Raw genomic sequence first — 89,428 nt, forward strand, 5'->3', positions numbered from 1 at the left:
GCTGTTTTTTAATTTAGTTTCGCTTTTTATAGGCCGTTGGGCCGAGGAGTTTTGCATGTCGTCGAACAGCGCACCCAAGGTGGGCGTGATCATGGGATCCAAGTCCGACTGGCCAGTCATGGAGCACGCTGTTTCCATGCTGGAGCGTTTGGGCGTGGCTTATGAAACTCGCGTGGTGTCAGCACACCGTACACCTGACCTGCTGTTTGACTATGCCAAGAGCGCTGCCGAGCGCGGTTTGCAGGTAATTGTGGCAGGCGCGGGCGGCGCTGCGCACTTGCCAGGCATGGTGGCCTCGCAAACGCCGCTACCGGTGCTGGGTGTACCTGTTGAGTCGAAAGCGCTCAAAGGTTTGGATTCGCTACTCTCCATTGCCCAGATGCCCGGCGGCATCGCAGTGGGCACACTGGCGATTGGCAAAGCGGGCGCGACTAACGCAGGGTTGTTAGCAGCGCAGATTGTTGGCCTGCAAGATGCGACCGTGAGAAGTGCGGTAGAAGCGTTTCGCGCAGAGCAGACTCAGAAAGTTCTCGACAACCCTGACCCGCGCCCCGAGCCGGAAGCGGAATAAGGAGTCTGGCTATGAACTCTGGTATTGCAAAAAACATTGGCGTACTGGGTGCAGGTCAATTAGGCCGCATGTTGGCGCTAGCGGGTTATCCGCTGGGTAATCGTTTCACTTTTTTAGATACTACGGGTAATCCCAGTGCTGGGATTGGCGATGTAATTGTCGATCCTAATAACCAGCACCTGGCTGAGTTTTTGGCCAAGGTTGATGTAGTGACCTACGAGTTCGAACACCTGCCCGTTCAACTGTTGCGCGAAATTGAGCAGCACAAGCCGGTTTATCCCAGCAGTCGTGCCATTGAAGTGTGCCAGAACCGGGTCGAAGAGAAGACGCTGTTTGATCGCTTAGGCATTCCGACCCCCGCTTACCGGGTGGTCGAGAGCGCCGAGCAGCTTGAAGCTGCCGCCCGTGAGTTGGGTTGCCCGGTGGTGGCTAAATCGGTCACTGAAGGCTACGACGGTAAAGGCCAGGCAGTCTTGAAACAGCCCGAGCAAGCTGGCGAGGCGTGGAGCGCAATTGGCCATTCGCAGTTGGTCGTTGAGGCCTTCGTCGACTTCGTGCGGGAAGTCTCGATGATTGCCGTGCGCGGTCGCGATGGCGAGGTGGTGTTCTACCCCATGGCCGAGAACCAGCATGTGGATGGCATCCTGCGCTACTCCGTGGCGCCGCTGCCGGATCTGGACGCCAGCGTTCAGCAAACCGCTGATGGCTATATTCGTGCGCTGCTCGATGAGCTGGATTACGTGGGCGTGCTAGCGCTAGAGCTGTTTCAAACCCGCGATGGCAGCCTGCTCGCCAACGAAATGGCGCCCCGGGTGCATAACTCCGGCCACTGGACAATGGATGGCGCGGTGACCAGCCAGTTCGAAAACCACCTGCGCGCGATACAGGGCTTGCCCTTAGGCGATACCCAGGCGATTGCCCCCACCTGCATGATTAACGTGATTGGGCGTGAAGGCGATAACGCGGCGATTCTAGCGCTTGCTAATACGCACCTGCATCGCTACGACAAAGCAGAGCGCGCCGGACGTAAGCTCGCCCACGTCAATATTCTGGCACCTAACCATGCCGAACTACTGGAAAAAGTGAACTCCTGTAGCGCGTTGCTGCCGGAGGCACCTCCGCCAGCGCTTAGCTTTTCCATTAAGCAGTAGCTACCAATGCCGCCTGTCTTAGCCTAGGCGGCTTTTTTTATCATGTTGACCAACCACACAACTTATAGCGCTAAAAATACTTAAATACGCTAAAAAGGAACGACAACAAAAACCAGCCATTAGGCAGACCTTTGGAACGCCGTCTGGGCTTAAGCCAATTGACCAATTAGCAGCACCCATAAAGCGATTAACGCAAAGTGGCCGGGGTACCACGCTAACCATAAACGCCGCGGCATCACTAAGTAGACGGGGGGGATTCGTTGTGCTGCACCTGCAGCAAGTACCAACACGATGAGGCACGTACCTACAGTAAACGATTTGGCCATGTCAGAGGCATTCATTTGCCCGGCAATCCAGAGTGCTGGAAATGCCGCTAGGCCTGCCCATAGGCGAGCTTGGAAATGGTTCTCAGTTTGGCTCAAGGCATGCATCGCGAACATTAATAGCGGAATCAGCAGCAGTCCGTTGTGCCCGTACTCCACCCAAAAACCGAGCAGGTACCACGCGGTCACACCAACCGCTGCACCGGCTAACAACCAGGGCAAACCTAACGTTTGCTGCTGGTAGTGCTGCCAGCCTTGGCGCACTAGCGCACCTAAGGTTAAACCACTGGCCAGGGTAAAGCAGACGTTGAGGATAAATGCGTCTGATGAGCGTGGCATCATCATGTAGGGGAGTTGGGCAACCAAGCCGATAATTAGAATTCGGCGCGAGTAGCGCAGTGGGTTGCGGGTATTAAACAGGCCGTGCCAGGCCACCATGGCGGCAAACAGCGGGAAGGCGATACGGCCAATGGAAGACCCGGCCCAGCTTAGATCCCAATCGCCGGGCAGCACATAGCGAGTGAGGTGATCCACGGTCATGGTGATCAGCGCCAGCCACTGCCCCCAGCCGGTCCAGTGAGAAGAGAGGCGAGGTAGCGTGCCTGCATGTGGGCTAGTCGGGTGAGCCATAAAACCTCCGTGTTGAACATGCTCGATGATACACAGACAGAGGTAGCTTTACCTAGTTCACTGAATTTTCAGCGTTAGGTAGAAACGCATCACCCCGGCGGTTGCCGGGGTGATGGACACTAAGGCTTGCTGTGATGCTTACTCTTGCCCACCGAAATAACGGTTGTAGATCTCGTCGTAAGTGCCGTCTTCTTTCACTTCAGCCAGGGCTTCGTTGAACTGCTCAGCGAGTGCTTCGTCGCGTTGACGGAACGCGATACCAAAGCCATCACCAAAATACTCTTTAGGTTCGGTGAGCATCTCGCCGACAACAACGTAGTTGCCTTCTTCGCTATCCAGTAACGTGGACTTACCGACTGGGTAGTCGAGGAACAAGATGTCCAAACGCTCGGACTCCATGTCCAGCACCATGTCATCGGCGGTAGAATAGCGGTTGATGTCGGCGACATCGCCATACATGTCGGTGACGTAATTGTCCTGCAGAGTGCCGCGCTGAACGCCGATGGTCATGCCGGCGAGCGACTCTTCATTGGTTGCATCAAGGTCGGTGCCTTCAGGAGCAAACCAGGCGGACGGTGGGGTGATGTAGGGGTCAGAGAACAGCACTTGCTCGCGACGGTCATCATTGATCGTCATGGAGGACATAATAGCGTCGTATTTACGTGCCATGAGACCCGGGATAATGCCGTCCCAGCCCTGTACAACCCATTCACATTCAACACCGATACGCTCACAGAGGGCGTTGCCCAGGTCGATATCAAAGCCGGTCAGCTCGCCATCCGGCGTGCGATATTCCATCGGCTCGTAAGGCACATCAACCCCGATACGTAGTTGGTCTTCTTGCGCCTGGGCGGCGCTTGCTGCAACGGCTAAGCCTAGCAGTGAGACAGACAGCAGTTTTTTCATTATGTATCTCCTTGGAAGCAGAGTTCATCTAAGCAACCACCGCCTAATGATGGCGTTGCCTATATGGCGTTGACCACGTTAGTCACAGGTTGCGTTGTGATGATCATTGATAACTTATCCTAACTCGGCGTTGACGAAAAGCGCTTGATGATTCGTAAACCAACGTTTGTTTCACACTAGGAGTTCTGTGGCTGTAGATGTGCGAGCAGCTTTTTTTCTAGATAACGAAAGAGATACAGGATGGTGAAGGTTAAACACAGGTATATCGCTGCCACAAACAAGAATGCGTCAAAAGGTGCATAAAAACGCGCATATACAAAGCGCGCCGCGCCGGTCAGGTCCATAATCGTCACTACGCTGGCAATAGCGCTGGCATGTAGCATGAAAATGACTTCGTTGCCGTAGGCCGGCAGTGCGCGACGAAAAGCGCTGGGGATAATAATGCGCCGCATGGTCTGCTGAGGTGACATGCCATAGGCACGAGCCGCTTCAATTTCACCTTTCGAGGTAGACTTAATCGCGCCGCGAAAAATCTCGGTCGTATAGGCGGCGGTGTTGAGGGTAAATGCAATGAGTGCGGGAACGAACGGTTCTTCAAGTATCACCCATAGCCAACTTTCTTGGATTCCGTCCACAAACACCACGCCGTAATAAATCAGGTAGAGTTGGATGAGTAGCGGTGTGCCACGAAAAACATAGGTGTAAGCAAAAATAGGCCACTTAATCCAGGCGCGTTTTGAACCACGCCCAATGGCAAGGGGTACCGCAGCGATTAAGCCAATGACCAGCGATAAAAAGACCAGTTGCACCGTGGTGGTCAGCCCATCGCCATAGTAGGAAAGCGTTTGCAGCGTGAAAATACTGTTCTCGGCAAGCTGATTTTCGAGCCATGTCATGAAAGCGGTCATTAGTCTGCCTCCCCATAGCCAATGTTGTAGCGTTTTTGCAGACGAGCAAAGATCCATTCCGAAACGCTGGCGATGAGTAGATAGATAAGCGCGACAATAATCATGAAAGTGAAAGGTTCGCGCGTCGCTTTAGAGGCTTCTGAGGCGACACGCACCATATCAGAAAGCCCGATTACCGAAACCAGTGCTGTGGTTTTGAGCAATACCATCCAGTTGTTGGAAAGGCCAGGCAGCGCATGGCGCATCATCTGCGGAAAACGGACGCGACGAAAAACCAGCCCATCGCTCATGCCATAGGCTTTACCTGCTTCGATTTGCCCATTATCGACCGCCATAAAAGCGCCGCGAAAGGTTTCCCCCATATAGGCCCCGAAGATTAGCCCAATGGTGACAACGCCCGCGACGAAGGCATTAATATTGATAAAAATATCGATATCGAACGAGTAGTAAATCCAGTCGGTGATCATGTTGACGCCAATTTGGCCGCCGAAAAAAAACAGCATCATCAACACGAGGTCGGGCACACCGCGAATAAGTGTGGTGTAAAGCGTGGCAAGACGATGAGCTAACCAGTTGCGCGACATCTTCGCGCTGGCGGTCAGGAGCCCTAAAATAATCGCTAAAATCAGCGACAACACCGCTAATTGGATGGTGACGCCAGCCCCTTCGATCAGCCGGGGGCCATACCCTTGTAAATCAATCATGGTCAGCCTCGCGGATCAGTAATTAGGTGCCAGGAATTGCTGCAGGCGCGGTGATTGCGGGTTGCCTAACACTTGATCGGGCGGGCCAGCCTCTTCCACCAGGCCCTGGTGAAGGTAAATCACTTGGCTAGAGACATCACGGGCAAACCCCATCTCGTGAGTCACCACGACCATGGTGCGCCCCTCTTCAGCGAGGTCGTGCATGACTTTCAATACGTCACCGACCAATTCCGGGTCAAGGGCGGAGGTGGGTTCGTCAAACAGCATCACTTCTGGATCCATCGCCAGTGCGCGGGCAATAGCGCCGCGCTGCTGTTGGCCGCCGGACATCTGTGCTGGGTAGGCGTTGGCGCGGGCCGTTAAGCCAACCCGATCGAGCAGTGCATGGGCGTGCTCCAAGGCTTCTTTTTTGGGTTTTTTCAGCACATGAATCGGCGCTTCGATGATGTTTTCGAGCAGCGTCATGTGGGCCCACAGGTTAAAGCTCTGGAACACCATGGAGAGCTTGGCGCGCATTTGTACCACCTGCTTCCAATCTTCAGGTTCGCGGCCGTGCTTCGTGGTCTTAAAGCGAATGGGTTCGCCATGGACAATGAGGTCGCCATCGTCGGGCTGTTCAAGCAAGTTCATGCAGCGCAAAAAAGTACTTTTACCCGATCCAGAGGCACCAATCAGGGTAATCACATCGCCCTTTTGGGCTTGTAATGAAAGACCTTTCAGAACTTCCGTATCGCCAAAGCGTTTTTTAATATTACGCACTTCAAGGGGAGTAGGCGTAGCGGCCATATCATTGGCTCCAGTACAGAGTTGCCGCAGCAACAAGTGGGTTTGTTTGATGCGGCTGGCGCGAAAAAGGGGCGATTCTATCAGGCTGGGCGCATTATGCGCGCTTTCCTTCTAACATTATGCACTCGACGATAGTCGTATCGACGTCGAGGGTCCTGTTGTCGCCTCACCATTGTTATTGTCTTGGCTAAAGTAGATCCTGCTTGGGGGGTTAAACGATAGGCGCCACCAACAGCGCGGCACGGGCGCCCACCTCTACTTGTGCGTTAGGAAACACCACATGAAGGGGCGTATCGCCTACCCGAAACTCACCCGACTTACCGTCTTGGGCCAGCAGAGTGCCGGGCTCAAAGCGGCTGAAGTTGGCTGTGTTCTCGGCAAAACAGAGTGTAAAGTCCTCCGAGTGACGCATTAACTCGTGTTGAACCTGGAAAAACTGCATTTGCGTGGCGGGCTGATTAGGTGGCGTATGCCCTTCACTAAGCGCGGTGAGTAGTGTACGCATCGGTTGTAATGATGCCATATCGTTGTGGCCAAAAGGCGCTACCCGCCCTAGCTCAAAGGTAAATGCCTGAGCGGCGTGATAGTGCTTGCTGTAGTGGGAGAATGTCCAGCTGTGCTGATGTTGGTGTAGCACCGCCTGCATACCCGCCGCTGCCAGCCAGCCCCACTGCTCAGCATCGGTGGAGGATTCTGCAAAGGGCTCCACTACAAAACGGGGGTAGCGGCTATCCCGAATTGCGGTATGCAGGTCGTAGTGCAGTTTGGGGAGTTCGGCATGGCGAGCATAAAACCTATCCACGGCGGCCATTAATTCTCTGGCGCGATCTGGCTCCTCGCCCTTCGCAGTTAGCTCGCGGCTAAACAGTCGGTTTAAATTGGTGGTAAGAAAACGCTGCTGTGCCTTAAGCGCGGGCAGGTTGCCTAAAATCACCAGCACAGGAGCGCCGAGCGATATGCTGCCCGCTTCTACGCCGCTTAACCATTCACCCACCAGTTCAACCGGTGCGGTTTCATTGCCATGGATCGCCGCTGAAAAAATGCACGTGTGGGCGCTTTGGCTTACCGTGTTAGGGGTGAGCTCCAAAATACCAGGCGCATGCAAATGATAAGTGCCGCTGGCGAAGACGCCTTGGCTGGCGGTGGGGAGTTGCCCATCAAGCGACCAGTCGAGCCATTGGCCTAGCATTGTCGCTCCTCAGTTAACTGTTTTGAGTATCGTTGTCAGTATAAAAGCGAGCCTAGGTTTACCACGCTGGGCGTATGCCACAAGCCCGCAGGTCGTTCGCGTGTAAAAGCCTAGCGTATTCGTGAAAAAGCGTCTTCATGAAACACGCGAAAGCTGAAAAGTGGCTTTATTTAATCGCTAACAGCAAAAAACGCCCATGGGGTGCATGAGCGTTTTTCAATTTGTTCATCACGTTACGCTGAACGCTGGCGCTGCATTTCTTCCTGGTACTCGCTAGCAAGCGATGTCTTTTGTTTATCTTGCAGGCCACGGCCCGCCAGCTGGAAAACCTCTTGCTCTTCTTCATCCAGGTGGTGAGTGACTAAATCCTGGAGCTGTTTGGCGTGGGTCAACCAGTGGGTTGCACTGTAGTCAGTTTCATCAAGCAGTTCTAAAAGCTCATCAATTTCATGATGTTCGGCAACGCTATGGCGGGCTTTTTCCTGAGTCAGGTCGATTGACATCATTGGGATATAGAGCGCCCGCTCTTCGGCAGCGGCGTGATAATGCAGCTCTGCCCGTACCTGCTGATACAGTTTATCTCGCTCATCGCTGTCTCCATGTGTTTCAACTAAGCGGGCGAGCAGGTCGCGCTGAATATCGTGATCCTTGCGCAGGGCTTCAAAAATCGTCATTCCAGACTCCTTGGATACGTTTGATGTAGGCAAGTCAAAAGCTAGTGGTGGTTGGCGTAAAGTGCAAGATGGCGTTCGTCGATGAAATCGACGCCCACGGACGAAAACATTCGCTTTTTTCTATGCTTGAGTGCGCTATGTTGTGTTTACTACTTATTAGGCGACGCCCACTTTAGGCGACGCTCACTGCACTACTCATAACTGCACTATTCATAAGTGAAGGAGATAGTAATGACAAAGGTACTGGTACTTTATTATTCCATGTATGGCCATATTGATACGCTGGCTCAGGCTGTGGCAGAAGGCGCAAAGGGTGTGAGCGGTGTTGAGGTGGCGGTGAAACGCGTTCCTGAAACCATGCCTGAAGAGGCGTTCAAGAATGCAGGCGGTAAGCAGGATTACGACACGCCGGAAGCGACGCCTCAAGAGCTTGCCGATTACGATGCGATCATTTTCGGTACGCCCACCCGCTTTGGGAATATGGCCGGTCAAATGCGTACCTTCCTGGATCAGACCGGTGGCCTGTGGGCGAACGGTGCTCTGCGTGGCAAAGTCGCTAGCGTGTTCACCTCTACCGGTACTGGTGGCGGCGATGAGATGACCATTACCTCTACTTGGACCACGCTGGCCCACCACGGCATGATCATCGTGCCGATTGGTTACGGTCTCGAAGAGCAGTTTGATATTTCCAAAGTCAGCGGCGGTACGCCTTACGGCGCCGCAACCATTGCTGGTGGTGATGGCTCACGCCAACCTGACGAGCGTGAGCTGAAAATCGCCCGTTTCCAAGGCGAGTTGGTCGCAAAAACGGCGGCTAAACTGGCCAGTTAATTAGTTTACTAGCCAAGACATATACGAGTCAGCCAAGTAAAAGCCTCGCCGGATATATCCGGCGAGGCTTTTTTTGGGGTTGGGATATTGTGGCTGGGATTATAGTTTTACTATGCTCCGCGTGCCGCCGTGTAAATTGTGTAGACGGATTGACTGGCCGTCATAAATAGTCGATTGCGGCTCTTGCCCGCAAAACACACGTTCGAGCAGACTTCGGGTAGCAATACTCGGCCCAGCAAGGTGCCTTCCGGTGAGAAAACCACTACTCCGTCGATACCTTCACCACCATTGGCACTTGACCAGATATTGCCATCCACGTCACAGGCCATGCCGTCGAAAATAGTGTCTTCGCTGGTCACGATAACTTGCCGGTCGCTGACACTGCGACCATCTTCACCCAGCGACCAGCGAATAATTCGCGCGGGTTCGTCGAAATGGGTGGGGGCACTGTCACTGGCGTAGAACCCTTCGCCATCCGGCGTTAATACAATGCCGTTTGGCTTATAAATATCGTCGGTCAGCATGATGGGCTCATCCAGGCTGTCATCGACGTAATAGATGGCCGTTTCTAGCTCCAGGTCTCGTTTTTTGCCCTCGTAGTCGAAGTGAGCTCCATAGCCTGGATCGGTGAAGATCACTCCACCCGAGGGCAGTGCCACCACGTCATTAGGGGCATTGAGCGGTTTGCCCTGATAGCGCTCGGCGAGCACCGTTGTGCTGCCGTCCCACTCGTAGCGTAAAACGCGTGAGGGATAGTGCTCGCAAGCAATTAGCCGCCCCTGATGATCGAAGGTATTACCGTTAGAGTGGCCGACATTGTCTCTCAATACGCTGACTTGACCAGTGGATTCGTCCCAGCGCATCTGCTTGGCACGAGGTATGTCGCTGAAAACAACATAACGACCGACGGCGTTCCATGCTGGCCCCTCTGTCCACAGACCTCCACTCCAGTGGCGTTCTAGAGGACTGTTAAAAATCATGTAATCACTAAAGCGGGAATCTTCGACTTTCCAGGCATCGATTGGGTATCGTTCCGGGGTGGAACCTTGTGAGCTCTGCAAAGCAAAAAGCTGGGGCGATGTGCCAACAGCGGCCAGGGCGGCCGATGCCGAAAGGAACTGACGGCGTCCAAGTTTCATAGCATTGTCCTGATGGTTGTTTGTTGATGTTGTTATGAGCGAAGTGAAACTGATGTTTCTTCCACCCTCAGGACAAATGTAGAACATAAGCGATTAAAAAACATACATTGGCTGCCCGGTTGGATTCAACCAGACAGCCAATCTTTATGCCATATGTGTGTCAGTGCGAAATAGCGTTGGCAATCGCCTTGCCTAGGCTTGCAGTGGTGCCTTCTCCACCCACATCGCGGGTAAGTACGGTGGCATCCCCTTCGCTCAATACTTCCTCAATGGCCGTGACTATTGCGTCACCGGCTTCTTTGTAACCGAGGTGCTCCAGCATCATGGCGCCTGACCAGATTTGACCGATAGGGTTGGCAATACCCTTACCGGCGATATCCGGCGCGCTGCCGTGTACTGGCTCGAACAAGCTCGGAAAGTTGCCTTCTGGGTTGATGTTGGCTGAAGGGGCAATGCCTATCGTGCCGGTGCAGGCGGGGCCGAGATCAGAAAGAATATCGCCAAACAGATTGCTGCCCACGACGACATCAAACCAATCCGGGTGGAGAACGAAGTTGGCGGTAAGAATATCGATATGAAATTTATCCACCGCGATTTCAGGGTAGCCCTTCGCCATTTCGACCACACGTTCATCCCAATACGGCATAGTGATTGAGATGCCGTTGGACTTGGTCGCGGAGGTGAGCTTTTTACGCGGGCGAGTTTGGGCCAGTTCAAAGGCGTATTTCAATACGCGGTCTACGCCGGTGCGGGTCATGACCGTGTCTTGAATGACCACTTCACGGTCGGTGCCTTCAAACATTTTGCCACCAACGCTTGAGTACTCGCCTTCAGTGTTCTCACGCACCACGTAAAAGTCGATATCCCCGGGTTTACGGCCTGCTAGCGGGCTTTTAATGCCGGGCATGAGCTTGCAGGGGCGCAGGTTGATGTACTGATCAAAGCGGCGCCGGAATTGCAGCAGTGAGCCCCACAGGGAAATATGGTCGGGTACTTTGTCGGGCCAGCCCACAGCGCCATAAAACAGCGCATCAAAACCTTTTAACTGCTCAAACCAATCATCCGGCAGCATTTTGCCGTGTTCCAGGTAATAGTCGCAGCTGCCAAACTCAAAGGTGGTGAACTCAAGATCAAGATTAAAGCGCTTGGCGGTCGCTTCAAGGGCGCGGATGCCTTCAGGCATGACTTCGGTGCCGATGCCGTCACCGGCGATAATGGCAATACGGTGGGTCATAGTGGTTCCTTACCTTGTTAGTTACTTTTTATGCTTGTGAGTCGTGAGTCGTGAGTCGTGAGTCGTGAATAGTAAATAGAGTGTAGCGGCTATTTTGATGGAGATAATCAGGCTACCATTCAAGTTATTGTTGCGTGAAAGTGCAGAATGACTGAGGAGCGATATGGCGCACCTGGATGATTTGGCGTTTTTTCAGCACTTGGCGCGGGCGGGAAGCCTGACGGCGACTGCTCGCGAGCTGGGGCTATCGCTCTCGGCTGTAAGCAAGCGGCTAAAACAGTTGGAGGCGCGCCTGGGAGTAGAGCTCGCGGCTCGCACCACGCGGCGATTGACGCTAACCGCAGAGGGTGAGCGCTATTTGGCCCGTGGCGCGCTGATTTTAGATGAGTTGGATGAGCTGGAAAATTCACTGGGTGAGGGAGTCGATCAGGCGCTTAGCGGACGTTTGCGGGTAAACGCCACTTTTGGCTTTGGGCGCCGCCATATTGCGCCACTGCTGTCCCGCTTTTGTGCCGATCACCCCGAGGTGGAAGGGTGGTTGGAGTTAACCAATTTTCCGCTCAATCTGAGCGATCACGGCTTTGATATTGGTATTCGCGTGGGCGAGCCACCGGAGTCGCGCTTGGTCGCTCGGCGTATTCTGGCCAATCGGCGGGTGCTCTGTGCGTCGCTTGCCTACATTGCCCAGGCGCCGTCTTTGCAAGTACCGGCAGATTTACAGCAGCACGCTTGTTTGGTGATTCGCGAGAACGACAGTGATTTCCCCCTCTGGCGCTTTGAACAAGTCGCTCAGCCTGCCAAAGGACTGCCTGGGCAGACACAGTCGATAAAGGTCAGCGGTCGATTAGCCAGCAACGATGGAGAGGTCATTACCCGCCTGGCCTTGGACGGCCACGGTGTCATGCTGCGCTCCTGGTGGGACGTTAACGAGCACCTTGCCAATGGCGCATTGGTAGCGCTGTTGCCAGGCTGGAAGGGGGTGCGGGCAGATTTTTATGCGGTGTTTGAACAACGTCGCCATGTGCCCGCCCGGCTGCGCGCTTTTATTGACTATGTTCAACGAGAGATAGCGGGGCGAGTGCCGAGATTGCCGGAAGGGAACTAATCAGAAGCTACTTATCGGCTAGGGCAAGCCTCGCCTTGGATAACATCAATCAGCTCTTCAGTAGCGAAATCCAGCTCGGCTGCCCGCTGGCGCAGACGGTCTTCTGTCGCACTATCCATTTCCTCTGTGCGTGAAAGTATCCACAGGTAGTCGCGGTTAGGGCCTGCCACCAACGCCCATTGGTACTCCTCATCCAGCTCAAGGACGTTATAGCCGCCGTAAAAGGGGCCAAAGAAACTTACCTTTAAGCGCCCAACGCTTTCATCGTCAATAAAGTAGGCGCGGCCTTCAGCCTCATCCCACTCTTGTTCTTCAAGGTTGTAACCACGGTTGATTACTCGAACACCGCCATCATCGCGCAGGCTGTAAGTGGCGGTCACGCAATCAAGACCGCGTTCAAAGGAGTGATCCAGGCGGGCAATTTCGAACCACTGGCCCAGGTAGCGGTCTAGCTCAAAGTCTGTTACTGGCTGCGTGCCATCCGGAATGCCAGTGCAGCCGGTGAGTAGGGTCATACTAACGATGCTGCTTCCTAGCAGGGTTTTCATTAACGCGCTCCTTGGCGATGATTCGCGGGTGATCGACTATGGTTAGTGCTATCTGTTGCTATTTTGCCATACAGCAGGAGAAGGCGGTGATGGAGTGTTTTCGTTTACATAACAAATAAAGGAGTGTGTATGTGGTGCCAACAAGAGATTCATTTGCCCGAAATGGCGCGCGGCTTTCATTTGATTACGGATGATGTGGCCCGCGCACTGCCTTGTTTAAGTGACTGCCAGGCTGGCATGCTGCATTTACAGCTGATGCACACTTCTGCCTCGTTAACGCTCAATGAGAACACTGATCCGGATGTGCGCCACGATTTAGATGCTTTTCTGCGTCGACTGGTGCCCGAAGATTTACCCTATTTCCGCCACACCCTGGAAGGGCCTGATGATATGCCCGCCCATGTAGCCGCCAGCCTGCTGGGTACACAGCTAACGCTGGCGGTGCGCGATGGACGCCTGGCTTTAGGTACTTGGCAGGGCATATGGCTGGGAGAACACCGCAATCAGGCTGGGCCACGTCGATTACTGGCCACCCTAAACGGGTGTGAAGCGCGCTAGCTTGGCGCGCCACCTCGACTCAGCGTTGCTGTATAGTGGTTAATAACCTCATATTATCTTTGAAAAAGCGCTTTTAAATGCCACGACGCTCCTTTCTTCGCCTTTCCCGACAGCGCAGGTTGCGGCTGTTCTTTTTTCTTAATCTTGCTCTGGTGACTGGGCTAATTGCTCACCAAATTTGGTTGTATGTAGCAGAACCCAAATTTGAGTCGGTGCATACCCTTGAAGTGGCGAATATTCGCGAGGTGTTGAAGGAGCGAACCGACTATCGCTTTGCGGTGGTGGGCAATATCAATAACTCGGTGAGCGTGTTTCAAAAGGAGATTGTGCCGCTCATCAATCAGAGCGGCATCGACTTCCTGATTTCCGCTGGGAATGCCGTCAATAGTGGGCAGCAGGAGAGCTACCAGGCGATTTATCAGAGTCTGGAGCAGCTCAATGTCCCTTACTTACTCACCTACGGTGAAAATGAAGATAGTGATTTCGGTAGCTATCTGTTTTACGAATATTTTGGGCCGCATTTTTACTCGTTTGTAGCGGGCAATAGCCACTTTATCTTTCTTGACGGTACCGGCAAGTCCTCTACCTCCTGGCAGCTTGATTGGTTGGAGCGTGAGCTTACGGCCTCAGAAACACAGCATCGGTTTCTATTTGTTGGTTTGCCGCTGCACAACGTAGTGCGCGACGCGCCGCTGTTTGAAGCGGACAATTATCTCAATGATTCTCGCTTAGCCGATGGCATTATGGCGCTGGCAGAGGAGCATGACGTTGACACCGTATTTTCCGCCAACTTAACGCTCTTTTCCCAGCAGACGATTAATGGCGTGGATTACGTGACCACCGGAGGCGCGGGAGGCATCCTCATTGATGCCGATAGTAGCTTTCACCACTACGTCATCGTCAATGTAGAGGGTGAGAATGTCGCTATTGCGCCGGTGCGATTAAATGTGGATAGCCCTGGCTGGTGGCGGATGGTGAGTAGTGTGGCTTCCACGGTGTATGCGTTTTTCTACGTTAGCTATACGCGGTTTTTGCTGATTGTGGGTATGTTGACGCTGCTCGCACTGCGCTTATATCGGCTAATTTTCGAAGATCGCGACTACTATCCTGATTTTGATATCGACCCAACGCCTTTCCTGGGTAAATCTCTGCGCGTAGCGATGATCTCTAATAACTACTTTCCTTTTGTATCGGGGGTATCGGTCTCGGTGGATCGCCTGCGCAATGGCTTATGTGATCTAGGCCACACCATCCAACTGTTAGTGCCGCGCTACCGAGAAACGTGGCAGGACGACAGCTCAATAAAACGCATCCCCACGCTAATGGCATTTGGGCAGAAGGGCGAGTTCCGGTTAACCAATCCGTTCAGTGCGCGTTTTCGTCGTTGCCTGCGTGGGTTTAAGCCGGATGTTATTCATGTTCATCATCCCTTTTGGCTCGGTTCCATGGGCCTGTTTATGGGGCGTCGGCTCAAGGTGCCAGTGATCTACACCTATCACACCCGCCTGGAGCACTACGCCCATTTCGTGCCGTTGCCCGGTGCGCTGTTTCGTAATTTGATTTCCCATACCCTGATCAAGCGCTTCTCTAATCGCTGCCAAGGAGTGATTGTGCCGACTTATTCCGCCGAGGAGTATCTGCGCATGATTGGAGTGAAGACTCCCTCGCTGGTGCAGCCCACAGGCATAGATGTGGCACGCTTTTCTCACGTTGAGGAGAGTGAGTTGGAAGCGCTGCGCGAGCAATTAACTATCGACCCTGCAAGTAAAATATTGATCAGCGTCTCGCGGATTAGTAAGGAGAAAAACATTGGCTTTATGCTGGAAGCCCTCGCCGAGCTTCAGTCACAGGGGCATGATGATCTTCATCTGCTACTGATTGGTGATGGGCCAGACCGGGAGGCGATTCAAAACCAAATCGATACTTTGAAACTGACCTCGCAGGTCACCCTGGTCGGAGCGGTGCCGCCGGAGCGCATGGCGCTTTATTACCATCTTGGCGATCTGTTTGTGTTTGCCTCCACCTCTGAAACTCAGGGCATGGTGATCCTTGAGGCGATGTCGGCGGGACTGCCCGTGGTGGCGGTGCGCTCCAGCGGTATCGATGATGTGGTGCGCCAAGGGGTCAATGGGTTCAAAACACCGCAAAATCGTCAGGCCTGGGGGCAAAGGGTGGTTGAGTTAAAAGATAACGCTGAGCGACGCCGGGAGTTGGGTAAGCAGGCCAGCCACTTTGCTGAGGAGTTTGATATTGCCAACTTTGCCTCAGCGGTGGCGGGCTTTTACGCCGAAGTGCTGGCCAAATATCACTCGCCTTCGCGGTGAGGCTGTTTTTTTGCCGCTTGGCGGCGGTTAGCATAGCGCTTAAGGCCTATTAACAAGCTAACGCCAGCCGCTAGCCCGACAGCCGCTAAGATGATTTCTTTGGTCGAGGCAGCGGTGAACAGTGCGCCTAGCTGGCTGCCCAATAAGATCACCGCTGCCAGCCCCGGTACGATGCCCAGGGTGGAGCCGATCATATAGTCGCGAAACTTAAGGTGAAAAGCGCCCGCCAGCATATTGGTGAGCGTAAACGGGGCGAGTGGTAGCAGGTTAATCACCGTCATGGTGCGAATGCCGCGCTTGGATAAGTAACCCGATAGGCCGCGCAGATGGCGCCCGCCATAACGCATAAGCGCCTCACGGCCTAACCAGTGGCCTACCCAGTAAGACACAATCGAGGAGGTCAATGTGCCTAGCGTGGCGTACGCTAGCCCCCATATTGGGCCAAACAGTAAGCCAGTCACCACCACCAGTAGGCTAAGTGGAAATATTACCAGCAGGGCGCTGGCATAAGTGGCCATTACCGCGGCAAACATCCAGGGCGCGGTACGCCACTGGCGAATGTAAGCGATAAATTCGCTAAGGCGCGCCTGGGTAAGTAGGTCGTAGCGCTGTAGTAACTGCCACATGACGCCCAGCAGCACGACGACTACCAGCAGGCCTACGCCCTTGCCCAATGTCCGCGACATGCTCACTCCCATCGGCTAAAAAAGCGCTAGCATACGCTAGCTGTCCGATGGGATGAAGGCGCGTTTACATTAAGCGCAATAGTTAATCAGCGGTGTCTTAGTTGTTGAGCTGGGCTTCAATGACCGGCCAAGCGGGGTCGCCGTCAGTGGTGGTGACGTCTGCCAACATTGCTTCAATGCGTTCTGGGTGGTCGTTGATCCACTGTTCGGCGACGTCGGCAAGGTCTTGCTCTTCCTGGCCAAACGCCTGAATCATCCAGCTCTGCTCTTCAGCCGAAAAGGTAAACTGCTCAAAGAAGGTCACTACGTTGGGGGTGGCTTCAGCGTAGTCGCTGCGCAGTAGCGTCAACACATCGCTTTCACCGTTGTTCTCACCGAACAGGTCTTCAGGATCTTCCAGGTAGCGCATGGGCAGTTCAAGGTTCATCCAGTGGGGCGTCCAGCCTACCCAGACAATCGGTTCCTCACGGGAGATGGCGTCACGTGCAGCGGAAAGCATGCCCACTTCACTGGTATCGACTACCTGCCAATCACCTAACCCCCAGGTGTCGTTGTCAATGGCGTTGTGAAGAATCTCACTGGCAGCAGAGCCTGCGCCGAAGCCATAGATTTCACCCTCGAACTGTTCGCGATTCTCGTCTAGATCAGCAAAGCTCTGAATGCCACTCTCATACAGATATTCCGGCACCGCCAGGGTCATTTGCGCACCATCGACGTTATTCGCCACGTCAATCAGTACACCCGACTCCTTGCGAGGATTGAACATCTCACGCTGGGCGGGCAGCCAAGCCCCTAGAAAGGCGTCGATATCGCCGCTTTCGATACCCTGGTAAATCACCTGTAGGCCGATTTCCTGGGTGCTGGTTTCGTAGCCGAGTGGGTTTAATAGCTGTTCGGCGATGGCCGTTTTTACTGTAATGCCGGGCCAGGCGGGCACACCGAAATCAAGGGTTTGGTCGTCGGCGTGAGCCGCCGAGGCAAATAGCGCGGTAGTGGCGAGGGCAATGCCTGAGGCGAGAGGCTTGAGGTGTGTCATAGGATCTCCTTGCTAGGTTTTTGTCTGATAGGTGTTGTTGTTAAACAGTGATTATTGAATACCGCTAAACGTTACGGGCCAGCACGCGGAGGCGTGAAGCCAGCATGTCGCGGTCTAAATAGGTGCCCTGTAAATGGCGTGCGCCGCTGTTGGGATCGAACTCGCGCCGTCCGTGGAGTACGCGACGATTATCAAAAGCGACCATTTGACCAGGGCGAAGGGTGAACTCTAGCTGGTGCACTTCACTGTGGAACAGCTTCCACAATAGAGCGTAGGCGCTGTACCAGGCGTCCATCTGCTCTACCGGTAGGTGAAGGGCGTCGCGAATCCAGTTATTCAGGCGCATCTCAACCAGGTTGCCTGCGCTATCCAGAGTGATCACCGGCGCCCGCATTGAAATATCGTGGGTTTCATCCTGAAAGCGAAAATCAATCGGTGTTTCGCTAAGAATCGCCAGCGCTTCTGGAGACTCCTGGCGCAGAGCTTCTACGACCCGAGCGCCATCAGCAAATAACGATTCGCCGCCACTGGCACTGTTTTGCAGGCAGTAGAGCAACTGAATGTCTGGCGGTTGGCGCCAGTTGGGTAAATCGATATGCAGCGGCAACCCGACCGCGGTATACGCCGCGTTGTTGGGATTGGGTTTGGAGCGCACATCAAAGCGGGCGCCAAAGTTGGTGGCGCGCAGGGGGCCAATACGTTCAGCTAAGCGGCTCACTTCCTCTTCTACCAATGGGCCGTCGGTAATCAGTGCCAGCCCGTCGCGTAGCATGGCAGTTAGCCAGGCTTTCTCGCCTTGAGGGGTTAAAAAATCGCTATGGCTGATGTGCTCGGGAGTGAAGTTATCGACCCAAGGCTTAGCGTTGGGTACCGCAGAAGTCAGCTCGGCTTCCGGGCGGCGCTGGTAAAGCCAGCCGCTATGAAAGGCACTGACATGACCATCTTGCCATTGCAGGTGTAAGTGCCCATCTAGCAGAGCAACACTGGGTGGCTCAGTGATTGGGTCAAGCGGCAGGTAGAGCCTTTCCCGGGTCTGCGGATGCCGGCAGGCCGGGCAGGCGCAGTGGTCGCGCAGCCAGAGCAGGGGCAGAGTAGTTTTTTGACCATCTAGCCACTCAAGGGCAATGCCATTGTGGGCAAGCGTCGCTTGAGTGAGTACCGGGCCCGCTTGATAAGGACTTAATTCGCCCATCTCAGGGGTGTTTGCATGGGGGGGCGTTAAGGTGGTCTCTGCTGTGCTGTTCATTAAAACTCCGATTCGCTCCCTCTGTGGCATTACGTAGGGGTGTGCGTTTGTGCCAACCAGGATGCGGAGTAGCCGCAGCAGTGACAAACGATTAATCTGACCCCTAAGACATCATTTAATTTATAGGTCTCTTTTTCATGAGCCAATTACCGCCATTGTTATGGCTACAAGCCTTTGAATCTGCGGCGCGTACCTTAAGCTTTACCGCTGCAGGCAATGAGCTGGGGGTTACCCAAGCGGCCATCAGCCAGCGCGTCAGGCTGCTGGAAGACCGGGTGGGGCAAAAGCTCTTTGTTCGTCATGCACGCAGCTTAACGCTTACCCCCGCTGGGCAGGCGTGGCTGCCGAGCATTCACGATGCGTTTGTGCGTATTAGTGAGGGCACCCTGGAGGTCTTTGGCAGCACCTCTGAGCAGCCAGTGACGCTGCGTGCCACGCCGGTTATTCAGCAGTCGTGGCTGGCGCCGCGTTTAATTGCCTTCCACCGGGCTCATCCCCAGGTGTCGATTCGTGTAGTAAGTGCTATCTGGCCCGATGACTTTGGCCCCGAAGGGGCGGATATCGAGATTCGCTATGGCAAAGGGGAGTGGACGGGCGTTGAAATGCAGCCGCTAGGCGAAGAGCAACTGCTGCCCGTTTGCTCGCAGGCGTTAGCGGACACGCTTACTGCGCCGAGCGATCTGGCTGGGCATACGCTGCTGCACGCTGTCGGTTTTGGCGTGGGGTGGCCGGGGTGGCTGCAGGAAGCGGGGGTTGCTCACCTGGAAGCGCAGTGCTGGTCGCTCACTTGCGATAACCAGGTGATGACACTGGCGCTTGCTAGCCAGGGCGGTGGCGTTGCGTTAACTCACCGACGCTTAATGGAGCAGCGTAGCGATTTGGTGGCGCCTTTTGAGCTCAGTGTGCCCAGCGATGAGCGCTTCTGGTTGGTTCGCCCTAGCCGGCGCCACGTTAGCGACGAATCCGAGCTGGTATGGCGGGGGCTTTGCGATTCAATGTGATAAGTGGTTATTGCTGTTTTAAAGTCTTTTCACCAATTTCCTTGCCATTTTGGTGCAGCCGTGAAAAATGATGCGCTTTCATTGTTTAAAAAGGCGTGATCTTCATGGACTTTACTCTCCCTCCGTTGCTGACATCGCTGGTGGATCGCGGCAACGGCTTGCTCTGGGGCAGCGCGCTGATTTATCTGCTGATTGGCGCGGGTCTCTATTTTACTGTGATGACACGCGGTATTCAGCTGCGCTATTTCGGCCATATGTTTAAGCTGCTGGGCAGCTCCCGACAATCAAACGGCGGTATCTCTTCGTTTCAAGCGCTCTCAACCAGTCTGGCGGCCCGAGTCGGTACCGGTAACCTGGCGGGTGTCGCGGTGGCTATTTATTTTGGTGGCCCTGGGGCCATTTTCTGGATGTGGATGACCGCAATGGTTGGGATGGCGACCAGTTTTGTGGAGTCCACCCTGGCTCAGGCGTACAAAACAGACCACGGCGACAACACCTTCCGCGGCGGCCCTGCGCGTTATATTGAGCGTGGTTTGGGCTTGCGCTGGCTGGCTGTGCTGTTCTCTATCTGTTTGATCATTGCCTTTGGGTTAGCGTTCAACAGCGTTCAGGCCAACTCTATCGCCCAGGCCATGGAACAGGCGTTCGCCATTCCCACCTGGGCCATGGGGTTAGTTTTGATGGCTGTTGTGGCGCCGATCATCTTCGGCGGTTTGAAGTCGATTGCCAAGGTGGCTGAACTGGTGGTTCCGCTCATGGCGCTGCTCTACTTAATTCTGGCGCTGGTGGTAGTCGGGTTGAATATCAGTGACTTGCCCGCAGCGATCATGACCATTGTGCGCAGTGCATTTGGCTTTGAGCAGGCGGCCGGTGGGGCAGTAGGCTACGCGGTATCCCAGGCGATTATGAACGGCATTCAGCGCGGGCTGTTTTCCAATGAAGCGGGGATGGGCTCAGCGCCCAATGCCGCGGCCACGGCCTCTACGCGGCCAGATCATCCTGCTGCCCAGGGCTTTATTCAGATGCTCGGGGTGTTTCTGGATACCCTAGTGATCTGTACGGCCACGGCGGCCATCATCATTATGGCGGGGCCGGAGCTGATGGCGGGCGATGAGAACAACGGCATTCAGTTGACCCAAATGGCGCTTTCCAGCCATGTGGGCGATTGGGGCGGTATGTTTATCGCGGTGGCGATTCTGCTGTTTGCGTTTACCTCGGTGATTGCCAACTACTCCTACGGCGAGTCCAACATTGAGTATCTGGCCGGGCGCCGCGCCCCGGTTGCCGTGTTTATTTACCGCTTAGCGGTGCTGGCGATGATTATGATTGGCTCGGTGGCAAGCCTGGGGGCGATTTGGAACTTCGCCGACCTCTCTATGGGTATGATGGCTATTATTAACCTGGTCGCTATTCTGCTTCTCTCGCCAGTAGCTTTCGCACTCTTCCGCGACTACGAAGCGCAGTTGAAAGCGGGCAAAGAGCCTGTGTTTGATCCCAGCCTTTTTCCCAAGCTGGTTAATAAAGTCGATCCCAAGGCCTGGCCCAAGAAGTAATCAAGCTTAAGTAAACGAGCTATAGCCATTTAAACCACTAGCTGCGCCCCGCCTCGCATTTTGCGTCGCGGGGCTTTTTATTGGCCGTCACATGATTCGATTTAATCGAATACAAGTCGTAAAACGTTGCGCTTTTGCTTCTTGGAAAGCGCCGTAGAATAGCTTCCAATCCTTCCCTGTACATTTTGGAGCTTTCAATGACGACTCGTGCCCTGGTAATTACCTCTTCGATTCTGGCTGAAAACGGCCAATCCATTGCATTGGCTAATCGCTTTATTGAGCAGGCGAGCACCCGCAACGATGTAAACGTTACTCAGCGTGACGTGGTGAAAACCTCGCTCCCTCACCTGGATATTAGCGAACTGGGGGCTTGGCAGGTGGCGGCCGCAGAGCGTACCGCTGAGCAGCAGGCGTTAGCCGCGCGCTCGGACGAACTGCTGGCTGAGCTACGCGCCAATGATGTGCTGGTCATTGCGGTACCGATGTATAACCTGGGTATTCCTTCACAGCTGAAGGCGTGGTTTGACCGTGTTTTGCGTGCCGGTGAAACGTTCCGCTATACCGAAAACGGCCCGCAAGGGTTGGTAGAAGGCAAGCGAGCGATTATTCTGGCCGCGCGGGGTGGTCAGTACGCGGGTACGGAATTTGACAGCCAAACACCACACCTGAAAGCCATGCTGGGGCTGATGGGAATTAAAGAGGTTGACGTGGTCTATGCTGAAGGGCTGAATTTGGGTGAGCAGCAGCGCGAAGCTGCAATAAAAGAAGCTTTTCAAGCGATCGATCAATTGGTTGAGGGGCTTTAAGCGCGTTTAGAAGCGCTCTCAAGGCATATCTCAAAGCATAGAAGGATAATCACATGGCTCGGCCGGAATTACTCGAACAGATTTACACTATTGTCGATCAAATTCCGCCGGGCCGGGTGACGACCTATGGCCGCATTGCCGCCATGACCGAAGGTGCTACCCCACGCATGGTAGGTTCGGCAATGCGCCACCTGCCGGATGGCCACCAGTTGCCTTGGCATCGCGTGATCGCATCGTCTTTGAAGCTTGCCGATCACGGCGGCGCCGAACGCCAGCATCGTAAGCTACGCGATGAAGGGGTGTTGTTCGATGCCAAAGGCCGAGTGCCTGCGCACCTCGTCTGGCCTGATTAACCTATATAAAACGCCTTTAGAAACAACAACGCCGCCCAATTGGGCGGCGTTATCGTATATTTAACTCCTCACTCTTCCAAATTAGCACCCGATTTCCACGACCAGTCGCGCCAGCGTAGATCAAACAGATCCTTGCGGCGGTCTTTAAGGTTGGTCACCGAACCCTCGGCACGTACCACCGTTAGGCGAGTGAGATCCAAGTCCGAGAAGAAGATCATCTCGGTATTGGGTGTGGTTTCCGCCAGTACTGCATCGTGGGGAAACGCGAAGTCAGACGGCGAGAACACCGCTGATTGGGCGTACTGGATATCCAGGTTTTCAATCGAAGGCAGGTTGCCGACGCTGCCGCAGAGCACCACGTAGCACTCATTTTCGATCGCCCGCGCTTGACTGCAATGGCGCACGCGCAGGTAACCGTTTTTGGTGTCGGTCCAGAAGGGCACAAACAGAATGTCCATATCCTGGTCGGCCAGCAGTCGGCCCAGTTCCGGAAACTCCACGTCGTAGCAGATCAGGATGCCCACGCGGCCAGCGTCGGTATCGAACACCTGTAGCTCATCGCCGCCCTCGATCACCCAGTCGCGACGCTCTTGAGGCGTAATATGCAGCTTGGCCTGGCGCTCAACGGTGCCGTCACGGTGGAAGAGGTAGGCGATGTTGTAGAGTCGGTCATCGTCACCCACTTCAATCATCGAGCCGCCGACAATATTGATATTGTAAGAGACCGCCATACGCGACAGTTCAGACTTAAAACGCTCGGTGAAGCCGGCCAAAAAGCGAATCGCGCCCATTTGATCCTGCTGGGCGGCGCGGTCTTGGAGGCCCATCAACGGCGCGTTGAACAGCTCTGGGAAAACGGCAAAGTCACTCTGGTAGTCGGAGAGCGCGTCTACGAAGTACTCGATCTGCTGTAGGGCGGCCTCAACCGATGAAAACTCACGCATCTGCCACTGCACCGCGCCCACCCGCACTTGGGTCGGTTTGTTGTCGAGCACGCTGGCAGCGGGCTCAAACAGAATGTTGTTCCACTCTAACAGGGTGGCGTAACCACGCGATTGCTCATCTTCCGGCAGGTATTTGCGCAGTAGGCGCTTTACCTGAAAATCATTGGCCTGCTGGAAAGAGAGAATCGGGTCGTAGATCTCTTTGCGCGAGACTTTATCAATGTATTGGGCAGGCGTAAGTTCATCGGCGTGCTGGTGATACTCCGGAATACGCCCACCAGCTAAAATCGCCCGTAGGTTCATTGAGCGACATAGCTCTTTACGCGCTTCGTAAAGGCGGCGGCCCAGGCGATAACCGCGGTAATCTGGGTGAATCAGCACATCCAGCCCGTACATGGCGTCGCCATCCTCGTCATTGAGGATGATCTCGCGATGGCCAATCAGGTCATCGTACTTATGCGGGTTGGAAAATTCGTCGTAATCCACCTGAACGGTGAGTGCTACGCCCACCAGAAGGCCATCGTCTTCAATCGCGATTTGGCCGTCGGGGAATTCCTGAATTAATTTGTCAATGGTGCGCTTTGGCCATGCTCCGCCGATATCGTGATAGACGGCGTCCATCAATGCCTTGAGCTGATCGTAGTCATCGCTCATTAGGTTGCGCAGATTAAGATGCAGTTCTTCCAGGGACATATCAGGGCTTCCCAGCGTTAGAAATCGACGGCCATTCTAGCATTATCGGGCGCTGCTCGGCTTATCCGAGGTTAAACCACGTGCTAACGGGCGTGTCAGCGTTTGCGCCATAATGACACCCGCCAGTATCAGCAGCCCACCGGTAAAGTGGAACCCTGCCACTTGTTCACCCAAGAAGGCCATCGCAATCAGTGCGCTAAACAGTGGCATTAGGTTGATGAAAATACTCGATTGATTGGCACCGATCTGGCGAACCGCGCGCATCCACAAAAAGGTGGTGATGATCGAGGCAGGAATGCCCGCGTAGACAATCAGGCCGATATTCTGACTATCAATAGGTGTCATTGGCCCCATCAAATAAGGCGGTAACAAGAACAGCACCGCAAAACAGACCTGGGCGTAAAGCATGACCCAGGGCGGTAAATTCATCGACCAGCGTTTGAGCATCACCCCATATAGCGCGTAGCAAGTGGCTGCTACCACCATCAGCGCATCACCAAGGGCAACCTCTAGCTGTAGCAGCGAGAGCGGATTACCACGCCCTAGCAGAACGGTAACCCCCACGAAGGCCAGCACGCCGCCCACAATGCCGCCCAGGGTCGGCGGCTCGCGAAGAATCAGCGCGCTCAGCAGTACCGTTAACAACGGCACCATGGCGGCGAGAATCCCCATGTTGGTAGCGGTCGTCGTTTCTGCCGCCACATAGGCCAGCCCTTGCCATAGGCCCATGCCGAGTAGTCCAAGCAGCGCTAGCTTAGGCCACTGACGGCGAATTTCGTCGCGGTGGCGTAACGCTGCAGGGAGTACAAACGGGGTCATCACCGCAAGGGCAAGCAGCCAGCGTAAAAAAGCGATACTGCTTGGCGCGATGGCGCCTACGCTAAGCTGATTAATGGTCATATTGCCCGACCAGATAAGCACGGTGGCGAGTGGCGGCAAAAAATACATCAAGGGCATAGCAACGGTTCCTTATCGTTAGCCGGGTAATGTGACGCGAATTTGCACACTGGGCAAGGGGGAGAACGGCAAACCTGGCAATATTCAGATAGGTAAAGGTCTGTACGTTGCAGCGAGTATGTCATACGCTTGTTTGAATGCGTTTTAACACTGTTACTAATAATACCAAGGAGTACCGTGATGACCCGTGCGCCCGCCTATCCGCACCTTTTCCGCCCGCTGACCATTGGCCATTTGACGCTGCCCAACCGCGTTTTGATGGGCTCTATGCATACCAATTTGGAAGAGGCGCCCAATGGCTTTGAACGCTTAGCGGCATTTTATGCCGAGCGTGCGCGGGAGGGGGTTAGCCTGATCGTCACCGGCGGTATTGCCCCTAATGCGGAAGGCGCCGTATTCCAGGGCGCCCACGCGCTCGTTGATGAGGCGCAGTTGCCAGAACACCGCCAGGTGGCAGACGCGGTGCATGCTGAGGGCGGTCATCTGTGCATGCAGATTCTTCATGCCGGGCGCTACGCCTACTCGCCGGATTTGGTAGCACCTTCGGCTATCCAGGCGCCGATCAATCCCTTTATGCCTAGAGCACTTTCTAGCGATGAGGTTGAGCAACAAATTGCTGACTACGTTCGCTGCGCAAGCTTAGCCAAACAGGCGGGCTACGATGGCGTTGAGATCATGGGGTCAGAAGGTTATCTGATCAATCAGTTTATCTGTCAGCGTACCAACCAGCGTGACGATGAGTGGGGCGGGGCGTTTGAAAACCGGATGCGTTTTGCCGTTGAGATCGTGCGCCGTGTTCGCGAAGCGGTGGGTGAACGATTTGTGATTATCTTCCGCCTCTCGATGATTGATTTGGTCGAAGAGGGCAGCACCTGGGAAGAGGTCGTCACGCTGGGCCAGGCGATCGAAGCCGCCGGGGCGAACGTGATCAACACTGGTATCGGTTGGCACGAAGCGCGGGTGCCCACCATTGTGACCAGCGTGCCCCGCGCTGCCTTTACCGAGGTGACCCGGCGGATCAAATCAGCACTATCGATTCCGTTGATTACCACCAACCGCATCAATATGCCTGAGGTAGCCGAGCGCGTACTGGCGGCGGGCCACGCGGATATGGTCTCCATGGCGCGGCCTTTCCTGGCAGATCCCGCCTGGATACGCAAAGCCGAAGAGGGGCTGGCAGAAGAGATCAATACCTGTATCGCCTGTAACCAGGCCTGCCTAGATCACACCTTTGCCGGAAAGCTGACCTCCTGTTTGGTCAATCCCCGTGCCTGTCATGAAACCGAACTGGTTATAGAGCCCGCGCAAACCCCTAAACGTGTCGCTGTGGTGGGCGGTGGGCCCGCGGGTCTGGCAACGGCCGTGACAGCCGCTAGCCGCGGACACAGCGTGGTGCTGTTCGAACAGCGCAGTGAGCTAGGCGGGCAGTTTAACTACGCGCGTAAGATCCCCGGCAAAGAGGAGTTTAATGAAACCCTGCGCTACTACCGGGTGATGCTGGAGAAATATGCGGTAGAAGTACGTCTAAACACTACGGCAAGCGCAGAAACCCTCGCCGATTTCGATGAGGTGGTCATGGCCACCGGCGTTAAGCCCCGGGAACTCAATCTTCCAGGTCACGACCACGGCAAGGTGTTGAGCTACGCCGAAGCGATTGAATCTCCCGAGCGTGTTGGGCGTAAAGTAGCGGTGATTGGCGCGGGAGGTATTGGTTTTGATGTGTCCGAACTGCTGGCCCACCAAGGTCATCCTGCGTTGAACATAGCCGACTGGTGCGACGAGTGGGGCGTTGATTTGGCAGTCGGCGAGCGGGGCGGTTTAAAAGCGCCGACAGCGCCCGTGGTTCCCCGTGAAATTGTCATGCTCCAGCGTAAAACTTCCAAGCCTGGCAAGTATCTGGGGAAAACCACCGGTTGGGTTCACCGCGCATCGCTTAAGCAGCGGGGGGTGAAAACCCTCACCGGCTGCGAATACCTCAAAATCGACGACGAAGGGCTGCATATTCGCCGCGATGGCGTTGACCAAGTACTTGCCGTGGATAGCGTGGTGGTATGCGCCGGGCAGGAGTCAGTGCGTGATCTGCTGGCGCCGCTGGAGCGTTCGCGGGCGGCGGTACATATAATCGGCGGCGCGGATGAAGCCAGCGAGCTGGATGCCAAGCGGGCAATTGAGCAGGGCACTCGATTGGCCGCTAGCCTATAGGCTGGATATAGAGTAAATTTCATAAATCCCCATTCACCATGTTCGAGGGCAGGTTGAAGCGAGGGTCTTTCGCCATGGATGGCGAAAGTAGCGTCCATGGACGGATTCACAGCGCCCTCGCGGAAACCTGCCCTCGGCCACCGACGTGTCCCGAGATAGTTCTGTGTAGGTGAGTTGAGCGGGTGACGTTAGCCCATAAATGGCGATAGACTAAATGACTAATCTAGTTATTAAGAATAGCTAGATATTAAAGGCGCGAGTGGCACCCAGCTCGCGCCGTTCGATCGCCAGATAAAAGGACTGTCGTCATGACCTCGGAGTGTAGCCCGCGTTTTTTAGCCAGTGATAACACCTCCGGTATCTGCCCGGAGGCGATGGAATATCTACTAGAAGCCAATCGTTGCGATGACTTGGCCTACGGTAATGATCTCTGGACAGCCCGTGCCGCGGATCGCTTTCGCGAGATGTTTGACTACGACTGCGATGTCTTCTTCGTTTTCAACGGCACCGCCGCTAACTCCCTGGCACTCTCTGCAATGGGACGCAGCTACCACAGCGTTATTTGCCACGAGCTGGCGCATATCGAAACCGACGAGTGCGGCGGTCCGGAGTTCTTCTCTAACGGAGCGAAGCTGCTGACCTCTCCGGGTGCCAATGGCAAGCTAACGCCGGAAGGCATTGAGGCGCTGGTCACCAAGCGCAGCGATATTCACTACCCAAAACCTAAAGTGGTATCGCTCACGCAAGCCACCGAAGTGGGCACGCTCTACTCCCGGGAAGAGCTCATGGCGATTCGTGCCATTGCCGATAAACATGACTTGCGCTTGCACATGGACGGCGCCCGCTTTGCCAACGCTTGCGCCAGTCTAAATGCCACTCCCGCAGAAATTACCTGGCAGGTGGGAGTGGATGCGCTGTGTTTTTCGGGTACCAAAAACGGCTTAGCGTTTGGCGAAGCGATTCTGTTCTTTAACCGTGAATTAGCCGAAGATTTTTCCTACCGCTGCAAGCAGGCAGGGCAGTTGGCTTCCAAGATGCGCTTTGTCTCAGCGCCGTGGTTAGGGCTACTAGAAAGTGGTGCCTGGTTAACCAACGCACAGCACGCCAACGAGATGGCGCGCTACCTATCGGAAGGGCTGCAAGCGCTACCCGGCGTATCGCTAATGTTCCCTACCCAAGCCAATAGCGTGTTCGTTGAATTGCCGCCCCACGCTATTGAAGCGTTGAAAGCTAAAAGCTGGACCTTCTATACCTTTATTGGCGCAGGTGGCGCGCGTTTTGTATGTGCGTGGAACACCACCGTTGAATTGCTGGATGGTCTATTGGCCGATATTCGCGCGGTACTTGAGCGTTAAAGCCGTCAGTTACTCTCTTTTTTGCCGCTGTTGGGCGCTTTTGACCTAGTGATGTCGCTGCCTAAAGCAGCGACATCACTGCTTTAGCGCTTTGCGTTTATTTGAGATGCTTGGACTAACGCAACTATTCGTCTGAATAATTCTCTTATCTATATCGCTGCTGCGTTGAAGGTTTTAGTCATCACTTTTTGCTAATGCTGACTACGCTAAAAAAGCGACACCTCGTTTGGCACGCCGTTGCGAAACATTTGGCTTGACGGTGACTGCCTGGGGATGGGCCACAGGAGAGTTTCATGAGCATCTTTGATCACGTTCAAGACCGTTTTTCCCGCGTTCAGCAAGAGGACATGAGCCTGGAGGAGTATCTGGCGCTTTGTCGCCGTGATCCGAAGGTTTATGCCAGCGCCGCCGAGCGCATGCTGGAAGCCGTAGGCGAGCCTGAAGTGATCGACACGGCGAAAGACCCGCGTCTATCACGTATTTTTTCCAATAAAGTGATTCGTCGCTATCCAGCCTTTGCCGAGTTTCACGGTATGGAGGAGGCCATTGAGCAAATCGTCTCCTACTTCCGCCATGCGGCTCAAGGGCTTGAAGAGCGCAAACAGATTCTCTATCTGCTTGGCCCTGTGGGCGGCGGTAAGTCGTCGCTGGCAGAGCGTCTTAAGCTGCTGATGGAGCGGATTCCGTTCTATGCCATTAAAGGCTCGCCGGTCTACGAGTCGCCGCTTGGCTTGTTCTCACCCGAAGAGGACGGCGAACTGCTCGAGAAAGAGTACGGTATCCCACAGCGCTATTTGCGCAGCGTAATGTCGCCCTGGGCGGCAAAACGGCTGAATGAGTACGGCGGCGATATCTCCCAGTTCCGGGTAGTGCGTTTGTACCCATCACGGCTTAACCAGATCGCTATTTCCAAAACCGAGCCAGGGGATGAGAACAACCAGGATATCTCGTCGCTGGTGGGTAAAGTCGATATTCGCCAATTGGAGCTTTACTCCCAGGATGATCCGGATGCCTACAGCTTCTCCGGCGGTTTATGCCGTGCTAACCAGGGGCTGATGGAGTTTGTGGAGATGTTCAAAGCGCCGATCAAGGTGCTGCATCCACTGCTTACCGCGACGCAAGAGGGTAATTACAACCCCACCGAAGGCATGGGGGCGATTCCCTTTGATGGCGTGATCCTGGCCCACTCCAACGAGTCGGAATGGCAGGCGTTTCGCAATAACCGCAATAACGAAGCGTTCCTTGACCGGGTTTATATCGTCAAGGTGCCTTATTGTTTGCGGGTTACCGAAGAGATCAAGATCTATCAAAAACTGCTCGAAGACTCCTCGCTTAACGCCGCGCCCTGCGCACCGGACACGCTGCGCATGCTGGCCCAGTTCTCGGTACTGTCACGGCTAAAAGCGCCGGAAAACTCCAATATTTACTCGAAAATGCGCGTTTACGACGGTGAGAATCTGAAAGACACCGACCCTCGCGCCAAGTCGATTCAGGAGTACCGCGACGCCGCAGGCGTTGACGAGGGTATGCAGGGTCTCTCCACCCGCTTTGCATTCAAGATTCTTTCTAAGGTATTTAACTTCGACAGCACCGAGGTGGCCGCTAACCCAGTCCATTTACTTTATGTGCTTGAGCAGGCGTTGGAGCGTGAGCAGCTGCCATCGGAAGTGTTTGAGCGCTACTTGGGCTTTATCAAAGAATATATGGCGCCTCGTTACGTGGACTTTATTGGTAAGGAGATCCAGACCGCTTACCTCGAATCCTACAGCGAGTATGGCCAGAATATCTTTGACCGCTATGTGACCTACGCAGATTTCTGGATTCAGGATCAAGAGTATCGTGATCATGAGACCGGTGAGTTGCTAGACCGCCAGGCGCTCAACGAAGAGCTGGAGAAAATCGAAAAACCCGCGGGTATCTCGAATCCCAAAGACTTCCGCCACGAGGTGGTCAATTTTGTGCTGCGGGCGCGGGCGCAAAACAACGGTATGAACCCGAGCTGGCAGTCCTATGAAAAGCTCAAGGGCGTTATCGAGCACAAAATGTTCGCCAATACCGAAGAGCTATTGCCGGTGATTTCGTTCAATGCCAAGGCTTCTCGCTCGGATCAGAAAAAGCACGAAGACTTTGTGGCGCGGATGGTCGATCGCGGCTACACCGAAAAACAGGTGCGGTTGCTATCCGAGTGGTATCTGCGCGTGCGCAAGTCCCAGTAATGGATGGTGTGCTTAAGATGAGCGTTTAAGGAGGTCGTATGACCTACTTTATTGATCGAAGGCCGAACGCGAAACATAAAAGCGCGGTGAACCGGCAGCGCTTTTTGGAGCGCTACCGTAAGCATATCAAGCGCTCGGTTGAAGAGGCCGTTAACCGCCGCTCGATTACGGATATGGAGCGTGGTGAGAACGTTTCGATTCCGGCAAAGGATATCTCCGAACCGGTCTTCCAGCATGGCCCGGGTGGGGCGCGTAATATCGTTTCACCCGGTAATAAAGAGTTTGTCGCCGGTGATAAAATCCGCCGCCCCAGTGGGCAGGGGGGCGGTGGTGGCGCAGGCGAGGGCGGCCCCTCTAATCAGGGTGAAGGCGTCGATGAGTTCGCTTTTACGCTGAGCCGCGAAGAGTTTTTGGAGTTTGTTTTTGACGGTTTAGAGCTGCCCCATTTGCAGCGCAAACCGTTGAAATCGCTTGAAGAGGTCAAAATGGTGCGGGCGGGGCTCTCCCGGGACGGCGTGCCGTCGCGGATTAGCATTACCCGCTCTATGCGCGAAGCCTATGCTCGGCGCATTGCTATGCGCGCACCGATTAAACGGGCGTTAAGAGAGGCGATTGATGCCCTGGAGGCCGAAGAACGCAAGGACACGGTACTGCGTAATCCCACCCGCATTGCCGAGCTGAAAGCCGAAATTGAGCGCCTGGAGAAGCGCATCGCGGGCGTACCGTTTATTGACACCTACGACCTGCGCTACCACCAACTAAGCGCACAGCCTCAGCCTTCCAATCAAGCGGTGATGTTTTGCGTTATGGATGTCTCCGGCTCGATGACCCAAAACCACAAAGACATCGCCAAGCGGTTTTTCCTGCTGCTCTATCTGTTCTTGGAGAAGCACTACGAGAAGGTCGAGTTGGTTTTTGTGCGCCACCATACGGCTGCTCGGGAAGTCAGTGAAGAGGAGTTTTTCTACTCGCGGGAAACCGGCGGTACGATTGTTTCCAGTGCGCTGAACCTGGTGAATAAAATCATCGAAAAGCGCTATCCCGTTGGCCAATGGAATCTGTATGTGGCCCAGGCGTCCGATGGTGATAACTGGGATGATGACTCGAATATTTGCCGCGACTTACTGGTCAAACAGTTGATGCCGCAGCTGCAATACTACGCCTACGTTGAGATCACGCCCCATGACCATCAGTCACTGTGGCATGAGTACGAAAGTGTGGTGAAAGAGTTCCCCGAGCGCTTTGCCATGCGCCAAATTGTGGAGGCGGGCGATATTTATCCGGTCTTTCGTGAACTGTTTAAGCGCCGCTTAAGCCAGTCCTAGTGACCTTGTATACAGGTTAGTGACCGCGTGTAGAGGAGGGGGCTATGAGTGCGACCCGCAAGCGTAAGCCGATTGCCACCGGCTCCGATTGGAACTTCAGTGTACTGGAGCGTTTTGATGCGGAGCTGGCCAGGCTCGCTGATGAGTATCGGCTAGATACCTATCCTAATCAGATAGAAGTCATCACTACCGAGCAGATGATGGATGCCTATGCGAGTGTAGGCATGCCGGTGGGCTATCACCACTGGTCGTTCGGCAAGCAGTTTCTAGCCGTCGAGCAGGCGTACAAGCGTGGCCAGATGGGCTTAGCCTATGAACTGGTGATCAATTCCGACCCCTGCATCGCTTATTTAATGGAGGAGAATACGCTGATGATGCAGGTGTTGGTGATGGCTCACGCCTGCTACGGCCACAACTCCTTTTTTAAGGGTAACTACCTGTTTCGCACCTGGACCGATGCCTCTTCAATTGTTGATTACCTAGTGTTTGCGCGTAAATATATCGCCAAGTGTGAAGAACGCCACGGCGTGCAGGCCGTTGAGCAGTTACTGGATGCTTGCCATGCGCTACAAAACTATGGGGTCGACCGTTACAAGCGGCCCTCGCCGATCTCTGCCGAGGAAGAAGCGAAGCGCCAGGAGGAGCGTGAAAGCTACCTGCAAACCCAGGTGAATATGCTCTGGCGTACCATTCCTGAGGCACCTATCAGCGATTCACCGCTGTCAACGGGGGGCCTGCATGCTGACGATGACCCATTGGGCTTGCACAGCGGCGGCCACTATCCTCCGGAACCTCAAGAGAACCTGCTCTACTTTATTGAAAAAAATGCGCCGCTGCTGGCGCCCTGGCAGCGTGAAATCGTGCGGATTGTGCGCAAGTTGGCGCAGTATTTTTATCCTCAGCGGCAGACCCAGGTAATGAATGAGGGCTGGGCGTGCTTTTGGCACTACACGCTGATGAACCGGCTCTACGACGATGGCAATGTCGATGAGGGATTAATGCTGGAGTTTCTGCAGTCTCACGCGGCGGTCATTAACCAGCCAGCGTTTGATAATCCTCACTTCAGTGGGATTAACCCCTATGCTCTTGGCTTCGCAATCTTTATGGATATTAAGCGGATCTGCGACGCACCCACCGATGAGGATCGCGAGTGGTTCCCTGATATTGCAGGCACTCCGTGGCGGGAAACGCTGGAGTTTGCGATGCGCAACTTCAAGGATGAGTCGTTTATTCAGCAGTTTTTATCACCGAAGGTGATGCGTGACCATAAACTGTTTTTGGTGGTGGATGACGATCAGGTGGAGACCCTTGAAGTCGCAGCGATTCATAACGAACAGGGCTACCGCCAGGTTCGGGAAGCGCTTGCCACTCAGTACGCGCTCTCTGTCCGCGAACCCAATATTCAAGTGGTTGAAGCGGCCATTCGTGGGGATCGCTCGCTAACACTCCATCACGTGCAGGATAGTCGCCGCCCATTAGGCCGCAGTGTTTATCCGGTGATTCGCCATCTACAGCAGCTATGGGGCTTCCCTGTTCATCTTGTCTCTTTGGAAGAAGGACGGGTAACGCGGCGTTTTCATTGGCCGGTAGAGGATGAAAGCCCGGCTTCTTAGCTGCTAGCGTGTCTTAAACAAAACTACCCCGCCCAAATGGCGGGGTAGAGGTGCTTATACGGCTATCAAGTTTTAAATGCTTAAGCTTGGGCAGTCCAGGATTGGCACCAGCCAGCGGGTGCTACGCTATTCTCTGGAAATAGCTGGCAACCCTCAGTGTCTGCATTAAAGAACATGCAGTTATCGCAGCGTTCGCCCTCTTCATAAGCGGGATGATCGCTGGCTTCACTGGCGTCTTCTACATAGTTAAGCGCTTGGGCGTTGCTTGCGGAAGGATCAAGGCGCGGCAGCTCTTGGGCGAAAGCAGTTTTAGAAAGAATGCCAGCTCCCAGTGGAAGGGCTGCAAGACCCAACATGCTGTTGCGCATAAAGTCACGACGGCTCTTATTAGCCATGATTTCTCCTTATCGTCACGGTCTGACGTTTGGTCACGTTGTTGGGTGGTTATCCACCTCTTTGTGCTCCGCGTAGTCTTATAAGCCGGAGCTCTCTGCTACATCTTTCAATCAGTTGTATTTTCGACCTACTATTTTTTTCAACCTACTACAATTTAGGCCAGCCGTTTTCAACCCTATTCTTAAACTACATGCTAGCGGATGTATAAGGGTTGTGCGAATAGTGCTGCTGGAATAGCGACAATTGGTCACGCTGTCGCCGGGTGCTGCGCTCGCTTCCTCGTCGCTGCTATACTCTGCCCAGCTTTGACACTACTTTTATGACCATTTTCTCTTAAGGGGCGCGCCATGCAAAACGCAGTCATTTTAATCAATACCGATAAAGGCCAGGTCAAGGCCGTGGCCGAGCGCTTGGCCGATGTAGAGGGCATTAGCGAGGTGTACTCCACCTGCGGCCGCTACGACTTAGTGGCCATTGCTCGCACCCGTGATTTTGAAAGCTTGGCTGAATTGGTGACTGAGCGCCTGAACGCCGTAGAAGGTATCAGCGATACAGAAACCCTGAATGCCATGCAGGTTCACTCCCGCCACGATCTTGAAACCATGTTCTCTTTGGGTTGGTAGCCCTTTATTATTTGGTTACACGCAAAGCGTTCACGAACGCAGTGAAAATGAAAAAGCGCTAATGTAAGCATTTAACAAGGGGAAAGTCTGTTGGGAACATCGCTTTTGAGCTGGCGTCGACAGGGGCGACGCCTGGGCATTGCTGTGCTTTTTGTGGTAGTTGGCACAGGGCTGTGGGAGTTTCAGGAGCGCCAGCATAAAGATGCTTACACCTGGATGGGGGTGCCAACGTGGGAGGAGTTTCGCCCCACTACGATGCACCGAGTGCTGCGCAATGATGGCTACTTGGTAGGCTGGTCCGATGTGCGGGTCAATCCGCTATGGGTAAGTTATCAGGTTGAAGCAGTAGACGACTCGAGCATCGGCCCAAGGCCAAATTTTCAAGCCGATTGGCGCACGCTATGGCCGATAGGCACCGACAGCTACGCCGGTAGCGGTTACGACCGGGGCCATTTAGCGCCAAACTACGCCATTGCAGCGGTGCATGGGCGCAGCGCTCAGGTCGATACCTTCCTAATGAGCAATATGTCCCCGCAACGGCCCAACCTGAATCGGCAGCTCTGGCAGCGGTTAGAAGAAGCAGTGATGGATCACTTTGCGCCGCGCTTTGACCGGTTGCAGGTGATTACCGGCCCCATTTACCCAGAACACTTTATGGATAACGTGTTCAACCGGGTAGGATTGGTCGAAGTGCCTTCGGCTTTTTACAAGATCATAGTAGCGCCGCACAACGAGGCACCATTAGCGTTGGCGTTTATCATGCCACAAGACGTTCAGGGCAATGAGCCGCTGGATGACTATTTGGTGACCATTGATGAGATTGAGGCACGCACAGGGCTTAACTTCTTCCCAGAGTTAGCAACGGAAGTAGAGTCTGTATTGGAAGGGGAGTTGCGTACACAGGGGTGGGCACTTGACGAGGTGGCAAGGCGCCCGGGGCGGTATCAATAGCCGTTTAAGTACATAGTGGCTGGCATGCCTGGGATTTAGCTTGTATCCAACACCCAATGGCGGAAGGCGCGCATGGGCTCTGTCAGGTGTCGGTGCTGTGGCGTCAAAAGCGATAGTTTTCCTCGGCTGGGTATGGTGAGTGGCAGTGCTTGAACAAGGTTGCCTTGTCGAAGCTCGGCATCTAAAAGCCGCATCCAGCCTAGGGTCACTCCCTGGCCGGCCAACGTAGCATTCATCAGTAGTTGGAAGCTGTTGGCGCGCAGCGTATGCAGGGGAGGCTGCCATTTCAGGCCTAGTTCACGGAACCATATTTCCCAGCTTAGCCAGTCGTGGTAATGATCTTCCACCACCATAAGTGTGTGATTCACCAGCAGATGCGCAGGATCAATGCTATTGCCATGGCGTTCCAGGTAAATGGGGCTACAAACGGCTGCTACCCTTTCATGTTCAAAAATGGCGTCAGCTACAAGGCCCGGTGGATCAACTTCATTGGGCACATGGTAATAAATACCCAGGTCGAACTCCGCCAGGTCAAGGCGATGTGGGTCTTCTACCGTCAATATGCGAATTTCGATGTTAGGGTACGCGCGCTGAAAGTCGGGCAATTGGCGCGCCAGCCAGATCGACGCAATGGTCGGGCTTGAGGCGAGGGTTAATTGTCTGTCGTCTCCACGTCGCCTGAGACGGGCAGTTTCATCGCCTAAATCGCGAAGAAGGCGTTGCACGACTCGAAAGTAGTGCTCTCCGGTTGGGGTGAGTCGCAGTCCTTCATGATGACGCTCGAAAAGTAGGCGCCCTAGGTCATGCTCAAGACGTTTGATTTGCCGACTAATCGCGCTTTGCGAGAGATTTAGCTCGTTTCCAGCTTGCGTGAAGCTACAGTATCGTGCGGCAACCTCAAAGGCGCGCAGGCAAGATAGCGGCGGTAAAGCATCACGCATGGATCAAGCCTTAAAACAGGGAGTCAGTGATTTCAAGCATACCACTGCCGAGCGGCGGCTGCTGCCCGGCCGGGTTGCAGAGGCTAGACGGCCGTACGAGGAATCTCTCGCTGCCACGATTTATCGCTCACCAGCTTATCGTCTTCATAAGCGTGCTGTTCGGCATTCAGGTAAAACATGTGTTCATCGCAGCGCAGGTGATAGCGGCTAAATACGGTGACGGCAAAGCTGTTTTTTTCTCCTTCACGGCGAGCGCGGTACACCCACTCGATATCTGCACGTGTCCGGGTAGCATCGTCAGGATGACTGGTATAAGTCTCCTTGGCGTACTGTTCAACCTGCAAGCCGTGTTCAAGAAACTGAATATCTCCCATGTCATCTTCAATGATGACGCTGACTTCGCCGCTGCCCACATCTTCGCTGATCGTGCGCTTGGGATGGCCGGTACGCAGTGTCTTCACAGGGCAGGGAGGGGCGCTTTCTGGCGGCTCGAAAGGCATGGAAATATAGGGCGCTTTGGATCGCGGTAGCTCTAGGCTAGGCGTACCTGCCTTGAGGGTCAGATCTGCGCGCTTTTTAGGCGACCACACTAATGGGAAGCTGGCGCTGGAGAGAGCAACCCTCAAACGGTGGCCTTTGGGCAACCGATAGCCAATAAGGTCCATGGCAAGCCTTACCTGCATGGGGTCACCAGGTATGGGAGGGGTAACTGTGCCCGCGTCGTCGCGCAAGTTTAGGTTAAGTGTCCCGTAGGTGATCAAGGCACTTTCACCGCTAGGTGATACGTCGCATAGGCGTGCGTGCAGTTGGCCGCACGCCTCGCTACTTGCCAGCGTCAGTGAAACGCAAGGCTGCCCCAGGATATCGAGCCCATGTGCATAAGGTTCGGAGTCAAATGTCAGTGACAGCGCATCGTCTCGGCGCTGGTCGGGTGGGAAGTCGGCTCCAAACCAGAGCGGAATGTACTCTCCCTGCAGTGCGCCAGTAGTAAGTGGCGATGCAATCAGTTGATCCTGGCTGAGGCGGGTGCTGGGTAAAAGGCCATGGTCACCCATGGTTAGGGTAATGGATTCACCCTCGTCGTCCGGGACTGGCCAGCCATGAGTGCGAACCCACTGTCCCGGCCGCTCCTTATACTTTGGAGCGGGCGGAACGCCATCCTGAAGGTAAAAGGTGCAGGTAGGTTCGTCCATTACGCCGGTCTCAATACCTTTGAGCCAGTAATCCCACCAGCGCAGCGCTTCTTGCAGAAAGCCAATCGCCGGATCAGGCAGTGCAAAGTGTGGATACTTGTGCATCCAAGGGCCCAGTAGCGCTTTTTTCGGGCATTGAAGATGCTCCATCATTCTAGGGATCGTATTGATATAGGAGTCGCCCCAGCCGCTTATCATGTAAACGGCCGCTTCGATGTCGGCATACTCCTCGCAGATAGAGCCATGCTTCCAATACTCATCACGATGCTGGTGAGAGAGCCAAGTTTCAGCTAGCAGCGGCATATTATCGAGGCGAGACATCCACATATCGCGCCATTTGTCGCCAACCAGTGCGGGGTCTGGCACCGCCGCAGAAAAACTTAGCATAGTGGCCGCCCAGCCTAGGTTCTCCAGCAACATATTGCCGCCCTTGTAATGAATATCATCAGCGTAGCGGTCATCGGTTGAGCAGAGCGTGATGATGGCTTTGAGCGGTTCGGGGCGCAGGGCGGCTACTTGCAGGCTGTTAAAACCACCCCAGGATATTCCCATCATGCCGAGCTGGCCGTTACACCAAGGCTGGCTGGCAATCCACTCGATCACTTCAAGGGCATCTGCCTGCTCTTGAGGGGCGTACTCATCTTCCATCAGGCCATCTGATTCGCCGTTTCCACGCATGTCTACTCGAACGCAGGCATAGCCGTGGCCAGCGAAGTAGGGATGGGTTAGTTCATCGCGAATTGCGGTGCCATCGCGTTTTCGGTAAGGGAGATATTCCAGGATGGCTGGAACGGGGTGTGCTTCAGCATCAACCGGTAACCAGATGCGTGCAGCTAAGCGTGTGCCGTCAGCCAGTGGGATCCAAATGTTGTCTATTTCGCGGGTGCGATGCGGAAAATCCTGCTTGATAATCATGAGTCACGCTTGTTGCTGGTGAGTGTTGGAACACGACTAAGTTGGTCCGGATTTTTTAGCCAGACCCAAAGCGAGCCGGTTGCTATCAGCACGATGAAAAGTGCAGGAAGTCCGCCCAGGTTAGACAGCATCTTGACGCCATCAATGCCGACAAAACTCACCATCACCCAGGCGACGATACCGACAATCACCCCCCAGGTTACTTTCATGGTAATACCTGCATTGAGGTCTGAATCAGCTGTCAGCCCACGGGTGCAGAGATTGCCAATGGCATCGGTTTGAGAGTCGGCAGCCGTCACATAAGAGATATACGCAATGAACAGCAGTACTGGTATCCATAGCCCTGAAAGGGGTAGCTGCTGGAACAGCTCATAAAGAACGTTTTCCACTCCGCGGTCATTGAGGATGGTGTAAAGATCGACCCCGGTGTGGGCTTGATAGTAAAGCGCAGTTCCAGAAAAGATTAGAATCCAGACGCTGGCGAATAGTGCGGGGTAGAGTAGGTTGACGCGAAGAAACTCTCGCACGGTGTAGCCGCAGGATATCTTACCGAGAAACAGGGCGGCGACGGGAGCCCAGGAGAACCAAACGGCCCAATAAAATATTGACCACCATTGTGGCCACTGATCTTCCCCCGCCGTGCCGGTAAACAGACTCTTAGTGAAAAAGTTATCGATGAACACACCAAACGACTCTACCCCGAGAGCCAGACTGAAAATGGTGGGGCCTGCGATGAAAGCGAACACACCCAGAATAAGCAGCAGGACAGCATTAAGTGATGAAAATCGAGCAATGCCTTTTTGCAGCCCGCTGGCGGCAGAAAGAACGAACGTGGTCACGATAATGGCAACGATAACGCCAAGCCGTAGAGGGCTGGTTTCGCCACCCATGTATTGGCCTACGCCACCCGAAAGTGTCAGGGCGCCGGTGCCCAGCGAAGAAGCCATGCCGGCTACCAGGGCGTAGAGAGAAACCGCATCAATAAGTCCTGCAAAGCGTCTGATTCCTGGGCCGAAAAGCGGCTCCAACATGCTGGAAATAGAGAAGCGAAGACGCAGGTTGTAAAACGCTAGGGCAAAGATCAATGCAGGTACGGCATAAATAGCGTAAGGCGTGAACGTCCAATGTAAAAACATGGTCGACATCGCAAACACCATGGCATCGCTTGAACCAGCTTCCAGCCCACTTAAGCTGGGAGGGCTCATGAAATGATAAAGCGGTTCGGCGGTGGTCCAAAATAGAACGCCGACGGCCAAGGTGGTGCAAAGGGTGATCGAGAACCAGCGTAAAGGTGATAAAAGAGGCTTTGCGGAAGAACCCCCAATACGAACATGGCCGATTGGAGAGAAATAAACGATAACCGCCATAACGAGAAGGTAAAGGCTACCTAGACTGAACAGCCATGAAAAATTATTCAGGATTGCTTCATTTAGTCCACTCGCAACGGCTAGAAAGGCCTCTAAATTGATATAGCTGGCAATGACTGCAGCAAATAGAACAAGAAATGTTGGCCAGAAGACCAACGGTCGCAGCGATTTCATCGGCATACCGTTTTCCCTTTATCGTTATTGCTATGCATGAATTTCATGGCATAACAACCTAACGCCATTCCAGTCCTGACATAAAGCGAAGACTCGGAATGGGGGTATGCGCTGAATGCATGGGCCGCCGATGGATTAGCAGGTCATTAAAGACAGCAAACGCTTGGAGTTAAAATCTAAGATATGCGCGATCAGGAAGCCAGGATTTGAGGCGACTTAAATCCGGTGGAGATAAAGGGATGTATAGGGGATAAAAAAGGGGGGTAGTGAGAGTGGCAGAAAATCTGAAGATACTATGATGATGCGGACACGGCCCATGTAAGTCATGGTGCCCAGGAGAGGACTTGAACCTCCACGTCCATACGGACACTAGCACCTGAAGCTAGCGCGTCTACCAATTCCGCCACCTGGGCGCATCATCTAACGCTTGGATTAACTACTTACTGTTTGTGTTCGTATGGTGCCCAGGAGAGGACTTGAACCTCCACGTCCATACAGACACTAGCACCTGAAGCTAGCGCGTCTACCAATTCCGCCACCTGGGCGAACACAAACCTTGCCTTGCTTAACACCGTACTGCTCATACCAATAGATAGCATAAAAGCAGTTTGGTGCCCAGAAGAGGACTTGAACCTCCACGTCCATACGGACACTAGCACCTGAAGCTAGCGCGTCTACCAATTCCGCCATCTGGGCAAGTGGCGCGTATAATACCGGGGTGATGGTTAAATGCAAGACCCCTAACGTGCTTTTTATAACGCAAATTGTATAAACAACGTCTAAGACGGTTGGGTGATTGAACGTGCAGCGCTATACTGCGCCTATGACTAAACAAAACCCTATTCATTTCAGCCTATCAAGCGTTGAAATATCTAGCCCGCAACGCAACGCGTTTGCGCCTTTTTTATGCCTCTCGCAAATGACGCCATCAAGGATGTTGATCGCATGAAGTATTGGACGTTAAGTGATGATCCGCACGCCGAGCGCGAGGCGCATAAATATGGCAACCCAGCGCCAAGCCGGGAGTATTTGCTTGCAGCCTTAGAAAGCTATGGCAAGCCGATCACTCACGAAAATATGAGCCGCATGCTGGGGCTGGAAGACGAAGAACTTATAGAAGCCGTCAGGCGCCGCTTGGCGGCGATGGAACGCGACGGTCAGGTGCTGCGTGACCGGCGAGGCGCCTATGCGCTGATCGACAAGCTCGATCTGGTCAAAGGCAAGGTGCTGGGGCACCGAGACGGCTTTGGTTTTCTGCTGCGCGATGATGGCAAAAAGCCAGACCTGGTATTGCCCCCGCGCCAAATGCGCCGTGTTTTTCACGGTGACCACGTGCTGGCGCGCATTAGCGGACGCGATCGCCGTGGTCGTGATGAGGCGACCATTGCCGATGTGATTGCACGCAACACGCAAACTATCGTCGGCGTTTACCGTAGTAATACGCCTGAGTTTGGCATTCTAATACCGGAAAATCCGCGTATCACTCAGGAAGTGATTATTCCTCATAGCGCCTGCGGTGGCGCGAAAGATGGCCAGGTGATCTCGGCCAAAATCGTTCAGCAGCCGGCCACCCGTGTACAGCCGGTAGGTGAGGTAATCGAAGTGCTGGGTGAGCGTATGGATCCCGGTATGGAAATTGATATTGCGATTCGCAGTTACGATATTCCTGCAGAATTCCCGCCTGAAGTGCTCGACCAGATCGCCGGCATTTCAGCTGAAGTGTTGGAAGAGGATAAGCAGCACCGAGTTGACCTGCGTGACGTGCCGCTGGTTACCATTGACGATGAGTCTGCCAAAGACTTCGATGATGCTGTGTGTGCTTGGAAAACCAAATCCGGTAGTTGGAAACTGCTCGTCGCCATCGCGGACGTTTCCCACTATGTACGCCCAGGCACGCCGTTGGACGACGAAGGCCGCACACGGGGCAACTCGGTCTACTTCCCTGGTCAAGTGGTTCCCATGCTACCGGAACTGCTGTCCAACGGACTCTGTTCGCTGAACCCACACGTGGATCGGCTGGTGCTGGTGTGCGAGATGAATATTTCGCAAACCGGTGCGATTAGCCGCTACCGCTTCTACGAAGCCGTCATGAACTCCCACGCTCGCCTGACCTATAACAAGGTGGCCGCGATTCTCGACGATAAGAGCGAAGACGGTGAGGCGCTAAGGGCAGAGCACAGCGAGCTAGTTAAGCCGCTGAAAAATCTGGAAGAGCTTTACTACTTGTTGCGCGAAGCGCGTGCCGAGCGTGGTGCGATCGATTTTGACACCACTGAAACAGCAATCATCTTTAACGATGAGCGCAAAATCGAAAAAATCGTTCCACGTAGCCGTAACAATGCTCACAAGTTAATTGAAGAGTGCATGCTGGCGGCCAACGTGGCGACTGCGCGCTTCCTGGATAAGCATGATTTGCCAGCGCTTTACCGTATCCATGAGCGCCCGACGCCGGAGCGGCTTGATAAGCTGCGTCTGTTCTTGAATGAGTTAGGTCTTGCTGTCGGCGGCGGTGATATGCCCACTCCGCAGGACTACCAGGCACTGCGTGAAACGATTGCCGACCGCCCTGACTTCGATATCATTCAGACGGTCATGCTGCGCTCAATGAATCAGGCGGTCTACTCACCGCAAAACGAAGGCCACTTTGGCTTGGCCTACCAAGCCTACGCCCACTTTACCTCGCCGATTCGCCGCTATCCCGACCTGCTGGTACACCGCGCTATTCGTTCGGTGATCCGCGGTCCGCGCCAGACCAACACGGTGCTGCGCGTAGAAGGTGCGCCGGTTGAGCCGCCCAGCAAGTGGTGTCCGTATACCTTCGAGCAGATGCTTGAACTGGGTGAACACTGCTCAATGACTGAGCGCCGTGCCGACGAGGCCACTCGTGATGTAGAGAGCTGGCTGAAGTGCGAGTTTATGTCCGACAAGCTCGGCGAGATGTTCGAAGGTACCATCGCCTCCGTAACTCAGTTCGGTCTGTTTGTGCGTTTGGATGAGTTCTACGTGGAAGGCTTGGTTCACGTGACGTCGCTGCCTTCGGATTATTACCACTACGAAGCTGAGAAGCACCGTCTTAAAGGTGAGCGCACCGGCACGACCTACCGCTTGGGTGATGGTCTTACCGTCCAAGTGGCGCGTGTTGATATGGACGATCGTAAGATTGACTTTGGGCTGGGTGATGAAAAGCCGCGCCCACGCCGCCAGCCGCGTAAGAGCCGCGGTGGGGAAGGGGGCGCTGGTGCTAAAGGTGGTGGTGCTAAGGCATCTGGTAACAAACCATCCAATAGCGAGAAGCCTGCTACGCGTCGCGGCCCACGCCGTACGCGAAATGGCCCACGCAAACCATCACCGAATAAGGGCTGAGTATGAAGTCGGCGTCTTCACGGCGGGGCCCCAAGACCCCTGATGGTTTGGATCAGGTATATGGCGTTCATGCATTGCAAAGCTTGTTAGACAGAGGCGAAGCGCCCCGAGAGCTTTGGGTGCAGCAGGGGGCAGGGAGCCGCTTAAAAGAGCTGATTACCCAGGCCCAGGCGCATGGTGCTCGAGTAAAAGAGCAGCCCCGGGATTTGCTTGATCAGCTAACCCAGGGGGCGGCTCATCAGGGAGTGGTGGCGTTTTGTCCGCCGTTAACTCCTGAAGGTGAAGAGTCGCTCTGGCTTAAGCTACGCGCCTGGCCCTCGAATACACCACCGCTGTTGCTGATTTTGGATGGCGTGACGGATGTGCATAACTTTGGTGCCTGCCTGCGTAGCGCGGATGCCGCCGGTGCCCACGGCGTGATTGTGGCGAAAGATAAAGCCGCACCGCTCAATGCAACGGTGCGTAAAGTCGCTTGTGGCGCCGCCGAAGTGGTGCCGGTTTATCAAGTGACTAACTTGGCTCGCACCCTGGCCAAGCTAAAAGATGCCGGTGTCTGGATAACCGGTACGGCTGGTGAAGCTGAGGCCAGCGTTTTTGACATTGATATGACCGGCCCCACCGCGCTGGTGATGGGGGCGGAAGGCAAGGGCATGCGGCGCTTGACTCGCGAAGCCTGCGATAATCTTGCCAAGCTTCCCATGGCGGGGGAGGTCTCTAGCCTTAATGTCTCGGTGGCTACTGGTATTTGCCTGTTCGAGGCTGTCCGTCAGCGCCAGCTTGCAAGTTAACCGCCGTGCTACTAAGATACACGCGCCCGTTTGTCTGCAAGCGGGTGTTAGCTGTCGTTGAAGTATTAGCTTTTGCTGAAATGAAAAGTTCTGTTTGATGCCCCTGTGGCCGCCTAGCGCGGTGGCGGAGCACTTCAGTTAACTCCTTGCTTCCCTGTCGTCGTTTATTGCGTTAAGCAATGGCACACAAAGGAAGCTGTCAAACCGCAAGGAGATCCCATGCGTCATTACGAAATCGTGTTTATGGTCCACCCGGATCAAAGCGAGCAGGTGCCGGCAATGGTCGAGCGCTACACCAGCATCGTTACCGAAAACAGCGGCACTGTGCATCGTCTAGAAGATTGGGGCCGTCGTCACTTGGCTTACCCGATCAACAAGATCCACAAAGCCCACTACGTGCTGATGAACGTTGAATGTAGCGGCGAGACTCTCGACGAGATCGAGAACATCTTCCGTTACAACGACGCCATTATCCGCAGCCTGGTTGTTCGCTGCAAAGAAGCTGTTACTGAAGCTTCCCCGATGATGAAACCGGCAGAAGAAAAACGTCCGCGTCGCGAAGAAAAACCGCGCGCTGAAGAAGAAGAAACTGCCTGATTTTATTCACTGCACGTTTTAAGGAGCTAGTCCATGGCACGTTTTTTCCGTCGCCGTAAGTTTTGCCGCTTCACCGCTGAAGGCATCAAGCAGATCGATTACAAAGATCTGGACACGCTGAAGGCTTACATCACCGAAACCGGCAAGATCGTTCCAAGCCGTATTACCGGCACCAAAGCACGCTATCAGCGTCAGTTGGCGACCGCTATCAAGCGTTCGCGTTATCTGGCACTGCTGCCCTACTCCGATAGCCACCAGTAAGCGTTTAACGTGATGCTGGCACTAGCCCGATGGCTAATGCGGGGCACGCCTTACGCTGCAGGCGGGGCGGCCTTGGCAACGCTAGTGCCTTGGCTGTTCTGGTTAGGAGCAGCCATCGCTGCGTTGATGACGCTGCGCAGAGGTTTTGCCCCTGCGCTACCGGTCATCATCGCCGCAGCACTACCAGCCGGTTGGTGGTGGGCTCAGGGTGATGTGATTCCGCTTGCTAGCATACTGCTGGTTACGCTGATGGCCGTTATCCTGCGCGAGAGGATGCGTTGGGGAGAAACCTTGATTGTGGGGACGTTGGTCGCCTCTGTCATGGTTCAACTCGGCATCTTCAGTCCGCCAGGTGGCACTGAGCTAATGCTTGAGCAGTTGCGAGAAGGTTCAGAAGAAGTGGATCGCATGCTCACGGAATTTGCCAATCAAGGCTACGATACTCAAACCATTGCCGCACTGGTGGTGGGTGGAGTAACCGGGCTTGTGGTGCTGTTGGCAGCCATAGTGTGCTTGGCACTTGCGCGGAGTTGGCAAGCTGGGTTGTACAACCCAGGTGGCTTTCGCGAAGAGTTTCACGCACTGCGCTTGACCCCTAAAGAACTGGCCGTGCTGGTCGTCATTGGGGTGATAGGTATGCTGCTAGGCGCTCATGCGCTGGCGATGCTTGGTTGGATTCCGCTGTTGGTAGCTGGCGTTGCGTTAGTGCACGGGTTTATTGGAATAAAGGGGATGAACGGGCTGTGGCTGGTAGCATTTTATGTGCTACTGATCACGACCTGGCCCACGATTCTCATTGTGCTGCTGTTGGGGCTGATTGATACATTCGCGAACGTTCGCGCACGCCTTGCCCGCAGCAACTGACAAGAGGTTTACGAGATGGAAGTCATTCTGCTCGACAACATTGGTAAGCTGGGCGGCCTGGGTGACAAGGTCACCGTGAAGCCTGGTTATGGTCGTAACTACTTGGTGCCTTACGGCTTAGCCGTACCGGCCACCAAAGACAACATCGAAGCGTTTGAAGCACAGCGTGCTGAGCTCGAAGCGCAAGCCGCTGAGCGTAAGGCAGAAGCCGAAGCGCGCGCTGAGCAGCTAAACGACATCGAACTGTCTTTGGTTTCCAAAGCAGGCGATGAAGGCAAGCTGTTTGGTTCTATTGGTCCGCGTGACCTGGCCGACGCGATTTCCTCTGCTGGCATCGATATTGCCAAAAGCGAAGTCCGCATGCCAAATGGCCCAATTCGTCAAACTGGCGAATACGACATCACTCTTCACTTGCACGCTGAAGTGGATGCCGTTGTACGCGTAGTGGTAGTTGCAGAGTAATTGAGCGAGTAGTTAAGTTAGTAACGACGTAAAGTCGTTACTAACGGCAGCTAATACAGCTGCCTCAAAAGGCGCGGGGTTTCTCCCGCGCCTTTTGTTTTTCCGGGTATCCGCTAGTTCTGGATATTCGCTATTTTTTGGGCGTTGCCAAAACTATCCAGCCCATCCCCCGCTGGGTATTTTAAGACAACGCCTTGATCATGTTGGTAGTCGCACCGCATGCGGCTAAGATAAGCATCTTCACCGGCTACGCAGTAGTGTTTAAAGGAGCTCGCTATGCAGGACCAGCCTTCTGCTGATACAGAAACGGCAGCGCTAAAACTGCCGCCGCATTCATTAGAGGCGGAGCAGTCGGTACTAGGCGGGCTCATGCTAGACAACCAGGCCTGGGATAACGTTTCAGAGCGGTTGGTCGCTGATGACTTCTACCGCTATGAGCACCGTTTGGTGTTCAACGTGATGATTCATCTGGCTGAAGCCGGTCAGCCGCTGGATGTGGTGACGCTTTCTGAAGCGCTGGAAGCGCGTGATCACTTGGATACCGTAGGCGGCCTGGCGTTTTTGGCAGAGCTTGCTCGTAACACGCCCTCTGCCAGTAATATTCGCGCCTATGCTGATATCGTGCGTGAGCGGGCAACGCTGCGCAAGCTGATCCGTGCGGCTAATCAAATTGCCGATAGTGCCTTTACTCCCCAGGGGCGCCCGGCTGATGAATTGCTTAACGAAGCCGAGCGGTTAGTGTTCCAGATTGCCGAGGAGCGCCCCAAAACGGGCGGCCCCATTGGCATGAGCGATCTATTGACCAAGGCGGTGGATCGTATTGATGAGCTGTTTAATCTGAAAGGTGAAATGACCGGGCTTTCCACTGGTTTTCGTGATCTGGATGAAATGACCACCGGGTTGCAGCCATCCGATATGGTGGTCATCGCCGGTCGACCCTCGATGGGTAAAACGACCTTCGCTATGAACCTGGTTGAACATGCGGTGATTTCCAGCGACAAGCCAGTCATGGTGTTCTCCATGGAGATGCCCGCAGAGTCGCTCATGCTGAGGATGCTGTCTTCCCTGGGCCGAATCGATCAAACCCGTGTGCGTACCGGGCAACTGGAGGACGAGGATTGGCCGCGTTTAACCTCAGCGGTTAATCTGCTCAAAGACAAACAGCTGTTTATCGACGACACCGCGGCCTTGTCGCCTAACGAAATGCGCTCAAGGTTGCGCCGTGTGGTGCGTGAACATGGCAATATCGCACTGGTCATGATCGATTATCTTCAGTTGATGCAGATCCCTGGCTTTAGCGAAAACCGCACCGGTGAGATTTCCGAGATTTCGCGCTCCTTGAAGGGGTTGGCGAAAGAGTTTAACTGCCCTGTGGTGGCTCTTTCTCAGTTGAACCGCTCCTTGGAGCAGCGCCCCAACAAACGCCCGGTTATGTCGGATCTGAGGGAATCTGGTGCGATCGAGCAGGATGCCGACGTCATTGCCTTCGTTTATCGCGATGAGGTCTATAATCCAGATAATCCCGACAATCAGGGGATTGCTGAGTTAATTATCGGTAAGCAGCGTAATGGTCCTATCGGCACGGTGCATATGGCCTTTATCGGCAAATATACCCGCTTTGAGGATTTGGCTCCGGATAGTTACGGCCAAGCGTTCGGCGACTAAGTTAATGATGACTGGTTTGTGATGACAGGCTAGTGATAAGTAGCTTGAGGATGGGGGGCGAGTTCGTATAATGCCTCACCCACGATATGTAAAAACGGGAGCAGCAAATGGCAGGTGGATTTCGGCGCGGTAACCGGCAGCGTCTTCCTAAGTTAGAAGGTCGCGGTGAGCTAGAGGCGATAGAGCGCGAAGGCCCTTTTAAAGAGTGGCTAGGTATGCCGGATCTTTATCGCTACCATTTAGTGGTCGCAGGCGAGAAGTATAGTTACCAGACTGAAGATGGTGAGCTGCCTGTGACGGTGGGAGATAAGGTCGTGTTCCGCTACAAAGAGACTAAAGGCGGCAACTGGATTGACCGCAATTCGCTTGGCAAAGCGATCGACCCCTCTGAATATCAATAATCAATTGATATCTTGACCTTCCGGTCAGGAACTCTCTTGCACTATTGACCTCCTAGCTATTAATGTCTAGTTATTGCTTGTTGTCATTACATTGCAATGACGGGGCAACAGAAGTGTCATGGGGTACAGTCATGCTGTGCCCTGATGACATGCCGTCTGACATAACGTATGAAATAGCCAAATAATAGGAGGGAACCATGGAACTTAAGGATCTTAAGCAGTTTGTCGCCAATCACGACAATTTTGAAATTCGCGTGATTACCCATTCGGGCAGCCGTTTTTATCAGGTTGAGCTGGAAGACGTTGAAGGCGAGCGTCATATGCTGACGCAGCGTACCAAGCCAATGCTGTTTCGCTCGCTAGATGATGCCTATATGGATCTCAAGCGCGCCGGGATTCATCGCGCTTACCTGGTACAGCATGTGCCCCACGATGAAGTGATAGGCCGCGACGCGCACTATAGTGAGCCGCTCACATCGCGTATGCCGCTTGTTTTTTAACGCTGCTCTCACCCATCAACGTTTAGCCTGACGCTTTTCCCACCACTGCCCAAGCCGAATTCGGCGACGGGCAAAAAATCGGTAACCGGCATTCATTATGCCGTGTACTCCCGGTAAGCACGAAAACCTCACCAGCCGCCGATAGCCCAACACTGCATAGAGGGCACGGCTGGCATCCATGCCGATGTACCATCTCCCTTGACTATCACGCAGGTGCAACTGGCCCATCATGGCGTTAAATTCTTGCCCATACGCCTGAGCGTTAAAATCACGGGCCTGAATATCTATCAGCGCGATGTGTTCCCGATGGCGATGCTTTTCCAGCCACGCGACTTCCTGTTGGCAAAAGGGGCAGTGACCATCGTGAAATAGCGTAACTGGCGGTGCAGCATGTAGTGGCGTGTAGCGGCTCATGGTGACTCCTGGTTGGTATTGGCCGAATAACCTGCTGTGTGGCAGGGCTGCCCGTAGCCAGGCGATGTTTCCAATTGATCCAAAAAGTGCTCAGCCTGTTGGCGGATAGCCTCGCGCTTCTCGTCGGCCATGCGGTTGAGGGAGCCGTAAATCAGCTTCATGCGAGGGGTCTTACTCAGACGCTCAGCGTTGGTTTCGAGAAAGTGCCAGTAAAGGCTGTTGAAAGGGCAGGCTTTTGGCCCCGTGACCTGCTTGGGTGAGTAACGGCAGTGCTGACAATGGTCGGACATTTTGTCGATATACTTGCCCGACGCACAGTAGGGCTTTGAGCCCATTAAGCCGCCGTCGGCATGGAGCACCATCCCTAGGGTGTTAGGCAGCTCTACCCACTCACTGGCATCTGCATAAACCGCTAAGTACCAGTCGCATAGCGCCTCAGGTTTAACTCCGCATAGTAAGGCGAAATTGCCTGTCACCATCAGTCGTTGAATATGGTGGGCGTAGCTATTGTCGATGGTCATCTGAATAGCGCGCTGCAAGCAGCGCATATCGGTATCCGCGTCCCAGTAAAACGCTGGCAGGTCGCGCTCAAAACCTAGCTGATTAGACCCTTTGTAGCTGGGCATCTGCGTCCAGTAGAGCCCTCGCACATACTCACGCCAGCCAAGAATTTGGCGGATAAACCCTTCCACGGCGTTGATCGACACGTCACCGCCATAGTAACGCTGCTCGGCGGCTTCGCAGACTTCATGGGGCGACAGCAGGCCGATGTTCATCGCAGCTGAGAGGCGCGAGTGATACAAATAAGGTGCAGAGTCACTGATTGCATCTTGATAGCGGCCAAAATCAGCCAATCCATGGTCTATAAAATGGTGTAAATCCACCAACGCTTGTCGACGAGTGACTGGCAGGTTGAAATTATCCAGAGACCCCATATGGTCGCCAAAATGGCGCTTGGCATCGTTTAGCGCTTCTTGGGTGATCGCATCCTGACGATGTTGAGGTAGCTCAGGGAAATCCAGTTTGGCTTTGATAGGCTGGCGATTGTCGTGGTCAAAATTCCATTTGCCGCCAACGGGCTCGTCGCCCTCCATCAAGTACCCGGTACGTTTGCGCTGTTCTCGGTAAAAGTACTCAAGGCGCAGCTGTTTGCGTCCGCTTGCCCATTGGCTAAAGTCATCGGGTGTGGTGAAAAAGCGCTCATCCTCAAGTAGTCGCCACGGAATCGTTGCGTTTTCGCGCTGCTGCATCGTCTCCCATAGCCGCCATTCGCCAGGTCGGGCAACGCGTATCTCATTGCAGCCGTACTGTTGCGCGATGCGTTCGGCTTCCTCAATAAGGGAGTGGCAATTATCTGCATCATCCAGCGCGCTGTAGTGCACTTGAAAGCCTTTTTCGCACAGTGCCTGGGCAAAGTGACGCATGGCAGCCAAAAAGAAGCCAATTTTATGGATATGATGGGGAACATAGCGCGCTTCCTCGCCAACTTCGCACAGGGCAACCACGGCATTGGCGGGCGCGTCTTGCAGCGTTGTGAGTGAAAACGAGAGCTGGTCGCCGAGCACCAAAAGCAAAGGCTTGGACATGAGTTAGCCTGTAATTATACAAATGATGCCGATAGTATAACTTTATACCGCCACTTTGCCGAAAAGTGATAGGATTTAATCAATTGATAGAGGTACTGAGTACCATCGTTATTTTTCAGGAGCATGAGTAATGACCGAGAATGTCGTCAAGGATCAGCCGGGCGAGGGCCGCTTGGCCCATGCACCCAGCGATCATCCACCGGTAGCGCGAGCCAAGGTGGGTGTTGTGCTGGCAAACCTGGGAACCCCGGATGCCACCGACTACTGGTCAATGCGTCGTTACCTCAATGAGTTTCTTTCTGATAAGCGCGTGGTTGACTATGCCGGTTGGAAATGGCAACCGTTGCTACAACTGATTATTTTGACCAAGCGTCCCTTCTCATCGGGCAAGGCCTACCGGGGGATCTGGAATAACGAGAAAAACGAAAGCCCGCTGCTAACAACGACGCGCGCCCAGACCGAGAAGATGACCGCACGGTTAAAGGCGCTTTATGGTGACGATGTCGAGGTCGATTTCTGCATGCGCTACGGTAATCCCTCGACGGAAAGCGTGCTGACGCGATTAAAAGAGAAGGGCTGCGAGCGAATCGTGTTTTTTCCGCTATACCCTCAGTACGGTTCGCCCACCACGGCGACGGCGAATGATCAGGCGTTTCGCACCCTGATGAAGATGAAGTGGCAGCCTTATATACGTACGGTGCCCGCTTATTTTGAACATCCTGCCTACGTTCAGGCGTTGGCCAACTCGGTACAAGAAGCCTACGACGGTTTCTCGACCCGGCCGACCAAGCTGGTTGCCAGCTACCATGGCGTTCCCGAGCGCTACCTGATGGAGGGTGATCCTTACCACTGTCAGTGCCAGAAAACGACGCGCCTGCTCCGTGAGAAGCTTGGTTTTAGCAAAGAGGAAGTGGATACCGCTTTCCAGTCACAGTTTGGCCCTGAAAAATGGGTCGGCCCACAAACCGTTAAGCATGTGGCAGAACTCGCCGAGCAGGGGCATAAGCACATTGCGATTATGTCGCCTGCCTTCTCTTCCGACTGTGTTGAAACCTTGGAAGAGATCGAAGAGGAGATTCGCGATAGCTTTATGGAAGCGGGTGGCGAAACGTTCAGCTATATACCTTGCCTGAATGATCGCGATGACCATATTGAGGCACTGTTAGCAGTCATCAACAATGAATTAGCAGGATGGCTATCGGCCCCAAACCCTAGCGTTTAGCTAGCTACTCGTCATAACTGAAAGCTAATAGCAGCCGCCCTGCGAAATTAATCGCTGTGCGGCTGTTTGCGTTTAAGCGTTTGACTGGTCAGTCAAAACTGCCTGTTATATGGTGTACAACTTTAGAATCACTATTATTCAACGCTGGCATATTATTGGCAAAGTAAGGTGTCTAACCGCTAGCGGCTGTCTTGGTGGTGAGCCTTTCGTTTTTCAGGAGGTTTCGCTTGATACAATTTGCCGTTTTAATGGGGTTCGTACTGGCGGCGCTATCGCCAATGTTAAACCACTGGTTCGGCCAGCGTGCCAGCCTAGTATTGGCTCTATTTCCTGCCGGATTGGCGGCGTGGTTGGCACTTCAAGCCCCTGAGGTCATTGAGAACGGTAGCCTGCTTTTAGAGTGGCAGTGGGTGCCTTCTCTGGGAATCAGCCTTACCTTCCTGTTGGACGGTCTATCGTTACTCTTTGGGTTATTGATTACCGTTATGGGGGCCTGCGTGCTGGTATATGCCGGCGGCTACCTTAAAGATCACCCTGATCTTGCCCGATTTCACATCGCCTTGGTCGCCTTCATGGTGTCGATGCTGGGGCTGGTACTAGCTGACGGCCTATTAACGCTATTCGTTTTTTGGGAATTGACCAGCATTACCTCCTATTTGCTGATTGGTTTTAACCACGCTGATATCAATGCACGTAAATCAGCGCGGCAGGGCTTATTCGTTACCGTGGCGGGTGGGTTAGCATTAATGGCTGGGCTGGTGCTGCTAGGGATTGCCAGCGGTAGCTGGTCGCTGGCGGAGATTCTTGATCAGGAGGCTGACCTGCGTGAACATGCACTCTACACGCCTATGCTGATCTGTTTGCTACTGGGTGCCTTCACCAAATCGGCTCAGTTTCCGTTTCACTTTTGGTTACCCAACGCCATGGCCGCGCCGACTCCGGTTTCGGCTTACCTGCACTCGGCCACCATGGTGAAAGCGGGTATTTATCTGCTGGCGCGCTTACACCCGGAGCTGGGTGGCACTGCGATGTGGGTTGGCGTTCTTTCCGTGGTCGGCGCAACCACTATGCTGGTGGGTGCGTTTTTAGCGATTCATCACACCAATATCAAAAAGCTGCTCGCTTACTCGACCATTATGGCGCTGGGCACGCTGACGATGCTATTGGGCATCGGCACCGAGTACGCGATGACCGCGTTTGTTACCTTCCTGCTCGCGCACTCGCTGTATAAAGGGGCGCTGTTTATGGTCGCCGGTATTCTCGATCATGAGACCGGCACGAAAGATGTCACCCAGATGGGCGGGTTACGCTCAGTGATGCCGCTGACTGCCACCATTGCGTTGGTGGCTGCGCTTTCGCTTGCCGGTGTGCCGCCGCTACTCGGTTTTATCGGTAAAGAACTGATGCTTGAATCAGTTCTCGGTGCCGATAGCTTCCGAACACTACTGGTGCTGTTCGCCTTTCTGGCATCTATTTTAACTATCGCCGTTGCTTTCATTGTGGCGCTACGTCCTTTTTACGGTAAGCGTCACCAAACCCCGCTTGAACCACATGAAGCTCCGCCTGGTATGCTGCTTGGGCCCGCGTTGCTCGCACTAGGGTCGCTCCTGTTAGGCTTGATGCCCGCTGTGCTGGGTGCTGATGCGTTGTTAACGGCAACCGCCACTGCTATATCCGGGCAAACAGTAGAAGTGGCGCTGTCGCTTTGGTATGGCATTAACGTCGCGTTGATAATGTCGATCGTTAGCCTTGGTTTAGGCTTTTTGCTGTTTAGGCGTTGGGACAGCGTGCGTGGCAAGCTCTCTGTATTGGCACCGGTGATGCGCCATGGCCCCGAGGCTGGGTATGAAAGCATGATGAATGGCATTGTGCACTTCTCAGAGTGGCAAACTCGGCTGCTCCAAAACGGCTATATGCGTAACTACATTTTAGTGATGTTAGCGACGCTTATTGCACTGATCGGTAATTCAATTCTATTACGCCATTCGCCTGTGTTTGCCGTTGACCTGGATGTGCGTTTTCACGAGGTAGTCGTGGCTGGCACTATGGTGATGGGGGCACTGTTTGCGACCATTTCTCGATCGCGGCTGGGGGCAGTGGTTTCCGTGGGCATCATGGGTTTTTCCATTGCATTGATTTTTGTTCTGTTCAGTGCGCCAGATTTAGCGATTACCCAACTGCTGGTAGAGACCTTAACGGTTATTTTGCTGGTACTGGTGCTGTTTCGCCTGCCACGCTTCTCGAATCTTTCCACCAGCTTGGAGCGCATACGCGACGGCGTGGTGGCCGCTATGGTGGGTATCTTGATCTGCCTACTGATTATGACCTCCTGGAGCATTCAACAGTTTGAGCCCATTTCGACCTACATGATTGAGAACAGCGCGCCTTTGGCGTATGGCCGCAACATCGTTAACGTCATTTTGGTCGACTACCGTGCCCTGGATACCTTAGGTGAGATGTTCGTGTTAGCGCTTGCCGCCATCGGCGTGATCGCCATGTTAAAGCTACGCAATAACACCAAAACCACCGACAGCAGTAAAGTAGCTGCCAAGGAGCCTTACGATGGTTAAGTCAGGCACGATTATTCTTAATACCGCCGCACGGTTTTTAATGCCGCTGCAACTGATGTTTTCTATTTTCCTATTGCTGCGAGGGCATGACGAGCCGGGCGGAGGATTTATTGCCGGCTTGGTAGCGGCAGGGGCGTTTACGCTGTATCTGTTTGCCTTTGGTGTAAGTGCCACCAAAGAAGTGCTGCGCATGGTCGACCCCCGAGACCTGATTGGGGTTGGGCTATTGCTGGGAATGATCTCGGTAGTGCCTGCCTGGTTTATGGGGCAGCCATTTCTGACAGCCCAGTGGTGGACTATCCCGGTTATCGACTTTAAAGCTTCCACGCCGCTGATTTTCGATGTAGGCGTCTATTTTGCTGTGCTGGGTTCGGTCACCGGCATGGTGATGACGCTTATGGAGGTCGACAAGGATGAACCTTGAGTTAACAGGAGGCACAGCATGGAACCATTAATGGCAGTGGCGATTGGCCTGCTGTATGCGACGGCTATTTTTATGATGTTGCGTCGTTCTATCGTCAAACTGGTGATTGGTCTGATGCTGCTCTCTAATGCCGCCAATTTACTGATTTTTACCACGGCGGGCATGACCCGTGGAGCACCTCCGCTTATCCCTGAGGGGATGATGCTGCCGCCCAGCGGGGTAGCCGACCCCTTACCCCAAGCGGTTGTGCTGACGGCCATTGTGATTGCCTTTGGGGTGCTTGCCTTTGCCGTGGTATTGATTCGACGCGCCTACGAAGTCGTTAAGGCTGATGATCTCGATAAGATGAAGGATACTGATACGTGAGGCCTGAAGTTGCTCTTCCCGTCCTCTTGCCCCTGCTAACCGGGGCAGTCTCCTTGTTGTTTTGGCGCGCGCCCCCCATGCAGCGCTTTTTGGCGGTGGCAGGTAATGTTGCGCTACTCATGGTTAGCCTGTGGCTGTTTGTATCTACGTTGTCAGATGGCTATGTCACCATGCAAATGGGTAGCTGGCCAGCTCCCTTCGGGATTACCTTAATAGCCGATCTGTTAAGTGCGGTGATGGTGTTAATGACGGCTATTATCGGTTTGGCAATGGGTGTTTACTCGCTGGCCACCACTGGCCGCGGCCACGAAAAATTTGGCTACTATCCGTTAATGCACCTGCTGCTCGCCGGGGTGATGGGGGCCTTCTTAACCGGCGATATCTTTAACCTCTATGTATGGTTTGAGGTAATGCTGGTGGCCTCTTTTGCGCTGCTGATTCTGGGGGGAGAACGCGCGCAGATGGAAGGGGCGATTAAGTACGTCACCTTGAACCTGTTGGCATCGGTCATCTTCCTGACCGCGGTGGGGCTACTCTATGGCATGGTGGGTACACTCAACATGGCCGACATTGCGTTGCGCATGGATGAGGCAGAGCACACCGGTATGGTGGAAGTGCTGGCGGTCATGTTTATGGTGGCCTTCGGCATCAAAGCCGCCGCCTTTCCGCTATTTTTCTGGCTGCCAGCCTCGTATCACACCCCACCGGTCGCTGTTTCGGCGCTGTTTGCCGGGTTGCTCACCAAGGTGGGGGTGTATGCGATGTTCCGTGTCTTTACCCTGATGTTCGATCAAACCATGGGCTATCTCCAGGAGATTATGCTCTGGGGTGCTGCCTTCACTATGGTAACAGGCGTGCTCGGTGCCGCCGCCCAGCATGAGTTTAGGCGAATCTTGTCGTTTCATATCGTCAGCCAGATTGGCTATATGATCTTAGGCTTAGCTCTTTACACACCTTTGGCGATCGCCGGTGGCGTGTTTGCCATCGTGCATAACATGGTGGTGAAGACCAATCTCTTCTTGATCAGTGGTATCACCCACCGTTTGCAGGGAACCTACCAGCTTAAAAAAATGGGCGGGCTGTACCGAGATCGCCCTTGGCTTGCCGTGGCGTTCTTTCTTTCTGCATTCTCGCTGGCGGGGGTGCCGCCGCTGTCAGGCTTTTTTGCCAAATTCGTGATTGTGCGTGCAGGCCTGGAAGTTGAAGCCTATGTGGTGACCGGCATTGCACTGGCGGTGGGATTGATGACGCTTTATTCCATGGTGAAAATTTGGAATGAAGTGTTTTGGAAGTCGTTACCCGAAGATAACGACGTGCCTGCGACTGCCACGCCAACTGGTGACGACGGTCGTCTGTTAAAGCCTAGCCTGTGGATGATGTATTCGCCCGTTATGGTGTTGGCGTTATTTTCTCTGCTCATTGGTGTGCTTGCAGAACCTATTATGTGGGTGATGATGGGTATTGGTGATCAACTGTTTGAACCTTCGGGGTACATCGAAGCCGTATTGGGTGCTTCAGCCAGTGCAGACGATGTTCTGCTGCAGCCAACGGGGGCGGCAGAAGATCAACCTGAGGCGGACGCCGGGGAGACAGCGCGATGACCGGAGCCATTTGGAACCTACTGCTAGGCCTTGCTTGGGTACTGTTAAGCGGTGATTTTAGCGGCTTAAACCTCCTTGTCGGGCTAATATTTGGCTACATTACGCTGATACTCATCGAACCTCAGCTTGATTCCCTAAAAGGCTATCCTGCGCGAGTACCGCGTTTTATCGGCTTTATTGGTTTTTTTCTAAAAGAACTTGTTCAAGCCAACTTGCGTGTCGCTTTTGATATTGTCACCCCCCCTTGGCATATGAAGCCTGGGGTCATTGCGATGCCGCTTTCCGCGCGTACCGAAATGGAAATTACTCTGGTAGCCAATCTGATTTCATTGACACCAGGAACGTTGAGCCTGGATGTATCAGATGACCGTAAAGTCTTGTATATCCACGCGATGTTTTTAGACAATGAAGAGGAGCTACGGCGCAACTTAAAAGAGATGGAGCACCGGGCTTTGGAGCTATTTCGCTAATGGATACCGTCATTTTAATAAGCCAAGTCATCATGAGCCTGGCGCTTATCTTTACTTTTGTGCGTGTAGTGCGCGGGCCGAGTTTGCCTGATCGGGTGGTGGCGTTAGAGCTTTTTTCTACCACCGTGGTGGGATTGGTCGGGGTTTATGCCATCAAGTCTGACGTGGCTAGCTTTCTGGATGCCGCCATTGTGATCGCATTAATGGGGTTCTTAGCGGCAATTGCGTTTGCGCGCTTTTTGGAAAGGGGAGGCCCAAGGGATGATTGATTTCATAAAGGGCGCGTTAATCATTGGTGGTGCACTATTTATACTGCTTGCCTCAGTCGGATTGCTGCGGTTGCCCGATTTGTTAACCCGCATGCATGCCACTACCAAGGCCGCGGCGTTAGGCGTTATCTTAATTATGTTGGCAGCGGCCATGCACTTTGCTGAAGTGGGGATCGTGGCCCGCTCATTTGCCATCATCGTGTTTATCCTGATGACCGCCCCCGTGGCGGCCCACGTGATTGGCCGTGCCGGGTACTTTGTTGGCTCGAAGCTGTGGAGCGGTACCGTAAAGGATGAGTTGCGCCCGAACTATGATCCCTTAACCCATGAGCTTAAAAGCGGCCTGGAAACCCAGGAAAACGCCAAGCGCCAACCCCGCGAGACTGACCCTGACTAGGCTTGACTAGAGCAAACCACAGCGTAGTAGCCATTGAATAACCGCTGCTAAGCCACCTTCGGGTGGTTTTTTTGCGTCTGGAGATGGGGTGTATTAAGACACGAGTAATTAGTTCGCCCTTAACAAATAATGTACAATAAAAAATCATGTACAATAATTGTACTGTATAAGATAATGCGTTCATGTTTCACCCCATGCCCCGCAGAAATGTGATTAAACGTGACCATGCGACGCAAACAACACCTGCCACAGAAAGACTGTGCTCAATGCCAGCGACCGTTTCTCTGGCGGAAAAAATGGGCGCGCTGCTGGGACGAGGTGCGCTACTGCAGTGAGCGGTGCCGTCGTAGTGCCAAGTAGCCAAGCAAGCCACGGTGATAGCACCAAGTTCTGGGCAGGAATGTACCCCTAGGAGGCACAAGCATGTACAGCACGATTGATATTGTCTGGCTGCAAGACGACCTGCGTATTGCTGATAATCCTCTTTTACACTTTGCCTCTCCTCCTAGTTATCTGATGTGTATCTACGTGTTAGATGAGCGATGGTTCTTGCCATTATTTGACGGCGAATCAACGCCGCGTATTGGGCCTGCGCGGTTGCGCTTTTTATGGCAAAGCTTAATGGAGTTGCGTGGTGAGCTCCTAAAGCGTGGCAGCGATCTGCTGGTGCGCATTGGCAAGCCTAGTGATGTGGTGATTGAGTTGGCGTCAAAGCTAAACGCACGAGAGGTGCGTGTTGCTGACCATGCAGGGGTTGAGGAATTCGCGCATATTCAGGCGGTTGAGCAAGGCCTGCCTAGTCAAACGGCCCTCAATTGCATAGAGAGTGGGCGACTCATTGATCTAAAGGCGCTGCCTTTTGAGCGGGAAGCGCTGCCTGGGAGTTTTTCTGCCTTTAGGCGCAGTGTGGAGAGCGAATGTGCTGTGCCTGCCAGCCGCTGCGCTCCAATAACGTTGCCCCCTTGGCCCGAGGCGGCAAGGGGATTTCCGCCGCTAAAAGCCGTCTGTGAGCAGAGCGCTACCTGGCAGCCCGATCCTCGCCAAGGTTACGCTTATAGGGGAGGAGAGTCAGCGGCTCATGGGCGTCTGAAGGATTACTTGTGGCGTCAACAGGGCGGTGAAACCTACAAGAAAACCCGCAACGGGCTATTGGGGGCTAATTTTTCAACCCGCGTTTCACCCTGGCTGGCGCGAGGTTGCCTGTCAGCTCGTCAAGTCGATGAGGCTGTGAAAGCATGGGAAGCGGAAAACGGCAGTAATGAGTCAAGCTACTGGATTAGCTTCGAACTGCTCTGGCGGGAGTATTTTATCCGTGCCGCTCAGTTGGAAGGGGCGAAAATGTTTGGCTCACGCCAGACTGACCAGCCGTGTGCCGCTTTCGATGCCTGGCGTAACGGCACCACGGGGTTGCCGTTTGTGGATGCCGCTATGCTGGAGCTTCGCCACACTGGCTGGCTATCCAATCGTGCCCGGCAAAACGTGGCCAGCTTTTTAGTTAAAGACTTAAAGGTAGATTGGCGTTTGGGGGCGTTATGGTTCGAGCACTGCCTGATTGATTATGACGTGGCCAGCAACTGGGGCAATTGGCGCTATATTGCTGGTGTTGGGCGCGATCCTCGCCAAGATCGTTACTTTAATGTGCTCAAACAGGCGGGCCATTACGATCCCCAGGGGCTCTATGTTGCTCACTGGCTGGAGCAGCTCGAAACACTGCCCAATGGCCTTGAGCGCCATCAGCCGTGGCGTGCAGACCCCTTGAGGTTTGATGCTCCCTGCGTTGTGCCCGAGCAGTGGGAGCGATGGCTAATTCCTCGCTGTGAAGTAGGCACTTTAGCTGAGTCGTCCGCCGTGGAGAGCGTTATAAAGTAATTATCACCTTCGGCCAGACCCTAGTATCTACCTCTTTTCTAGGCCATCATTCCAGATATGCCAAGGACTGCCTAAGGATCGATATAATGTCTGGTAATTTCTCTATTGGGCGGCGCTGCAGCCCTCTTTTGTGTGTTTCCATAGTCGCAGCGCTAAGCGCTCCTTTCGCGTCAAGCGTAGCGGTCGCTAACCCTCAGCTAATGTCAGAAGTCGATACCCAGGCTGCTTCTGAGGTTAGCTATGCTAATTTTCAGCAGTGGCTTCGAGATTTTCGCCAGTACGCTGCAGGCCAAGGGGTCAGCGAAGCCACATTAAGCAACGCCCTGGATGGCGTTCGTTATCGTGAGCGTGTGATTGAACTCGACGGCTACCAGCCCGAATTTGTTCGCCCTATTTGGGAGTATCTGGATACCGCGGTTTCATCCACGCGTATTACTAACGGTCAAGAAAAGCTGGCTGATCACCGTGACACTGCTCAGCAAATGGAGCAGCGCTATGGGGTGCCAGCAGAAATAATCGTCGCCATTTGGGGCATCGAAAGTAACTATGGCAGTAATTTTGGCGATTTTTCGACCTTGGAGTCCCTGGCCACGCTGGCTTACGATGGTCGACGCCGTGACTTTGCTCGAGGTGAGCTGCTCGCGGCGTTACGGATTATTGATCAAGGTGATATCGCTGCTGAAGACATGAAGGGCTCCTGGGCTGGGGCGATGGGACATACTCAGTTTATTCCCAGTAGCTTCGAAGCCTATGCCGTCGATGGCGACGGTGACGGTCGGCGCGATATTTGGGACAGCATCCCTGATGTCATGGCATCAACGGCCAACTATCTTGACCGAGCCGGATGGCAAACCGGTCAACCCTGGGGTATTGAGGTACGCCTGCCCGAAGGGTTTGATTACGCCCAGACCGAACGCCGCAGCAGTGCCGAGTGGCGCAACCAAGGCGTACAGGCGCAGCAGGGCGAATTGCCGAACTTCGATAGCGCCGCTATCGTGGTACCCGCTGGCGCTAATGGCCCTGCATTTTTGGTAGGTGCTAATTTCCGTGCGATTTTACGCTATAACAATGCCACCAGTTATGCACTGGCCGTTGCGACGTTAGGCGATGCGATCGCTGGACGCGAGGGCATTCAGCACAGCTGGCCCCGGGATCAAGCGCCACTTACCCGTGACAATGTTCAAGAACTTCAGCGCGCATTGAACCGGGTAGGATACTCTGTAGGCGGCGCGGACGGCATTATGGGGCCCAACACCCGGCAAGGTTTGCGGAACTTTCAGCGTGATCAAGGGTTGATACCGGATGGGTTTGCGACCCAGGAGCTACTTGAACAGCTACGCCAGCGTTCGCAGTAAGCAGTGTTAAAAGGGTGCTTCTACTTTCCAAGGATGATGTTATGCAGTTGATAGGTAAGATGTTTTTTAACAGAGTGATGTTAGGTGCCGTGTTGTTAGGTGCCGTGTTGTTAGGTTCTGGTCTGTCTGCTTCCATGGCGATGGCAGATGATGACCAGGTATTCGGCTGGGTTGAAAAAGCCACCCTGCAACCCTGGGATATCGAGGTAAAAGCCAAGCTCGATAGCGGAGCATTAACCTCTTCATTAGATGCTCGCGATATAGAGATGTTCGAGCAGGATGACGAGGAGTGGGTGCGCTTTCGTTTGAAGCTTGAAGATCAAGGAAGCGGAGACGTATTCAGCGACCAAATTGAGCGGCCGCTTTATCGAGAATTGGCTGTTCGCGGAGCAGGCGGCCGCGACGAGCGTCCAGTGGTGTTGTTGGAAGTGTGTATGGGCGACACCATTTACGAAGAGCAGTTTAGTCTACGTGACCGTGAAGAAATGAACTATCCGCTGCTGCTCGGTCGTCGTACCATTAGCCACCTTGGCTTGCTGGATGTGCGTGAAACCTTCTTGCAGGAGCCCGAGTGTGGGGAAAACGCCACCGTTGTGCCCCACGACCCAGAAGATGAACAGTCCTAACTTACCTATCGATCAACGCTTAAAACAGCCGTGATAGAAGCGCGGTCACGGCTGTTTCAACGCGTAAAATGCGCGGGCCTAGATGCATACCCTCGCAACCTGCTAGCATTAGTTGCTCTACCTCCCAAGCAATAAAACCGCCCTCAGGGCCTACCAATAGCAGGGTAGGTTCACTTATGCCTCTTGGGCAGGCGTTGGGCATGCCAGGATGGGCTACGAGTCCGCGGCGTTCGCTGAGTAAGCCAGGCAGTTGCTGCTCCAAAAAAGGACGAAAGCCTTTGCTCAGGGTGACCGATGGTAGCTGGGTGTCGCGGGCTTGCTCTAAGCCGAGTAGCAAGTGCTGGTAGATTTTCTCCGGGCGTAACTCAGGGGATTGCCAGTAGCTCTTCTCAACCCGTTTAGTATGTAGCAGGGTGATCTCTTTGACGCCTAGTGCCGTCACATGCTCTAACGTACGCGCCAACATACGGGGACGGGGCAGAGCCAATGCCAAATGTACGGGTAACGGTGGCGGCGGTGGCTCATCAAGGTTTTCTAATTGGAAATACGCGCGCTCAGCGTTGAGCTCTTTTAGCATCGCTTTGCCCATGGCGCCGCCTTGCACACCCACGGTGAGCCGGTCGCCAGGTGCCGATCGATGGACATCACGAAGGTGTTTTAGTCGGCGTGGATCGGTGATGCAGACGTGGCCGTCATTGGTGAGATCGTTGGGATTGAGCAGAATCAAATTCATAATGATGGTCTATTGGTCACAAAGCAGGCACGGTACGCCTTGCTAAACTATTAAGGTGGCTTGCATAGGCGCGTGGTGCAGGCACAATATCAGCAACGGAACCAGTAACGGGAATAAAAAAGTCCCTATCGCGTTTAAGGAGATGCGCCGTGCGCGTAATTCGCAAATATGCAAACCGCAGGTTGTACGATACTCAGCAGAGTCGTTATGTGACGCTGGAAGACCTGCGTCGTTTAATCATCGAAGAAGAGCCGTTCAGGGTGGAAGATGCCAAAAGCGGAGAAGACCTGACGCGGACTATTCTGCTCTCTATCATTATTGAGCAGGAGCAAGCGGATAGCGAAGCGGAAGTGTTTTCAAACGATCTTCTAGCGCAGCTTATCCGGGTTTACGATATGACCTCACCGTTGCCGCTGTCGCGTTACCTCGAACAGGGTACGCAACTGATGTTGGAGCAGCAGAAACGTTTGCAGAGCCAGTGGAAACAGGCAATGCGCAACACGCCGTTAGAATTTATGCGTGAGCTTGCCGAAGAGAACATGCGCTTTTGGCAAAATACCTTGAATCAGCCGGGTCAAGCCGATGAGTCGAGTGATGCTGAGCAGCCTGAGAGCGATAGCAACGATACCAGCAAAGATAACAAACCCTCCTCCTGACCCCACTTGGTGCTGCGCTGTGGCATAATGCCGCCGATATACGCTCTCCCGTTTGAGAAGGATGCACATGAAGGTTTTGATGATAGGCGGCGGTGGTCGCGAGCACGCCCTGGCTTGGAAATTGGCGCAATCTACCCAGGTTGAGCAGGTCTTTGTCGCCCCCGGCAATGCCGGCACCGCGGCGGAAGCGAAGCTGACCAACGTAGCGATTGCCGCAACGGATCTCGACAGCCTGGTCGCTTTTGCCCGTGATGAGCAGATTGGCTTGACCGTGGTGGGGCCGGAGGCTCCCTTGGTTGAAGGTGTTGTTGACCGGTTCCAAGCGGCCGGTCTGACTATCTTTGGCCCTACTCAGGCGGCTGCTCAGTTAGAAGGCTCAAAATCATTTACCAAGGACTTCCTGGCCCGTCATGATATTCCTTCGGCTGACTACCAAACGTTTACTGACGTAGACTCTGCGCTTGCCTATTTAAGCAAAATGGGCGCACCCATTGTGATTAAGGCGGATGGCCTAGCAGCGGGCAAAGGCGTCATCGTGGCGCTGAGTGAAGCCGAAGCTGAGGCTGCTATTCGCGATATGCTGGAGGCCAATGCTTTCGGCGGTGCAGGCGCTCGCGTGGTTATCGAAGAGTTTCTGGAGGGCGAAGAGGCGAGCTTTATTGTCATGGTGGACGGCGAGCATGTGGTACCCATGGCCACCAGCCAAGACCACAAACGCGCTTATGATGGTGATACCGGCCCTAATACCGGCGGTATGGGCGCCTATTCACCAGCGCCTGTGGTCACGCCCGAGGTTGATGCACGTATCATGGAGCAGGTCATTCTGCCCACCGTGAGGGGCATGGCTGCAGAAGGCAATGCTTATACAGGGTTCTTATATGCAGGCCTGATGATCGACGCGGCGGGTAACCCCAAGGTTATTGAGTACAACTGCCGCTTTGGTGATCCTGAAACTCAGCCAATCATGCTGCGCTTAACCTCTGACTTCGCTGAGCTTTGCTTAGCGGGTGCCCAGGGCAAGCTGGATGGGCAACGCTGCGAATGGGATTCCCGTGCAGCGGTGGGCGTGGTGCTGGCGGCCGGAGGCTACCCTGGCAGCTACCGCAAGGGTGACGTGATTCACGGTTTAGCTGCGGCTGAAGAAACGGGCTGCAAAGTGTTTCACGCCGGTACCGCGCAGGATTCCCAGGGCGAGATTATTACGGCAGGTGGCCGTGTGCTGTGTGTAACGGCATTGGGCAATAGCGTCTCCGCGGCGCAGCAGCAAGCGTACCAAGGCGTTAATGCTATTCACTGGGATGGCGTCGAGTGTCGCCGTGATATCGCCTTCAGGGCGATTGCCCGAGAGGAGTAAGCACGCCTTACGCTAAGCGAATACTGACGAGGAAACAGGCATGGAGCGTGTCAAGCTGGACTTTCCCGCTGAGGCGGTCATACATCGTCACCCCTTGACCGTGAGGGTAACCGATATGAACTACGGCCGTCACTTGGGGCATGATGCGCTGGTATCACTGCTCCACGAGGCGCGCATTCAAGCCTTTGCTGCCCTGGATCTGCCTGAGTGGGATATGCATGGATACCCTTCGGTGGTCGCTGATCTCGCCGTTCAGTATCAAAGTGAAGCGCGCTGGCCCGATGGCCTAACGATTGCCACCGCTGTACCCGAGCCCCAAGGCAAAGCGTTGACGATCTATCAGCGCATCTACCAGGCAGATTCTCAGCAGGTAGTCGCTACCGCACGGATCAATCAGCTACTGATTGATCGTGCTACTGGGCGTCCTGTCGAAGTACCCGAGCAGGTTAAACAAGCGCTTTCCCACGCGAGGTATGGCTGATGTCTCGGGAGTATCCGATTATCGCGGTAACCGGTTCCTCAGGGGCGGGTACCACCACCGTGAAGCGCAGCTTTGAGCGCATGTTTCTGCGCGAAGATGTGCATGCAGCAATGGTCGATGGCGATGCCTTTCACCGCTATACCCGTGATGACCTGCACCGCATCTTCCGAGAAGAGCCAGAACGCAAAGACGAACTTTCGCATTTTGCCGTAGAGGCGAATTTGCTGGATCGTCTGGAAGGGTTGTTTAGTGAGTATGGCGAACACGGTTCGGGTACTTTTCGGCACTATATCCATGCTGAAGATAAGCAGAAAATTGAAGCAGGCTGCCGGGTAGGTACTTTCACCGAGTGGCAGTCGCTGCCCTGTGGTACCGACCTGCTGTTTTATGAAGGCTTGCACGGTGGGCTGGTCACTGAGGAGTATGACATTGCCCGCCATGTAGATCTGTTGGTTGGTGTGGCGCCAACCATGAATCTTGAGTGGATTCAAAAGATCGACCGTGATACCAAGCTGCGGGGCTACTCACAAGAAGCGGTCATTGACACTATCCTGGGTCGGATGGATGACTATGTGCGCTACATCCAACCGCAGTTTTCGCGTACTCACATCAATTTTCAACGTGTGCCCACCGTCGATACCTCTAACCCCTTTGAAGTGCAGGATATTCCCACCGACGCTGAGTCGTTCGTGGTCATCCGTTTTCGTGATCCCTCCACCGTTGATTTCCCTTGGCTGCTGGCGATGATTAAGGACTCGTTTATGACCCGTCCGCACACGTTGGTGGTGCCGGGGGCGCGGATGTCGCTGGCGATGGAGTTGATTCTTGCCCCCTTGGTTAGGCATCTTCTTTCCCAGAGACGCTTTCGTTAAAAGGTAGCGGGCTTGAAGCTACCTCTCACCGGTGCAATTCATCGGTGCAATCATCAGACTGGCAGAGATAATTCGACACTTAAGTGGCAAGTAGTTAATAAAGGAGAGCTGTATGGATTGTCTGTTTTGTAAAATCATTAACCGTGAAATTCCCGCTGATATCGTTTATGAAGATGACCACGTGTTGGCATTCAATGATATTGGCCCCCAGGCGCCTACTCATCAGCTAATCATTCCTAAAAAGCATATCGCCACGCTCAATGATATCGATGAGGCTGATATTGCCACAGTAGGGCGGCTTCAGTTTACCGCCGCCAAGCTTGCCCGCGAGCAGGGGTTTGCTGAAGATGGCTACCGCGTGGTGATGAACTGCAACGAAATGGGCGGACAAACGGTCTACCATATTCATATGCATCTACTCGGTGGGCGTGCATTCACATGGCCTGCCGGTTGAGTTCGGCAGATCGCTATCGCAAGTCAACGGAGTGTTGCCATGGATCGTCAACAGAGTCGTTCAGATCGCCTGATACATCAGTTCGATACCGTTTTACGAACGCTTATGCCACACGCTGCTTCACCACAGCGCACCAGCCCCGCTGAAGGTGTGGCTGAGGGAACGTTCGACGATCAAGAGCGCCGCCATGCAGCAGGTTTGATGCGTATCAACCATACTGGTGAGGTGTGTGTTCAAGCGCTGTATCAGGGGCAGGGCGTGACCGCTAAACTTCCTCATGTGCGTCACCAGATGGAGCAGTCGGCGCTAGAGGAGATCGATCATCTTGCCTGGTGTGATGAGCGTCTAGAGCAGTTGCAGAGCCGAACAAGCTGCTTAAACCCGTTGTTTTATGCCGCTTCCTTTGGCATTGGCGTGGCCACTGGGGCGGTCAGTGATCGTATTAGTTTGGGATTGGTCGCCGCGACCGAAGAGCAGGTAGGTAAGCATCTTGATTCACACCAACAGTCGCTACCCCGTGGCGACAACCGCTCCCGCGCCATACTGCGCCAGATGGCAGTTGATGAAGCTCACCATGCTCAGCTTGCCTTAGAAGCGGGGGGCGTTCGCTTTCCGGCACCGGTGAAGTGGGGCATACGGCTGGCCTCTAAGGTAATGACTAAAAGCGCCTATCATCTCTGAGACATATTCACGCTGCATAATGGGTTAAGTGGCGGTGTAGGGAAGTCGTTACCAAGGAGAGGAGCAAGAAGATGCTAGGCAATGCAGTGCTGTTTTTAATTATTGCGATCATCGCTGGGGCGGTCGGTTTTTCTGGCATTGCCGGGGCGGCGTCCACCATTGCGCAAATTTTGTTTGTGCTGTTTCTTATTTTGTTTCTTGTGTCATTTTTTACCGGCCGCAGACGTTAGGGCTTTGCGCTAGCGTCAGTGCAAACACAAACTAAAAGGCCCCGCTCTGCGGGGCCTTTTGCTGTCAGCATTGACTGCCAGCGTGATGCTAATGATTAAGCATCAATACGCTTATACTTCATGCGCTTAGGCGTATCGTTTCCGACCCGCTTTCTATGATCCTCTTCGTACTCCGCGTAGTTGCCTTCAAATAAGACCACTTCAGAGTCACCTTCAAAGGCCATAATGTGCGTGGCGATACGGTCAAGGAACCAACGATCGTGAGAGATCACCATCGCGCAGCCCGGGAAGGCTAGAAGCGCGTCCTCCAGTGCCCGCAGGGTTTCAATATCCAGGTCGTTGGAGGGCTCATCGAGCAGCAGCACGTTAGCGCCTTGCTTGAGCGTTTGGGCAAGCTGTAAGCGACCGCGCTCACCACCGGAAAGCTCCGACAAACGCTTCTGCTGGTCGTTACCCTTAAAGTTGAAGCGACCCACATAGGCACGCGAGGAGACTTCGTAGCCGTTAATATTAAGGATATCCTGACCATCCGAAACGGCTTCCCACACGCTCTGCTTGTCATCTAAGCCGTCGCGTAGCTGTTCGACGTAAGCGATATCGACCGTTTCACCCACCAGGACTTCGCCTTCGTCCGGCTGCTCTTTACCGGTAATCAGTTTAAAGAGCGTCGATTTACCCGCACCGTTACCACCGACGATACCAACGATCGCACCCTGGGGAATGGTGAAGGAGAGGTTCTGGTAGAGCAGCTTGTCATCGAAGCGTTTAGCCACATCACGAAACTCAATGACGTTATCGCCCAGGCGCGGGCCAGGCGGAATATAAATTTCATTGGTTTCATTGCGCTTTTGGAAGTCGCCAGACTGCATCTCTTCAAAGCGGTTGAGGCGTGCTTTGCTTTTTGCCTGGCGGCCTTTGGCGTTACTGCGCACCCACTCAAGCTCTTGCTTGATGGCTTTCTGACGCGAGGCTTCCTGCTTGGCTTCCTGGTTCAAACGCTGATCTTTCTGCTCCAGCCACTGGGAGTAGTTACCCTCGAAGGGTATGCCTTGGCCACGATCAAGCTCCAAAATCCAACCCGCCACGTTGTCCAGGAAGTAGCGGTCGTGGGTGATCGCCACTACTGTACCGTTATAGTCGTGAAGGAAGCGTTCAAGCCAAGCCACCGATTCTGCATCCAGGTGGTTGGTAGGCTCGTCAAGCAGCAGCATATCGGGGCTGGAGAGCAGTAAGCGGCAGAGTGCTACACGACGGCGCTCACCACCTGAGAGGTTGCCCACTTTGGCATCCCAGGGGGGGAGTCGCAGTGCTTCGGCAGCAACGTCAAGTTTGCGTTCCAGGTTATGCGCATCAGCAGCTTCGATAATATTTTCAAGCCGGGCCTGCTCGCTGGCTAGCGCATCAAAGTCGGCGTCGGGCTCTGCGTAGGCCGCATACACCCCATCCAACTTCTCCTGGGCATCTTTGATCGCCCCCAGTGCTTCTTCGACGGTGTCGCGGACGTTTTTCTCGTCATCTAGCTGCGGCTCCTGTGGAAGGTAGCCAACATTGATGCCAGGCATCGGACGAGCTTCACCTTCAAACTCTTTATCGACACCGGCCATAATGCGCAGCAGTGTGGATTTTCCCGAACCGTTAAGCCCCAGAACGCCGATTTTGGCGCCAGGGAAAAACGAGAGCGAAATATCCTTGAGAATTTGCTTTTTGGGCGGCACTACTTTGCCAACCCGGTTCATGGTGAAAACGTATTGCGCCATGGAGATCCGTTAAGTTGTTGAAAAGAAGAAAGCGACAGCAGCAGGCTGCTGGCTCTTATTGCTGGCTGAAGCGTGATGATAGTGGTCTGCACCAGGAAAGGCTAGGCTACTTGAGGTGTTGGCTAGCCAGGCCCGCTCATTTGCTGAGAAGGCCAAGCTGCTCAAGGATTACTCTTCTTCGTCCCAGTCATCTTCGATGGCGCGCTGAAGTCGTCGCTCTTCCAACCACGCCTCGACTTGGCGCCGCGCGCGTAAGCTGTCAGCTTTGCTCGGTTTGCTTCTGTTGTAGTGGTCGTCATTGACGGCGTCTAAGCTTTCGAACTCATCTGAGTCGAGTGTTTCGTTGCCTAAAGTTTCATGACTTAGGGTCTCACGACTTAGGGGATCACGGCTCATGTGATGTCCTCCAACCCAGCCGGCGTGCCGGCGTAACAACGGCTTCACGCGAGTACATGTGCAGTTTATTAAACACATGCCAACTGCAAAGTGAAGCGCCTAGCGCAATTCAAGCGCCTTGCCGCTATATAACGCCAGTTGGGATGAAGTTCAAGCTTTATAGTTTTTTTTAGTGAGAAAGTTAATGATTAGCTGTTTTCTCGCTGCTTTTGTAACTCCGCTAGCGCAAGCTGTGTTTCTACACGCTCCGTTACATCTTTTTGCACGCCAATGTAATACATCAGCTTGTCTGCTTCGTCATAGACCGGCGTAATGGAAAGTTCATTCCAAAACATGGTGCCGTCTTTGCGATAATTACGCAGTACTTCTCGAGAAGGTCGGCCCTCGTTTAGCGCATCTCGAATGGCGACAAGCGCGTCCTGGTCGCGGTCTTCGTTCTGTAAAAAGCGGCAATCGCGATACAGAATTTCATCCGCGCTGTAGCCCGTCAAGCGCTCAAAGCCTTTGTTGACGTAGATGAGGATATTTTCATCCCCTTCCTGTTCGGCAACGACAATGCCGTCTTCCGATGCGTCAACAATACGTTCGAGCAATTCTGGACTGATCAATGGAGATCGTTTCATCAAGGGGTTCCTGTTGCAGCTCCAATCCTTTCCGTCGTTCACAGTCGCTTTCGCCATGAGCTAACGGAATTTCCAATCACTTATTATAGGCAGCATAGCAAAGGCGCCACTACATCACTGCTATTCGGCCCTATCATGGCGAGCGTTGTCACGCATTGCAATCGCGAACGCTACGCTAATGTAGGTAGAGCTCTCGATAGTACGCTTGAATACACGTGGTTACCGGTGGCGCGTCACTCGACTTCAGGTAATTGATGGGTGCTAAGTATGGCCCCCACGGCGGTAGCCGCTAGCATGAGGAGTAATGTGCCGCTACCAAACCACTGGGCAAAAGCGCCAATAAGGCCACCTACAATCAACATTAATACGCCGGTTAAGGTATTCGAGAGCGCCACGTAAAGCGCACGATTATCTTGGCTGGCCATATCGACGAGGTAGGTTTTACGCCCTAAGCGTACGCCGTGGTGAACAATCACGAGTAGTGCATAAACTGCCGCATAGGGCCATATGCTGTGTGTCCACTCGCCGGGTAACCAAGCTAAACTAGCGCCCATTATGCAGCAAATGGCGGTACCGATCGCCGCATCGCGCATCACGCCACGGCTCGACTGATCCGCCCGTTTCCCCCATACCGGGCTAGCTACCATCGCGGCCAGCCCCGACATCACAATCAGTATGCCCAGGCCTCCCAGGTCGGTGCCGCTTTGGTTTTGCCCTAGCAGGGCGATGTAGGGTAGGGCGAGTGCACTTGAGAGCAGCAGCGCCCTGGCAAGGTTGAAGTGTAAAAAAGTACGGTCATCTTTTAACAGCGACAGTCCCTGTTTAATACTGTCCCAGCCGTTTTCGCCGCCTTCTACTGCCCCAGGGGCTTCTTTGATGCGTGCGGCGGCGATGGCATTGATTAGCCACCCGCAGGCAGCTATGGCCAGCAGTATCGCCACCACTAAATGGCCGGGTCGGCTCTCAAATAACATTAGCAGTGTCCCAGCGACCAGCGTTGCACCACCAGCAATGCTGCCGCTCCAGCCCATTAGCGTACCGCGGCGGCGCTTGGCAATGGTTTTGCCCAGCACATCTTTTGTGGCAATTGAGGATAAGCCACGTGCCAGTGAGAGCAGAACTAATGCTGTGAGCACTAACGCTCCGCCCAAGGTGCCGGTGGCGAACAACGCCAGTACGGCAAGCGTTAAGGCAGCGAAGGCTTGGGTCAGCGCGCCGACCACCCACACCCATTTGCGCTTAGGTTTTAAGCGAATAAACCCCGCTACGAAGATTTGCGGCAGCAGGGCACCCGATTCTCGGATGGGGACCAGCAGACCTACCATCCAGATGGGAGCGCCAATAATGCCCATCAGCCAGGGTAAGACTAAACGCGCGCTCGACAGCTCGTCAGCCAGTTTATTGCCCAAAGAGGCCCATATATGTAGAAAAAAATTACGCGGTTGTTCGTCGCAGGCGCTTTCAGGTATGTCGTCGCACATGCGGCTGTCGTCATCGCCCGTTAGCCACTCATACAGGCGAGTTTGTGAAACGTTATGTTCGGCCATTGGGACTCCTTCTTAATCGACCTATCTCAAGCCATCTCAAAATGACAGAATATCCTTTTAGAATGCCACATTAACTTGCCTGGGAGATCAGGGATGTCACGTATTCAAATCCGTTATTGCACGCAATGCCAATGGCTGCTGCGCAGTGGTTGGTATGCACAGGAATTGCTCTCAACCTTTGGTGAAGGTTTAAGCGAGGTCTCATTAGCCCCTTCCCATGGGGGTACGTTCGAGATCTGGTGTGATGATCTGCTGTTATGGGAGCGCAAGCGCGATGGCGGTTTCCCAGATATCAAGCTTCTTAAACAGCGTGTACGCGACCAGTTGGAGCCGGGTCGAGATTTAGGGCATATCGACCGATGAATCAGGATAGGCAAGCAATCCTGTTTGGCTTAGGGGCCGTCGCATTATGGTCGACGGTGGCAACGGCCTTCAAAGTGGCACTCGCTTGGATGAGCCCTCTAGAGCTGATGTGGCTCGCAGCGCTTGTTTCTTGGGCACTGATGGGGGCGCTGGTCATCAAGCAGGGAAATATCGCCACAGCGTTGCGCACCGGTTGGAAGACAGCAGCGTGGGCAGGGCTTATGAACCCAGTGGCTTATTATTTGGTGCTCTTCGCCGCCTATGACCGTCTCCCAGGGCAAGAGGCGATGGCACTAAATTACACCTGGGCCTTAGCGATGGCGTTTTTGGCCGTGCCTTTGCTCGGGCAGCGCTTAACGCGTATGGATATTGTTGCTGGGCTGGTCGCCTACGCAGGCGTATGGGTGATAGCAACACGAGGCGCGGTTTTAAATGTCTCTTTTGCCGACCCGTTAGGGGTCGTGCTGGCACTCGCTTCGACTCTTCTTTGGGCGCTGTATTGGCTGCTTAATGCGCGGGATAGCCGACCACCCCTTGTTGGCCAGTGGCAAAACTTTAGCGTTGGCCTACCTGTGTTGACCCTATTGCTATTACTGGGCCCCGGTTACCAGTGGCACGGTTGGCCTGCCTTTGGTGCTGGTGTGTATGTGGGGCTATTTGAAATGGGGGTGGCCTTCATTCTGTGGCAGTTGGCAGTGCATAAAGTGTCGCGCACGGCCAAAGTCTCCAACCTGATTTTTCTCTCACCTCCTGTATCACTGCTGTTACTTTTCCTGGTAGTGGGAGAGCCTATTTTGCCTTCAACGTTGATTGGGCTAGTGCTGATACTGCTGGGGCTCGGGCTGCAACAAGCACAGAAAAACGAATAATTCTGAATATTTTTTTGTGTTTTAATGGTGTTCTTATTGTAATTTTTTGTGACATTTGGTTTTATAGCCTCAGGATGAGTAGGAAATTAACTAAATTAGGCTAAGCTCAGCTAATTAAGTTTTATCTACCATGTGTTTACTTCAAAAATTGGGCGCTCGTAGGGACACAGGCTCACTTCGGGATGAGACTTCGCGAGCTTACGCTTGAAGCAATAGTGCAGCATGGCTCAATGGGTCACACGAATAATGAGCTGCGTGCAATGAGTGCCACATCATAGGGAACGCTGACGATGAAAAAAAATGCCGTATCGAGACTAAAAAAAACCTTCTGTCACCATGTTTTTAAGCCGCTGACAATGACCACGTTAGCGTGTGTCCCGCTTACGGCATTAGCGCAGTCGCTACCCGCTAGCCTCTACGCGCCAGGTGCCACTGATCTTCCCAGTACTATTCAACAAACGATCATTACTAATCCCGATGTAAACGCTGCATGGGCGAACTTTAGCGCTTCTGGGAGCGATGTCAGAGTCGCAAAGGGTAATTATTTGCCTTCGATTGATATCTCTGCGGGCGTGGGTCGGCAAGACCAGCAAAATGATGGGCGCGGAAGCTATAGCAGTGACTTTGCTGAGCTCACGCTCACCCAAATGGTGTTTGATGGGTTTGCCACCCGTAGCGAAGTAGAGCGTTTGGATCGCACTCGGCTGATTGCCTATTTTGAGCTGCTGGGTGCAAGTGAAGAGGTGACGCTTGAAGCTTTTCGCACCTACCTTGATGTGCTTCGCTACCGCGAGATGGTGCGTTTAGCTCAAGATAATTACCGCGAACACCAACGTGTGTTCTCGCAAATTGAAGAGCGTGCGCTTTCCGGGGCGGGCCGTGGCGTTGACCTAGAGCAAATTAGCGGCCGTTTGGCGTTAGCCGAATCCAACTTGATGACCGAGGCGTCGAACCTGCACGATGTAACGGCTCGCTATCAGCGTATCGTAGGCGAACTTCCTCCTCAGAATATGTCGCCTGCACCTAGCTTGGCCGATGAACTACCCGCTGGTGTCAACCAAGCGATCGAAATGGCATTTGAGGGGAACCCTGAGTTCCATGCCGCGATTGAGAATATTGCTGTGCAACGTGCGGAACAAGAGGCTGCGAAGGCCGCCTTTATGCCCCGCCTGGATATACAGGGACGTACGGGCACCAATAATCAAGACGACTCGATAGCTGGGCGCAGTGATGAGCACAGTATTCAACTGGTCGCCAGCATGAACCTCTATCGCGGTGGTTCTGATAGTGCAGCTTTTGATGCGGCGGCCACGCGTATTGAACAAGCCGTCAATCAGCGCGAAACGGCCTGTACAAACGTACGTCAAACCACGCAAATTGCTTATAACGATACCCAGCGTTTGGGTGAGCAATTGAGCTATCTGAATGATCATCGCCAATCGATCAACCGGGTTCGTGGGGCTTACCAGCAGCAGTTTGATATTGGTCAACGTACTTTGTTGGACGTGCTTGATAGTGAAAACGAGTACTTCGAAGCCAGCCGAGCCTACGCGAATGCAGAGTTTGACTTAACTTTGGCTCAAGCGCGTACGCTAGCAGCAATGGGGCAACTTATGCACACCCTTGAAGTGGTGCGTGACGATATCCCCACTCTTGACGAATTGGGGTACGACGACGCCACACTTAGCGCTGAGATGGCCTGTGGAACGGAAGGGCCTCGTGGCTTTAATTTAGAAGACTTTACGCGCGGTATTTCTTCGTTACCCGCTCACGCTGATACGCTAGCGTCGTCTTACGCCGCCAATGAGCAGCCAGTCATGATTTCCCAGTACCTGCAATTGGGCCACGAGGATGTGCTGGTCACTAACGGCTAACGTGTTCGAATAGTTTGCTGTGCAGAAACAGAGTTATTCGTCGTTTGGCGGCGAAGGGTTAGCGGCTTTCGCTAATCATAGGGGAAATAGATGCCTAAATAGGCATTAGGGGAATGAGGTCTCTGTGACACAAACCAAGCTGGAAAGGCCGGCCGCTGCAAATGCTAGCGAGCAGCCAGTAGGCGATGAGTTACTCGAATGTTTGAAAGCGGTTGCCTCATTTCATCAGCATGAGGTGTCATCAGAGGCCCTTAGAGCTGGCTTGCCCTTGGAGCAGGGCAAGCTAACGCCTTCCGTATTTGGTAGGGCTGCCTCCCGTGCTGGACTGACGGCGCGAATTGTTAAAAGCAAGCTGTCGGCGCTTAACCCAGCGCTCTTCCCCGCTATTCTATTGTTGGAACCAGGTAGGGCGTGCGTGCTGTTGGGAATTGATCTCAAACAGCAAAAAGCGAACGTCATTTTTCCTGAACTATCTGAATCAAACGTTGAACTGCCCCTAGACGAACTCTATGCGGGCTATAGCGGTGAAGCTATATACGTTCGTCCTAAGTTTCTAGTGGATAACGCGTCTGAACCAGGCGTCAAGAAGCGCCGCGACCAGCACTGGTTTTGGGGCGTCATTCGCGAAAATAGATCTCTCTACCGCGATATCGTGTTGGGGTCGGTGGCGATCAATGTGTTCGCCATCGCCATGCCGCTGTTCGTGCTTAACGTCTATGACCGAGTAGTGCCCAATCAGGCAACGGAAACGCTATGGGTGCTGGCAATAGGCATCTTTATAGTGCTGTGCTTTGATTTGGTACTCAGGCTAATGCGCAGCAGCTTTGTCGACTTAGCCGCTAGCCGTGCGGATGTGAAGCTCTCTTCCTCAATCATGGCTAAAGCATTGGGCCTTCGTTTAGAAGAGCGCCCCGCATCAACCGGCTCGTTCACTTCGACGCTCCAGTCTTTTGAGTCGGTACGCGCGTTTATTGGTTCTGCGACCATTCTGGGGATTGTCGATCTTCCGTTCGTACTGATGTTTGCGGCGATTATCGCGCTGATTAATCCCTGGCTAGTGCTGCCGGTATTGGTGGGCATCGTATTTGTGCTGCTCTACGCGCTGGCTGCTCAGGGTAAGCTTCATGAACTTTCTCAAACTACCTGGGAAGTCGGCGCACAGCGCAACTCACTGTTGGTAGAGTCTATTTCCCAATTAGAAAATGTTAAGGCCCTGCGGGCTGAAAGCCGTATCCAGCGCCACTGGGAAAAATCATCGGCCTTCCTTTCCCGTACTGGCGCGCAGCTTAAGATGGTGAGCACCTCAGTCTCCAGCGTGGCCCAGTGGGCGCAGCACAGTGTGGCGGTGTGCGTCATTATCGTCGGTGTATATCAAATCATCGAAGGTAACCTCACCCAGGGTGGGTTGATTGCCGCTTATATGCTCTCTTCCCGGGCGATGGCACCTATAAGTCAGGCTGCAGCGCTGCTGGCGCAATATCATCAATCCTCCACGGCGCTTGAGTCACTCAATGCGGTAATGGATAAGAAGGTTGAGCGCCATGAAGGCAAGGCTTATGTAGAAAAGCCCAGCTTCGCCGGCAATATACGCCTTGAGAAAGTCACTCTTCGTTACCCCAATGAAGAGCGCGAGGCGCTGAAGGATGTATCGATAACTGTCAAAGCCGGTGAGAAAGTTGCGCTACTTGGCCGCATTGGTTGCGGCAAATCTTCATTAAACAAGCTAGTGCTAGGGTTTTATCAGCCAACCTCGGGGGCCGTGCTGGTTGATAACGTGGATATTCGCCAGTTAGACCCACTGCAGCTGCGCCGTCATATTGGCTATGTTCCTCAAGACGTTAGCCTGTTTTCAGGATCTCTGCGGGACAATATTGTGGCGGGTGGCGGTAGCGACCGCGTTGAGGATGAGGCATTGCTTAGAGCGATTGACTTGGCCGGCCTAGAGTCACTCGTCAACAACCATCCACATGGCGTGGATTTGCAAGTAGGTGAACGCGGCCAAGCACTTTCCGGCGGGCAAAAACAGTCTGTCGCCATTGCCCGTGCGCTAGTGCAGGATCCGCCTATTTTGCTGTTAGATGAACCGACAAGCTCTATGGATAATGCTAGCGAAGAAGCGTTTAAAGCCAACCTTAAAAACGTCGCTGCTGGCAAAACCATCCTAGTGGTCACGCACCGTACCTCGCTCCTCTCATTGGTCGACCGAATTATTGTCATGGATGCCGGCAAGGTCGTGGCGGATGGCCCGCGGGATACAGTGGTAGAGGCATTGCGTAAAGGCCAGATCGGGAGGGCATCGTAATGGCGCGTAAACCCTCTTCCACGACCGAGCAAAAAGGTTTTGACGCCATTGGCCGTTTTTCAGAAAAAGGCCAAAAACCATTTCGCCCTTTTATGGATCGGTTGTTTGCCAAGCGTGTGACCTCTGCCCACCTAAACCGCGATTGGGCAAGCGATACCGACTGGGCGCGTATGCAGCAAGAGCCCATTCGTGCACGGTTATTCCTCTATACCGTCCTGCTCACTGTGGTTGCGTTGTTAGTGTGGGCGTATTTTGCTTCTATCGATGAAGTAACCCGTGGGGCAGGGCGAGTGATCCCTGCAAGCCAACTACAGCGTATCCAGTCTTTTGATGGTGGCGTTGTTGAACAGATCTTTATTCGCGAAGGGCAGATCGTCGAGGCAGGTCAAGTGCTGATGCAGATCGACCCTACGCGCTTTGTTTCTGATTTTCGAGAAAACCGTGCCCAGCGTTATGCGCTTCAGGCGCGTGCTGAAAGGCTACGTGCGCTAGCAACGGGCACTGCGTTTGAGCCTTCCGAAGAGCTCCGTCAAGAAGTGCCTGACATTGTGATGCAAGAGCGCGAGGTTTATGAAAGCCGTCGTGAAGAGTTGCGCGAACAAGAAAATGTGCTTAATGACCGCATTCGTCAGCGTCAGGAAGAGCTGCGAGAGGCGCAAGCTCGCCGTGATACAGCCCAGCGTGAAGTCAATATGGCCAGTCAAGAGCTTAACTTGACTCGCCCGCTGTTGGCTTCGGGGGCTGTGTCTGAGGTAGAAGTGCTGCGCTTAGAGAGAGATGTATCTAGTGCCACAGGGGAGCGTAACCAAGCGGATGCCGCTGTTTCACGTTTAGAGGCCGGGGTGGAAGAAGCAGAAGGGCAACTGCTGGAGCTGGGTGCCGAACGCCGGAGTGAGTGGCGGAATGATCTGGCTCAAACGTTGGGCGACCTAAATGCATTGCAACAATCGGGAACTGGTTTGCAGGATAGGGTACGACTGACCGAAATTCGCTCGCCGGTTGATGGTATTGTTCAGCGCATACATATCAACACCATAGGTGGTGTTGCTCAGCCAGGGGAAGAGGTTGTTGAAATCGTGCCTACTGACGACCAACTGCTGGTTGAGGCGCGCATCGCCCCGCAAGATATCGCCTTTTTGCATCCTGGGCAGCCTGCGACTATCAAACTGACGGCCTATGACTATGCCATTTATGGTGGCTTACAGGCCGAGCTTGAGCGTATTAGCGCCGATACCATTACTGATGATGACGGTAATACCTTCTATCAAGTGCGGGTGCGCAGTTTAGAAAACGAAAATGTCGCCGATAAACTACAAGTAATTCCCGGCATGACGGCGCAAGTGGACATAGTAACGGGCAAGCGCACAGTGATGCAGTTTATGCTGAAACCTGTCTTAAGAGCGTGGCGTGATTCCATGGGGGAACGCTGATGAAGCATTGGTTCATTACGACGGATGGAAACTTAAAAGCGCGTTGGAAAAAAGCGTTTCCCGAGATGGTAGCCTCCAAACCAGATGTGTTTATTAATAAAACACAGCCTAATGATGTGGTTTGGCTGTCTACGACTGTTGAAGGGTGGTCAGAGCTTATCGGTACCGTAACTGCCAAGGGAGCTGTTGTCGTTGTACTAAGTTACTCGCCGGATGACCGTGAGGCGTTAAGGTCACTGGATCTGGGAGCGCGGGGATATGTTCATACGCTTGCTGCGCCCGAGGTACTTAAGCAAGTGGCGTTGGTGGTCACTAACCAAGGCGTGTGGGTTGGTCAAGAGTTGCTTGCTAAAGTGCTTGGAGGCTCTTTTAAAGCGTTGCAGCAAAGGGCTGAAGATGGCAGTTCTTTCAATACAGAGCAGCTTGGAGATTTAACCGACCGTGAACGGGGCGTTGCACTTGCTGTGGTGCGCGGTGCTACAAATAAGGAAGTCGCGCGTCAGTTAGAGATTACGGAGCGTACAGTAAAAGCGCATCTTAGCGCTATTTTCAAAAAGCTGGCTGTTCGAGACCGCTTACAGCTTATTTTGAAGCTAGCACCGGTAGTGGAACGCATTCCAGAACGCTTTTAATGTTTATAACTTAGCGCGAGCAGCGCCTCTATATGTTGCAGCGCTTATTCAATACATTTCTGTCCCTCACATTAGCCTCTATTATTGAGCAACTTAATGCCGGGTATTAAAGATTCTTCACTGTATTGCTCGCTTCCATTAAGTAAGTCGAGTGCTGAACACTCCTCCCGAGCGGCGGAAATTTCGCATGTGTTGGATAGCATGGGCGACACCGTGATGCCTATGTGGTTGGACAGACACACAGAGTTTGCGGAATTTTCGCAGGTAATGTTGATTTCAGTAAGCGATGGCTATGAGCGTGCACAAGTCACGTCTGTGCAACTTGATTTGAGCAGCTTGCAGGCAGGCAACTGGGCAGCGTTATTACCCACTTTGAAGCAAGCAGTGACAAGACTGGAGCGAAAGTTCTCCCATCCTTTGGTGTGGTGTCGGTTGGAATGGCCTTTTGCCGTACGAGAGTGGCAGTGGCAGGCGCTAAAACAGGAGATGAAGCGCTATAAGCGCAGCTATTTTCGCAGCGGCCTAGCCTTTGTTGGTAAGAGGCTCCCGCGACTTTTGTTGACTGAGATGGAGCTAAACGCCAATGCCTGTTTGTACGCAGGAGGGCATGTTGAGCATGCTGAAGTCAACCAACATCACCTTGAGCGCTACATGAAAGCGCGTCACGGCTCAAGCCAGATGCCGGACTTTGCCGACAACATGACGGTGTGGAGTTTTTCCACTACCGGCATATTTGTGGATGTTAGCGGTGAGACAACAAGTGTGCATGCACTGGAAACCCGACCAAGGCGCTGGAGTAGGCGGGAGATGCCACCGCTGACAGTGGCTTCCACAGGGGAACTGATAGCCCGCTCGACCCGCTTTTTAGGCAAACAGGTTGGCCAGGATGGTCGATACGTATATGGCTATTTTCCTTGTTTTGATCGCCTCATTAATACTTACAATGTATTACGTCACGCCAGCAGTACTTATGCTTTGTTGGAGGGGTATGAGGCTTGCTCTGATCAACTGCTTTTAAGTGATGAGCAGCTTGGGCTGGTACGCCAACAGATATCTTGGGCGCTTTCGGGCTTATGTTCCGAGTTTGTCGTTCATCGCCAAGGGGCGGCCTATGTGGTGGATAGGGGCGATATCATCAAGTTGGGAGCCAATGCGGTCGCCATTCTTGCGTTGGTGAAGTATCACCAAGTCATGGGAGATGATCGTTATGCTGATTTGGTGGATGCACTGGCGCTAGGGATTTCAAGAATGCAGGAAGCCGACGGTAGCTTTGTGCACGTACTCAATGCTGCGGATTTATCGGTTAAGGAAAAGACCCGGATAATTTATTACGATGGTGAAGCCGCTTTTGCTCTGATGCGACTTTACGATCATACCCGCAATAGTCGTTGGCTGGACTGCGTTGTCAAAGCGTTTGACTACTTTATCGCTAACGGGCACGAAAAGGCGCATGACCATTGGCTTGCTTATTGCGCAAATGAATTGGTGGCGCATTGTCCAGAGCGACAATATTTTGCGTTTGCGGTGCGCAACATAGAAGGTTATGTCGATTTTATTCGCGAGCGGGTGACCACTTTTCCAACACTGCTTGAGCTGTCAATGGCGTTTCACAAGACGCTGCTCAAGCTGGAGACACGCCCTGATTTAATCGATGTGCTGAACGGTTTTGATATCAATGCGTTTTATCGGGCACTGCACGCCAGAGCGAACTATCTTCTGAATGGTTTTTTCTGGCCGGAAGTAGCGATGTACTTTAAGTCACCCGCTACTATCCTGGATGGTTTTTTTATTCGCCATCACGGTTTTCGCGTAAGGATTGACGATGTAGAGCACTACCTTTCAGGGCTGGTGGCCTATCAGCAACTGCTGTGTAAGGGAAAATATGCCAGTATCAAGCCACCGTTAGAAAATAAGCTTGATGCAGAGGCTATGGCCTCGGCAACGGGGGGAGAATGGATAACATCTCCTCCTGATAAATGGTTGGCAAGTGGAGTATGCTGCTGGCCGAAATCCTTTCAACCTGGGCAGGTGGTTGTCGCTCGGGGCAAGGAGATGAGCAAAGGTTTTTTGCCATTCGCGGCGGTGAAATCACTGGTCACTAAAGGTGCTTCCTCAGTGCTTTGTGATGATGGCGAGGCATATCGTGATATCGGTGTGCCCGTGTTACAGGTAGACGATATTCGCGCAGCAACACTGGCCATAGGGCAGTGGCAACGGCGCTGCTACGCAGGTCGTGTCGTTGGTATTACCGGAAGCGCAGGCAAAACAACGGCAGTGGCGATGCTAGCCCATGTGCTGAGCTACAACAGTTCAGTAGGGCAAACGCAAGGCAGTGCCAACCTGCCGGTTGGTATTGCCTGGAACATCGCTTCAATGCCTCCAGAGGCGCCATACTGGGTTGTTGAAATGGCCATCGGCTCCATGGCCCACAATACGGATATTGCTCGCCCTGATATTGCCATTGTTACGAATATCGCTGCGTCGCACCTGGAGTATCACCACTCGTTGGACGAAATTGCCCGTAAGAAAGCGCTTATTTTTCAGGGTATGCCAGCCAATGGGGTCGCAATTCTCTATCGTGATATGCCGCAGTATGCTTATCTTGCTGAGCAGGCAAGGAGCTACCACCTAAAAGTAGTCAGCTTTGGCGAGCATGCTGACGCTGACATACGCATGCTTGAGTTTTCAGGCAATAGCGGGCGCATTACGTTCGATGGCGCTTCGTATGAACTATGCATGAGCGCCGCTGGGCGCCATATGCTGCTTAACGCTATGGCCGTGCTGGCAGTGGCCAGGCACGATAACCTTCCTTTAGACACCGTTATGGCTCGCCTAGCCTCTTTTCAGGCTGTGGCAGGGAGGGGGGAGGTGCGGGCCATTGATTACCACGGAGTGGCGATCACTGTGTACGATGAAGCTTATAATGCCAATCCGTTATCGATGCGTATGGCACTGGAAGCTTTCTCCGCACTACCTGTCGATGCGGATCACAAGCTATTGATTATTGGCGATATGCTGGAGCTTGGCTCAGAATCAGAGGTGCTGCACCTGGAGCTTGTTCCCATACTTAACGCGTTATCGGCCAGGCAAATACTGCTGTGCGGTCAACATTGCCAAGCGTTAGCGCCACTACTGGGAGGGGAGGCCGCCGGAGTGTTTCATTTCTCGGATGTCAAAGCACTTGAAGCAGCATTGCCTAACCACATGATGTCGCAAGATAGCGTACTTGTTAAGGCATCCCATGGTATTGGGTTACACGCGCTTTTTTCACACCTGACCCGTGGATAAATACTTATCGTCAAGCCGACGCTGGTGGGGCTCTCTGCTATTGCTTTGTGCGATAGGCAAGCTAATGCCTGCTGTTGCTCAGCCGCAGCATGAAGCCGGTGAATGCTACTACCTGCAGCGTGATGGATCGCTCGAGGAGTTGGCAAATGAGCCGAATCCTGCGAAGGGTTTTGATGACATTCACTTCTTTGTCGAGAGCCCTGACCAGAGTGCGGCGCTAAACGCAACGCAACTTGAAGACTTGGAGCTTCAGTTGGCGGCTGCCGATGCGCTTTATCGCGACGTTCTGGGGCTCACACCACCTTTGCTCATGCCACGCTATCAGCGTGCGCACTTCATTATGGTGGTTTTACGTACTGATCAAACACGTAGCGGGCAGGCTTATGACGAAGTTGTACACAGCGCTGCCTCGCCAGATTGTCATATTCGCATGGCTCTGGGTGGGCATGTGAATGCAGCACGGAGCTTAACGCCTGCACATGAACTGTTTCATCTATACCAAAACGCACACATGATGTTCAAGCAAGGTTGGGTGCATGAAGGGTTGGCTCGCTGGTCGGAATCGCTGTTGAGAGGGGATGTACAACAGGGGGATTCCCTGCCCGCTAATATCGAGGCGCTTGAGAGGGTGATGCAAGAGAGCTACGGCGCAGCGCCATTTTGGCAGCGGTTGTTTTACCTGCTTGACCCCCAAGGGGATATATCCATTCCTGATGCGCTTCGAGATATACGCTATCACGATGGCAGCCAAGTAGTGGCGATGACCGAGCTTTATGGGAGCGCCTTTCTGCCGCTGCTATTCTCTTCACTAAACGAGGCTGGGAAGGCCCTTGCGACCCAAGAACAATGGCCAGTGTACAGCTGGGCAGAGGCACAGCAGCGCAGTCTGCGCCACAATGAGGCCATCCTATCTGCAGTGCATCATGCAGTTTCAACGTATATGTCGGTAGCAGATCAGCCGGAAGAGTTACGTGTATTCATGCAACTTATTGAGCCAATGACTGATTGATGAGCAATCTGGTGACTGAGACGAATGAGATCCATGGCGATCAGGTTCGTGACTTAATGATGGCGCTGGCTCGCGAGGTGCTGTGGCCATTTCGCTGGCGCGTGGCCACTATCCTGTTGATGCAGATCGCAACTCAAGTAATGCTGTTGGCAAGCTTGGTACTCCCCTGGCAACTGCTCCAAATGTTGATAACTGGCCGTAGCCGCATCGACGGATGGGTTTTCTGGACGGATGCCAACAGTGAAAAAATAGCGGTTCTGATCGCATTGGCAGTACTCTGTTTTTGCGCCTATGCCTTGCTTAAATGGCTAGTTAAAAAAGCCATTGCCAGCCTTTCAGCTTCAATACTGCAGCACTTGAATAAAACTCGGCTAGTTGCCAACCATCGATTACTTGGTAAACGTGTACTGGGTGTTGTGTTAGGCGCCTTATCATCAGCAGTGATTGCCATACTGTTCTGTCTGATGATCGCTCTTCTACATCCTCTTCTAGCACTATTGGCTGTTTTATGTGTGCTTGGGTTGGTGATGGTGGTGGGCTTTTACTACCGCTTTGAAAGGGTGCAAAAAATCCAGGATACGCTTCAAGGCAATGTTCTCACAGTGATCAATATCAGTTTTGTACTGGGTTTTCTGATCATTGTGCTGGATTATCTTAATGGCACTATGCGGCCACTGTTGACGCTATTCATACTGCTGCTGGGGGTACGCCAATTAATGGCGGCGAGTGTCAATGGGCTAGTAAGCTTTTTGAGCATCATCAAGCGTTTTCAGCAGATTAACATGTTGCTTTTGCCGCGCTCTCAACAGATATCTCTCTTTTCAACCACGGATTTTGTTCAACGTTTTGAACAAAGGACTCTCAAACAGTGGCTGTTGCCGTGGTTGGTTGAGCGTAAGCACTGCAATAGCGACATTGATGTTTTACAGTGCCGCCTGATTCATGGGCGATCTATAGCACAGGTATTGATTCGTGATACTGATGCCAGCGATGTCCCACGTTATATATTGCTCAAGTGTTATGTCTCAGCGCGAGAAAATGAAGCTCTGCATGAAACCGCGCTGCTGAACGAAGTAAATGGCCATTACCATGGTGTCATTCCCGCTGTGCCTATCTTGCTGGAGAGTGGTAGGTTGCCGTGGTGCTCTTTTGTATTGTTGGAGATAGGTGGCCAATTTCCTCAGTGGAAAAACTCAGAAGAACGAAAACCCTGGATGAGTGAGCTGCGTCAATGTCTGCTTCATGTCCCTTTGCCTAACCGGCTTATCGCGCAATACACAGCAACTTTTGCCTCTTTACCCGAGCGTATGAAGAAAATAGACGCTTCGCATTTTGCGTATTTGACGCAAGAGGATAAAGAAAGCTTTCAAATTGATCATTTTATGCGGTTATGGCCACTTATGGTGGCTGAGGTGGAAAGGATTCCCAAGAGCCTGACGGTGCAAAATCCGAGTAGTGCACGCATGGCGAATATAGATGGTCATATGCTTCTGATGGACTGGTTTGGTTGGGTATACGACACGGTTGGGGCTTTCTGGCCATTATCTGCAAAACTGCATGCCGAAGTGCTTGAAGTGATTGGCAACCAGTGGGAGGGTTCAAATACTCAGCCACGCTGGTTTGAATTTGATACCCCGGCCACTGCTGCGAACTACGTTGCATTGGCTGCACGCGCGCACGAATTTTGTCAGCGTTGTCATGCTAATAACGATTCTGGTGCACTCAATATGATGGCTGGTCTTATTAAAGCTTATGAGGCAGTCAATCATAGCCATTCTTTCTCTACCCTGCGGCGTGATATTGCCAGCTTGCACCATAGTGTAAATTAGGAGAAAGGGTAGCTACTGTTCATCAGCTCCTGTATCAGTTTCTTTGATCAGCTAGCGTTAGCGATTTCTGTTCTTTTGTTCGGTGAATTGGCTGTAAGTGCCCCCTGACACGACAGTCGCGAACCTCACCAACACACTCTTCCTATTATTTTGCCCGTATTGTCCACCGGTACAATATGCAACTGTCTTAATCAAGACTAGCCTTGTTCCAAAATGCCGCTAATAGCTATTTTTCACAGGGCTTGGCAAAGCGGCGACCTCTTTAATTAAACGGTGGGTGGAGAACAGCGCATGGCAACGGCGACGGTTACAGCGATTTCAGGTCAGGCATGGGCACGTGACGAAGACGGCAACTTGCGCGAACTGCGCATTGGCGACGTTCTTCAGGAGGGCGAAACGCTCATCACATCTGAGGATGGTCGTGTGGAGCTAGACTTTGCCGACGGAACAGGCGCTAACGTTGTCGAGGGTGGCCAAGAAGTTGCTGTTACGCCCGAGCTTGATGTTGACGCAATTGTAGCCACAGATGCCAGCGCCCAAGACGACGATCTTGAAGCGCTACTTGCCGCTCTTGACGACGAAGAAGGAGATCTCCTCGATCTTCTTGACGCGACTGCTGCCGGTGGTGGCGCCGGCGGCGGTGGTGGCGGTAGCGATTTCGTTCGCGTTGCACGTATTGCTGAAGAAACCGACCCATTAAGTTTCGAGGCTGCTGAAGGCGGTTTAGACTCCGCTGAGCTTGTTGAATTTGATGATGTTGCGTTGGCTGCCGACGCGGATGCGGATGCGGATGCGGATGCAGATGCAGATGCGGACGCAGATGCTGATGCCGACGCGGATGCGGATGCTGACTCCGATGCTGACGCCGATGCGGATGCGGATGCAGATGCAGATGCAGATGCAGATGCTGACGCGGATGCAGATGCAGATGCAGACGCGGATGCCGATGCTGATGCCGATGCTGATGCCGATGCCGATGCGGACGCTGATGCTGATGCAGACGCCGACGCTGATGCCGATGCCGATGCGGATGCTGACGCCGATGCGGACGCTGATGCGGATGCGGATGCGGATGCGGATGCAGACGCCGATGCCGATGCGGATGCGGATGCGGATGCAGACGCTGATGCCGATGCGGATGCGGACGCTGATGCGGATGCCGACGCAGACGCTGATGCGGATGCTGACTCCGACGCTGATGCCGATGCGGACGCCGATGCGGACGCTGATGCAGACGCCGATGCAGATGCAGATGCCGATGCAGATGCAGATGCAGATGCAGACGCGGATGCAGATGCAGATGCAGATGCTGACGCCGATGCTGACGCTGATGCAGATGCCGACGCTGATGCAGACGCGGATGCGGATGCTGACGCAGATGCAGATGCAGATGCAGATGCTGACGCTGATGCAGATGCCGACGCTGACGCGGATGCCGATGCGGACGCTGATGCAGACGCCGATGCAGACGCAGACGCTGATGCCGACGCCGACGCCGACGCCGACGCCGACGCTGATGCAGATGCCGACGCTGATGCAGACGCGGATGCTGACGCTGACGCGGATGCCGACGCAGATGCCGATGCGGACGCTGATGCGGATGCGGATGCAGACGCTGATGCCGACGCTGATGCCGACGCCGACGCCGATGCGGACGCTGATGCGGATGCAGACGCCGATGCCGATGCCGATGCGGATGCGGATGCGGATGCGGATGCAGACGCCGATGCAGACGCAGATGCCGATGCTGATGCAGATGCAGATGCAGACGCGGATGCAGATGCTGACGCCGATGCTGACGCTGATGCAGATGCCGACGCTGATGCAGACGCGGATGCGGATGCGGATGCTGACGCAGATGCAGATGCAGATGCAGATGCTGACGCTGATGCAGATGCCGACGCTGACGCGGATGCCGATGCTGATGCCGATGCGGACGCTGATGCAGACGCAGACGCTGATGCCGACGCCGACGCCGACGCCGACGCCGACGCCGACGCTGATGCAGATGCAGATGCCGACGCTGATGCAGACGCGGATGCTGACGCTGACGCGGATGCCGACGCAGATGCCGATGCGGACGCTGATGCGGATGCAGACGCCGATGCAGACGCTGATGCCGACGCCGACGCCGACGCCGACGCCGACGCCGACGCCGACGCTGATGCAGACGCTGATGCAGACGCTGACGCTGATGCGGACGCTGATGCGGATGCAGACGCCGATGCAGACGCTGATGCCGACGCCGACGCTGATGCAGACGCTGATGCAGACGCTGACGCTGATGCAGATGCCGACGCGGATGCAGATGCAGACGCCGACGCTGACGCGGATGCCGACGCAGATGCCGATGCGGACGCTGATGCGGATGCAGACGCCGATGCAGACGCTGATGCCGACGCAGATGCTGACGCTGACGCAGACGCTGATGCCGACGCGGATGCGGATTTAGAAGCCACCATCACCATCGACACCATCGCCGGTGACGACGTGATCAACGCTGCCGAGGCTGAGCAGAACTTCACAGCTGTCAGCGGCACGGTGAGCGGTGACGTGGTAGCGGGTGATCAAGTCACGTTGAGTGTAAATGGCAACAGCTACACCACTAACGTGGTCGACGACGGTGCGGGCAACCTGAGCTACAGCACTACCGTGGCAACCGCCGACCTGATCGCCGACAACAGTGTGGAAGCGAGCGTGACCGCCACAGACGCGGCGGGTAACAGCCAGACCGCGACCGAAACACGTGACATCACGGTTGACACCGAGATCGCCGCGGGCATCACCATCGACACCATTGCCGATGACGATGTGATCAACGCCGAAGAAGCCGCTGAAACCAACACCTCCATCACCGGGACGGTGAGCGGTGACGTAGTAGCGGGTGACCAAGTCACGCTGAGCGTGAACGGCAACAGCTACACCGGCGACGTGGTTGACGATGGCGCAGGCAACCTGGGCTACAGCATCGACGTGCTCACGGCGGATCTGATCGCTGACAACAGTGTGGACGCGAGCGTGACTGCCACCGACGCGGCGGGTAACAGCGAGACCGCCACCGCCACGCGTGACATCACGGCCGACACCGAGATCGCCGCGGGCATCACCATCGACACCATCGCCGGTGACGACGTGATCAACGCCGAAGAAGCCGCTGAAACCAACACCGCCATCACTGGCACGGTGAGCGGTGACGTAGTAGCGGGTGACCAAGTCACGCTGAGCGTGAACGGCAACAGCTACACCGGCGATGTGGTGGACGATGGCGCAGGCAACCTGGGCTACAGCATCGACGTGCTCACGGCCGACCTAATCGCTGACAACAGTGTGGAAGCGAGCGTGACCGCTACCGACGCGGCGGGTAACAGCGAGACCGCCACCGCCACGCGTGATATCACGGCCGACACCGAGATCGCCGCGGGCATCACCATCGACACCATCGCCGGTGACGACATGATCAACGCTGCCGAGGCTGAGCAAAACTTCACAGCTGTCAGCGGCACGGTGAGCGGTGACGTGGTAGCGGGTGATCAAGTCACGTTGAGTGTAAATGGCAACAGCTACACCACCAGCGTGGTCGACGACGGTGCGGGCAACCTGAGCTACAGCACTACCGTGGCAACCGCCGACCTGATCGCCGACAACAGTGTGGAAGCGAGCGTGACCGCCACCGACGCGGCGGGTAACAGCCAGACCGCGACCGAAACACGTGACATCACGGTCAACACCGACGCCTCCGCCACCATCACCATCGACACCATCGCCGGTGACGACGTGATCAACGGCGAAGAAGCCACCCAGACCATCAGCGTCACCGGCAGCGTGGGCGGCGACGCCGGCGAAGGCGACAC

The 89,428-nt window shown here is 54.0% G+C and carries 81 protein-coding genes and 3 tRNA genes; 55 read left to right on the forward strand and 29 right to left on the reverse strand.

The window, feature by feature from the left end; translation table 11 throughout:
- The first annotated feature begins 55 nt into the window (after positions 1-55).
- The gene (gene purE / locus ACW17M_RS08985; RefSeq protein ID WP_022522693.1) at positions 56-571 is read left to right on the forward strand and encodes a 5-(carboxyamino)imidazole ribonucleotide mutase; all 516 of its coding nucleotides are present in this window, start codon (positions 56-58) and stop codon (positions 569-571) included.
- A gap of 11 nt (positions 572-582) precedes the next feature.
- Positions 583-1,722: a 5-(carboxyamino)imidazole ribonucleotide synthase gene (locus ACW17M_RS08990; RefSeq protein WP_457547283.1), complete on the forward strand. Its 1,140-nt coding sequence runs from the start codon at positions 583-585 to the stop codon at positions 1,720-1,722.
- 149 nt (positions 1,723-1,871) lie between these two features.
- Here ACW17M_RS08990 and ACW17M_RS08995 read toward each other — a convergent pair whose 3' ends face one another.
- From ACW17M_RS08995 to ACW17M_RS09025, 7 genes are all read right to left on the reverse strand, one after another.
- Complete coding sequence (locus ACW17M_RS08995; protein ID WP_161462975.1) at positions 1,872-2,675, reverse strand: TraX family protein; 804 nt, start codon at positions 2,673-2,675, stop codon at positions 1,872-1,874.
- 138 nt (positions 2,676-2,813) lie between these two features.
- On the reverse strand, positions 2,814-3,581 hold the full coding sequence (locus tag ACW17M_RS09000; protein ID WP_009287639.1) for a transporter substrate-binding domain-containing protein: 768 nt from the start codon (positions 3,579-3,581) through the stop codon (positions 2,814-2,816).
- A 176-nt stretch (positions 3,582-3,757) separates the two neighbouring features.
- Positions 3,758-4,489, reverse strand: a complete 732-nt coding sequence (locus ACW17M_RS09005; protein ID WP_457547284.1) for an ABC transporter permease — start codon at positions 4,487-4,489, stop codon at positions 3,758-3,760.
- Entirely contained in the window at positions 4,489-5,193 is a 705-nt protein-coding gene (locus tag ACW17M_RS09010) for an ABC transporter permease (RefSeq protein WP_027960125.1), read from the reverse strand. Before ACW17M_RS09010 ends, ACW17M_RS09005 begins: the two co-directional genes overlap by 1 nt.
- Positions 5,194-5,208: 15 nt before the next feature.
- Positions 5,209-5,979: an ABC transporter ATP-binding protein gene (locus ACW17M_RS09015; protein WP_022522698.1), complete on the reverse strand. Its 771-nt coding sequence runs from the start codon at positions 5,977-5,979 to the stop codon at positions 5,209-5,211.
- 211 nt (positions 5,980-6,190) lie between these two features.
- A complete protein-coding gene (locus ACW17M_RS09020; RefSeq protein ID WP_457547285.1) occupies positions 6,191-7,168 on the reverse strand; it encodes a succinylglutamate desuccinylase in 978 nt (325 codons plus the stop codon).
- Between the two features lie 233 nt (positions 7,169-7,401).
- Entirely contained in the window at positions 7,402-7,842 is a 441-nt protein-coding gene (locus tag ACW17M_RS09025) for a hemerythrin domain-containing protein (protein ID WP_022522700.1), read from the reverse strand.
- A gap of 231 nt (positions 7,843-8,073) precedes the next feature.
- Here ACW17M_RS09025 and wrbA point away from each other — a divergent pair, with 231 nt between their 5' ends.
- A complete protein-coding gene (gene wrbA, locus ACW17M_RS09030) occupies positions 8,074-8,673 on the forward strand; it encodes an NAD(P)H:quinone oxidoreductase (RefSeq protein ID WP_041158170.1) in 600 nt (199 codons plus the stop codon).
- A 110-nt stretch (positions 8,674-8,783) separates the two neighbouring features.
- Here the strand turns inward: wrbA and ACW17M_RS09035 are convergent, their stop codons facing one another.
- On the reverse strand, positions 8,784-9,812 hold the full coding sequence (locus ACW17M_RS09035; RefSeq protein ID WP_027960127.1) for an SMP-30/gluconolactonase/LRE family protein: 1,029 nt from the start codon (positions 9,810-9,812) through the stop codon (positions 8,784-8,786).
- Positions 9,813-9,972: 160 nt separating this feature from the next.
- Positions 9,973-11,046, reverse strand: a complete 1,074-nt coding sequence (locus ACW17M_RS09040; RefSeq protein WP_009287642.1) for a tartrate dehydrogenase — start codon at positions 11,044-11,046, stop codon at positions 9,973-9,975.
- 163 nt (positions 11,047-11,209) lie between these two features.
- Between ACW17M_RS09040 and ACW17M_RS09045 the strand changes: the two genes are divergently transcribed.
- Positions 11,210-12,151 carry a LysR family transcriptional regulator gene (locus tag ACW17M_RS09045; RefSeq protein WP_233974273.1) on the forward strand — a complete coding sequence of 314 codons (942 nt, stop codon included), beginning with the start codon at positions 11,210-11,212 and terminating at the stop codon, positions 12,149-12,151.
- A gap of 11 nt (positions 12,152-12,162) precedes the next feature.
- On the opposite strand, the gene ACW17M_RS09050 is transcribed toward ACW17M_RS09045, so the two are convergent.
- Positions 12,163-12,699 (reverse strand): lipocalin family protein, encoded by a 537-nt coding sequence (locus ACW17M_RS09050; RefSeq protein ID WP_342584834.1) that lies wholly within the window; start codon positions 12,697-12,699, stop codon positions 12,163-12,165.
- Between the two features lie 129 nt (positions 12,700-12,828).
- Here ACW17M_RS09050 and ACW17M_RS09055 point away from each other — a divergent pair, with 129 nt between their 5' ends.
- Together ACW17M_RS09055 and ACW17M_RS09060 are read left to right on the forward strand one after the other, a co-directional pair.
- Positions 12,829-13,257, forward strand: a complete 429-nt coding sequence (locus ACW17M_RS09055) for a secondary thiamine-phosphate synthase enzyme YjbQ (protein WP_022522705.1) — start codon at positions 12,829-12,831, stop codon at positions 13,255-13,257.
- 77 nt (positions 13,258-13,334) lie between these two features.
- Positions 13,335-15,581 carry a glycosyltransferase gene (locus ACW17M_RS09060; RefSeq protein WP_457547286.1) on the forward strand — a complete coding sequence of 749 codons (2,247 nt, stop codon included), beginning with the start codon at positions 13,335-13,337 and terminating at the stop codon, positions 15,579-15,581.
- Here the strand turns inward: ACW17M_RS09060 and ACW17M_RS09065 are convergent.
- The 3 genes from ACW17M_RS09065 to ACW17M_RS09075 form a co-directional block, all read right to left on the reverse strand.
- A complete protein-coding gene (locus ACW17M_RS09065) occupies positions 15,563-16,267 on the reverse strand; it encodes a TVP38/TMEM64 family protein (RefSeq protein ID WP_457547287.1) in 705 nt (234 codons plus the stop codon). The two genes, ACW17M_RS09060 and ACW17M_RS09065, sit on opposite strands and share 19 nt — an antisense overlap.
- A 97-nt stretch (positions 16,268-16,364) precedes the next feature.
- Positions 16,365-17,303 (reverse strand): ABC transporter substrate-binding protein, encoded by a 939-nt coding sequence (locus tag ACW17M_RS09070; protein ID WP_009287646.1) that lies wholly within the window; start codon positions 17,301-17,303, stop codon positions 16,365-16,367.
- A 64-nt stretch (positions 17,304-17,367) separates the two neighbouring features.
- Positions 17,368-18,549: a TauD/TfdA family dioxygenase gene (locus ACW17M_RS09075; RefSeq protein WP_457547288.1), complete on the reverse strand. Its 1,182-nt coding sequence runs from the start codon at positions 18,547-18,549 to the stop codon at positions 17,368-17,370.
- 137 nt (positions 18,550-18,686) lie between these two features.
- Between ACW17M_RS09075 and ACW17M_RS09080 the strand changes: the two genes are divergently transcribed.
- The 4 genes from ACW17M_RS09080 to ACW17M_RS09095 all read left to right on the forward strand — a co-directional run bounded on the left by ACW17M_RS09080 (position 18,687) and on the right by ACW17M_RS09095 (position 22,262).
- Entirely contained in the window at positions 18,687-19,550 is an 864-nt protein-coding gene (locus tag ACW17M_RS09080; RefSeq protein ID WP_022522709.1) for a LysR substrate-binding domain-containing protein, read from the forward strand.
- A gap of 104 nt (positions 19,551-19,654) precedes the next feature.
- Positions 19,655-21,103 (forward strand): alanine/glycine:cation symporter family protein, encoded by a 1,449-nt coding sequence (locus ACW17M_RS09085; RefSeq protein WP_457547289.1) that lies wholly within the window; start codon positions 19,655-19,657, stop codon positions 21,101-21,103.
- Positions 21,104-21,300: 197 nt separating this feature from the next.
- Positions 21,301-21,909 (forward strand): FMN-dependent NADH-azoreductase, encoded by a 609-nt coding sequence (locus ACW17M_RS09090; RefSeq protein WP_039859677.1) that lies wholly within the window; start codon positions 21,301-21,303, stop codon positions 21,907-21,909.
- Positions 21,910-21,962: 53 nt separating this feature from the next.
- Positions 21,963-22,262: an MGMT family protein gene (locus tag ACW17M_RS09095; protein ID WP_022522712.1), complete on the forward strand. Its 300-nt coding sequence runs from the start codon at positions 21,963-21,965 to the stop codon at positions 22,260-22,262.
- 68 nt (positions 22,263-22,330) lie between these two features.
- On the opposite strand, the gene ACW17M_RS09100 is transcribed toward ACW17M_RS09095, so the two are convergent.
- Both ACW17M_RS09100 and ACW17M_RS09105 read right to left on the reverse strand, forming a co-directional pair.
- The gene (locus tag ACW17M_RS09100) at positions 22,331-23,899 is read right to left on the reverse strand and encodes a GNAT family N-acetyltransferase (RefSeq protein ID WP_457547290.1); all 1,569 of its coding nucleotides are present in this window, start codon (positions 23,897-23,899) and stop codon (positions 22,331-22,333) included.
- Between the two features lie 42 nt (positions 23,900-23,941).
- Positions 23,942-24,856 carry a DMT family transporter gene (locus ACW17M_RS09105; RefSeq protein ID WP_009287651.1) on the reverse strand — a complete coding sequence of 305 codons (915 nt, stop codon included), beginning with the start codon at positions 24,854-24,856 and terminating at the stop codon, positions 23,942-23,944.
- 180 nt (positions 24,857-25,036) lie between these two features.
- Here ACW17M_RS09105 and ACW17M_RS09110 point away from each other — a divergent pair, with 180 nt between their 5' ends.
- From ACW17M_RS09110 to ACW17M_RS09130, 5 genes are all read left to right on the forward strand, one after another.
- On the forward strand, positions 25,037-27,058 hold the full coding sequence (locus ACW17M_RS09110; protein WP_233974275.1) for an NADPH-dependent 2,4-dienoyl-CoA reductase: 2,022 nt from the start codon (positions 25,037-25,039) through the stop codon (positions 27,056-27,058).
- 308 nt (positions 27,059-27,366) lie between these two features.
- A complete protein-coding gene (locus ACW17M_RS09115) occupies positions 27,367-28,413 on the forward strand; it encodes a threonine aldolase family protein (RefSeq protein ID WP_457547291.1) in 1,047 nt (348 codons plus the stop codon).
- 293 nt (positions 28,414-28,706) lie between these two features.
- Positions 28,707-30,629, forward strand: coding sequence for a PrkA family serine protein kinase (locus ACW17M_RS09120; protein ID WP_009287654.1), 1,923 nt, complete (start codon positions 28,707-28,709; stop codon positions 30,627-30,629).
- A gap of 38 nt (positions 30,630-30,667) precedes the next feature.
- Positions 30,668-31,954 (forward strand): YeaH/YhbH family protein, encoded by a 1,287-nt coding sequence (locus ACW17M_RS09125; protein WP_009287655.1) that lies wholly within the window; start codon positions 30,668-30,670, stop codon positions 31,952-31,954.
- Positions 31,955-31,998: 44 nt separating this feature from the next.
- Positions 31,999-33,567 (forward strand): SpoVR family protein, encoded by a 1,569-nt coding sequence (locus ACW17M_RS09130; protein ID WP_009287656.1) that lies wholly within the window; start codon positions 31,999-32,001, stop codon positions 33,565-33,567.
- Between the two features lie 80 nt (positions 33,568-33,647).
- Here ACW17M_RS09130 and ACW17M_RS09135 read toward each other — a convergent pair whose 3' ends face one another.
- Entirely contained in the window at positions 33,648-33,962 is a 315-nt protein-coding gene (locus ACW17M_RS09135) for a high-potential iron-sulfur protein (protein ID WP_022522716.1), read from the reverse strand.
- A 348-nt stretch (positions 33,963-34,310) separates the two neighbouring features.
- Here ACW17M_RS09135 and ACW17M_RS09140 point away from each other — a divergent pair, with 348 nt between their 5' ends.
- Both ACW17M_RS09140 and ACW17M_RS09145 read left to right on the forward strand, forming a co-directional pair.
- Positions 34,311-34,586 carry an Lrp/AsnC family transcriptional regulator gene (locus ACW17M_RS09140; protein ID WP_008958975.1) on the forward strand — a complete coding sequence of 92 codons (276 nt, stop codon included), beginning with the start codon at positions 34,311-34,313 and terminating at the stop codon, positions 34,584-34,586.
- A gap of 105 nt (positions 34,587-34,691) precedes the next feature.
- Positions 34,692-35,537, forward strand: coding sequence for a DNA/RNA non-specific endonuclease (locus ACW17M_RS09145; RefSeq protein ID WP_041158163.1), 846 nt, complete (start codon positions 34,692-34,694; stop codon positions 35,535-35,537).
- Positions 35,538-35,572: 35 nt separating this feature from the next.
- Here ACW17M_RS09145 and ACW17M_RS09150 read toward each other — a convergent pair whose 3' ends face one another.
- The 6 genes from ACW17M_RS09150 to ACW17M_RS09175 form a co-directional block, all read right to left on the reverse strand.
- A complete protein-coding gene (locus ACW17M_RS09150) occupies positions 35,573-36,478 on the reverse strand; it encodes a LysR substrate-binding domain-containing protein (RefSeq protein WP_414121846.1) in 906 nt (301 codons plus the stop codon).
- 83 nt (positions 36,479-36,561) lie between these two features.
- Positions 36,562-38,586 carry a CocE/NonD family hydrolase gene (locus tag ACW17M_RS09155; RefSeq protein ID WP_457547292.1) on the reverse strand — a complete coding sequence of 675 codons (2,025 nt, stop codon included), beginning with the start codon at positions 38,584-38,586 and terminating at the stop codon, positions 36,562-36,564.
- The gene (locus ACW17M_RS09160; protein WP_457547293.1) at positions 38,583-40,133 is read right to left on the reverse strand and encodes a BCCT family transporter; all 1,551 of its coding nucleotides are present in this window, start codon (positions 40,131-40,133) and stop codon (positions 38,583-38,585) included. Before ACW17M_RS09160 ends, ACW17M_RS09155 begins: the two co-directional genes overlap by 4 nt.
- Before the next feature lie 320 nt (positions 40,134-40,453).
- A tRNA-Leu gene (locus ACW17M_RS09165) sits at positions 40,454-40,540 on the reverse strand.
- 45 nt (positions 40,541-40,585) lie between these two features.
- A tRNA-Leu gene (locus tag ACW17M_RS09170) sits at positions 40,586-40,672 on the reverse strand.
- A 64-nt stretch (positions 40,673-40,736) separates the two neighbouring features.
- Positions 40,737-40,823: transfer RNA gene (locus ACW17M_RS09175), tRNA-Leu, on the reverse strand.
- Positions 40,824-41,072: 249 nt separating this feature from the next.
- On the opposite strand from ACW17M_RS09175, the gene rnr reads away from it, so the two are divergent.
- From rnr to ACW17M_RS09220, 9 genes are all read left to right on the forward strand, one after another.
- On the forward strand, positions 41,073-43,490 hold the full coding sequence (gene rnr, locus ACW17M_RS09180) for a ribonuclease R (protein WP_027960143.1): 2,418 nt from the start codon (positions 41,073-41,075) through the stop codon (positions 43,488-43,490).
- 2 nt (positions 43,491-43,492) lie between these two features.
- On the forward strand, positions 43,493-44,278 hold the full coding sequence (rlmB, locus tag ACW17M_RS09185; protein WP_009287665.1) for a 23S rRNA (guanosine(2251)-2'-O)-methyltransferase RlmB: 786 nt from the start codon (positions 43,493-43,495) through the stop codon (positions 44,276-44,278).
- A 219-nt stretch (positions 44,279-44,497) separates the two neighbouring features.
- Entirely contained in the window at positions 44,498-44,875 is a 378-nt protein-coding gene (rpsF, locus tag ACW17M_RS09190; protein ID WP_007113338.1) for a 30S ribosomal protein S6, read from the forward strand.
- A 33-nt stretch (positions 44,876-44,908) separates the two neighbouring features.
- Positions 44,909-45,136 (forward strand): 30S ribosomal protein S18, encoded by a 228-nt coding sequence (gene rpsR, locus ACW17M_RS09195; protein WP_008958980.1) that lies wholly within the window; start codon positions 44,909-44,911, stop codon positions 45,134-45,136.
- Between the two features lie 12 nt (positions 45,137-45,148).
- Positions 45,149-46,000, forward strand: coding sequence for a hypothetical protein (locus tag ACW17M_RS09200; protein WP_027960144.1), 852 nt, complete (start codon positions 45,149-45,151; stop codon positions 45,998-46,000).
- 15 nt (positions 46,001-46,015) lie between these two features.
- On the forward strand, positions 46,016-46,462 hold the full coding sequence (rplI, locus tag ACW17M_RS09205; RefSeq protein WP_022522724.1) for a 50S ribosomal protein L9: 447 nt from the start codon (positions 46,016-46,018) through the stop codon (positions 46,460-46,462).
- Between the two features lie 276 nt (positions 46,463-46,738).
- Positions 46,739-48,127: a replicative DNA helicase gene (gene dnaB / locus ACW17M_RS09210; protein ID WP_009287667.1), complete on the forward strand. Its 1,389-nt coding sequence runs from the start codon at positions 46,739-46,741 to the stop codon at positions 48,125-48,127.
- 107 nt (positions 48,128-48,234) lie between these two features.
- A complete protein-coding gene (locus ACW17M_RS09215) occupies positions 48,235-48,528 on the forward strand; it encodes a hypothetical protein (protein ID WP_022522725.1) in 294 nt (97 codons plus the stop codon).
- A 197-nt stretch (positions 48,529-48,725) separates the two neighbouring features.
- Positions 48,726-49,028, forward strand: coding sequence for a DUF6482 family protein (locus tag ACW17M_RS09220; protein WP_027960145.1), 303 nt, complete (start codon positions 48,726-48,728; stop codon positions 49,026-49,028).
- A 15-nt stretch (positions 49,029-49,043) separates the two neighbouring features.
- On the opposite strand, the gene ACW17M_RS09225 is transcribed toward ACW17M_RS09220, so the two are convergent.
- Positions 49,044-49,442 (reverse strand): thiol-disulfide oxidoreductase DCC family protein, encoded by a 399-nt coding sequence (locus tag ACW17M_RS09225; protein ID WP_161462963.1) that lies wholly within the window; start codon positions 49,440-49,442, stop codon positions 49,044-49,046.
- Entirely contained in the window at positions 49,439-51,028 is a 1,590-nt protein-coding gene (locus tag ACW17M_RS09230; protein WP_161462962.1) for a cryptochrome/photolyase family protein, read from the reverse strand. The genes ACW17M_RS09225 and ACW17M_RS09230 overlap by 4 nt, the downstream gene beginning before the upstream one ends.
- Before the next feature lie 130 nt (positions 51,029-51,158).
- Between ACW17M_RS09230 and hemH the strand changes: the two genes are divergently transcribed.
- From hemH to rloA3, 12 genes are all read left to right on the forward strand, one after another.
- Entirely contained in the window at positions 51,159-52,250 is a 1,092-nt protein-coding gene (gene hemH, locus ACW17M_RS09235) for a ferrochelatase (RefSeq protein WP_161462961.1), read from the forward strand.
- Between the two features lie 230 nt (positions 52,251-52,480).
- Positions 52,481-54,820 (forward strand): putative monovalent cation/H+ antiporter subunit A, encoded by a 2,340-nt coding sequence (locus ACW17M_RS09240; protein ID WP_027960148.1) that lies wholly within the window; start codon positions 52,481-52,483, stop codon positions 54,818-54,820.
- Positions 54,813-55,244 (forward strand): Na+/H+ antiporter subunit B, encoded by a 432-nt coding sequence (locus ACW17M_RS09245; protein WP_022522731.1) that lies wholly within the window; start codon positions 54,813-54,815, stop codon positions 55,242-55,244. The genes ACW17M_RS09240 and ACW17M_RS09245 overlap by 8 nt, the downstream gene beginning before the upstream one ends.
- A gap of 18 nt (positions 55,245-55,262) precedes the next feature.
- Positions 55,263-55,610, forward strand: coding sequence for a Na+/H+ antiporter subunit C (locus ACW17M_RS09250; RefSeq protein ID WP_022522732.1), 348 nt, complete (start codon positions 55,263-55,265; stop codon positions 55,608-55,610).
- On the forward strand, positions 55,607-57,211 hold the full coding sequence (locus ACW17M_RS09255) for a Na+/H+ antiporter subunit D (RefSeq protein WP_457547294.1): 1,605 nt from the start codon (positions 55,607-55,609) through the stop codon (positions 57,209-57,211). The genes ACW17M_RS09250 and ACW17M_RS09255 overlap by 4 nt, the downstream gene beginning before the upstream one ends.
- Complete coding sequence (locus ACW17M_RS09260) at positions 57,208-57,681, forward strand: Na+/H+ antiporter subunit E (RefSeq protein ID WP_022522734.1); 474 nt, start codon at positions 57,208-57,210, stop codon at positions 57,679-57,681. Before ACW17M_RS09255 ends, ACW17M_RS09260 begins: the two co-directional genes overlap by 4 nt.
- Positions 57,681-57,950: a monovalent cation/H+ antiporter complex subunit F gene (locus tag ACW17M_RS09265; RefSeq protein WP_022522735.1), complete on the forward strand. Its 270-nt coding sequence runs from the start codon at positions 57,681-57,683 to the stop codon at positions 57,948-57,950. Before ACW17M_RS09260 ends, ACW17M_RS09265 begins: the two co-directional genes overlap by 1 nt.
- A complete protein-coding gene (mnhG, locus tag ACW17M_RS09270) occupies positions 57,943-58,347 on the forward strand; it encodes a monovalent cation/H(+) antiporter subunit G (RefSeq protein ID WP_007113321.1) in 405 nt (134 codons plus the stop codon). The genes ACW17M_RS09265 and mnhG overlap by 8 nt, the downstream gene beginning before the upstream one ends.
- Positions 58,348-58,572: 225 nt before the next feature.
- Complete coding sequence (locus tag ACW17M_RS09275) at positions 58,573-58,707, forward strand: DUF2256 domain-containing protein (protein WP_083868814.1); 135 nt, start codon at positions 58,573-58,575, stop codon at positions 58,705-58,707.
- Positions 58,708-58,770: 63 nt separating this feature from the next.
- Complete coding sequence (locus ACW17M_RS09280; protein WP_009287672.1) at positions 58,771-60,216, forward strand: DASH family cryptochrome; 1,446 nt, start codon at positions 58,771-58,773, stop codon at positions 60,214-60,216.
- A gap of 86 nt (positions 60,217-60,302) precedes the next feature.
- Entirely contained in the window at positions 60,303-61,571 is a 1,269-nt protein-coding gene (locus ACW17M_RS09285; RefSeq protein WP_009287673.1) for a lytic murein transglycosylase, read from the forward strand.
- Positions 61,572-61,612: 41 nt separating this feature from the next.
- Positions 61,613-62,197 (forward strand): retropepsin-like aspartic peptidase RloA3, encoded by a 585-nt coding sequence (gene rloA3, locus ACW17M_RS09290; protein WP_041158161.1) that lies wholly within the window; start codon positions 61,613-61,615, stop codon positions 62,195-62,197.
- A gap of 19 nt (positions 62,198-62,216) precedes the next feature.
- On the opposite strand, the gene ACW17M_RS09295 is transcribed toward rloA3, so the two are convergent.
- Positions 62,217-62,930 (reverse strand): 16S rRNA (uracil(1498)-N(3))-methyltransferase, encoded by a 714-nt coding sequence (locus tag ACW17M_RS09295; protein WP_027960151.1) that lies wholly within the window; start codon positions 62,928-62,930, stop codon positions 62,217-62,219.
- Positions 62,931-63,079: 149 nt separating this feature from the next.
- Here ACW17M_RS09295 and phaR point away from each other — a divergent pair, with 149 nt between their 5' ends.
- The 7 genes from phaR (at position 63,080) to ACW17M_RS09330 (ending at position 67,658) form a co-directional block, all read left to right on the forward strand.
- Positions 63,080-63,586 (forward strand): polyhydroxyalkanoate synthesis repressor PhaR, encoded by a 507-nt coding sequence (gene phaR, locus ACW17M_RS09300; protein ID WP_009287676.1) that lies wholly within the window; start codon positions 63,080-63,082, stop codon positions 63,584-63,586.
- Between the two features lie 67 nt (positions 63,587-63,653).
- Positions 63,654-64,940, forward strand: a complete 1,287-nt coding sequence (gene purD / locus ACW17M_RS09305) for a phosphoribosylamine--glycine ligase (protein WP_022522741.1) — start codon at positions 63,654-63,656, stop codon at positions 64,938-64,940.
- Between the two features lie 40 nt (positions 64,941-64,980).
- Positions 64,981-65,421: an acyl-CoA thioesterase gene (locus ACW17M_RS09310; protein ID WP_457547295.1), complete on the forward strand. Its 441-nt coding sequence runs from the start codon at positions 64,981-64,983 to the stop codon at positions 65,419-65,421.
- Positions 65,421-66,293: a phosphoribulokinase gene (locus ACW17M_RS09315; protein ID WP_009287678.1), complete on the forward strand. Its 873-nt coding sequence runs from the start codon at positions 65,421-65,423 to the stop codon at positions 66,291-66,293. Before ACW17M_RS09310 ends, ACW17M_RS09315 begins: the two co-directional genes overlap by 1 nt.
- A 112-nt stretch (positions 66,294-66,405) precedes the next feature.
- On the forward strand, positions 66,406-66,747 hold the full coding sequence (locus tag ACW17M_RS09320) for a histidine triad nucleotide-binding protein (RefSeq protein WP_022522743.1): 342 nt from the start codon (positions 66,406-66,408) through the stop codon (positions 66,745-66,747).
- A gap of 39 nt (positions 66,748-66,786) precedes the next feature.
- The gene (gene coq7, locus ACW17M_RS09325) at positions 66,787-67,428 is read left to right on the forward strand and encodes a 2-polyprenyl-3-methyl-6-methoxy-1,4-benzoquinone monooxygenase (RefSeq protein ID WP_027960152.1); all 642 of its coding nucleotides are present in this window, start codon (positions 66,787-66,789) and stop codon (positions 67,426-67,428) included.
- Positions 67,429-67,499: 71 nt separating this feature from the next.
- Positions 67,500-67,658 carry a DUF1328 domain-containing protein gene (locus ACW17M_RS09330; protein ID WP_022522744.1) on the forward strand — a complete coding sequence of 53 codons (159 nt, stop codon included), beginning with the start codon at positions 67,500-67,502 and terminating at the stop codon, positions 67,656-67,658.
- Between the two features lie 95 nt (positions 67,659-67,753).
- Here ACW17M_RS09330 and ettA read toward each other — a convergent pair whose 3' ends face one another.
- The 4 genes from ettA to ACW17M_RS09350 all read right to left on the reverse strand — a co-directional run bounded on the left by ettA (position 67,754) and on the right by ACW17M_RS09350 (position 71,981).
- On the reverse strand, positions 67,754-69,415 hold the full coding sequence (gene ettA, locus ACW17M_RS09335; protein WP_009287680.1) for an energy-dependent translational throttle protein EttA: 1,662 nt from the start codon (positions 69,413-69,415) through the stop codon (positions 67,754-67,756).
- Positions 69,416-69,583: 168 nt separating this feature from the next.
- Positions 69,584-69,811: a PA3496 family putative envelope integrity protein gene (locus tag ACW17M_RS09340; protein WP_022522745.1), complete on the reverse strand. Its 228-nt coding sequence runs from the start codon at positions 69,809-69,811 to the stop codon at positions 69,584-69,586.
- A 188-nt stretch (positions 69,812-69,999) separates the two neighbouring features.
- A complete protein-coding gene (locus ACW17M_RS09345; RefSeq protein WP_022522746.1) occupies positions 70,000-70,434 on the reverse strand; it encodes a PAS domain S-box protein in 435 nt (144 codons plus the stop codon).
- 233 nt (positions 70,435-70,667) lie between these two features.
- Positions 70,668-71,981 (reverse strand): MFS transporter, encoded by a 1,314-nt coding sequence (locus tag ACW17M_RS09350; RefSeq protein WP_233974285.1) that lies wholly within the window; start codon positions 71,979-71,981, stop codon positions 70,668-70,670.
- A gap of 93 nt (positions 71,982-72,074) precedes the next feature.
- On the opposite strand from ACW17M_RS09350, the gene ACW17M_RS09355 reads away from it, so the two are divergent.
- The 10 genes from ACW17M_RS09355 to ACW17M_RS09400 form a co-directional block, all read left to right on the forward strand.
- Positions 72,075-72,344: a SelT/SelW/SelH family protein gene (locus ACW17M_RS09355; protein WP_027960154.1), complete on the forward strand. Its 270-nt coding sequence runs from the start codon at positions 72,075-72,077 to the stop codon at positions 72,342-72,344.
- Positions 72,341-73,213 carry a DMT family transporter gene (locus tag ACW17M_RS09360; protein ID WP_009287682.1) on the forward strand — a complete coding sequence of 291 codons (873 nt, stop codon included), beginning with the start codon at positions 72,341-72,343 and terminating at the stop codon, positions 73,211-73,213. Before ACW17M_RS09355 ends, ACW17M_RS09360 begins: the two co-directional genes overlap by 4 nt.
- A 356-nt stretch (positions 73,214-73,569) precedes the next feature.
- Positions 73,570-75,087: a TolC family outer membrane protein gene (locus ACW17M_RS09365; RefSeq protein WP_223827925.1), complete on the forward strand. Its 1,518-nt coding sequence runs from the start codon at positions 73,570-73,572 to the stop codon at positions 75,085-75,087.
- Between the two features lie 124 nt (positions 75,088-75,211).
- Positions 75,212-77,389: a type I secretion system permease/ATPase gene (locus tag ACW17M_RS09370; protein ID WP_009287684.1), complete on the forward strand. Its 2,178-nt coding sequence runs from the start codon at positions 75,212-75,214 to the stop codon at positions 77,387-77,389.
- The gene (locus ACW17M_RS09375) at positions 77,389-78,819 is read left to right on the forward strand and encodes an HlyD family type I secretion periplasmic adaptor subunit (protein WP_009287685.1); all 1,431 of its coding nucleotides are present in this window, start codon (positions 77,389-77,391) and stop codon (positions 78,817-78,819) included. The genes ACW17M_RS09370 and ACW17M_RS09375 overlap by 1 nt, the downstream gene beginning before the upstream one ends.
- Positions 78,819-79,451, forward strand: coding sequence for a LuxR C-terminal-related transcriptional regulator (locus tag ACW17M_RS09380; protein WP_457547296.1), 633 nt, complete (start codon positions 78,819-78,821; stop codon positions 79,449-79,451). Before ACW17M_RS09375 ends, ACW17M_RS09380 begins: the two co-directional genes overlap by 1 nt.
- Before the next feature lie 267 nt (positions 79,452-79,718).
- Positions 79,719-82,739 carry a Mur ligase family protein gene (locus tag ACW17M_RS09385; protein WP_457547297.1) on the forward strand — a complete coding sequence of 1,007 codons (3,021 nt, stop codon included), beginning with the start codon at positions 79,719-79,721 and terminating at the stop codon, positions 82,737-82,739.
- Between the two features lie 64 nt (positions 82,740-82,803).
- A complete protein-coding gene (locus ACW17M_RS09390) occupies positions 82,804-83,748 on the forward strand; it encodes a hypothetical protein (protein ID WP_457547298.1) in 945 nt (314 codons plus the stop codon).
- Positions 83,748-85,577: an ABC transporter ATP-binding protein gene (locus tag ACW17M_RS09395; protein ID WP_190372947.1), complete on the forward strand. Its 1,830-nt coding sequence runs from the start codon at positions 83,748-83,750 to the stop codon at positions 85,575-85,577. The genes ACW17M_RS09390 and ACW17M_RS09395 overlap by 1 nt, the downstream gene beginning before the upstream one ends.
- Before the next feature lie 291 nt (positions 85,578-85,868).
- Positions 85,869-89,428, forward strand: a 3,560-nt coding sequence (locus ACW17M_RS09400) for an Ig-like domain-containing protein (protein WP_457547299.1), incomplete at its 3' end; no start/stop codon positions are given.

The organism is Vreelandella sp. 2A-K22 (genome assembly GCF_054065485.1).

Bases quoted from the DNA above. Each gene is read 5' to 3' on its own strand.
- purE (WP_022522693.1), top strand. From the start codon at position 56: ATGTCGTCGAACAGCGCACCCAAGGTGGGCGTGATCATGGGATCCAAG.
- ACW17M_RS08990 (WP_457547283.1), top strand. From the start codon at position 583: ATGAACTCTGGTATTGCAAAAAACATTGGCGTACTGGGTGCAGGTCAA.
- ACW17M_RS08995 (WP_161462975.1), bottom strand. From the start codon at position 2,675: ATGGCTCACCCGACTAGCCCACATGCAGGCACGCTACCTCGCCTCTCT.
- ACW17M_RS09000 (WP_009287639.1), bottom strand. From the start codon at position 3,581: ATGAAAAAACTGCTGTCTGTCTCACTGCTAGGCTTAGCCGTTGCAGCA.
- ACW17M_RS09005 (WP_457547284.1), bottom strand. From the start codon at position 4,489: ATGACCGCTTTCATGACATGGCTCGAAAATCAGCTTGCCGAGAACAGT.
- ACW17M_RS09010 (WP_027960125.1), bottom strand. From the start codon at position 5,193: ATGATTGATTTACAAGGGTATGGCCCCCGGCTGATCGAAGGGGCTGGC.
- ACW17M_RS09015 (WP_022522698.1), bottom strand. From the start codon at position 5,979: ATGGCCGCTACGCCTACTCCCCTTGAAGTGCGTAATATTAAAAAACGC.
- ACW17M_RS09020 (WP_457547285.1), bottom strand. From the start codon at position 7,168: ATGCTAGGCCAATGGCTCGACTGGTCGCTTGATGGGCAACTCCCCACC.
- ACW17M_RS09025 (WP_022522700.1), bottom strand. From the start codon at position 7,842: ATGACGATTTTTGAAGCCCTGCGCAAGGATCACGATATTCAGCGCGAC.
- wrbA (WP_041158170.1), top strand. From the start codon at position 8,074: ATGACAAAGGTACTGGTACTTTATTATTCCATGTATGGCCATATTGAT.
- ACW17M_RS09035 (WP_027960127.1), bottom strand. From the start codon at position 9,812: ATGAAACTTGGACGCCGTCAGTTCCTTTCGGCATCGGCCGCCCTGGCC.
- ACW17M_RS09040 (WP_009287642.1), bottom strand. From the start codon at position 11,046: ATGACCCACCGTATTGCCATTATCGCCGGTGACGGCATCGGCACCGAA.
- ACW17M_RS09045 (WP_233974273.1), top strand. From the start codon at position 11,210: ATGGCGCACCTGGATGATTTGGCGTTTTTTCAGCACTTGGCGCGGGCG.
- ACW17M_RS09050 (WP_342584834.1), bottom strand. From the start codon at position 12,699: ATGAAAACCCTGCTAGGAAGCAGCATCGTTAGTATGACCCTACTCACC.
- ACW17M_RS09055 (WP_022522705.1), top strand. From the start codon at position 12,829: ATGTGGTGCCAACAAGAGATTCATTTGCCCGAAATGGCGCGCGGCTTT.
- ACW17M_RS09060 (WP_457547286.1), top strand. From the start codon at position 13,335: ATGCCACGACGCTCCTTTCTTCGCCTTTCCCGACAGCGCAGGTTGCGG.
- ACW17M_RS09065 (WP_457547287.1), bottom strand. From the start codon at position 16,267: ATGTCGCGGACATTGGGCAAGGGCGTAGGCCTGCTGGTAGTCGTCGTG.
- ACW17M_RS09070 (WP_009287646.1), bottom strand. From the start codon at position 17,303: ATGACACACCTCAAGCCTCTCGCCTCAGGCATTGCCCTCGCCACTACC.
- ACW17M_RS09075 (WP_457547288.1), bottom strand. From the start codon at position 18,549: ATGAACAGCACAGCAGAGACCACCTTAACGCCCCCCCATGCAAACACC.
- ACW17M_RS09080 (WP_022522709.1), top strand. From the start codon at position 18,687: ATGAGCCAATTACCGCCATTGTTATGGCTACAAGCCTTTGAATCTGCG.
- ACW17M_RS09085 (WP_457547289.1), top strand. From the start codon at position 19,655: ATGGACTTTACTCTCCCTCCGTTGCTGACATCGCTGGTGGATCGCGGC.
- ACW17M_RS09090 (WP_039859677.1), top strand. From the start codon at position 21,301: ATGACGACTCGTGCCCTGGTAATTACCTCTTCGATTCTGGCTGAAAAC.
- ACW17M_RS09095 (WP_022522712.1), top strand. From the start codon at position 21,963: ATGGCTCGGCCGGAATTACTCGAACAGATTTACACTATTGTCGATCAA.
- ACW17M_RS09100 (WP_457547290.1), bottom strand. From the start codon at position 23,899: ATGTCCCTGGAAGAACTGCATCTTAATCTGCGCAACCTAATGAGCGAT.
- ACW17M_RS09105 (WP_009287651.1), bottom strand. From the start codon at position 24,856: ATGCCCTTGATGTATTTTTTGCCGCCACTCGCCACCGTGCTTATCTGG.
- ACW17M_RS09110 (WP_233974275.1), top strand. From the start codon at position 25,037: ATGACCCGTGCGCCCGCCTATCCGCACCTTTTCCGCCCGCTGACCATT.
- ACW17M_RS09115 (WP_457547291.1), top strand. From the start codon at position 27,367: ATGACCTCGGAGTGTAGCCCGCGTTTTTTAGCCAGTGATAACACCTCC.
- ACW17M_RS09120 (WP_009287654.1), top strand. From the start codon at position 28,707: ATGAGCATCTTTGATCACGTTCAAGACCGTTTTTCCCGCGTTCAGCAA.
- ACW17M_RS09125 (WP_009287655.1), top strand. From the start codon at position 30,668: ATGACCTACTTTATTGATCGAAGGCCGAACGCGAAACATAAAAGCGCG.
- ACW17M_RS09130 (WP_009287656.1), top strand. From the start codon at position 31,999: ATGAGTGCGACCCGCAAGCGTAAGCCGATTGCCACCGGCTCCGATTGG.
- ACW17M_RS09135 (WP_022522716.1), bottom strand. From the start codon at position 33,962: ATGGCTAATAAGAGCCGTCGTGACTTTATGCGCAACAGCATGTTGGGT.
- ACW17M_RS09140 (WP_008958975.1), top strand. From the start codon at position 34,311: ATGCAAAACGCAGTCATTTTAATCAATACCGATAAAGGCCAGGTCAAG.
- ACW17M_RS09150 (WP_414121846.1), bottom strand. From the start codon at position 36,478: ATGCGTGATGCTTTACCGCCGCTATCTTGCCTGCGCGCCTTTGAGGTT.
- ACW17M_RS09155 (WP_457547292.1), bottom strand. From the start codon at position 38,586: ATGATTATCAAGCAGGATTTTCCGCATCGCACCCGCGAAATAGACAAC.
- ACW17M_RS09160 (WP_457547293.1), bottom strand. From the start codon at position 40,133: ATGCCGATGAAATCGCTGCGACCGTTGGTCTTCTGGCCAACATTTCTT.
- rnr (WP_027960143.1), top strand. From the start codon at position 41,073: ATGAAGTATTGGACGTTAAGTGATGATCCGCACGCCGAGCGCGAGGCG.
- rlmB (WP_009287665.1), top strand. From the start codon at position 43,493: ATGAAGTCGGCGTCTTCACGGCGGGGCCCCAAGACCCCTGATGGTTTG.
- rpsF (WP_007113338.1), top strand. From the start codon at position 44,498: ATGCGTCATTACGAAATCGTGTTTATGGTCCACCCGGATCAAAGCGAG.
- rpsR (WP_008958980.1), top strand. From the start codon at position 44,909: ATGGCACGTTTTTTCCGTCGCCGTAAGTTTTGCCGCTTCACCGCTGAA.
- ACW17M_RS09200 (WP_027960144.1), top strand. From the start codon at position 45,149: ATGCTGGCACTAGCCCGATGGCTAATGCGGGGCACGCCTTACGCTGCA.
- rplI (WP_022522724.1), top strand. From the start codon at position 46,016: ATGGAAGTCATTCTGCTCGACAACATTGGTAAGCTGGGCGGCCTGGGT.
- dnaB (WP_009287667.1), top strand. From the start codon at position 46,739: ATGCAGGACCAGCCTTCTGCTGATACAGAAACGGCAGCGCTAAAACTG.
- ACW17M_RS09215 (WP_022522725.1), top strand. From the start codon at position 48,235: ATGGCAGGTGGATTTCGGCGCGGTAACCGGCAGCGTCTTCCTAAGTTA.
- ACW17M_RS09220 (WP_027960145.1), top strand. From the start codon at position 48,726: ATGGAACTTAAGGATCTTAAGCAGTTTGTCGCCAATCACGACAATTTT.
- ACW17M_RS09225 (WP_161462963.1), bottom strand. From the start codon at position 49,442: ATGAGCCGCTACACGCCACTACATGCTGCACCGCCAGTTACGCTATTT.
- ACW17M_RS09230 (WP_161462962.1), bottom strand. From the start codon at position 51,028: ATGTCCAAGCCTTTGCTTTTGGTGCTCGGCGACCAGCTCTCGTTTTCA.
- hemH (WP_161462961.1), top strand. From the start codon at position 51,159: ATGACCGAGAATGTCGTCAAGGATCAGCCGGGCGAGGGCCGCTTGGCC.
- ACW17M_RS09245 (WP_022522731.1), top strand. From the start codon at position 54,813: ATGGTTAAGTCAGGCACGATTATTCTTAATACCGCCGCACGGTTTTTA.
- ACW17M_RS09250 (WP_022522732.1), top strand. From the start codon at position 55,263: ATGGAACCATTAATGGCAGTGGCGATTGGCCTGCTGTATGCGACGGCT.
- ACW17M_RS09260 (WP_022522734.1), top strand. From the start codon at position 57,208: ATGACCGGAGCCATTTGGAACCTACTGCTAGGCCTTGCTTGGGTACTG.
- ACW17M_RS09265 (WP_022522735.1), top strand. From the start codon at position 57,681: ATGGATACCGTCATTTTAATAAGCCAAGTCATCATGAGCCTGGCGCTT.
- mnhG (WP_007113321.1), top strand. From the start codon at position 57,943: ATGATTGATTTCATAAAGGGCGCGTTAATCATTGGTGGTGCACTATTT.
- ACW17M_RS09275 (WP_083868814.1), top strand. From the start codon at position 58,573: ATGCGACGCAAACAACACCTGCCACAGAAAGACTGTGCTCAATGCCAG.
- ACW17M_RS09280 (WP_009287672.1), top strand. From the start codon at position 58,771: ATGTACAGCACGATTGATATTGTCTGGCTGCAAGACGACCTGCGTATT.
- ACW17M_RS09285 (WP_009287673.1), top strand. From the start codon at position 60,303: ATGTCTGGTAATTTCTCTATTGGGCGGCGCTGCAGCCCTCTTTTGTGT.
- rloA3 (WP_041158161.1), top strand. From the start codon at position 61,613: ATGCAGTTGATAGGTAAGATGTTTTTTAACAGAGTGATGTTAGGTGCC.
- ACW17M_RS09295 (WP_027960151.1), bottom strand. From the start codon at position 62,930: ATGAATTTGATTCTGCTCAATCCCAACGATCTCACCAATGACGGCCAC.
- purD (WP_022522741.1), top strand. From the start codon at position 63,654: ATGAAGGTTTTGATGATAGGCGGCGGTGGTCGCGAGCACGCCCTGGCT.
- ACW17M_RS09310 (WP_457547295.1), top strand. From the start codon at position 64,981: ATGGAGCGTGTCAAGCTGGACTTTCCCGCTGAGGCGGTCATACATCGT.
- ACW17M_RS09315 (WP_009287678.1), top strand. From the start codon at position 65,421: ATGTCTCGGGAGTATCCGATTATCGCGGTAACCGGTTCCTCAGGGGCG.
- ACW17M_RS09320 (WP_022522743.1), top strand. From the start codon at position 66,406: ATGGATTGTCTGTTTTGTAAAATCATTAACCGTGAAATTCCCGCTGAT.
- coq7 (WP_027960152.1), top strand. From the start codon at position 66,787: ATGGATCGTCAACAGAGTCGTTCAGATCGCCTGATACATCAGTTCGAT.
- ACW17M_RS09330 (WP_022522744.1), top strand. From the start codon at position 67,500: ATGCTAGGCAATGCAGTGCTGTTTTTAATTATTGCGATCATCGCTGGG.
- ettA (WP_009287680.1), bottom strand. From the start codon at position 69,415: ATGGCGCAATACGTTTTCACCATGAACCGGGTTGGCAAAGTAGTGCCG.
- ACW17M_RS09340 (WP_022522745.1), bottom strand. From the start codon at position 69,811: ATGAGCCGTGATCCCCTAAGTCGTGAGACCCTAAGTCATGAAACTTTA.
- ACW17M_RS09345 (WP_022522746.1), bottom strand. From the start codon at position 70,434: ATGAAACGATCTCCATTGATCAGTCCAGAATTGCTCGAACGTATTGTT.
- ACW17M_RS09350 (WP_233974285.1), bottom strand. From the start codon at position 71,981: ATGGCCGAACATAACGTTTCACAAACTCGCCTGTATGAGTGGCTAACG.
- ACW17M_RS09355 (WP_027960154.1), top strand. From the start codon at position 72,075: ATGTCACGTATTCAAATCCGTTATTGCACGCAATGCCAATGGCTGCTG.
- ACW17M_RS09360 (WP_009287682.1), top strand. From the start codon at position 72,341: ATGAATCAGGATAGGCAAGCAATCCTGTTTGGCTTAGGGGCCGTCGCA.
- ACW17M_RS09365 (WP_223827925.1), top strand. From the start codon at position 73,570: ATGACCACGTTAGCGTGTGTCCCGCTTACGGCATTAGCGCAGTCGCTA.
- ACW17M_RS09375 (WP_009287685.1), top strand. From the start codon at position 77,389: ATGGCGCGTAAACCCTCTTCCACGACCGAGCAAAAAGGTTTTGACGCC.
- ACW17M_RS09380 (WP_457547296.1), top strand. From the start codon at position 78,819: ATGAAGCATTGGTTCATTACGACGGATGGAAACTTAAAAGCGCGTTGG.
- ACW17M_RS09385 (WP_457547297.1), top strand. From the start codon at position 79,719: ATGTTGATTTCAGTAAGCGATGGCTATGAGCGTGCACAAGTCACGTCT.
- ACW17M_RS09390 (WP_457547298.1), top strand. From the start codon at position 82,804: ATGCCTGCTGTTGCTCAGCCGCAGCATGAAGCCGGTGAATGCTACTAC.
- ACW17M_RS09395 (WP_190372947.1), top strand. From the start codon at position 83,748: ATGAGCAATCTGGTGACTGAGACGAATGAGATCCATGGCGATCAGGTT.